We start from the raw sequence: 114,334 nt of genomic DNA, 5'->3' as shown, positions 1-114,334 counted from the left end.
CATCATAGACCATGTAACTAAATGTTCTTCCGTCTAAAAAACAACGGCTTGTGCCGGTTTGTTCAGGTGATCCGATCAGGCCGGGACCATCGACGATACCCGCCAGACGCATCTCGGCCACCATTTCGATAATGCCGGAGCCGCAGATGCCGGTGATGCCGGTGCTGGCGATGACCTCGTCAAAGCCGTCCTCGTCGGACCAGACGTCGGAGCCGATGACGCGGAAGCGGGGTTCCTTGGTCACGGGGTCTATTTCCACGCGCTCAATCGCGCCGGGTGCAGCGCGCTGGCCGGAGCTGATTTGCGCCCCCTCGAAGGCCGGTCCGGTCGGCGACGAGCAGGCCAGCACCTTGTTTTTATTCCCCAGCAGGATTTCCGCGTTGGTGCCGACATCGACGACCAACACAAGGTCTTCGGACTTGTCGGGGGCCTCGGACAGTGCCACGGCAGCGGCGTCTGCGCCGACATGGCCCGCAATGCAGGGCAGCAGATAGATGCGGGCGGCTGGATGAAGGTTGAGACCTAACTCAATGCCCCGCAACGATAATGACTCAGACGTGGCAAGCGCAAACGGTGCCTGACCCAGCTCGAACGGGTCGATGCCAAGGAACAGGTGGTGCATCACCGGATTGCACACAAACACGGCATCGACGATCAGATTGCTGTCGATACCGGCTTCTGATGCGATATTGACGAACAACGCGTTCATGCCTTCGCGCACGGCTTGGGTCATTTCTTCGGCCCCGCCTGGGTTCATCATCGAATAGCTGACGCGGCTCATCAAATCTTCACCGAAACGGATTTGCGGGTTCATGATGCCAGAGGACGCCACGACCTCGCCCGTCGCAAGGTCACACAGATGGCCTGCGATGGTGGTGGAGCCCAGATCGACCGCCAGCCCGTAAACCGTGCCTTCATAGAAGCCCGGCCAGATATGCATGATGCGCGGCCCGAACATGGCATCGCCCAGATGCACAGCGCAGGTGACTTTCCACTCTCCCTTGCGCAGGGTGGGTTGCAGCGTTTTCAGAAGACCCAGATCGGCCTCCAATTCCGGCAGGTCCCAATCAAGGCGTAGCGCTTTGATCAGACGTTCCAGATCGCCGGAGGGTTCGTGCATGTCGGGTTGCTCTACCTCGACATAAAACAGCTTTGTAGACGGGTTCAGGGTAATGTCACGCGCCTCTGCACGTTTGCGGACGACCTGACGGTGGACCTGACTGCTTTCAGGGACGTCAATGACGATGTCGCCTTGCACCTGCGCCTGACAGCCAAGGCGGCGGCCTTTGGTCAACCCGCGTTTGTCGTCATAGCGTTGCTCGACGCTGTTCCAGTCGCTCAGGGCGCCATCTTTGACCGTGACGCCGTGTTTTGGAAATTCACCGTAAGACGGTGTGATCTGGCACTTCGAGCAAATACCCCGCCCGCCACAGACCGAGTCCAGATCAACGCCCAATTGGCGCGCGGCGGTCAGCACCGGAGTTCCAACCGGAAAATGCCCGCGCTTGCCGGAGGGGGTGAAGATCACGAGTGGATTATTGTCGGACATTGGCACACCGAAGCAGTTGTTTCTGCTTAGAGTTGTAGGGCTTTCAACCCGCTCCGCAATGGCCGTCTGCGACCTGATCTTGCAAGAATACGCATGGTTATCATGAATGGGATCAGTCCGGCGCCTATTCCGCTTCCGGCACCTTCTTCTTGGTGAACGGATGCAGGAACTGCTTCACAAATCCACGCGGAACCTGTTCTCCCGCCACGCCGTACCGTTGGGGCCAGCGGCCTTCGGGCATGTGGTAGGTGCCGAACAGGCGATCGAGGATCGGGAAGTGGATGGCGTAGTTGACGTCGATCGCCTCGCGCTCCGCGCCGTGGTGCCAGTGATGGAAGCGGGGGGTGGCGAAGGTGCTCTCGATGGGTTTCAGGTTCCAGCCGATGTTGGAATGGATGAAATGCGAGTAGAAATAGACGATCAGGACATAGGCCTGAATGGCCGCCGGATCAAAGCCGAGCGTGAACATCGGGATGGCCGTAAAGCCGCGCAGGATGGCGATTTCGATGAAGTGCATACGGGAGCCCGCCAGCCAGTCGAGCTTTTTGGCGGAATGGTGCACCGCATGGAAGCGCCAGAGCGCGGGGACAGTATGGAACAGGCGGTGCACCCAGTATTGCACGAAATCCGAGAACAGGATGATAAGGAAAAGCTGCACCACGAAGGGCAGCGCGAAGATCCACTCCTGAATGGCGCTCATGTTGAAATAACCGGTTATCAGATTCGATGGCATCAGCGTCAGGAAGGTGAGGACCTGAACCATTAGGGAGGACACGAGGTAGTAGAACATATCCTCCTGCCATTCGGGGCGGAAGACGGTCTGGTCTTGGTCCTGCGGGAAGTAACGCTCCAGCGGGACGAAAAGGAAGCCGAGGAAAACGACGTTCAGGATGAAGAAATCAATGCCGAAATAAAGCGGTGCTGTCAGGGTTGAGCCGTCGTCGGGCGTGCCTATTAGCGACACGATGACGATCATGAATAGAGCAGTCCAGCCAAGGATTTTGTCGCGAGACAGTAGCAGAGACACCAGCGCAAATGCGTACCCGACGAGCAGCACGACTTGCAGCAAGAGTTGCAGATGTGCTGGCGTAATGACTTTCGACAGGTCGGGGGTGGAGAACAGCCCCGGAAAATACATCACCGCCAGTAAGGCGGCCGAGGTCAGGCCCGCCAGCAATGCGCCTCCGCCGGAGAGCCAACCGCTGCCAAAGGGACGATCCTCGCGCGGGCGTTCAAGTTCTGTTTTCAGACGACGGATAAATGACACTGGGGCAAACTCCTTAAAGAATAGCAGGGTTTTGCCGCATCTTGGCAGTCAGGCAAAGCGAAATATGCCGCTTTGCCCGTTGTTTGGGATTGGCTCAGCCCCGACGGCGACGGCCACCCGCACGCCCGCCACGCGCAGCAGCGTCAGTGCCGTCGGCGTTTTTGGGCTTGTTGAAGTTGATCCAAGCACTGCCGGAGGGATCTTGATTCATCAGGAAGTTGGCGGCGCGAATTGCCTCCATCTCCTTGCCGGGTCCCGGTTTGGTAGAGCCAAGACCTGTCAGCTGTGCCAGCAGTTCTGGGTCGATGTCGTCCGGGACAATGATGCCGGCCGCAGCAAGCGCATCGAGCTTTTCCTGCATCTTGATAGGCCCGACGGGCAAGGCGACAGGGTTCATGATGGCGGACGTCATGCCAGCAGTCATTGCCATGGGCAGGAACGCGTTGTTGACGCCGTGGCGATTGGGCAGGCCGAACGAGATGTTGGACGCGCCGCAGGTGGTGTTCACGCCCAGCTCTTCGCGCAAACGGCGTACAAGGGTGAAAACCTGCAAGCCTGCTGTGCCCATCGCACCGATGGGCATCACCAAAGGATCGACCACTATGTCATGTGCAGGGATACCGAAGTCAGCGGCGCGCTCGACGATCTTTTTAGCAACGGCGAAGCGCACGTCGGGGTCCTCGGAAATGCCCGTGTCATCGTTCGAGATGGCAACCACAGGGACGTTGTATTTCTTGACCAATGGTAAAACCAGCTCAAGACGTTCTTCTTCACCTGTGACCGAATTCAACAGCGGGCGACCTTCAGCGGCGGCAAGGCCGTTTTCCAACGCGCCGGGGACCGAGCTGTCGATACATAAAGGAATGTCGGTAACCTTTTGAACACGCTCAACAAGTTCTTTCATCAAGGTCGGCTCGACAAAGTTGTTGTCGGCATAGCGCGGGTCTTCGGCCATTTTGTTGGAGAATACGGCACCGGAGTTGATGTCGAGAATGTTCGCGCCCGCCATTGTCTGCGCAATCGCATCGGCTTCGACGCGTGAGAAGTCGCCTTTTTCCAGCTCCTCGTTGAGGATCTTGCGCCCTGTCGGGTTGATCCGCTCTCCGATCACACAGAACGGTTGGTCAAAGCCGATAATGGCGGTTTTGGTTTTGGATTCGACGATCGTGCGGGTCATTAACTGATCTCTCTTATGCTTGGTCTGCTGGAACGCCGGAGGCGCCGCCGTTGGCGATGGCCCAGTTGGCGTTGGTCTTGATGCCGCCAAGCGGGAAGAAGTGAACGGATTCAATGTTGAAGTCGGGGTTTGCGGCCTTGTGCGCGGCGAGGGTGTTGATCACCTCGGTCGGCTCGTAGGGCAACAACAATTTGGTGACGTCCATGGCGCGCTTTTGCAGCACTTTCAGGGACGGGCCGACGCCGCAGGCGATGGCGAACTTGATCAGCGTTTGCAGCTTGGCGGGACCGGCGATACCGATATGGACGGGCAGGTCGATGCCTGCCGCCTTGATGGAGTTCGCCCAAGCGATAATCGGGTTGGCGTCAAAGGCGAACTGCGTGGCCAATGCCATTTTGGCATCAGTCGTTTCCGAAAACTTCTGTTTCCAAGTAAGAGCTTCATCGACGTTCTTCATGCCACCTTTGGGGTCGATGTCACGGTTGCCTTCAGGGTGGCCCGCGACGTGCAGGCGGTCGAAGTCACCGAACAGGCCAGTTTCCAGAAGCTGCATGGAGCTGTCGAACGCACCATGCGGCTGCGCGACACCGCCAGCAAGCAGCAAGGCTTGCTTAACGTCTGCTTCACCCTGGTAGCGTGCGATCCAGTCAACCAGCGTTGCCTTGTCGTTGATGATGCGCGCAGGGAAGTGCGGCATGACCTTGTAGCCGTCACGGTTCAGGCGCGCGGCGGTGGCGACCATCTCGTCAATTGGTGTGCCTTCGATGTGCGCGACATAGACGCGTGTGCCTTCGGGCAGCAGCTCGCGGAAGTCTTCAACCTTCTCGGCAGTGCGGGGCATGACCTCGATGGAGTAATCCTTCAGGAAGGTCTCCACCTGCGGGTTTACCGTGACCTCTTGAGCCGGTGCGGTGCGTTTAAAGTTCAGCAAGGCCATGAGCCCCTCCCTAATGCGCGTTGTGATCGTGTCAGGCGGCATTGCCGTCATTCGCGATCAGCTGCTTGATCCTGTCGGTGTCGTATTCGGCCTCCAGCCGCGCCGCTTCGGCTTTTGCGACCTCTTGAGGGTCGCCATCGACTTCGTAAGGGGTCGCCTTGCGCCAATCGGCCAGATAGGCGTCGGCATCCTTGGCGCCCACCTTCATCGCGGCGCGGTCGATCGCCTGCTCGAAGCGTTCCGGAAGCTGCACCTTATGGCCCCGACGGCCCTTGCCCACGATGACCTGAGCGGGGATGTCGCGCCAGTAAACTATTGTCACATCAGGCATGGGTTCGAATCCTTCGTATTGCGCGCTGTTTTACGGACTCTAGGCCTCTGATCGTAGTGGCCGAGGTGCGTTTTCGACATTTGAACAAGGCAGAGCGACCCTGATCTGTCGCGCCATTAGCTAAGGGGCTTTTCGAATAGGGGCCAGCTATCAACCGTCTCATATTTCTCATGGTTTTTATGAGGTTGGAACAAGGTCTATGCTTGCTTCAAAGCGTTCGCGCTCCTACGTTGAGGTTAACCCTGAGTTTAGGAGGCCCTGCGCCATGGCGAAACGTCCGCCGCACAGTGCGGGCCCGTTCGTCAAACCGGCCCTTGTGCCGACCGCGCGGCCCGCGACCCAGCCTGCACCCGCAGGCAAACCAGACCCGGCTGACCTCTATGCGGCGCTGGATCTTGGTACCAATTCATGCCGGATGCTGATTGCCCAACCCAAAGGCAGCCAGTTTCACGTCGTCGACAGCTTTTCCAAATCGGTGCAGCTTGGAGCGGGACTTGAGAGCACTGGCAAGCTGTCGCGCAATTCCATGGCGCGCACGGTCGGGGCGCTGAAGATATGCCAAAAGAAACTGCGCCACCATGAGGTGAAGCGGATGCGCCTCGTCGCAACTGAGGCCTGTCGGCGCGCGACCAATTCGGAAGAATTCCTGAATCTGGTAACCCGCGAGACGGGGCTGGAGTTGGAAATTATCAAGCCTGAGGAGGAAGCCCGCTTTGCGGTGATCTCTTGCGCGCCCTTGGTGTCGGTGAACACGGAGCAGCTGCTGGTGGTCGACATTGGTGGTGGCTCCACCGAGCTGGTGTGGATCGACCTGAGCCGCGTACCGAAAGTGGATCGACCGCGCGCAATCATGCGATTGCATACAGGATTTGACAGCAAGGACAGCGAGTTTCCGGCCGCCAAGGTGGTGGACTGGATTTCGGTGCCGTTGGGCGTCGCCACCTTGCGCGACCAGTTCAACGATGTGAATGATGACGGGGCGCGGTTCGCGTTGATGTCGTGGTTCTTCGAGGAGAACTTAGCTGAGTTTACACCGTATATCGACGCGGATCAGGTCAGGGCAGGGTTCCAGATCGTCGGTACATCCGGGACTGTGACGACCGTGGCGGCGTCCCATTTGGGGTTGAAGCGTTACGACCGCAACAAGGTCGATGGGCTGCGGATGACGTCGGACCAGATTGACCACGTGATCCAGAGCTATCTGCATATGGGGCCGGAGGGCCGCCGCACCGACCCGCGTATCGGCAAGGACCGCCATGCGCTGATCATGTCGGGGGCGGCAATTTTGCAGGCGTTGCTGCGGGTCTGGCCGACCGACCGCTTGTCTGTGGCGGATCGCGGCTTACGTGAGGGTCTGCTCTATGCCCAGATGTCGAGTGACGGGGTTTTGGAGGAAGGGCCTTACTAAGCTGGCCTTTGCGCGGCTGGAAGGGTAGGGAAGCCTCCGGCGGGAATATTTTTACCAAGATGAAGTTGAGAACATGGCCAAATCACCAACCGGACCAAAAGGCGGCAAGACCGGCAATACCTCGGGGCGCGGGCAGCGCGACCTGAAGGTCAAGGTGAAGTCCGCGCGCGGGCGCACCATGTCCTCAACACTGTGGCTGCAACGCCAGTTGAATGACCCTTATGTCAAACGCGCCAAGGCCGAAGGGCTGCGCGGGCGGGCAGCGTTCAAGATTTCCGAGATTGACGACAAGTACCGTTTCCTGACACCGGGCAAGCGGGTGGTCGACCTTGGTTGTGCGCCGGGTGGATGGTGCCAGATCGCGGCCAAACGTGTGAACGCGTTAGGAGAACGCGCAGGCAAGGCGCAGGGTTATGTACTTGGGGTAGACCTGCAAGAGGTCGAGCCAATTCTGGGTTGCGAGCTGCATGTGCTCGACTTTCTTGACGAAGGCGCGGACGACAAGGTGAAGGAATGGCTTGGCGGATCGGCCGACGTCGTGATGAGCGACATGGCGGCGGCGTCCTGTGGACATAAGCAAACCGACCACATGCGCATCATCGCGCTATGCGAGGCGGCGGCCTATTTTGCCTTTGACGTGCTAGAAGAGGGCGGCGTTTTTGTAGCCAAAGTTCTAGCCGGTGGTGCGGAAGGTGAATTGCAGCACATCCTGAAACAGCGCTTTAAGAAAGTGGCGAATTTCAAGCCGGGTGCCAGCCGGTCCGACAGTTCCGAGAAGTTTGTGGTCGCCCAAGGGTTCAAAGGGCGGGACGGCTAAAGACCTTCGCGCTTGAGCCGTTGCAACTCGCGGTCCAGAGCGTTGAGAAATTGCGAGCGGTCCTTGTTGGAGAACGGCGCGGGGCCGGAGGTTTGCTCTAGCCCTGCGCGCAGGTCCGCCATGATGGCGCGGGTCGCAATAGCTCCGCCGATGTTGGACGAGTTGAACGGCTTACCGGTTGGGCCTAAAACCGTGGCGCCGACCTCGATACAACGGCCGGCCAGCAGGATGTCGGCGGTGATAACCACGCAGGATGGCGTCGCGTTCTCGGCGATCCAGTCATCAGCGGCGTCAAACCCGTCTGAGACCACCTGCATGGAGATCAGGGGATGGTTCGGCGTGCGCAGGTAGCTGTTGGCGACCAAGGTTACGGGCGTGTTCAAACGATAGGCAACCTTGAAGACCTCCTCCTTAACGGGGCAGGCATCTGCATCGACGAGAATAGAGGGCATATTTGGTGCTCCGGACGTGTTTGCGTCCCTTTGCCACAAAATCTGCCCTTTCGCATCCGCGAAATCCATGAAATAGGAAACTGCCAAACGAACCCTCCCCAAGGAGTACCCCCATGGAGATTCGCGAGGCCCTCACCTTTGACGATGTGCTGCTTGTTCCAGGCGCATCCAACGTGCTGCCATCGACGGCGGACACGCGCACTTTTGTGACCAAATCAATTGCCATGAATATTCCGTTGCTGTCTTCGGCAATGGATACCGTGACCGAAGCCCGCATGGCGATCGCCATGGCGCAGGCGGGCGGGATCGGTGTGATCCACCGCAATCTGGATTTGGAAGAGCAGGCCCGTCAGGTGCGGCGCGTGAAGCGTTTTGAGAGCGGGATTGTCTATAACCCGATTACGCTGACGTCTAACCAGACGCTGGCGGATGCGAAGGCGCTCCAAGAGCGCTACAATGTTTCCGGATTTCCGGTGGTGGATGCCAAAGGGCATGTGCTGGGCATCGTCACCAACCGTGACATGCGCTTTGCCAGTGATGACAAGACGCCGGTTTCGGCGATGATGACCAATGAACGGCTGGCAATGCTGCGCGAACCTGCTGATCTCAGCGAGGCAAAATCGCTGATGGAAAGCCGCCGCATCGAAAAGCTGCTGGTCGTCGATGGTGATGGCAAGCTCACCGGTCTTCTGACCCTCAAAGATATCGAGCAAGCTGTGCTTAACCCGCAGGCCTGCAAGGATGAACTTGGCCGTTTGCGGGTGGCTGCGGCAACCACGGTAGGGGACGCAGGCTTTGAGCGCTCGGAGGCGTTGATTGATGCCGGCGTCGATCTGGTGGTAATCGACACTGCGCATGGGCACTCCGAAGGTGTGGCGCTTGCGGTTGAGCGGGTCAAGAAACTGTCCAACAAGGTGCAGGTTGTAGCGGGGAACGTCGCGACAGCTGAAGCCACACGCGCGCTGATTGGCGCAGGTGCGGATGCTGTCAAAGTCGGGATTGGCCCGGGTTCGATCTGTACTACGCGCATGGTCGCCGGGGTCGGTGTGCCGCAGCTAACTGCGATTTTGGATTGTGCATCGGGAGCCGGTGACGTGCCGGTTATCGCGGATGGTGGCATCAAGTTTTCCGGCGATTTCGCCAAGGCGATCGCGGCTGGTGCCAGTTGTGCCATGGTCGGATCGATGATTGCAGGGACGGACGAGTCCCCTGGAGAAGTTATTTTGTATCAAGGCCGTAGCTTTAAAAGCTACCGTGGTATGGGGTCGCTTGGCGCTATGGCAAATGGCTCTGCTGACCGCTATTTCCAGAAGGACGCGGCGTCTGACAAGTTGGTTCCGGAAGGCATCGAGGGGCAGGTTCCCTACAAGGGATCGGCCAGCGCCGTAGTTCACCAGATGGTTGGCGGGTTGCGGGCTGCTATGGGGTATACCGGATCGGCGACGATCAAGGATATGCACGAGCGGGCCAATTTCGTGCGCATCACGGGTGCGGGGCTGAAGGAAAGCCACGTACACGACGTCCAGATCACGCGCGAATCCCCGAACTATCGGATCGGCTAGATGACCCCTGCGGCACGCCTGTCGGCGGCGATTGAGGTGCTTGACCAGTACTTGTCAGGCACTGCCGCCGAGAAGGCTCTGACCAACTGGGCGCGGCGTTCCCGTTTTGCCGGATCCAAGGATCGCGCGGCGGTGCGTGACATCGTGTTCGATTGCTTGCGGAAACGTGGATCATATGCACGGCTTGGATTGACGGGGCGCGGTTTGGTGATTTGCCATGCTGCTGCGAAAAATACGTCAGTTGAAGAGGTTAGCAACCTTTTCTCGGGTGAGGGGCATGCCCCATCCCTGTTGGTGGCGGAGGAGAAAGCAGCGCTGTTTCCCGCCTCGCCGACGGAATCGGTTGAAGCGGTATACAACATGCCAGAATGGCTGGGCGAAGAGCTGAAAACTTCTGTCGGGGCCGATGCTGAAGCGATTGCGAGCGGATTGACCGAGCGCGCGGCGACGTTCCTGCGAGTTAATCTTTCGCGAGGGTCTTTGCAAAATGCCATTGATCTGCTTGCGAAGGACGGAGTTACCGCCATTCCACATGACTTAGCGAAGACCGCATTAGAAGTTGTTGAAAATCCAAGAAAAGTTGCGGCGAGCACGGCGTATATGTCGGGACTGGTCGAGTTGCAGGATGCGGCCTCTCAATCCTTGTGTGAAGGCCTTCCAGCGGCCAACAGAATGCTTGATTACTGCGCGGGTGGCGGCGGTAAAGTGTTGGCCTATGGGGATGGAAACAAAGCTGCGTTGTTTGCCCATGATGCCAAACCGCAACGATTGCGGGATTTGGGGCCTCGCGCAAAGCGGGCGGGTTTGAAAGTTCAGGTATTAACAACGGATGCTTGCAAGACTTCGGCACCGTTCGATTTGGTGCTGTGTGATGTCCCTTGTTCGGGGAGTGGTGCCTGGCGGCGGTCGCCCGAAGGCAAATGGGCACTTACCCACGATGCGTTTGCCGATTTACTGCTCGTTCAGCAGGAAATACTGCGTGAAGCTGCGCCTCTGGTGGCCCCCGACGGCGTTCTGGCTTTCGCAACCTGCTCTGTGTTCAAACGTGAAAACGAAGACCAAATCGCCAAGTTTTGTGATAAGAATGACGGCTGGCACTGCTCGTATGAACGCAGATATTCACCGCTGGAAGGCGGGGACGGGTTCTATATTGCTTACTTGACCAGACCCGAACCAAGTTAATAGTCGAGCCCAAGTCGCCCGTTAAGGAGCAGTTAATTGTTCTGGAGGATGGTCTTAGGGATTGATTCTAACGGGAGTGCAGGTTTGGACCAACTGGTGGAGGCAAGCGGCGCTGCACGTCGGATACGCAGTGGATTTGCATCGCGCTCCAAGCTTCCGGTGCTTCTTGCGGTTGTTCTCGGAATGTCGTTGCTCTTTGTCCCTGACGTTCGCGGGCTTCTGATTGGTCTGGCGATCTGCGTTTTCGCGGGGATTGCCGTGGGTATGATACAGAGGCGCACGGCTCAGGACGTTCCAACAGCGGCGTCCGTTGAGGATTTGATTGCCTATGACGAACGGGCCGTTTTTGTGACGGACTCCAGCGGGGTTGTTCTGTCTAGAAACGCGGCGGCTCAAAAATTGCTGCCAACCGCCGACGGTGAAGCGCTGGAACAGGCGCTTTCAAAGCTGATGAGCAACGCTGGAGCAATCGTGTTCCGTCTTCAGGCCAAAGCGCAAAAGACGAACGCAGCGCATGAAGACGTCGTTACGCGTCGCGGAAGCTTTCGCATCTCGGCGCATCGGGTCGCAAATTCCGAAGATATTATCTGGCGGGTTCATAGTCAGACGGACCAAGCTGGCAAGGGGCATGCTGCTGAACGGCTTTCGCTACCGATGTTCACCGTTGGCGGGTCGGGGTCTGTATTGTTTATGAACGAGGCGATGCGAAAACTCGTTGGTGGTCGGGTAAAGTCACTGAGTGGCATCTTCACCGAGGTGCCAACGACGTCTGGTGAGCATGCCGTCGTCAATGGCCCGAACGGTCTTGTCGATGTCATGGTGGTCATCTTGGATGGCGCTTTGGGCCGCACCGAGTTTTTCCTAGCACCTATTTCCGACGTCATTGCCGCGAAAACAACGATGGCGCAACTGGAGGATTTCCCGATCGCGCTGCTGGAGCTTGAGCGGGACGGGCGGGTGCGTGATTCCAACCGTATCGCGCGGGCTTTGCTGGCGCTTGACAACGATCCGGCCGACAGCTTGAACGACCTGATCGAGGGGCTTGGCCGTCCGGTGAGCGATTGGCTCTCTGACGCGGCCGAAGGTCGGGGGCTGCACCGTCCCGAAGTTTTGAAATGCCGGCGCGGTTCTGACGAAATGTATGTTCAGGTCACGCTCGGCCGTGTGATCCATGATGGTGAAGTCTCTCTGATAGCGCTTGTCAATGATGCCACCGAGCTCAAGTCCTTGGAAAAGCAGTTTGTGCAGAGCCAGAAAATGCAGGCCATTGGTCAATTGGCAGGCGGCGTTGCGCATGATTTCAATAACTTGCTGACTGCGATCTCGGGTCATTGCGACTTGTTGATGCTTCGCCATGATTCAGGCGATTCCGATTACGCGGACCTTGAACAGATCAACCAGAACGCCAACCGTGCGGCGTCGTTGGTTGGCCAGCTTCTTGCGTTTTCGCGCAAACAGAACCTTCAGCTTGAAGTTCTGGATATGCGGGACACGTTATCGGACCTGACGCACCTGCTGAACAGGCTGGTTGGTGCACAGATTTCACTGACATTGCGGCATGATCCGAACCTGATGTCAGTGCGTGCGGATCGTCGGCAGTTGGAACAGGTGCTGATGAACCTCGTAGTGAATGCACGCGATGCATTAGACGGGCAAGGCGAGATCAATATCGAAACGCGCAATGTCAAACTCACGTCTGAATTGCGACGCGACCGCGCGGTGGTTCCTGCTGGTGACTATGTTCTGGTGAAAGTCAGTGATGACGGGTGCGGCATCCCGGTCGAAAAGCTCCCTAAGATATTCGAGCCGTTTTATACGACCAAGAAAACGGGCGAGGGGACTGGTTTGGGCCTATCGACCGCCTACGGGATTATCAAGCAGTCGGGCGGGTTTATCTTTGCCGACAGCGAATTGGAGCGGGGAACCGTCTTCACAATCTACTTCCCGACACATGATAAACCCGTTGAGATTGCCAAGGTGTCGGAACCGGCTCCGATACTTTTGGATGTGGGTCCTGCGGACGGTGTTGTGCTTCTCGTCGAAGATGAAGCGCCGGTCCGTGCCTTCGCAAGCCGCGCGTTGCAATACCGTGGATTTCAGGTCGTCGAGGCCGATTGTGGCGAGACGGCGCTGGATCTTCTTGGGGATGAGACATTGGATATCGATATCGTCCTGACCGATGTAATCATGCCTGGTATGGATGGTCCCACCTGGGTCAAAGAGGCCCGCAAATCACGTCCGCAGTTGAGGGTCGTCTTCATGTCCGGCTACGCGGATGGTAGCACGGTAGAAGAGCAGCTCACCATTCCAGAATCAGCGTTTTTGCCCAAACCTTTCTCGCTTGATGAACTGACTTCAACAGTGAGACGTCATCTAAGCTCGGCTGCCTGACCGGCCCAAAAGGCTTAGGCAATCGAGAGCGGGCCATCTTGCAACGCTTGATATATCTCGAAATCGAGCGCGCATGTTTTGCGTAACTCCGCAGACAAGGCAGGCGACAGCGAAATATCTTGTTTTGGTGACTGATTAATCGATTTGAGGCTGATTTTTCGATCCAGCCGGTCTTCGAGAAACCGGATTGCTGCGGCAAGGTTATGATAAGAGAACAGGTGATTGATCAATAGATCCCCGCTTTGGTCTGTCACGAAACGGGACTGTTGGCCGACATTTGCAAATGCGGGTTGTACGTCTGCAAGATAGGCGGTGACAAAATCGTCAAAGCTGAGACCTGCCGTGCTATTCGGATGGCCGTTCAATGCCGGTCGTTGCCGGTAGCGATACCAACTTCCCAACCACTCCACTGGTTCGCGCATAACCGCCATCGTCTCGAGTGGAGGCAGATTTCCGCGCTCGAAAAGCTGGCGGTATTTTGCTTCAAAACTGCGGGCGTTGGTGTGCTTGATTCCCGGCGGATCGCGAAAAATGACCGATGCTTTCGGGCCAAGTGCGTTCTCCAGAGCTGATGTACCGGTCTTGGGAACAGCAAGGAAGGCCAGCCGTTCTTTAAAGAATATCATCATTTACTGTTCGCCTGCCTGTTTTTATTGAGTTTTAAACTACTCCTTAACCCTGCTCCGGAAAAGATGGCTAAAGATTTTACTTGAAGTGTTCTCTTTTTGTGCTCATACATCCGAGAACAAGAGGCGAACATAAGCAGTCATTGCCGCTCATAGGGCGGTGTGAAATAAGGGACGAAACCATGGCAACAGCAGAACTCCTCAAAATGAACCCTAAAGATCAGAGCAACAAACAAAAAGCGCTGGATTCGGCGTTGGCGCAGATCGAACGACAGTTCGGTAAAGGCTCCATCATGAAGCTGGGCGGCGAAAATGCCATTCAGCAAATGGAGTCAATCTCGACGGGGTCGCTGGGCTTGGATATCGCGCTTGGTATTGGCGGTCTGCCCAAAGGGCGGGTGATTGAGATTTACGGTCCCGAGTCGTCGGGCAAGACAACGCTTACTCTACATTGTGTCGCGGAAGCACAGAAAAAAGGTGGCGTTTGTGCGTTCGTAGATGCGGAGCACGCGTTGGACCCGCAATACGCACGCAAGCTTGGCGTTGATCTTGATGAATTGCTGATCTCGCAGCCTGACACGGGCGAGCAGGCGCTGGAAATCGTTGACACATTGGTGCGTTCAGGGGCCGTCAGCATGGTTGTTGTCGACTCCGTGGCGGCGTTGACGCCGAAATCAGAACTTGAAGGCGATATGGGCGACAGTTCCGTCGGGGTGCATGCACGCCTGATGAGCCAAGCCATGCGGAAGCTGACCAGCTCGATCTCACGCTCCAATTGTATGGTGATCTTTATCAACCAGATCCGGATGAAAATCGGGGTTATGTTTGGCAGCCCTGAAACGACGACTGGCGGTAACGCCTTGAAGTTCTATTCCTCGGTCCGCCTCGACATCCGCCGTATTGGCGCGCTGAAAGATCGCGACGAAGTTGTCGGCAACCAGACCCGCGTGAAAGTGGTGAAGAACAAGGTGGCCCCGCCGTTCAAACAAGTTGAATTCGACATCATGTATGGCGAAGGCATCTCCAAGATGGGCGAATTGCTTGATCTGGGTGTCAAAGCTGGTGTGGTCGAGAAGTCAGGGTCCTGGTTCAGCTATGGGGATGACCGGATCGGGCAAGGTCGTGAGAACGCGAAAACCTTCCTGAAGGAAAACACTCGCATCGCATTGGAGATTGAAGACAAAATCCGTGCGGCGCACGGGCTAGAATTTGACATGCCTGAAATTGAAAAGACGGCTGCGATCGAAAAAGACACTTTGTCCGATGATGATACGGACGGTCTGATCGAAGGGTAACGCGGCAGCAGGGCTACGCCCTGTGATGTCAGAAAATTCTAAAGGACGGCTTTCGGGCCGTCCTTTTTCGATTCACAGCGGCATTTCGCAGGGGATGGCTTTACCTGCACGACGTGGGGGGATATTTGCTGGTGCAAACAATGCAAAGTGATCCTTATGCCCAGCCTGAACGATATCCGCTCGACCTTCCTGCGCTACTTTGAAAAGCAGGGCCATTCGGTGCAACCTTCCAGCCCGTTGGTGCCACGCAATGATCCGACATTGATGTTTGCGAATTCGGGAATGGTTCAGTTCAAGAACCTGTTCACCGGGGTCGAGACGCGGGATTACAAACGGGCGACGACGGCACAGAAATGTGTACGCGCAGGTGGCAAGCATAACGATCTGGACAATGTCGGCTATACCGCGCGGCACCACACGTTTTTTGAAATGCTGGGGAATTTCAGCTTCGGCGACTATTTCAAAGATGAGGCGATCGCGTTTGCCTGGGAGTTGATCACCAAGGATTTTGGCATCGACAAGGACCGCCTGACGGTCACCGTTTACCATACCGATGACGAGGCCTACGACATTTGGAAGAAACTTGGAGTGCCGGAAGAGCGGATCATCCGTATCGCCACCTCCGACAATTTCTGGCAAATGGGTCCGACTGGCCCTTGCGGTCCTTGCACTGAGATTTTCTACGATCACGGCGCGCATATCTGGGGAGGCCCTCCCGGCAGCCCCGAGGAAGATGGTGATCGCTTTATCGAGATCTGGAACATCGTTTTCATGCAGAACGAGCAGTTCGAGGACGGCTCCATGCGTGCGCTTGATATGCAAAGCATTGATACCGGCATGGGGCTGGAACGGATTGCGGCGCTGCTTCAGGGAAGCCATGACAATTACGATACCGATCTGTTCAAAGCGTTGATCGAGGCGTCGGCCAATGCGACCTCCACCGATCCGTTCGGCGATCTGAATGTGCATCATCGGGTGATTGCCGACCATTTACGCTCGACCTCGTTTCTGATTGCGGACGGTGTGATGCCGTCCAATGACGGGCGCGGGTATGTACTGCGCCGGATCATGCGCCGCGCGATGCGACATGCGCATTTGCTGGGGGCGAAAGACCCTGTGATGTATCAGCTTGTACCGTCACTGGTGGGCCAGATGGGGGCGGCGTATCCAGAACTGGGTCAGGCGCAGGCACTGATTGAAGAGACGCTGCGCGCGGAAGAAACGCGTTTCAAGCAGACGCTGGAGCGCGGATTGCGCTTGCTGGATGACGAGTTGGACGGCTTGCCCGAGGGTGCTGAACTGCCGGGGCAGGCCGCGTTCAAACTCTATGACACCTACGGGTTTCCGCTGGATTTGACGCAGGATGCGCTGCGCGAAAAGGGGCGTGGCGTCGACACGGAAGGCTTCGACGCTGCTATGGCAGAACAGAAAGCCAAAGCCCGCGCATCTTGGGCCGGGACGGGCGAGGCTGCCGACAGCACCGTCTGGTTTGATGTTGCTGACAAGCACGGGACGACGGATTTTCTGGGATATGACACCGAGAAAGCGGAAGGGCAGCTGCTGGCCATTCTGAAAGACGGCGCGTTGGCGGAGGCTGCGAGCGCAGGTGAAACGGTGCAGCTGGTCTTCAACCAGACACCGTTCTACGCCGAGAGTGGCGGTCAGGTTGGCGATAGCGGAACGGTCAAGACCGACGCGGGCACGGGGAGTGTAACCGACACGCGCAAGGCGGCGGGTGTGTATATTCACTTTACAGATGTGACGGACGGGGAGCTGCGCGTCGGCGCGGGGACAGAACTGGTAGTGGAGCACGTACGCCGGAGTGCTATCCGTGCAAACCACTCGGCCACGCACCTGCTGCACGAAGCCCTGCGCGAAGCCTTGGGGGATCATGTGGCGCAGCGTGGCTCGTTGAATGCAGATGACCGTTTGCGGTTTGATTTCAGCCACAACAAGGCGCTGTCTTTGAAAGAGCTGCATCAGGTCGAAGCGGATGTGAACCGGTTTATCCGTCAGAACAGTACGGTTGAAACGCGGATTATGACACCGGATGATGCGCGCGAGATCGGAGCGCAAGCGCTGTTCGGCGAGAAATATGGTGACGAGGTGCGGGTGGTCTCTATGGGGCGCGATGCAACGGGTAAGGGCGCTGACGGGCAGACATATTCGATCGAGCTGTGTGGCGGAACGCATGTGAAACAGACCGGTGATATCGGAGTGTTCGTGACCTTGGGTGACAGCGCGTCCAGCGCGGGGGTACGCCGGATCGAAGCCCTGACAGGGCAGGCGGCGTTTGACTATCTGAGCGCGCAGGATGCGCGTTTGGCGCAAACGGCTTTGACGCTGAAGGCGTCGGCGGAAGACGTGCCGTCCCGTGTCAAAGCGCTGCTGGAGGAACGCAAGGCCTTGTCAAACGAGGTTGCAGCTTTGCGGCGCGAATTGGCCATGAGCGGCGGTGCGGCTCAGGTGGCGGATGAAGATATCGGCGGCACGGCATTTTTTGCGCAGGTGCTGTCGGGCGTATCCGGCAAGGACCTTCCCGCGCTGATCGACGAACACAAGGCGCGGATGGGATCGGGCGTGGTGTTGTTGATCGCGGATGCTGACGGCAAAGCGGCAGTGGCGGCTGGTGTTACGGATGATTTGACCGCAGACTTGTCGGCGGTCGATCTGGTGCGCGCAGCAGTGGCTGAACTTGGTGGTAAAGGTGGCGGTGGTCGTCCCGCCATGGCGCAAGGTGGCGGTGCGAGCGCCGAGAATTCAGACGCAGCAATCAGCGCGGCCAAGGCCGTCATTGGAGGATAGAATGCCAACAGCTTTATGGATCGCCCATGTGAAGGTCACAGACGCGGAGCGCTATGCCAAATACGCGGCGGGTGCCACGGCGGCAATTGCCGATCATCAGGGCGTGTTTCTGGCGCGCAACGGGGCGTATGAGCAGCTTGAAGGAAATGATCGTGCGCGCAATGTCGTCGCACGGTTCCCGTCCTTGCAACGCGCACATGAGTGTTATTATTCAGATGCCTATCAGGCAGCCTTGAAGTTTGCAGAAGGTGCGGCAGAGCGGGACCTGATGATTGTTGAAGAGTTGGACTGACCCCGGATAGGGGTTTTCTTCGGGGCCTGCCGGGGATGCCTCCGGCGGGAATATTTTTGCCAAGATGAAACCCTAGCCGCGCATACGGGAGCCGTCAGCGTCGAATGGTGGCGTTGAAATAAGTGTTGCAGGGCGCAGGGATCCCAGGATCTCGATCTCGACCTTTAGGCCGTCTTTTGCCTGATCGCGTGGAATGAGCGCGAGTGCGATGGATTTGGCCGAATAGTGCGCATATCCGCCTGATGTGCAGAAGCCTTGTACCTCACCGTTAATAAAGACCGGCTCGTAGGCCACAACATCGGCGTCGTCCGCGTCAACTTCGAACGCACAGAGTTGGCGGTGTGGTGGTGTTGCGCGCTCGGCTTCGGCCGCTTTGCGACCGATGAAGTGGGTGTTTTTCTTGAAGCTGATAAAACGGTCCATGCCGGTTTCGGCCGCAGTGTAATCGGGGGAGAATTCGGACAACCATGAACCGAAGAACTTATCGAGGCGGAGCGACATCATTGCGCGCATGCCGAACGGGGTCAGGCCTTTGGGCTGGCCTTCGGACCAGAGCGTTTGCCAAAGCTGGCGTTGGTCCATGGGGTCACAGTAAATCTCGTAGCCCAGGTCGCCGGTATAGCTGACGCGTTGCACGCGGCAGGCAACTTGCCCAACGGTCATCTCGCGCACATCCATGAAGCGCATGGAGGCGACATCATCGCGGGTGCAGGCTTGCAGAATGTCCCGCGACAGGGGGCCTGCGATTTGGAAACCTGTGAGTGTGTCGGAGATGTTTTCGACCCTCACATCGTCCAGCGCGTTCTGCTCGAACCACCGCATGTGGTAAGATTGCGAGCCATAGGAGGCGGTGAGATAGAACTCGGTTTCCGACGCGCAGGAGACGGTGAAATCGCCGATGAGGCGGCCCTTGTGAGACAGCATCGGCGTCAGCGACAAGCGACCTGCAGTCGGGATGCGGCCTGCCATGATGCGGTCTAACCATGCGCGCGCACCTTCGCCGGTGACACGGAATTTGCCGAAGTTTTGCACCTCGTTGATGCCGGCTTTGTTGCGCACCGCCCTGACCTCGCGCGCGGTGGCGGCGAAAGCGTCGGAGCGGCGGAAGCTGGGGGTCTCGAATGTCGGCTCGTCGCCTTGGGCGAAGTAGTTGGCGACCTCCAGCCCGAATTGCTGACCCCACACAGCGCCCATTTCTGTGAAGATATCGTACATCGGCGTCGTGCGGTGAGGGCGTGCGGCGGGTAGTTCTTCGTTCGGGTAGCTGACCGAGAAGCGGCGCTGGTAATTCTCGATAACTTTGGGGCGCGTGTAACCCGGAGTGATCCAGTTGCCGAAGCGGGAAACGTCCATCGCGAAGGTATCGCGTTCGGTCTCGCCTTCGATCATCCACTGGGCCAGCATCAAGCCGACGCCGCCGCCTTGGGAAAAACCTGCCATGACACCGCAGGCGGACCAATAGTTACGCAGACCGGGTACGGGGCCGACCAGTGGATTGCCGTCAGGTGCGAAGGTGAAAGGGCCGTGGACGACGGTTTTGACACCGGCGCGTTCGAGAACGGGAAAGCGTTTGAAGGCGAAGGTGATGCTGTCTTCGATCTTGTCGAAATCGTCGGGCAGTAGCTCGTGACCGAAGTCCCATGGCGTGCCGTCGACGGCCCATGGCCGACAGGGTTGTTCGTAGAAACCGATGCACAGGCCCCGACCTTCCTGACGCAGATAGGACTCGCCTGCGGGGTCCATGACATGCGGGTGCTCGGTGTCGCGCTCATAGATTTCCGGGGTTTCCTCAGTCACCAGATACTGGTGCTCCATCGGATGAAGCGGCAGGTAGACGCCTGCCATGGCCCCGACTTCCCGCGCCCACAGACCGCCCGCATTTACCACATGCTCGGCGTGGATGGTGCCTTTATTTGTCACCACATCCCATGAGCCGTCAGGGCGCTGCGTCGTGGCCTCTACCTTCACGTGGGTCTCGATGGTCGCACCGCCCATGCGGGCCGCCTTGGCGTAGGCGTGAGTTGTGCCAGAGGGGTCGAGATGGCCATCAAGCGGATCGTAGAGGCCACCGACAATGCCGTCCAGATTGGTGATCGGGGCGATCTTGGCGATCTCCTCGGGTGACACGATTTCCGTCTCCAGCCCCATATAGCGGTGCTTGGCGCGCTCGGCCACGAGCATGTCGAAACGGTCTTTGTTGTCGGCCAGTGTCACGCCACCCACATGGTGCAACCCGCAGGACATGCCGGTGATCTCCTCCAATTCGCGGTAGAGCTTTATCGTGTAGCCTTGCAGCGCGGCCATATTGGTGTCGCCGTTCAGCGTGTGGAACCCGCCCGCCGCGTGCCATGTGGAACCGGAGGTCAGCTCGGAGCGTTCTAGAAGCATGACATCGGACCAGCCAAGCTTGGTGAGGTGATACAAGACGGAACATCCGACGACACCGCCGCCAATAACACAGACACGGGTGGTAGTTTGCATGGAAGTTCCTCACTATTCGTTTCGAACTACTGTAAGAATTCACGACCCGCTGAATTGCATGAAAGCGACGCGCAATGTCGATTAAGGCCAAGGCTCCGATATGGATCAACTAAAGTCAGTTATCAGCAATTTCACGGCGTGGCCGAAGACGTTGCTGCGATTTGCAGGGGAGCTGTGGCGCGAGCTTTGGACGCGCGTGGTGGTTATGGGCTGCTTTGCGATCGTGGCTTTGGGGTTGGCACAAGCGATCGGGCATGTCCTGCCAAGCGAGCTTAACGGATATGTGTCGGGCAAAGCCGCGGACCGGTTGCTAAGTATCATTGCCAACGCGATGCTGGCGGTGACGACGTTCTCGCTCACCGTCATGGTAACGGTCTATCGCAGTTCGTCGTCGCAATTTACCCCGCGCTTGCACCGGTTGATCATTCAAGACCCCACCACTCAAAACACGCTGGCGGCCTTTATCGGCGCCTATGTCTATGCGTTGATCGGGATCATTTTGCGGGAGCTTGGCATTTTCGCCGACGAGCGGGCGGCGGTGCTTTTTGCAACCACGGTTTTGGTGCTGGCCTATGTCGTGGTCTCGATGATCCGCTGGGTTTTGCACCTGCAGACCTTCGGCAGCTTGATGAATACGACCCGCCAGGTCGAAGGGATCACGTGCCAGCAGTTCGAGGCGCGTCTGTCCAAGCCCTGCCTTGGGGCTAACCCTTGGACTGCGGATGTTCAGGTGCCGGACGAAGCCGACACGGTTCGGGCGTCCGAGACTGGCTATATTCAACAATATTACGAGGAATCGCTGGATCAGGCGGCGCGGGCTTGTGGGGTTGATATCTATATCTGCGCCGCTGTTGGCAGTTTCGTGATGAAGGGCGAGGCGATCGCATATTGCGTTCCCAAGGGCGACGCAGACAGCTCTGACGAGGGTGATCTGGTCGACATCGTCCGCTCGCACATCCAAATCGGCGATGTCCGAACCTACGATCAAGACCCTCGGTTCGGGTTGATGGTGTTGGGGGAAATTGCGTCCAAGGCCCTATCGCCGGGGATCAATGATCCGGGAACGGCGATTGATGTCATCACCCGCGTCGCGCGGGTGTTGTCGCTGTATCAGGACGAGACGAAATCGGAAGACCCTCCCGAACATGACCGCCTGTGGGTGCGTCCGTTGGACCCCACGGATTTGGTCGAGGACGGGTTTGGCGCGCTTGCGCGGGATGGTGCGAAAATCATCGAGGTTCAGCAAAGGCTACAATCTGCCCTGTCGCGTTTGATGGAACATGATTGCCCCGAAATGGCCAAAGCCGCGCGGATTGCGGCCTGTCTCGAGTTTCGGCGTGCGAAAGCATCATTGGAGTTCGAGCCGGATGTCGAGCGTCTGCGCCGCTCCACCGCGCGTGTGGTTCTGCAAGAGGTTGAGGGCGACGAATAGCGTTACGCTTAAGTGTGATTTGTCGCAGCGGGGAAAGTTTTGTCGTCTTGGAGGGATGACCAACCGGACCCGAACGGCCACTCTTGCAGGAACCGGATAAGGATTTGGACCCATGAAGACCCATGCGCAGGCTGTTGTTATCGGGGGCGGCGTCATCGGCTGCTCGATTTTGTACCACCTGACGAAGCTGGGCTGGACCGATGTTGTGCTGCTGGAGCGGGACGAGCTGACCTCAGGCTCCACATGGCATGCGGCAGCCAATATTCACGGGCTGCATGACAACAACAACATCACCCGCATCCAGAACTACACGATGGATTTGTATAACGCGCTGGAGGCCGAGACCGGCCAGTCCTGCGGGGTGTTCCAGCCGGGGTCCTTGTATCTGGCACAAACCGAGGCGCGGGAACATCAGCTGCGCCTGCAAGCGGCGAAGGCCAAGTACTACGGTCTGAACTTCCACGAAGTAGACCGCGCAGAGGCGGAGCGGCTGCATCCTTTGGTGAACTACGACGGCATCCGCTGCATCATGTATGAACCGTCCGGTGGCAATGTGGACCCGTCGGGGGTTACCAACGCCTATGCGTCCGGCGCACGGCAGAACGGGGCAGAGATTTACCGGTTTACCCCCGTGACCGCGACAGACCATCAGTCGGACGGCACATGGGTGGTCAAGACGCCGAAGGGCGACATCGTCACGCCCGTGGTGGTCAACGCTGCCGGATTATGGGGCCGAGAAGTGGCGGCTTTGGCAGGGATCGCGTTGCCCTTGCAGCCGACGGAGCACCAGTATTTCGTCACGGAGACCATCCCCGAGATCGCCGCACTGGACCGTCGCTTGCCCTCGGTCGCGGACCGCGACGGGGAATACTACCTACGTCAGGAGGGGCAAGGCCTGCTGGTCGGAGCCTATGAGAAGGACGTGCGTTTCTGGGCGGAGGACGGCACACCGCAGGGCTTCGGGCATGAGCTGTTCGCCGATGATCTGGAGCGGATCGAGGACAACATGATGCGGGCCATTGACCGCGTGCCCGTCGTCGGCACCGCAGGGATCAAACGGGTGATCAATGGGCCGATGATTTGGTCGCCGGATGCGAATGCATTGTTCGGTCCGGTGCCGGAGTTAAAAGGTTATTTCTGCTGCAACGGGATCATTCCGGGGTTTTCGCAATCGGGCGGGCTCGGGTCTTTGACGGCTGAATGGATCGTCACCGGCGAGCCGCATCTGGACATGTTCCCGTGGGACATGGCGCGTTTCGGGGCTTGGGCGGACAAGAAATTCACCAAGGCGAAAGTCGGAGATCAATATGCCAACCGCTTTTCGATCCACTTCCCGAACGAGGAGCGATCGGCGGGACGTCCCGCACGGGTACGCCCGATCTACGAGACGCAGAAAGCCATGGGCGCGGTGTTCGGGCTGAATTACGGCTGGGAGCATCCTTTGTGGTTTGCCGACGCGCCCGGCACCAAGGACACCAACGGGTTCACGCGTCAGAACTGGTTCGAGCCTGTCGGCGCGGAGTGCCGGATGCTGCGGGAGCGGGCGGGGATCATCGATATCTCCAATTTCGCGAAATACAGCGTCAAAGGGCAGGGGGCGTCGGAGTGGCTGAATGCCATCTTCGCCAACAATATGCCCAAAGCCGTGGGCCGCTCCTGCCTTACGCCATTGATTGGGGTACGGGGCGGGATTGCGGGGGATTTCACGGTGACCAAACTTGGCGACGAGGACTTCCTGATCATCGGCTCCGGCATGGCAGAGCGGTATCACCTGCGCTTCTTCAACATGGTGGAGCACCCCGACACGGTCAGTTTCGAGAGCCTGACCGAGGCAATGTGCGGCTTCAATGTTGCGGGGCCGGAAAGCCGTGCGATGTTGGAGCGGCAGACCAACGCGTCTCTGGCGACCGAGGACTTTCCGTTCATGCGATCCCAGAAGATCACCCTCGCGGGTGTTGATTTGATTGCGCTGCGGGTGTCGTTTACCGGCGATTTGGGGTGGGAGTTGCATTGCAAGAGCGAAGACCAGCAGCGGTTGTATGACGCGTTGATCGAGACGGGTCGCGCCTTCGGGGCCGGACCTGTCGGGTCGCGCGCGCTGATGTCGCTGCGAGTCGAGAAGGGCTATGGCAGCTGGTCGCGTGAATACAGTCCGGAATACTGGCCGCAGGAAGTGGGGTTGGACGGGTTGATCAAGATGGACAAAGACTTCCTGAACAAAGCCGCCTACGCCGCCCTGAAAGACAATTCACCGCGCGAAAAATTGAGCATCATCGAAGTGTTGGAGTTAGAGGAGGCTGACGCGACAGGTGGTGAGCCGGTGTTTCTGCCGGATGGAACTCCGGTCGGGCGCGTCAGTTCGGGGACCTATGGTTACACGGTTGGCAAGTCACTGGCGCTCGGATTTTTGAAGGGTGTGCGGGCCGGAGCGGAGGTTGATGTCATGATCCTTGGACGCCCGCATCGCGGCGTGGTTCTGGCAGAGCCGCCGTTTGATCCGGAGGGGAAAAAACTGCGGGCGTAACAGATGTTTGCCGGTTGGATTTTTGAGTATTTAGAACCAAATGGAAATACGCGCCCCTGATTGAATCGGGGGCGCGTTAAACTTAATGCCGTGTGAAGACGGGTGTTATCTTTCAGGGATCAAGCCGCGCGGGCTGAACCGGAGCACCAGAAGAAGCACCACGCCCATCGTGAGCAGGCGCATATGTGCGGCGCTGTCGATGAGATGTTGTTTCAGCCAGAAGCCGTCGGACATGCCGGCCGTGATCAGTTGCATCAGAGCAAGGCCCATCGGCTCTACCTGAACCCATAAGAACCAGATCAGGAAGCCACCCAGAACCGAGCCGAAATTGTTGCCGGAGCCGCCGACAATCACCATGACCCAGATCAGGAACGTGTAGCGCAATGGCTGGTATCCGGTCGGGGTGAGCTGGCCGTCCAGCGTCGTCATCATCGCCCCTGCGATACCGCAAATGGCGGATCCGAGGATGAACACCTGCAAGTGGCGCGCGGTCACGTCCTTGCCCATGGCTTCGGCCGCGACTTCGTTGTCGCGGATGGCGCGCATCATTCGGCCCCATGGCGAGCTGAGGGCCTTCTGGGCGAGCCAGAGCAGGATGATCAAAACGACCGCGAACAGTGCCGCATAGACAAGCTTCACATAGAGCGTCGACGCGGTCGCAGGGTCGAGGCCCAGACCGGCCGCTGTTTCTACAAAGCCCGCATCTTCCTGCAGGTCAATTTCGTAAGGCACACCGGTCGGGCGGGGCAGGCCCACGACGTTTTTGACGCCACGCGACAACCAGTCCTCGTTTTTCATAACCGCGATGATGATCTCGGCGATGCCAAGTGTTGCAATCGCCAGATAATCGGAACGCAAGCCGAGGGCGGTTTTGCCGATGATCCAGGCAGCACCCGCGGCCAGCAGCCCACCCACAGGCCAGGCAAGCAGGATCGGCAAGCCCAGCCCGCCCAGATAGCCTGTCGCGGCAGGATTCACGGCCTCTACCGCCTCGACGCCACCATCGAAGACGAAGCGGAACAGGAAAAAGCCTCCGATGAGGGTGGCCAGCATGGTCAGCGTGCGGGGCCGTCCGGCGGGAAGCTTCTGGTAAACCATGATCGCTGCGATGACCGTGCCGGCACCCAGCAGCAGGCCGGCCAGAACGCGGACACCGCCGACGCTCCATTCTTCGGCGTTGGCGGGCATTGCGGTGATGACGGTGGCAAGACCGCCAAGGGCGACGAAGCCCATGACACCCACGTTGAAAAGGCCAGCCAGACCCCATTGCAGGTTAACCCCCAAAGCCATGATGGCCGAGATCAGCCCCATATTCAGGATCAGCAGCGCCGAGTTCCACGACTGGGTGAACCCCGTGCCGAGAATCAGGAACCCTACGAAAACGAAAAGCAGTGCATCGCGACGGGTCATACGGATTGTCCTTTCAGCAGGCCGGTCGGTTTGAACAGCAACACAATAATCAGGATCGAGAAGGACACGGCGAACTTGTAATCCGTGCTCATCAATTGAAGCAGCCCGTCGGGGGCCAGTGCTTCGGGCATCACGTAGGTGGCGACCTTTTTAAACGCGTAGGTGACGGTCACCTCGGAGAAGGCGATGACAAAGCCACCCGCGATGGCGCCCAAGGGATTGCCCAAGCCTCCAACGATGGCCGCAGCGAAGATTGGCAGCAGCAACTGGAAATAGGTAAACGGCTTAAACGACTTGTCGAGCCCGTAAAGCGTGCCCGCAACGGTCGCCAGAGCGGCCACGATTAACCATGTGTAAAGCACCACGCGCTCGGGGTTGATGCCCGACAGCAGCGCCAGATCCTCGTTGTCGGAATAGGCACGCATGGATTTGCCGGTGCGGGTTTTATTGAGGAACCAGAACAGGATCGCCACCACGATCACGGCGGTGATGACGGTGATCCCTTGGGTTGTCTTGATTGCCAAGCCCTCGTCCAGACCCGTCATTTCCTTGAAGTTCCGGGCCGAGATTATGAACCGCTCGCCATCTGCGAAGCGTTGGTCGTCGGGGCCGATAATGAAGCGCGTCAGCCCGTTCATGATGAACATCACGCCGAGTGAGACCATCACGAGAACGACGGGTTTCACCTTTCGTTGACGATAGAATTGGTAGACCACCTTGTCGGTGCCCACCAGAACCAGACCCGTCAGCACGATGCCGAAGGGCAGGGCGAGCAATGCCGTCGGAAGCGGGCCAAAGCTGATCCCGGCGCTTTGGAAGCCCCATGTGATCAGAATGACGAACATGGTACCGATCGCCATGGTGTCCCCATGGGCGAAATTGGAAAAGCGCAGGATGCCGTAGATCAGGGTCACCCCAAGCGCGCCAAGCGCAAGCTGCGCGCCGTAAGCGGTGCCGGGCACCAGAACGAAATTGGCAAAGGCCACAATGGCGTTCAGAAAATCCATCAGTCTGCCCCTTCGCAGTTGCCGAGATAGTTCACCATCAACGGCCCGTCATAGAGATGTGTGGAGTAGCGTGCGGTGCCATCTGTCGCGCGGCTCATCAGGTGAAAGGCGCTTTCGGTCACGCCGACATAGATGCGAACGGCGTCACTGCCGCCAACGCTGACAGGGAAGCTTTCGGCGTCGCTCACCAACAAGGTTGCGCCGTCTTTTTCCTCAATCGCAACGGTAAAGGCGCTGTCAGCGCAGGCCTCCGCCTCGAAGCACTCGGTGGTGAAGGTGCAGGTGTCCGCAAGCAGGGAGGTGCCAAGAAATGCGGCACATGAAGCGAGGGGTATCAGTATCGGTTTCATCTCATCCCCCCAAAAAGCTTTTGCGAACTTCGGGGTCGTGCAGCAAGGCCTGTCCGGTATCGGTAAACCGGTTCGCCCCTTGCACCAGAACGTAGCCTTTATCCGCGATTTCAAGCGCTTGTCTGGCGTTTTGTTCTACCATGAGGATGGAAATGCCGGTGCGAGCAACCTCGATAATCCGGTCAAAAAGTTCGTCCATGACGATGGGAGAGACGCCCGCAGTCGGCTCGTCAAGCATCAGAACCTGCGGTTGGGTCATCAACGCGCGGCCTACGGCCACTTGCTGGCGTTGGCCGCCGGATAATTCACCCGCTGGTTGCAGGCGCTTGTCACCAAGGATCGGAAATAGCTCGTAGACTTGCTGGATCGTTTTCTGGATGTCGTCGCGCCGCAGAAAAGCGCCCATCTCCAGATTTTCCTCAACGGTCATCGAGGTGAAGATGTTGGAGGTTTGCGGCACAAAGGCCATCCCCTTGGCCACGCGGGCTTGCGGGGTCAGCGATGTGATGTCCTCGCCATTCAGGCGCACGGCACCTTGACGGACGTTCAACATGCCGAACACCGCCTTCATCGCAGTGGATTTGCCCGCGCCGTTGGGGCCGACAATGACCGCGATCTCACCCTTGTTCACCGCGATGGTGCAATCGTGCAGGATGTCCGGGCCTTGACCGTAGCCTCCCGACATGGCGTCGCCAATTAGAAAGGGTTCGTCCGGCGCACCTTTGGTCGGGGCGTGTTTGGTCTTTTGCGTCTCGATTGTGCCGCCAACTGCTTTTGTTGGGTTCTTGCCCAAGGATGCGTCCTTGTTGCCGCGGCCGGAGTAGCTGTCATTGCTCATGCGTTTGCGACCTTGTTCTTCAGACCAGTGCCAAGATAGGCCTCGATCACCTGCTCGTTGGCTTTAATCTCGTCCAGTGTGCCTTCGGCCAGCACATGGCCCTCGGCCATACAGATAACGGGGTCGCAGAGGCGACCGATGAAATCCATGTCGTGCTCGATCACGACGAAGGTGTATCCGCGTTCCTTGTTCAGACGAATGATTGCATCGCCAATGGTGTTGAGCAGGGTGCGGTTCACACCTGCGCCAACCTCGTCGAGGAACACGATCTTGGCGTCGACCATCATGGTGCGCCCCAACTCCAGCAGCTTCTTTTGGCCGCCCGAGATATTGCCCGCCCGCTCGTCACTGATGTGGTCGATGGTCAGGAACTCCAGCACTTCGTCTGCTTTCGCAGCCAGCGCCCGCTCTTCGTCCGCGATCCGTTTGCGGCCAAACCATGTATTCCACAGCTTTTCGCCGGACTGGTTACCCGGCACCATCATCAGGTTTTCACGCAAGGTCATGGAGGAGAACTCATGCGCAATCTGGAATGTCCGGAGCAATCCTTTGGAAAACAACGTGTGCGGCGGCAGTCCGGTAATGTCTTCTCCGGCCATGGTGACCTTGCCGGAGGTTGGTGGAAGAACGCCCGCTATCACGTTGAAAAGGGTGGTTTTTCCCGCGCCATTTGGTCCAATCAATCCGGTGATTGATCCTTCCTGAATGGTCAGGCTTGCGCCATCAACAGCGTGAAAGCCGCCGAAATGTTTGTGTAAGTCGTCTACGACGATCATTATTGTCTCCCCCCTAGCAAAACAGCCCGGAATTGCTCCGGGCTGTTTTCAATTCTTCGTCGTTGGAACCTAGCGGTACTTGACCACTTCCAGCGCGCCATCGGTGAAGGTCACTTGGCGATAGTTGCCAGCAGACTCGCCCGCGCCGATCAGCTCAACTGCCGATGCGCCAACATAGTCGATATCTGTCCCTGCTTTGAGCAGTTCCAGCGCCTTGGCCAATTCACCTGGGTAGATTTTCTCACCCGGAGCGTTAGCCACGTCCATGACTTTGTCTTTCAGGGCAGAGGAGTCAGAGGACCCAGCAGCCTGCATCGCCAGCATGATCAATGCCGCCGCGTCATAGCTTTCTGCCGAGAAAGGCGAGGTCGCATTGAACGCGTCGCCAATCAGCTCTTGGTACTTCTGCGCGCCGGGGCTGTCTGTGCCGGGGTTCTGACCTGTGGAGCCGTTGATCTCTGCGCCAAAGTTCTCGACCAGCTTGTCGGAGATCATGCCGTCAGGGAAGTGGAACGTGTCGAATGCACCGGAATCCAGCGCCGCGCGCACAATGCCGGAGCCGCCTTGGTCCACATAGCCTGCAACGACCAGACGATCACCACCAGCGGATGCCAAAGCACCAACTTCAGCGGAGTAGTCGGCCTTGCCGTCTTCATGTGCGGCAGAGATGGTCACGGTGCCGCCAGCAGCTTCGTAGGCGGACTGGAACGCATCGGCCAGACCTTTGCCGTAGTCATTGTTGGTGTAGGTCAGAGCGACGGATTTGATCCCTTCTTCCATCAGCACTTCAGTCATCACAACGCCTTGGCGGGCATCGGATGGGGCTGTGCGGAAGAACAATCCGTTATCTTCGGCAGTGGACAGGCCCGGGGATGTCGCGGAGGGCGAAATCATCACGGTGCCGTTGGCCAGAGCCACGTTGGACAGGATAGCGCCGGTAACACCGGAACAGTCCGCACCCATGATGGCATTGACCTTGTCGGAGGTGACCAGACGTTCCGCAGCCGAAGTTGCAGCGGCCGCGTCGACGCAGGTGCTGTCTGCGCGGATGCCTGTGACGGTTGCACCGTCCAGCAGCATGCCGGATTCAGACACTTCCTTGATCGCAGCTTCAGCGCCGCCAGCCATTTGTTGAGCCAGCGATTCCAGCGGGCCGGTGAAGCCCAGAATGATGCCGATTTTCACGTCTTTGGCGTGACCGTCAGCGAATGCAGCGCCAGCCAAAAGGGCCGTGGCGGTTGTTGCAAGCAGCAGTTTTTTCATGAGTGATCTCCCTGATCGTAACTTTTTATGGACTGAACACTACGCAGCGATTCCCTAAAAGAAAAGGGGGCTTGGAAGGCTTTCCTCTACGGCAGGTTGTAGTGCGAAGCCGTGGTGGCTCTTCACGATCAGGTTAGCGGGATGGATGCCGCCAAGGGCTGTGCTATCTTCCTGACAAATGCTTGTGGAGTGATCAATGAACCCGAAAATACTCGCAGTTTCCGCCCTTTTGGCTTTTGCCCCGCCCGCACTGGCGCTGGACAGCAGCGCAGGTAACTTGAAGGTGGTCAAACTTGCCGACGGGTTTGACGAACCTTGGTCCGTCGAAGCCCTGCCGAACGGCGGCATTCTGGTCAGCGAGCGCGGGGGGGTGCTCACGCATCTGCGCGCCGACGGAAGCCGCGTTCAGGTAAAAGGCGTACCGAAGGTAGTCGATCGCGGACAGGGCGGGCTTCTCGACATCATGATCCCGCGTGATTTCGCGACCTCTCGAGAGGTGTATCTGAGCTATGCCAACAGGGACGGAACCAGCTACGGAACCGCGCTCGGGCGCGGCAAACTGAACTCTGACGGAACAGCCCTTGTCGGCTTCAAACGCATCTTCCAGCAGGCGCGCGGAAGCGATGCCGCCAAGCATTTCGGCTCGCGCATCGTCGAAGCCCGCGATGGCACCATCTTTCTGACCATCGGCGAGCGTGGCGAACGCCCCAAGGCGCAAGACCTGCAAAATCACAACGGCACCGTCGTGCGCCTGCGCCGCAGCGGTGTGATACCGCCGGACAACCCGTTCATCGGACTGCCCGGGGCGGAGCCGGAGATATATTCCTACGGCCACCGCAATCCTCAAGGTGCGGCGCTGGATCTGAACGGCAACCTCTATGTGGTCGAACACGGTGCGCGCGGCGGGGACGAGTTGAACGCCATCACACCCGGCGGAAACTATGGCTGGCCTGTGATCAGCTACGGGCGTCACTATTCCGGCGCTAAAATTGGCGAAGGGACGACCAAGGCCGGAATGGAGCAACCGATCCATTACTGGGACCCGTCTATCGCGCCGTCAGGGCTGATGATTTACTCGGGCAAGCTCTGGCCAAACTGGGAAGGCGACTTTTTCACGGGCTCATTGAAGTTCGATATGATCTCGCGCTTGGATGCCAAAACGCTCAGAGAAGAGCGCTTGCAATCTCCCCAGACAGGTCGTGTCCGTGACGTGGTCGAAGGCCCGAACGGTGAAATCTGGTTCTTGTCGGTCAATGACGGCGCGCTCTACCAGATCACCCCATAAAACGACCTGTCGAACCTGCCACACCCCATATCTCCATTTGGTCCCAAATACTCAAAAACTGACATCACCCCGCAAGGGACGGCAGCCAGAGGACGATCCCCGGAAAGGCCACTAAAGCGGCGATGGTCAATCCGTCGGCGATGAAAAACGGCGTCACGCCTTTGAACACGTCCTGAACGGTCAAATCATCCCGCACACCTGCCACGACGAAGCAGTTCAGCCCGATGGGCGGCGTAATCAGGCAAAACTCGGCCATTTTCACCACCAAAATCCCGAACCAGATCGCGCACATGGTGCCGGACATCCCGAAGGTGCTCTCTGCCGCCGTAACCGTCTCGCCACCGTTCAATGCCATCACCGCTGGATAGACCACCGGCAGGGTCAATAACAGCATGCCGATGGCGTCCATGAACATCCCCAGCACGGCATAGGCCAGCAGGATACAGACAAGGATCAACATCGGCGATGTCTCAAGCGAGGTGATCCAGTCCGAAAACGCGCCCGGCAAATCGGCAAACCCAAGGAAGCGCACGTAAATCAGCACCCCCCAGATGATGGTGAAGATCATCACCGTCAGCTTGGCGGTCTCGATCAGCGCCTCTTTCAACTGCGCCATCCGCATCCCGCGATAGAGCGCCATGAGGAACACAATGAACGCGCCGACGGCGCCGCCTTCGGTGGGGGTTCCCCACGCGTCACCGAACGGGTTGTAGACGAAGAAGATGATAATCACGACCACCGCGACGATGGGTAGGGCAGGCGGCAGGGACTCAAATCGTTCGCGCCACGTGAAGCCGGATACCGGCGGGCCAACATTTTTGAACACAACGGCAATCCCGATGATCAGGAGCGCATAGATCACGGCCGAAAACGCCCCGGGGATGAAGCCCGCAAGCAGCAGCTTGCCGACGTCCTGCTCCACAATGATCGCGTAGATCACGAGGATGGCCGAGGGCGGGATCAGCGACGCCAACGTTCCACCCGCCGCGACGACACCCGCTGCGAATTGTTTGTTGTAGCCGATCTTCAACATCTCGGGGATCGCGATGCGGGCGAAGACCGCAGCGGTCGCAACAGATGCGCCGGACACGGCGGCAAAGCCTGCCGTGGCGAACACGGTCGACACGGCCAGCCCGCCCGGCACCCACGCAATCCAGCGTTTCGCGGCCTCGAACAGGGCCGAGGTCAGCTTGGCGTAATAGGCCAGATAGCCGATCAGGATGAAGGTCGGGATCAGGCTCAACGCTTGGGAAGACACCTTGGAGTGGGGCACTTGTCCGGCAATCTTCACGCTGATCTCGATGGATTTCCAAAGCCGGTCAGGGGCGTAGTCGAATCCGTTCCAGCGCAGCCAGATCAACCCAAGCAGTCCTGCCATTGCGGCGGCAAACGCCACCCGCATGCCCAGAACAACCATAGCCAGCATGAAGCCCGAGACCCACAGGCCGATGGTGATTTCATCCATCAGTCTGCCCCCTCAAGCTGTTCTGCCTCCAAGCGGGCCTGTTCGGCCACGGTCAGGATCAGCGGTACAGCAACGGGGTTTTCGAGGTTCAGAACAAGCGCACGGGCGTAGCCCCATGCTTGCAAGACCAGCCGCAGGGCCAATACCGAAAACGCCACAGGGATCAGCAGCTTTGAGGGCCAGATAGGCAGGCCGATGTCGATGGAGCTATCACGGCTCCAGAGCGGCTTGCTCATATCGAAGCTGCGGTCAAAATGGGCCCAGCTGCCCCAGATAAGTGCAATGATGAGGACAAGGATAAACAGCACGGAGATCAGCTCGAACAACCACATAGCGCGGCCTTTCAGGGCCGAGATAACGATGTCCATCCGGATATGCCCGCCCGCGCGCTGCACGTAGGAGACGCCCATGAAGGCGATCAGCGGCATGGCGGCTTCGATGTAATCGACATAGCCCGACAGAGGCGTATTGAAAAACTTGCGCCCCGTAACCGAATAGGCTGCCAGAAACATCAGGGAAAAAACCGCAAGCCCTGACACCAACGCGAAGAAGCGCTCCAGTGGTACCAATGCGCGGTCGAGCCTGCTTAGAATGCTGGAATCTTCCAGCACTGCGGCTGATCCGGCCATATAAACTTCCCCCGAACAAAGAGGCGGCGCCCGTGATAGGGCGCCGCTTTGTCTTTAGCTGCCGCGCGTGTCGGCGAGCGTTTTGATCACGAGGTCATACAGCTCCTGGCCCGGTATGCCTTGGGCTTCCATGTCGGCGATCCATGCTTCACGCGCCGGATCGGCAGCCTTGGCGCGGAATTCGTCGATCACGGATTGGTCGATCTCGACTTTCTGCACGCCTTTTTCCTCCAGAACCGAATCCCACTTCTTCAGCAGCTCGCCATAGTTGGCGAGGTAGTGGTCCAGCGCCTCGGGGATCGAGCTGTCGAGCGCCTCGCGCTCGGCATCAGACAGCGACTCGTAGGCGTCGATATTGACGACCACAGGGCAGTTCACCGTGCCGGGGTTCAGGTTAGCGGTCCACCAGTCGGCTTGGTTGATCGTGCCGAAAGACAGGTGCGCATGTTGTGCGAAGGCCACCGTGTCGACCACGCCGGATTCCATCGCCTGATAGGCCTCGGTTGCAGTCACCGATGTCGGAACAGCGCCCGCAGCTTCGAACGCGGCACCAAGACCGCCCGTTGCCCGAACGCGCATGCCTTGCATCTTTTCAAGGGTATCGCGCGGCTCGCCGGTGCCGACGATGTTGTATTGCGGCATGGGCGAGGTCATCAGCAGCTTCGCATTCCACTGCGCCATTTCTTCAGTGGCAGCGGGGTGTGCGTAAACAGCACGCGAAACGGCAACTTCTTCCTCAAGATTGGACACGCCAAGAAACGGCAGTTCCAGCACAGTCACGACGCGGTTTTTATCGGGGTGATAGCCCGCACAAAACTGCGCCATCTCGAACGCGCCGATGGAGATTCCGTCAAGGTTCTCGCGGTTCTTCGACAGGCCGCCATAGCTGACATTCATGGTGAATTCGCCGCCGGTCTTCTCGGAAACCAGTTCGGCCAGCTTCTCCACATGCTCGGTAAACGCGCGGCGTTTGCCCCAGACAGAGACGTTCCATTCGGTTGCAGCTGCTTCGCCAACAAATGCAAAGGTCAGCGCCACCACCGAGGTGGTTTTCAAAAGTTTATTCATAGAGTCCTCCCAGACAGGATGTATTTCATCCAAATTTGTGAGACAGAGCATGTGATTAATTGCCCTCGGGTTCAACCCGTTTTGTTGCGAAAGGTTTGTGTCATGGCATCACTGAAATCGAGGCTTCAGTCGGGATTGGTTCAACGCGGGGTGTGGCTTGGCCTCGGGACTGCCGCCAGTGCCGAGATAGCAGCAACTGCGGGCTTTGACTGGTGCCTGATCGACGGCGAACACGGCGCTTACGACATTGCAGCCATGGCTGAGCAGGCGCGCATACTTGGGCCGGAGGCCTGCGTGCGGGTCCCAAAAGCGGAGGACTGGTTGATCAAGCAGGTGCTCGATCTGGGGCTGCACACGGTGGTGGTGCCGATGGTCGACACACCCGAGCAGGCCCATGAAATGGCCTGTGCCATGCGCTACCGGTCAAAGGCATTCCCGCAAGGCACCCGCGGGATAGGGGCGGCTTTGGTGCGGGCGTCCGGTTACAACCATGACACCGATTACATCGCGCAGGCCAATGACCGCGTGTGTCTGATCGTTCAGGTCGAAAGCGTCACCGCATTGAAAAACCTCGACGCTATTTGCGCGGTGGAGGGTGTTGACGGCGCGTTTATCGGCCCCGCCGATCTGGCGGCCTCCATGGGCTATTTGCACGATCTGGATGCGCCGGAAGTGCAAGCAGCCATAGACGACGCACTGCGCCGGATCGCGGCGTCCGGCAAGATCGCGGGCGCGTTAAGCTTCAAGCCGGAGCGCGCTGCACATTATGAAGAGATGGGGGCGACGATGGTCGCCGTTGCCTCGGATGTGGCGCTGCTCAGCGCTGCCTTGCGTGACTGTGCCAAGAGCTTTACGCCTTAACTCCCATCTTACCCTCCGGAGGCCGTTCCGTGCTGCAAATCCATCAATTCCCCCATCCGCCCCTCGAAAATTACGGGGTGTTGATCCACGACCCAGACACGGGCGAGACCGCGGCAGTCGATGCAGGGCACGGCCCGTCCTATCTGGCTGCCATCGCGGAAACCGGCTGGACGCCGACCCAAATCTGGGTGACGCATCACCACCATGACCACATCACCGGATTAGCGGCACTTAAGGCGGCTAGCGGGGCTACGGTTTACGGCCCTGCGGGCATTGAGGGGGTTGATCGCGTACTGTCCGGCGGTGACAGCATGTCTTTCGCGGGACGAAAAGTCGATGTCATCCACACCCCGGGTCATACAAAGGATATGCTCAACTTTCACATCACCTCGGAAGGCATTGTTTTCACAGGGGATACATTGTTCGTGATGGGCTGCGGGCGCCTGTTCGAGGGGGCACCCTCGGACATGTGGGCGAGCCTGCAAAAGCTTATGGCTTTGCCCGGGGAAACCAAAGTCTATTGCGCGCATGAATACACGTTATCGAATGCAAACTTTGCAGTCTCCGTTGACCCGAACAACATGGCGCTGCGCAATCGCGCCATCGAGGTGGAGCAACTGAGAGAGCAGGGTGATCCGACCGTCCCATCCACCATAGCGGCGGAACGCGCGACCAACCCGTTCTTGCGCTGCGCCGACCCGTCAATTCGCGCGGAGCTTGGCATGGAGCAGGCAAACGACGCCGAGGTATTCGCCGAGTTGCGTCGCCGCAAGGACAATTTCTAAAGCAAATTGGTGAGTTAGAGTGGCGGAGAGACAGGGATTCGAACCCTGGGAACCCTCTCGAGCTCAACGGTTTTCGAAACCGTCCCGTTCGACCACTCCGGCACCTCTCCGCAAAGGCTGACATGTGATCAGGTGCGCGGGGTTTAGCGGGCAACTTGGCCCGCTGCAAGCCCATCCGTCAGGTTTTCCGCGCAAGACGTCGCCGGTCGCGATAAATTCAACGGTGCGGGCATTGTAGCGCAAGGGATGGAGGCTTATCGTCAAGGGAACTAGACCAAAAGGAAACGTAATGCGCCTTCTGACTGCAACCTTCACTGCCTTGATGATTTCTGCCGCTGCGGTGTCTGCGCAAAGCGCGTCGATGCTGGACCGGTATTTCACCGCATTGGACATGGAGACCGTTTTCGAGGTGCTGCGTGACGAGGGCGTGACCGCGGGGCAGGATATGTCCGGCCCTGAAGGCGTCAGCCCGTCCCCTGCATGGACCGCGCGACTGGAACGGATTTACGAGCCGGAAAAGGCAAAGCAGTTTTTCCTTGAGGGAATGTCCTCAATTGACGATCTCGAAGCCTCGGAAGAGGCGCTGGCATTTTTCGAGACCGAACTTGGCAAGCGCATCGTGCAAATCGAGATCGAGGCACGCAAAACGCTGAATGAAGAAGGCGGGGAAGACGCGGCGGCCAAGACTGTCGCTACGATCCGCAAGGAAGATCCGGCGCTGTATCTGATGTATCAGGAGTTCATCAAAGTGAACGATCTGGTGGAAAGCAATGTCGCGGGCGCGCTGAATTCCAATCTGGCGTTTTACCGAGGCATGGCAACGAGCGAGAGCTATGCCGAAGGGCTGTCGGAGAGTTTCATGCTGAATTCGGTCTGGGAACAGGAGCCGGAAATCCGCCAGGAGATGGAGGAGTGGACGATCAACTTCTCTTCAGTGGCCTATAGCGGGCTGACCAAAGCCGAGTTGCAGCGCTATATCGACATCTCGGAAACGCCAGCGGGGCAGCGGTTGAACAGTGTGCTGTTCGCGGGCTTCGACAAGATGTTCGAACAACAGAGCTATGAGTTGGGGCGGGCGACCGCCGAGTTCATGATCGGCGAAGACACCTAATCCCCGTGCACCATGAGGCTCACGGTGAGCGCTTCGGGGTCTTTCGCGAGGTTCGGCTCCTTCGCAAGCATATGTGTAAGGGCAGGGCGCGTTTCGGCCTTAATTCCCGCCAACCGATAGGCCTTTTCCAGAACTGGCCCGCCGCCGCCTCGAAGGTCTTGATTCAGTGCCTCAAAGTTTTGCGCAACGTAGGTTTTGACCTTCGCACGTCGCGCGTTGTAACTGGCATTGTGAATGGCATTTCCAACCGCATAGGCAGGCAAAAGAACCGGATTGGGCAGGTGTGACGGGGCGCTCGGACTGCATCCCGCGAAGGCCAAGACAATAAAGCCGATTGCGGTGCGGATATTCGGCCAGAGCCTGTTGACAGAGGGGCGCAATTCCAACATAAGCCCGCATCTGCGCATGATGCGTGGATTTTTGCAATGACGTCCCGATCCGGGGGCGCGCTGTCCGAGGTGGCCCAATTGGGCCCATGAACGCCGCGAAATGCGGGGCCACAGGGCGCGGAAGATAAAAGGGTATGCGATATGTTCGCGGTTCTAAAAACCGGCGGCAAGCAGTATAAAGTCGCCTCGGGCGATGTTCTGCGTGTCGAGAAACTGGATGCCGCCGCTGGCGACAAAATCCAATTCAACGAAATTCTGATGGTCGGGGGCACTGTAGGTGCTCCGTTGGTCAAAGACGCAGGCGTTCAAGCCGAAGTCATCGACCAGATCAAAGGCGTGAAAACGATCAACTTCGTAAAGCGTCGTCGTAAGCACTCCTCGAAGCGCACCAAGGGCCACCGTCAGCAACTGACGCTGCTCCGCATCACGGACATCCTTGAAAAAGGTGCAGACAAGTCCGGCGTCAAAGCTGCCATCAATGGCGCTGGCGTATCGGTTGCCGCAATCGAAGCGGCTGCTCCGGCCAAGAAAAAAGCCAAAGCCGCTGCCAAGCCAGCAGCGAAAGCTGAAAAAGCCGCTGCTCCGAAAAAAGAAGCTGCACCTAAGAAAGCCGCCGCCCCTAAGAAGGCCGCAGCGAAATCCGAAGGCGCAGATGATTTGACACGCATCAGCGGTGTTGGTCCGGTAATCGTGAAGAAACTTCACGGACTTGACGTTACCACATTCGCCCAGATCGCAGCATGGACCCCAGAGGACATTGCTGATATGGACGAGAAACTGAATTTCAAAGGCCGCATCGACCGGGATAACTGGCTCGAGCAGGCTGCAGAACTCGCTAAAGGTTAAGGAGAAGCACAATGGCACATAAAAAAGCAGGTGGTTCATCCCGGAACGGTCGCGACTCAGCGGGTCGTCGTCTTGGCGTGAAAAAATATGGTGGCGAACTCGTCATTCCCGGCAACATCATCGTTCGTCAACGCGGCACTGTTAAGTGGCCAGGCGAAGGCGTCGGCATGGGCAAGGATCACACGATCTTCGCAAAAGTCGAAGGCAACGTGAAGTTCCACAAAGGCCTGAAAGGCCGCACCTTTGTCTCTATCGTCCCGATGGCCGAGGCCGCCGAGTAACCGAGACCCACAAGGTTTGAAAAATTTGAGGGATCGGTTGAAAGACCGGTCCCTTTTTCTTTTGCTACGTTAGGGCTGACCATGAGTGTCGCCGCCGCATCATTCGCCATATTCGCCGCCTCGCAGGTTGGCACGCCGGGGCCAGCCAATATGGCCCTGTTGGCAACAGGCGCGCGCTATGGCCTGCGTCGTGCCTTGCCGTTCGTGGCAGGCGTGGCGCTTGGCAAACAATTGGTCATCTGGCCTGTGGGTTTCGGGTTGATGCAGCTGGCTGACAGCGCGCCTTGGGTGTTCCAAACGCTGAAATGGGTGTCGGCGGCCTACATCATCTGGTTGGCATGGCGGGTCGCAAATATGCGCCTGAATACCAATATAGAAGCTAAGGCCCCGGGTTTTGCGGCTGGATTGATCGTCCATCCCTTGAACCCGAAAGCATGGGCGATGATCACGGCGGGCTTCACCGCGTTTACGGAGCCCGGGACACCAACTCTTGAAGCGACCGTGACAATCGCCCTGATATTGTTAGGAGTGCAACTCATTTTGCACCCAATTTGGACCTATGGTGGGGAGCGCATTGCGCGTAGCGTGGCTGGAACGCCCGCCGAGAAATATTTGATGTGGACCTTGGCGGCGCTGACCGTTGCAAGTGTTCTGTTTGTACTATTTGCGGGAGGCAAATAATGAGCTTTGAAGGAACCTACACACAGCCGGTCATAGAAGCTGATGGTTTTACACTACGTCCGGTGAGCCAATCCGATACGGGCCAGATCGGCCTGTATGCGGCGGATGAGCGGATCGCCAAGGCGACATCGTCGATCCCGCACCCGCTGCCCCCCGGCACGACCGAAGGCTTCATCAAGCGGTCGCTCAGCGAAGGCCGCGCGGAGGACGTGTGGGTCATTGACCCGTCGGATGACGGCTCTCAGGTGTTGGGTCTGATCGGCTTGAACCGCATGGACCGCGAGCAGTCGGAAATCGGCTATTGGGTGGCACCACAGCTGTGGAACAACGGCTTGGCCTCCAAGGCGGTCGAAGCGCTGGTCGCGGCGAACCCGCAGGCCTGCCGCACGCTGTTTGGCTCGGTATTCCAAGACAATCCGGCCTCGGCACGGGTTCTGAGCAACGCGGGGTTCGAATATATCGGCGACGCGGAGACCTTCTCGGTTGCGCGGAACACGACTGTGCCGACATGGACCTATATCAAGAAGCTGGATTGAGCGTAGCGGGCGGGTGCGGTAAGGCTGCGCCACCCCGCTAGAAAAGGCCAAAGACTATGAAATTTCTCGACCTGACGAAGGTATATGTCCGCTCTGGCGGCGGCGGGGGTGGAAGCATCAGCTTCCGGCGCGAGAAATATATCGAATATGGCGGCCCCGATGGCGGCGACGGTGGCAAGGGTGGCGACGTGATCGCCGAAGCGGTGGAGGGTTTGAACACCCTGATCGACTTTCGCTACCAGCAGCACTTTTTTGCGAAGTCCGGCCAAGGCGGCATGGGCCAGCAACGCACCGGCAAAAGCGGGGACGACATCATCCTGCGCGTACCGGTCGGCACCGAAATCCTTGACGAGGACGAAGAAACCGTCATCGCGGACGTGACCGAAGTGGGTCAGCGCGTTGTTCTGGCGCAGGGCGGCAATGGTGGCTGGGGCAACCTGCACTTCAAGTCGGCCACCAACCAAGCACCACGCCGCGCCAATCCGGGCCAGCCGGGGGTTGAGCGGACCTTGTGGCTGCGCCTGAAGCTGATCGCGGATGCCGGCCTGTTGGGCCTGCCGAATGCAGGTAAATCCACCTTCTTGGCGGCAACGTCCAACGCGCGTCCCAAAATTGCCGACTACCCGTTCACCACGCTGCACCCCAATCTGGGCGTGGTTGGCGTGGACAACGCCGAATTCGTCATGGCCGATATTCCGGGCCTGATTGCTGGGGCCTCCGAGGGCAAAGGCATCGGGGACCGTTTCTTGGGCCATGTCGAGCGGTGCGCGGTGCTGCTGCATCTGGTCGATGGCAGCTCGGACACGGTGGCCGAGGATTACCAAACCATTATCACAGAGCTCGAAGCCTATGGTGGCGTGTTGGCGGACAAGCCGCGTGTGACTGCGCTGAATAAAATCGATGCGCTGGATGACGACGAGCGGGCCGAGAAGAAGGCCGAACTGGAAGCTGCGAGCGGTGGTCCCGTGATGATGATGTCAGGTGTTTCCGGCGAAGGTCTAACCGAGGTACTGCGCGCGGTCCGCGCCGAGATTCAGGAGGATCGCCTGCGCATCGCCAAAGCCAGCGAGGAGCCTGAGCTATGGCGCCCGTAGGCATAAGCCTGAGCGACGCAAAGCGTGTCGTTATCAAGATCGGCTCCGCCTTGTTGGTGGACCGCGACACAGGCGCACTTCGCGAAAACTGGCTTCTTGGCCTTGCACAAGATGTTTTGCGCCTGAAACGGCGCGGGCAGGACGTGGTTCTGGTGTCTTCCGGCTCCATCGCGCTTGGCCGCACGGTGCTGGAGCTTGGGGCGGGGCCATTGCCGCTGGAACAATCGCAGGCCGCTGCTGCCGTCGGGCAAATCCGTTTGGCCCGTGCCTATGAAGAGGCGCTTGCTCCGCACGAGATTACCACGGCGCAAGTTTTGGTCACCTTGGAAGACAGCCGCGACCGCCGCCGTTACCTCAATTCCCGCGCGACGCTGGAGCAGCTTTTGAGCATGGGGGTCGTTCCCATCGTGAACGAGAATGACACCATCGCGACGGACGAAATCCGCTATGGCGACAACGACCGCCTGGCCGCACAGGTGGCGGTAACCGTCGGGGCCGATCTGGTGGTCTTGCTGTCCGACGTGGACGGGCTTTACACGGCCAACCCCAACGAGGATGCGACCGCCACGCGGCTGGAGGTGATCACCGAGATCACCTCAGAAATCGAAGCCATGGCGGGGGACGCAGGGTCCGGCTTGTCCAAAGGCGGGATGAAAACCAAGGTTATGGCGGCGAAAACCGCAATGGCTGGCGGGGCCGCACTGGTGATCACCGAAGGCTCCATCATGACGCCGCTGGATGCGCTGGAGAACGGGGCCAATGCCAGCTGGTTTGTCCCGCAAACCGATCCGCAACTTGCTCGAAAGCGCTGGATATCCGCGATGAAGCCGCAGGGCGCGCTGGTGCTGGATGACGGTGCAGTCGCTGCCTTGGGGCGCGGAAAATCCCTTCTACCAGCGGGGGTTACGCAGGTCTCGGGCCAGTTCGACCGCGGTGATCCGGTGTCGTTACAACGACCGGACGGCACCAATATCGGCGTCGGCCTGTCGCGCTATACTGCTGAAGAGGCAGAACTCCTCAAGGGCCATCAGTCCTCCGAGATTGCCGACCTGCTTGGCTACCCCGGCCGCGCCGCCCTTGTGCACCGCGATGATATGGTGCTCTAACCGCACTCGAAATTTCCCCGAAGGTCCGACCCCATGACCACAGACGCGAACATCCCCGCAATGATGGCCGAGATTGGCCAACAGGCCCGTGCCGCCGCCGCCGAACTGTCCTTTGCCAGCGCCGAGCGCAAACATGCCGCCCTGATCAGCGCCGCCGACGCCGTTTGGGCCAACCGCGACAAGATCATCGCCGCCAACAAGCTGGATCTCGACTATGGTCGCGAAAAGGGCCTGTCGCCCGCGATGATGGACCGCCTGATGCTGGACGAGGACCGCATCCGTGCGATGCAGGACGGGCTGCGCGCGGTGGCGGATCAAAAGGATCCGGTGGGCGAGGTGATCACCGAGTGGGATATGGCCTCAGGGCTTCATATCAAGCGGGTGCGCACGCCTTTGGGGGTCATCGGCGTGATTTATGAAAGCCGTCCTAACGTGACGGCCGATGCCGGCGCACTGTGCCTGAAAGCCGGCAACGCGGTGATCTTGCGCGGCGGCTCGGAGAGCTTTCATTCCTCCGGTGCCATCCATGCGTGTCTGGTGCAGGGCCTGAAAGATGCAGGGCTGCCAGAGGCTGCAATCCAGCTTGTACCAACCCGCGACCGCGCGGCGGTGTCGGAAATGTTGACGATGACTGACTATATCGACGTGATTGTGCCGCGCGGGGGTAAGGGCTTGGTTGGTCTCGTGCAACGCGAAGCCCGCGTTCCGGTTTTTGCCCATCTCGAAGGCATCGTGCATATCTATATCGACAAGGCGGCGGACCCTGTCAAAACCCTCAACGTGGTTTTGAACGCCAAGACGCGGCGCACGGGAATTTGTGGCGCGGCGGAATGTCTGTTGATCCACGAAGACGTTATCGAGACGATCGGGCAAGGCGTCATCCGCGCGTTGCTCGACAAGGGTGTGACCGTAGATGCCGATATGAAGCTGGCAAAGATCGACGGCACCAGCCCCGCAAACCCCGAACACTGGGGTCGCGAATTCCTAGACATGGAGATCGCCGCCAAAACTGTAGGCAGCATCGAAGAGGCGATGGATCATATCCGGCAATACGGCTCCAACCACACCGATTGCATCATGACCGAGGATCAGGCGACCGCTGATCTGTTCCTCACGCGCCTTGATAGCGCGATCCTGATGCACAATGCCTCGACCCAGTTCGCCGATGGCGGGGAGTTCGGGATGGGCGCGGAGATTGGTATTGCAACGGGCAAGATGCACGCGCGCGGCCCTGTCGGGGCGGAGCAACTGACCTCGTTCAAATACATCGTCACCGGCGACGGAACTGTGCGCAGCTAAGCGCCGGGCTGCACCGGAATTTCGAGCAATTGCACGTCAATATCCGGTGCAACGCTTAATATCTCGGCGCGCACCATGGCGGGACGGGGCAGGGCGGTCGTCAGCACCTGATACTGGCCCTCGTATTTCAGGTCCGACAATCGCCTCGCGAGCTCAAAAGCGTCAGAGCCGCGTGACACCAGCCCCGAAATGATCGTCGTTGGCTTCAACTCGGCCAGCACTTCGCCATCCAACGCGTCAACTGGCGCGAAATGCACCAGTGCGGTCGGTGGTATGGTGCCGGATGGCAGACGGATCAGATCAACATGGGTCAACCCCAAGACAAGTATCACAGGCGGGTAATTGGGATGCCCCTTCGGGGATATCTGGCAGGCTGGTTGCGAAAGTCTGCTGTCCAATATGCGTCCTCCCGGGTGGTTTTGTACGCTACACGTTACCTCGCTAGGCTATCAGCGTCGCCAAACCGCACAAGACAGGTTTCCCTGTCCTTGGTGCGCGGTTAGATGTTGCGAAAGCGATGTGATCAAGAGGCCAGAATGACAGTCGAAGCAGTTCTCGAAGGCATCCCGATGCCGGTGATGCTGATTGACAATGACAGCCGGATCAAATTGGCAAACGCGGCCGCGTCAGAGATGTTCAACCGTAACCTTGCGGGTGCGAGTGTCGTGTCACTGTTGCGGCAGGCGCCTGTGCTGGCCGTGATCGACGCAAGCTTGAACGCTGCCCAAGAGGGACAGGCGCGGTTTTTGCTGTCCGGCCTGTCGGGCGAAAACACCTATATCTGTCGCGCGAACCCGTTGCCGGATGGCGGTGCGATGCTGAGTTTCGAGGACCAGACGCAGCAAGAAGACAGCGAGATGATGCGCCGTGATTTCGTCGCCAATATCAGCCACGAGCTGCGCACGCCGCTAACCAGCCTGATGGGGTTTATCGAAACCCTTCAAGGCCCTGCGCGCGGAGATGTTGATGCTCAAGACCGTTTTTTAACCATCATGGACCGCGAGGCGCAGCGGATGAACCGGATGGTCTCCGATCTGCTGTCGCTTGCCCGTGTTGAGGTGGACGAACGTATCCGTCCGCGCGATCAGGTGGATCTGGCTTCGGTGCTGCGTTCGGTCGTCGCCACGCTGGAAGGTAAGCTGTCAGATGCGTCGGTGACCGTTTCCACTGATGCTCTGGGTGGCAGCTTTTCCATCCTCGGAGACCGCGATCAGCTGACCCAGCTATTTTTGAACCTGATCGAGAACGCGATTAAATATGGCGGCACAGGCAAAACCATCCATATCGGCGTTGAAAATCTGGATCGGGACCTAGCTTTGCGTCAACCGGCGGTGCGGGTCGACATTCGCGACGAGGGCGAGGGAATCGATGCGATACATTTGCCCCGCCTGACCGAACGCTTTTACCGTGTCGACGACCACAGAAGCCGCGATCAGGGCGGAACGGGCCTTGGCTTGGCGATTGCCAAACATATCGTCTCCAGACATCGAGGTCGGCTGAAAATCACGTCAGAACAAGGTGTTGGAAGCTGTTTTTCGGTGTTTTTCCCGCGCGCGGAGTAACAAACCTTCGGAACGGCTGCCCATTGTCATGAAACTGTTACGAAAGCTTCACAAAAGGTCAGCACGGCGTCTCTAGACCGCCGGTCATGCGCTGCCACCAAGGGGGTGGGGGCGCGCACATGACACCAAAGGAGTGACCTTATGTCGTTCGTCAAAACCGTGGCCTCTGCCGCAATTCTTGCCGCTGCTGCAACCGCCGCAGATGCCCGCGACCAGATCCGCATTGTCGGCTCGTCCACCGTATTTCCATTTTCCACCGCTGTTGCCGAACAATTCGGCCGCTCGACCGATTTCCAGACACCGGTTGTTGAATCCACGGGCTCCGGCGGCGGTTTGAAGCTGTTTTGCGCAGGCGTTGGCACCGAGCATCCCGACATCACCAACGCATCGCGCCGCATGAAGGCGAAGGAATTCAAGCTCTGCACCGACAACGGCGTCACCGAAGTGACCGAGGCCATCATCGGCTATGACGGCATCGTCATCGCCAACGCCAAGGGCGGCCCCGTCCTGAACGTCACCCGCGAACAACTGGTCACAGCGCTCGCGGCCCAAGGCCCGCTGCCTGAAATGTGGTCCGACGTCGACCCGTCGCTGCCCGCCATCAAGATCGAGGTGCTTGGCCCGCCCCCGTCCTCCGGCACCCGCGACGCGTTTGAGGAACTTGTCATGCATGAAGGCTGCGAAGGCGCGGGCATTGCGTGTGAGGGCATCACCATTCGCGAGGATGGGGCCTATATCGAGGCTGGCGAAAACGACAATCTGATCGTCTCCAAGCTGGAAGCCAACCCCAACGCGATCGGCGTGTTCGGCTTCTCGTTCCTCGACCAGAACTCGGACGTGCTGCAAGGCTCCAGCGTCGACGGGGTCGAGCCTAGCTTCGACAATATCGCAGATGGTGCCTATCCGGTGTCCCGCTCGCTCTACTTCTACATCAAGAACGCGCATGTGGGCGTGATCCCCGGCCTGCAAGAGTTCGCGGACGAGTTCATGTCCGACGCGGCTGCCGGTGAAGAGGGCTATCTGGTCGACAAGGGCCTGATCCCGCTGCCGGAAGACGAGTTCGAAACCATCTCCGGCGGCGTCAAATCACTGACCGCAATGACGGGCAACGAATGGAACTAAGCCGCTTGGCTTGAACAAAAACGGGCAGGGGCGGCACATCGGTGCGGCCCCTGCACCAGTCCTCCGGGGGAACGGATGCAGACACTCACTTTCTTTGCGATCATCGCGCTGGCGCTGGCGTTTTTCGTCATCGGGCGCAGTCGTGCGGTGGCTGTGGTGCGCGGGGACGTGCGTCTTTTGCATTCGCGTCCGAATTTCCACGGTACGCTGGCCATGCTGGTCTCCGCGATTTGCGGCATCGCGGTGCTGGTGGTCGTCGGTTCGCTTTGGGCCGCATGGCTGGAGCGCGACCTGATGGCCGCGATCCTGAACGCCGACCCGAACCTGTCCGCCATTGAGGCCGAACTGGTCCTGTCCGACGCGCGGGCAATCGCATCCGGCGGCATCGCGTCCAAGACCGACCCGCTGCGCGAAGGCATCGCCGCGCAGGTGGTCTCCAAGGACGCCTGGTTGAAATGGGGCACCATCGCGCTGTCCATGCTGTTTGCCATCGCTGGCGGCATCTGGGCCTTGCGCAGCATCGCGCCGGACTGGCGCGCGCGGAACCGGTCGGAAACCATCATCCGTCGCATCCTGATGCTCACGGCTGCCATCGCGGTGCTGACCACGGTGGGCATCGTCCTGTCGCTAATTTTCGAGACGATCAACTTCTTCAACAACATCGACTGGCAGGTCCACAAGTTCCTGTTCGGCACCACATGGTCGCCGCTGTCCGGTGTGCAGGCGGGCAAACTGGACCCCGACAAGGTCGGTGCCGTGCCGCTGTTTGCGGGCACCTTGATGATCACCGTGATCGCCATGCTGGTGGCCGTGCCCATCGGGCTGCTGTCGGCGGTCTACCTGTCCGACTTCGCCAGCCCCCGTGTGCGTGCGTGGGCCAAACCGATGCTGGAGCTGCTGGCCGGTATTCCCACGGTGGTCTACGGCTTCTTCGCCGCGATCACACTGGCACCGTTCATCCGCAACTCTGGCGAGGCGATCGGGCTGACCATCGCGTCCGAGAGCGCATTGGCGGCAGGCATCGTCATGGGGATCATGATTATCCCTTTCATCTCGTCGCTCAGTGATGACGTCATCAACGCCGTGCCGCAGAGCTTGCGCGACGGCTCCTACGGTCTGGGCGCTACCAAGGCGGAAACCATCCGCCAGGTGGTCCTGCCTGCTGCCTTGCCGGGCATCGTGTCGGCGGTGCTTCTGGGCGTATCCCGCGCGGTGGGCGAGACGATGATCGTGGTGATGGCCGCAGGGCAGGGGGCGAACCTGACCGCCAACCCGCTGGAGGCCGTGACCACGGTGACGGTGCAAATCGTCATGCTGATCACCGGCGACACAGAAGCCTCCACCGCCGCAGGCCCCGCCTTCACCTTGGGCTTCACGCTGTTCTGCGTGACCCTGCTGATGAACATCGCAGCGCAACGCGTCGTGCGCAAATACCGCGAACTTTACGACTAGGGGCCGGATCAATGGTTGATATGACAACACTCAGCGCACGCCACACCGGCGCGGCCTCTGCCAAGCGGGTCGGCAAACGGCGCGCCGCCGAGACGCGGCTGAAGGCTTATGGCATCATCGCGCTGTCACTGGCGGCTGCGGCACTGGTCGCGCTGCTGGGCTCGGTCTTTACCAAGGCGGGCGGGGCGCTGACTGAGACCTATCTGACGCTGCCGATCACTCTGGAGGCGTCGGAGATTGATCCTGACGGCACGCGCGATCCGAAGATCATCCGCCGCGCGGATTTCTCCGGGCTGTCCAAGGATATGCTGAAAGAACAGTTTCCCAACGCCAAGGGCCGCACGACGCGGCGCGAGCTGTATGACCTGACCTCGTCCGGTGCTGCGTTCGAGTTGGCCGACAAGGTCGCCGTCGATCCGTCGCTGGTGGGCCAGACCATCGACTACCCGTTCCTCGCCTCCGACGTGACCGACCTTTACCTGAAGGGCGACTTCGGAGATCTCGTGTCCAAGCCGGTGGACGGCAACCTGACCCTGACCGAGCAGGACGGATCCTACCTCGTCTCCTCGACCGCCGATGATTTCAGCAAAGCGCTGGCGCGGGTGAAAGAGGGCTTGGTCGTTGAGGCCGCCAAGCTGCGCGGGCAGGCGCGGTTGCAGGAGAACGGTGTGGTTGAATTCACCCGCCGCGCTGACGTGGCGGATGCTGCCGAGGAGCGGGAGAAGAACGCAAAGCTGGCAGACGCCCGCGCCGCCGCCCGCGATGCGCTATTGGCACAGGCGGACGAGTTGGAGGCCCGTGCAGCGGCGCAAGGCGGCGACGAGGTGCTGGACGAAAACAACCGCTCGGTGCTCATCAACGTGGCCGGTGGCTGGCTGAAAATGACCCGCATCACGCCGAACGGTGGTCTGGCCGAAGCCGTCGTGCCGATGGAGCGAACGGTCGATGCGACCAACACTTGGGGCCTTTACACCACCGACCTGCCCGAAGCCTCCCGTAAAGTGTCTGATAACCAGATCATCTGGATCGAGCAGCTTAAGTCGCAGGGCAGGGTGGATGTAGTCTTCAACACCCGCTTCTTCACCGCAGGCGATAGCCGTGAGCCGGAACTGGCGGGCATTTGGGGCGCAGTCGCGGGCTCGTTCTGGACCATGCTCGTCACCTTCCTGTTGGCTTTCCCCACGGGCGTTCTGGCGGCGATCTACCTTGAGGAATTCGCCCCCAAGAACAAGCTGACCGACTTCGTGGAGGTCAACATCAACAACCTAGCCGCCGTGCCGTCCATCGTGTTCGGCCTGCTGGGCCTGTCGGTGTTCCTCGGCGTCTTCGGCGTACCGCGCTCCGCACCCTTGGCGGGCGGGATCGTGCTGGCGTTGATGACGCTGCCCACGATCATCATCGCGGCGCGGGCGGCGATCCGTGCGGTGCCCCCGTCCATCCGCGACGCCGCTGTGGGCCTTGGTGCTTCGCCTTTGCAGACGACCTTCCACCACGTGCTGCCACTGGCCATGCCCGGCATCCTGACCGGCACCATCATCGGCATGGCGCAGGCCTTGGGCGAAACCGCGCCGCTGATCATGATCGGCATGGTGGCGTTTATCGTGGATGTCCCCGGCTCCATCACCGACAGCGCCAGCGTGCTTCCGGTGCAGGTGTTCCGCTGGTCCGATTTCCCCGAGCGCGCGTTCGAGGCCCGCACCTCAGCGGCGATCTGCGTGCTGCTGTTCTTCCTCGTGGTGATGAACGCCATCGCCGTAATCTTGCGCAAACGATTTGAAAGACGGTGGTAGACATGCTCGATACAACCCAGACCCTTTTGACGGAGCGGACCATGTCCAAAGATATCAAGATCAGCGCCAAGGGCGTGGACGTGTTCTACGGCGATACCCATGCGATCAAGAACGTCGACCTTGAGATCGAAAACAAGGCCGTGACTGCTTTCATCGGCCCTTCGGGCTGCGGCAAATCCACCTTCCTGCGCTGCATCAACCGGATGAACGACACCATCGATATTTGTCGCGTTACCGGTGACATCCTGCTTGAGGGGCAGGACATCTACGCCAAATCGGTGGATCCCGTGCAGTTGCGGGCCCGTGTCGGCATGGTGTTCCAGAAACCCAACCCGTTCCCCAAGTCGATCTATGACAACGTGGCTTACGGTCCAACCATCCACGGCTTGGCGAAGAACAAGGCGGAACTTGATGAAATCGTGGAACAATCCCTGCGCCGCGCCGCGATCTGGGACGAGGTGAAGGACCGCCTGCACCAACCCGGCACTGGGCTTTCCGGTGGCCAGCAGCAACGCCTGTGCATCGGTCGCGCCATTGCCACGGCGCCAGAGGTGCTGTTGATGGACGAGCCGTGCTCGGCCCTAGACCCCATCGCCACTGCACAGGTGGAAGAATTGATTGACGACCTCCGGCAGAACTACACTGTGGTGATCGTGACCCACTCGATGCAGCAGGCCGCGCGGGTCAGCCAGAAAACGGCGTTCTTCCATTTGGGAAACGTCGTAGAATACGGCGATACGAATAAGATTTTCACCAACCCCGAAGACAGCCGGACCGAGAGTTACATCACCGGACGGATCGGGTAGGGAGCAGAGATATGATGGATCAAGAACATATAGCCTCCGCTTTTGACCGTGATCTTGAGGGCGTTCAGGCGCTGATCATGCAGATGGGCGGACTGGTGGAGACCGCAATCTCCGACGCGGCGCGGGCGTTGGAAATGCGCGACACCGAGTTGGCCGACCAAGTCCGGCGCAACGACAAGCTGATTGACGCGCTGGAAGAACAGGTGGCGTCCGAGGTTGCCCGCGTCATTGCTGTACGTGCGCCGACAGCGAGTGATCTGCGCACGGTGCTGTCGGTACTCAAGATTTCCGGCAACCTCGAACGGATGGGCGATTATGCCAAGAACCTTGGCAAACGCACGTCAGTGCTGTCAGAAATGCCCGCCATAACGGGTACAGGCGGCGCGTTGCGCCGGATGACGCAACTGGTCAATGTGATGCTGAAAGACGCGCTGGATGCGTATATTCAACGCGATGTGGATCTGGCCGAGGATGTCCGCCAGCGCGACAGCGAGGTGGACCAGATGTATAATGCGCTGTTCCGCGAATTCCTGACCCATATGTTGGAAGACCCGCGCAACATTACGGCCTGTATGCACTTGCATTTTATAGCAAAAAACGTGGAACGTATGGGTGATCATGTGACCTCGATATGTGAACAGGTGGTTTATCTGGTGACCGGAGATATGCCGGATGAGGATCGTGGAAAACAAGATCGAACATCGACAGACAGCGCGCTAGGTAAAGTTTAAGATGGTGTCACAACCTATTGTTCTTGTTGTTGAAGATGATCCCGCGCAACGCGAGGTTCTTGCGTATAATATCCGCGCCGAGGGTTATCTGGTCGAGACAGCCGAAAACGGCGATGAAGCGCTGTTGATGGTGCAGGAACACGCGCCGGATGTGGTGGTACTGGACTGGATGTTGCCAAACGTGTCGGGCATCGAGATCTGCCGCCAGATCAAGGCAAAGTCTGAAACCAGAGACACGCCGGTGATTATGTTATCTGCGCGCTCCGAGGAAACAGATCGCGTGCGTGGGTTGGAGACTGGCGCGGATGACTATGTTGTTAAACCATATTCTGTCGCAGAACTGCTGGCGCGCATCCGCACGCAGCTGCGTCGGTCGCGGCCCTCGGCGGTGGGTCACAGGCTTGAGTTCGAAGACGTCGTCATGGATGTTGAGGAACACCGTGTGTTTCGCAGTGACGTGCCGTTGAAGCTTGGACCGACGGAATTCCGGCTTCTGGCGACGTTCATGGAGCGGCCGGGACGTGTGTGGTCACGCGAGCAGTTGCTGGACCGAGTTTGGGGCCGCGACATCTATGTCGACACACGCACGGTCGATGTCCATGTCGGCAGATTACGAAAAGCGCTCTGTGCGAACGGTGGCAATGATCCGGTGCGAACGGTCCGTGGTGCGGGCTATGCCTTGGGGTGAGGCACAGTGCTGTCCGGTAACTTGTGATTAGGAACAGGTGTTTAAAGGATGTAGCTAACCGGTAGATGGTTCTGCATTAACCAAATATTTACATAATACTGGTTATGGGTAAATCGTTTATTAAGAAGTGAACCCCTGCAAACCGTACATCCTTAACGAAACATCCGCCTGTCACATTCCACCCCTGCCGATGTCTGGGCTTGCGCCCGCCACATATACTCATCCAGTGCGCGCATGTTCGCAACTGAAGTGACGAATGACCAACGTCAAACGCAGCGCTCGGAACTTCGGATCCGATGGCGAGCGCAATTTACCAGTCTTTCGCCCTAATCGGCTGCGTAAAGGGTGCGTTTGACAACACGACCTGCAGCGTGGTCTTGTGAGGTATTGGAATTTTAGCTGTAAAATACTCGACAGGGCTTGTTTTGCGTCCTAGGTAGTTGTTCGGTACTCTTAAGGAACCGTCGATGACGTCTGTGCTAGTCCTCAATGGGCCAAATTTGAATTTGCTGGGAACCCGTCAGCCGGAAGTATACGGCTCCGTCACATTGGCTGACGTGGAAAATCTGTGCGTAACGCACGGTAAGTCCTTGGGAATAAAGGTAAGCAGCCTGCAATCCAACCACGAAGGTGTGTTGATCGACGCGATCCATGATGCCAAGGGCACCCATGGCGGTATCATCCTGAATGCAGGCGCGTTCACCCACACGTCGGTAGCGCTGATGGATGCAATCGCCTCGGTGGAGCTGCCGGTGGTCGAAGTGCACCTGTCCAACATTCACGCCCGCGAGGCGTTCCGGCACAAATCCTTTATCGCCCCCGTCGCATTGGGGCAAATTGCCGGCTTCGGCGCGAAAGGATATGTGCTGGCGCTTGACGCGCTTGCAGCCCATCTTGGTACGGGATCATGATCCAAGAGCATCTCAGCGCTCTCATTGCCAGCAACTCGTTGGAGGAAGTCTGGTCGTTGCACACGGCCAAGATGGCGGAGTTCGGCTTTGACCGCATCGTCTACGGTTATACGCGATTTCGGACCGGCACCACGCTGGGCGACCTGCAAGATGCGTTGATCCTGACCAATCACGACGCCGCCTATGTCGAGCATTTCGTCGGCGACGGGGCCTATTATCAAGGCCCGATGGTCGCCTGGGCGGCAGAAAACGTGGGCGCATGCAGCTGGCGGATGATGCAAGAGCTTGCCATGACGGGAAAACTGTCCCCTGGCGAGATGGAAGTCGTCGCACTCAACCAACGGCTGGACGTCACCGCAGGCTATACGGTCAGCTTCCATGATGTGTCCATGCGCGCCAAAGGGGCAACGGGTCTCACGGCGCGGCGCGGGCTGTCACAAGACGACGTGGACGCGGTTTGGGACAAATACGGGGATGATCTGGAACTGGCCAATAAGGTCATGCATCTCAAGGTCACGCAATTGCCCCACACAACCGGACAGCGCCGCCCCCTCACCGCGCGGCAACGCGAGGTTCTGGAATGGGTCGCCGACGGCAAGACCATCCAGGACACGGCGACGATCATGGGGCTGAACCCCGCGACAATCGAAAAGCATCTCAGGCTGGCCCGCGAAACTCTGGACGTCGATACGACCGCGCAAGCGATCCTGAAAGCGTCGAGCCAGAACCAGTTCTTCCTGATCGAAAACTCGTCCTAACGGCCCCCCTGCTCTGCCGAATCCCTGCCAGTTTCCCCTGCGTCGCTTGGACGACAGGGGCGGCGAATTTTGATCGTGCTTGAGCGCGCAATGTCGAGGTATGGAAAGGCGTACTTTGAATTTCCGCACCGCGGCGTAATAGTTTTCCTATGCCTTAGAGTGACGGTTTCGGCCGTGAGGCATATGTTAGGGTGCACCTTGCATTTCCAAGGGTTGTCGCCGCTCGGGGTTGCCCCGTTTGGCGCACGTTTGCGGAAGGTCTCGACAGCCTTCGGTGAATGCTACTCTCCTCCCTGTCGGGCCCGCATCATCCCCAGCGTGGGGGTCTGACCATAAAGAAACGGCGCGTCGGGTTTGTCCCGCGCGCCGTTTTCAATTTCAAAGGGAGAGGAAAGGCTTAGCCTTTCAGCGTTGCCGCCACTTCTTCCGCGAAGTTCTCTTCTTTTTTCTCGATGCCTTCGCCCACTTCCAGACGCACGAAACCGGTGATTTCCACGCCAGCTTCTTTGGCCGCCGCAGCGACGGTCAGGTCAGGGTTCACAACGAATTGCTGGTTCAGCAGGGTCACTTCGGCCATGAATTTCTTCATGCGGCCAACGATCATCTTCTCGATTACCGCTTCCGGCTTGCCGCTCTCACGAGCGATGTCCATCTGAACGGTTTTCTCTTTTTCAACAACAGCCGGGTCCAAATCAGCTTCGGACAGCGACGCAGGGTTCACAGCGGCCACGTGCATGGCGACCTGCTTGCCGAACGCTTCGTTCTCAGCGGACAAAGCCACCAGAACGCCGATTTTCCCCATGCCGTCCGCAGCAGCATTGTGCACATAGGACACGACCGAGGGGCCTTCCAGACGGGCCATGCGGCGCAGGGACATGTTCTCGCCGATGGTGGCGATCTTGGCGGTGATGACGTCGGCGACAGACTTGCCACCCATATCAGCAGCAGCCAGCTCTTCGGTGTTCGCGACGCCAACTGCGACGTCGGCAACACCAGCAACCATGGCTTGGAATTCGGAGTTTTTACCAACAAAGTCGGTTTCCGAGTTCACTTCCACAGCAACGCCAACGCCGTTTGCCACTTTGACGGCCACAAGGCCCTCGGCAGCTGTACGGCCGGATTTCTTGGCAGCTTTCGCCAAACCTTTGGTGCGCAGCCAGTCAACGGCGGCTTCCATGTCGCCATCTGTTTCGGTCAGCGCTTTTTTCGCGTCCATCATGCCTGCGCCTGTCGAGTCGCGCAGTTCTTTCACCATTGCAGCGGTAATCGCCATCTTGGTTCTCCTGAATAGAGGTGGGTTGATCCCGAAGGCCGCGATCGGCCTTCGGGCAATAGATTAGCGTGCGGAAGGTTTAGGCTTCTGCAGGTGCCTCGGCAGGAGCAGCAACAGCTTCTTCAGCCGGAGCTTCTTCCATAGCACCCAGATCAACGCCAGCTGCGCCCATTTGCGCTTGCATGCCGTCCAGCGCCGCACGGGCCACCAGATCGCAATACAGGCCGATGGCGCGCGATGCGTCGTCGTTGCCCGGGATCAGGTAGTCGATGCCGTCTGGCGAGCAGTTGGTGTCAACCACGGCAATCACCGGAATGCCCAGCTTTTTCGCTTCCGCGATGGCCAGATCTTCCTTGTTGACGTCGATCACGACCAGCAGGTCTGGAACGCCGCCCATTTCGCGGATACCGCCGAGGGAAGCCTGAAGCTTGCCTTGGTCACGTTCCATGCCCAGACGCTCTTTCTTGGTCAGGCCGGTGAAGCCGTTTTCCTGAGCTTCGTCGATGGACCGCAGACGGTTGATCGAGTTGGACACGGTTTTCCAGTTGGTCAGCGTGCCGCCGAGCCAGCGGTGGTTCATGTAGTATTGTGCGCATTTCTCTGCGGCTTCGGCGATCGGGCGTTGTGCCTGACGCTTGGTGCCGACGAACAGGATGCGGCCGCCTTTTGCTGTCGTGTCGCGCACAACTTGCAGCGCCTGGTCCAGCATTGGGACGGTTTGGGTCAGGTCCATGATGTGGATGCCGTTCTTGGCGCCGTAGATATACGGGGCCATACGCGGGTTCCAGCGTTGGGTTTGGTGACCAAAGTGAACGCCAGCCTCAAGCAGCTGACGGAGCGAAAATTCTGGCAAAGCCATGTCCGTTTTCCTTTCCGGTTTAAGCCTCAGCGGGGTGTCAGAGACGTTTGCCTCAACCGGTGGACGTCATGGGATTTCTCCCCCAATCGGCCCGACCCCGCCTGCGAAGTGAGCGCCAGATACCCCAAGCCCCCCTGTGCTGCAAGCCCCAAAGGCTCGTTTGGGCGCCGAAAGGTGAGTGATGCGTGAGATCAGGGTGAAAATACCATGCATTCGACGTTCCCGCCCTAGTCATGGCATCTGCGCGGGTGCAGCGTGATTTGGTTATTAACCCGTATTTGGAGTAATTATTATGAAAACTGCCTTTGTCGCGATCTTCGTCGCTGCGGTCTCTACCGCCCCTGCCTTTGCCGTGGAAGCCATGCGGTGCAACGTCCAAACCAGCCCCGGTGTCTACGAGCCAGTGCTTCGTATTGTCACCCAAGGCAGCTCTCGTGATATCCGCTTGGGCTCGGAAGGATTGACCCGCAAAATTTTCTACCGTGACCGGCGCGTGGTGGCCTATCTGGCCAATGCTGTGGGCGTCGCGCCACAGGATTTGCCAAGACATGTCTCCCGAGTCTGTGGCGCGGTGGAGGAAGCTGCGCGGGCGGCCCCTACGGCGGCGACCGTCGGAGTGGCTCCTCCTCCGGCAGCAACTGAAACTGTGGCAGAAGCGGTATCTGAAGGCCCGGCCGACGCCCCGACTGACGAGCCGGTTTACTAAGAAACCCTCTTGAACCCCCGCTCATGGCCTGATTTGAAGATGGCCATGAGCAAGACACCTGACATCCTGTGCATCGGTGCGGTCCTGTGGGACATCATCGGACGCCACGACCACGAGATGGAACGCGGCCATGACCGCCCCGGTCGCATCACCCGTGTGCCGGGCGGTGTCGCGATGAATATCGCCATGGCGCTGCAAGCCTATGGCATGACCCCTGCCCTGTTGACCGCCATCGGGCGTGATGCTGAAGGCGACGAGCTTCTGGATGCTTGCGCACGGCTTGGCATGATCACCGATCACATTTATCGCCCCGACGATCTGCCCACCGACCGCTACATGGCCATCGAGGGCCGCAACGGATTGATTGCCGCTATCGCGGACGCCCATTCGCTGGAGCAGGCGGGTGACGAGATCCTCGCGCCGATGACCTCGACTTTGTCCGGCTGGACCGGGCTTGTGGCGGTGGATGGCAATCTGACCGTCGATCTGCTCACCCAGATTGCCACTGATGCTGGGTTCGCCAAGGCCGATCTGCGTCTCGCGCCAGCCTCCCCCGGCAAGGCCGAACGCCTGCGCCCGTTTCTAAGCCACTCCACTGCCACGCTTTATGTGAACCTTGAAGAAGCCGGGTTGTTAATCGGCTCAACCTTCAACGATAGTGCGACCGCAGCCACCGCGCTGCTCCGGCAAGGGTTGCACCGCGCGCTGGTCACCAACGGCGCAGAGGCCGCATCGCTGGCCATGAGCAACAAACTGTTAACCTTCACGCCGCCCAAGGTGCAGGTGAAGCGCATCACCGGCGCGGGTGACACCTTCATGGCGGCTCATATCTCTGCCGAAGCCAAAGGCGCCACCCCCGAAGCCGCGCTACAAAACGCAATGACCGCAACCGCTACCTACATTTCCGGAGACCGCTATTGATCAGCTTGCGCTACGCCCCCGAAGTTGAAGCCGCCCGAGCCGAAGGCTCGCCCGTCGTGGCGCTTGAGAGCACGATTATCACCCACGGCATGCCTTACCCGCAAAACGTGGAAACCGCGCGCAAGGTAGAGCAAACCATTCGCGACCAAGGGGCCACGCCCGCGACCATCGCGGTAATCGCGGGCCAGCTCCATATCGGGCTTACCTCGGATGAATTGGATACGCTGGGCCAAACAAAGGATGTTGCCAAGTTGTCCCGCGCTGACATGGCCGCCTGCATCGCCACGGGTGGTACAGGGGCGACAACCGTCGCCGCCACAATGATCGCCGCCCGCCTCGCCGGTATCGAGGTGTTCGCTACGGGCGGTATCGGCGGTGTGCATCGCGGTGCGGAAGACAGCTTCGACATCTCCGCCGATCTGCAAGAATTATCCCAAACCGCTGTCACTGTTGTTGCAGCTGGCGCCAAGGCCATTCTCGACCTGCCCAAAACGCTGGAGGTCTTGGAGACCCTCGGGGTGCCGGTTATCGCTTATGGCCAAGACACCCTGCCCGCGTTCTGGTCCCGCGAGTCGGACCTCGCGGCACCCTTGCGCATGGATGACGCCGCCAGCATTGCCAAAGCGCACCGGATGCGCGCCGCTATGGGTTTGCCCGGCGGGCAACTGGTGGCCAACCCGATCCCTGCCTTCGCCGAAATCCCCGCCGCCACCTTGGCGCCGATCATCGCGCAAGCGTTGCAAGAGGCCGCAGAGCAAGGGATCGACGGAAAATCGGTCACCCCCTTCCTTTTAGGGCGCATTTTCGAGCTGACCAATGGCGCGTCATTGGAGGCGAATATCGCGCTTGTGCTCAACAATGCGCGTCTGGCAGCGGAAATAGCGCGAAACCTGACCCAAATCGGGGCGAATTGACGGCTTGTTTCACTGGCTGCTTGTCGGATGGCATGCGGAACCATACATACGTTAACGCAACTCTAAGAAAGACCTGACGCACCAATGCTGCTGGACGATTTGGACCCTGACCACAAAAAACCGCCTCGCAAGGCGAGTTTGTTCGCGCGCATGCGCGGCAACTTTTTGGCAGGGCTGGTGGTGATTGCCCCTATCGGGCTGACCATGTGGCTGACTTGGAGCGTCGTGGGCTGGATCGACAGCTGGGTTCTGCCCTTCGTCCCCTATCACTACCGCCCCGAGCAATATATCGGCATCAACCTGCGCGGTGTCGGGGTGGTGTTCTTCTTGCTGTTCACCATGGTGATCGGCTGGATGGGCAAGGGCATTCTGGGCCGGTCCCTGCTGCGGTTCGGCGAGAACCTCGTAGACCGCATGCCCGTTGTGCGTTCTATCTATAACGGGTTGAAGCAAATCGCCGAGACGGTGTTCTCGCAGCGCGAAACATCGTTCGAGAAGGCCTGTCTGGTCGAATATCCCCGTCGTGGCATCTGGGCCATCGCCTTCATCTCGACCTCCGCCAAGGGCGAGGTTGCGCGCGGCATCGGGGCCGAGGGAGGGTTGATGTCGGTCTTTCTGCCGACCACTCCCAACCCCACTTCCGGCTTCCTGCTCTTCGTGCCTAAATCGGATATCATCGAGTTGGACATGACAGTCGAGGACGCAGCCAAACTGGTGATCTCGGCGGGGTTGGTCTACCCGAACAAGGAAGACCCGTCGAAGCCTCCGGCGGAACTGGCGGCGCAGTAGCGAGTTGTTCCACTTTGGAAAACGGCGGCGCGGTGTGATCCGGCGGACTTGCCGTAGATTCGGATTTCTGCTCAACTAAAACTCCATCGTAGCGTCATGAAGTGGAAACCGCATGGTAAAAGCTCTGGGAATCGGCGGCGTTTTTTTCAGGTCAAAAGACCCAAGCGCTCTTGCTGCATGGTATCAAAAGCACCTTGGGATCGACCCAGTCCCGACCTCGCCGACAATGACACCTTGGATCACAGAGCCGGGAGTGACCGTCTTTTCACCGTTTGACCAAGACACCGATTATTTCCCGAAAGACCGGGCGTTCATGCTGAACTTCCGGGTCGGCGATCTCGATGCTGCGATTGCGGAGTTGAACGAGGCAGGTGTGGAAAGCGGTGAGCTCTCAATTATGGAAGGTGTCGGAAGGTTCGCCCGTATTCACGACCCAGAAGGAAACCCGATAGAACTTTGGGAACCTGCCCTGCCATAAGATCTGTGCCTCTTTACTCAGACCACCACACATCCGGCTGGAACCCGATCCAGTCACCGTAAACCGGCAGCTTGTCGGGGAATTTCAGGTTCGCGTCATGGGCCAGCATCGAGACGTTGGAATACCACAGCGGCACCACATAGCGCCCTGCCGTCAGAATGCGGTCCAGTGCTTTGACCGCCGCGCGGTAATCCTCTTGGCTCTCCGAGGTCAGCATGGTCTGGATCATCGCCTCCGCCGCAGGGCTGTTCATCCCCATCAGGTTGCGCGATCCGGGGTTGACCACCCCGTCACTGCCCCAGTAAGACATCTGCTCGTTGCCGGGGCTTAGGGACAGTCCGCGAATAAAGTGCGTCATATCAAAATCATAGGCATCGGTGCGTTCGCGATACTGCGCGCTGTCGACCACGGTGATCGTCGGGAAAACGCCCAAGCGTTCCAGATGCTCTTTGTAGATATTGGCGATGGACTGATGCTCCGCGCTGCCTTGCTTGAGCAGGATATCAAAGACGAACGGATGGCCGTCCGGCCCCGTCAACACGCCGTCTTTCACCACCCAACCGGCCTCTTCCAGCAGGCGGGATGCCTCGCGGATGCCAGCGCGGTTGCGGGCTGATCCGTCGCCGGTCGGCAGCGTGTAGCCCTCATATGTCCCCGGCAAAAGCGTGGTCTTGTAGGGCTCCAGAAGCTCCGCGACCTTGCCGGTCGCCTCGCCGTTCTCCATCGCCAAAACAGAGTTGTGGAAGTAGGACGCGATGCGTGGCAGCCCCTCTTCACCGTTCAGTTTCTCGTCGATGAATTCGTAGTTGAAGGCATGCAACATCGCCTCGCGCACGCGCCAGTCCTTGAAGATGTCGCGACGGGTGTTCATCACAAAGCCGTTCATGCCCGTGGGGCGCTGGTGCGGGATCTCGGATTTCACCACTTGCCCGTTGGTAACACGCGGGAAGTCGTATTGCTGTGCCCATTTGGCGGTGCTGGTCTCGCGAATTGTGTTCAGTTCGCCCGCCTTGAACGCCTCGAACATGGCGGTGGCGTCGCCGTAAAACTCCATCCGCAGCTCGTCGATATTGTTGGTCCCGCGCCGGAACGGCACATCGTTGCCCCAATAGTCGGGATCGCGCTTGAGCGACACGAAGCGACCCGCCTCGAAGTCGTCAATAATGTAGGGGGCGGAGGAAATAGGGATCGTATCAAGCCCGCTTTCTTCAAAACTGACACCGTCCCACTGCGCTTTCTTCAGGATCGGACGCATGCCCATGATCAGGGCAAGTTCGCGGTCCGGCTCTTTGAATGTGAAGCGGATTTTACCCTCTGGCGTCACTTCCGATGTCTCGATTTTGGCCCAGGTTCCGGCATAGCGCGGATGGCCTATGGTGCCCAAGGTCTCGTAGGACCAGATCACGTCTTCGGCGGTCACGGGGCTGCCATCGGAGAATCGGGCCTCGGGTCGCAGCTTGAATTCCACCCAGAGATTCGTCGAATCGGTCTCCACGGTTTCCGCCAGAAGCCCGTAGAGGGTGAAAGCCTCGTCCCAAGACTGCCCCATCAGGCTTTCAAATGCGAGAAACCGAAGCTGCCAAGGCACCCGCCCTTTGCGGATGAACGGATTGAGCGAATCGAATCCGCCGACCTCGCCGGTGACGATCTTGCCGCCTTTGGGCGCATCGGCATTTGCGTAGGGCAAAGACACAAAGTCTGGTGGAAGCGCGGGGTCGCCATACATAGCTATGCCATGCTGTGGCTCGGCAAATGCGGTGCTGGCCGCAAGGATCACGGCGCTGGCCAGTCCATTGCGCACGGTTTGGAAATAGTTTGACTTCATTTCGGTAACAATCCTTCGACGCCCTGCTCTGATTGAGGATCATGCTACGCAGGGTTTCCAACCTTTTCAAACTTTTAGCTTGGCGGGTGGCGGTCAAATGCTTATAAAGGACTCACTGCTCGATAGGTTTCTTGCCTGTATGAAACCTGCCTCAATAACTTAACGCCAGCTTCGTGCTGGCGTTTTTTTTTGGCTTTGCGATGTAATTGGAGCGGTTGTTCGCAGGTCAGAACAGGCCGATCTCAAGCCCGAGAAAATCACTTACCGTCAACTCGTCCAGATCGATGCCGCGCAGGCGGATGGTCAGGCTGGTGTTCGGTGCCAGCAATTCGCTCGGCATCTCGAAGACCACGCTGGGGCCCTGCTGGGTGGCATGGGCCATAAACAGCGCCATCACATCGACCGCCGCTTCGTCCATCGTGATTTCCAGCGCCAACCGGTCCTCGCCATGGGTGAAGTCGTTCACGATCATTTCGCTGTCACCAGTCAGCCCGTCGCTGACGAAGATGAAATGATCCGCGCCCGCACCACCTGTCAGCGTATCGTATCCGCCAAATCCGTAAAGCGCGTCGTCGCCAGCGCCGCCATTCAGCCGGTCATCCCCCAACCCCACGCGCAGCACGTCATTGCCCGCGCCACCGTTGAGGCGGTTATTTCCCGCCGTGTCGGTCAGCACGTCGTCGCCTGCCTGCCCGTACAGGCTGTCATCGCCACGGTTGCCTTCCATCGTGTCATTGCCCGACCCGCCATACAGCCTGTCATCGCCCGACCCGCCGCGCAGCGTGTCGTTGCCCGCGCCGCCCGCGACAAGATCGTTTCCGTCGCCGCCATCAAGGTTGTCATCGCCATTTCCGCCATTCACCCGATCATGGCCGGTCCCGCCTTGGAGACGGTCATTGCCGTTTTGACCCCAAAGTTCATCATCCCCGGCCAAGCCGGTGATTATGTCGTTGCCGTCTCCGCCACGGATCGTCTCGTCAGCCTCGGTTCCGATTAGGATGTCGTCATCGGTTCCGCCAGTTTGCGTGACATCCGCGCTGCGCATTTGCGCCATCGATGGGATTACACCGGGCACCAAAGGCGCGGTGAAGTCGGGAACAAACGGGTTTTTCATGCCCGCATCTAACAAGGCAAAACTCCAAGATTCGGTAAACTCCGCGAGACCGCAGCCTTTCGCCCTTCATTTCGCATGTGCAGCAATATATGTCTGGGGCAACTCATTGCGCAAAAAGGACCACGCCCATGACCCTTCCTGCCCCGCTCCAAGGTAAAACCGCCGTCATCACCGGCTCCAACTCCGGCATTGGTCTGGGAATTGCCCGCGAACTGGCCAAGGCCGGTGCGAATGTGATTTTGAACTCCTACACCGCCAATAAGGAAGATCACGCGCTGGCCGACGAAATCACCCAAGTCACCGGTAACGAAGCCCGCTACATTCAGGCCGATCTGTCCAAAGGCGACGATGCCCGCCGTCTGATCGAGACCGCAGGCAAATGCGACATCCTCGTGAACAACGCAGGCATCCAGCATGTCGCCCCTATCGACGAGTTTCCGGTCGAGAAATGGGACGCGATCATCGCCATCATGCTGAACTCCGTGTTCCACACCACTGCTGTTGCCCTGCCGATGATGCGTGCGGCGGGCTGGGGCCGGATCATCAACATCTCCTCTGCCCATGGCCTGACCGCCTCGCCGTATAAATCTGCCTATGTCGCCGCCAAGCACGGCGTTGTCGGCATGACCAAGGTTGTGGCGCTCGAAACCGCCCGCGAGCCGATCACCGCCAATGCCATCTGCCCGGGCTATGTGATGACGCCGCTGGTGGAGGCGCAGATCCCCGACACAATGAAGAAATACGACATGGACCGCGAGACCGTGATCAAAGAGGTCATGCTGGAGCGCCAGCCGTCCAAAGAGTTCGCCACAACCGAACAGTTGGGCGGCGTGGCGACCTTCCTGTGCTCGGATGCAGCGACGCAGATCACCGGCACCACGATTAGCGTCGATGGTGGCTGGACGGCACTTTGATACAAGCCGGCTCATGACCCCCAAACGCATCAACCTCGCCCTGCAAGGTGGCGGCGCTCATGGCGCCTTCACATGGGGCGTTCTGGACCGCATTCTCGAGGACGAACGGCTGGAGATCGCCGCGATCACCGGCACCTCCGCCGGTGCGCTGAACGGTGCTGCCCTGAAATCCGGTCTGATCGAAGACGGCGCGGACGGGGCCAAGGCCAAGCTCGACTGGCTATGGGCCGAACTCGGTGGCTCGGACCAGTCGCATCTGCACAGCTGGATGCATGGCATCACGCCCGGCTCGGTCAGCCACGCCGTTGAATCCTCGCCGTTTTATCAGGCCATCGACATCTTCAGCCGCATGGCCAGCCCCTATAATCTGGGGCTGCTCTACAGCCACCCTCTGCGCCCTATTGTCGAGCAGATGAATTTCAACGAAATCTGCGCCACCGAAGGGCCCGACCTGTTCATCTGTGCGACCAATGTCCGCTCCGGTAAAATCCGGATATTTGACCGGGACGACACCGATACCGACGCCATTCTGGCCTCCGGCTGCCTGCCGACGATCTTTCAGGCGGTGGAGATATTCGACCCCAAAACCGACCGTGTCGAGGCCTATTGGGATGGCGGCTATATGGGCAACCCCGCGCTGTTTCCGCTGTTTGAGCGTGAGTTTCCGGCGGATGTGGTCATCGTCAACATCAACCCGCTCTACCGCGAAGCACTGCCGCGCAAGGCGACGGAAATCCAGAACCGCATCAACGAGATCAGCTTCAACGGCTCGCTGTTTCGCGAATTGCGCGCGGTGCAGTTCGTGCGCGACCTGATCGCCAGCGGCAAGGTCAAGCGCGGTACTATGAAAGACGTGCTGGTCCATATGATCTCCGATGACGCGCTGATGAACGAGCTGTCGGTGGCCACCAAAACCGTGCCAACACCGTTTGTGCTGCACGAGTTGAAGCAGGCAGGCCGCGACACCGCGCACGACTTCCTTGATGCGCATTTCGACGATCTGGGCGACCGTTCTTCCGTCGATCTGCGGGCGATGTTCGGCTAGTCTTGATTGCAGTAAAGGCGCAAGCCTCGCCAGTGCGACCGATATCGGAAGCTTCATGAACATCCTCGCCCTGTTCGCCGGCAACTCGGCACGCTCCAACCCGCCGGTGATGGATACGGTCATTGCAGTTTGCGGCAATGCGGCAAGGGAAACCTAGCCTGTCTGGCCCGCTTTAAACGGGGTTGAGCAGTTTGCGGACACATTTGGGCGCCGAAAATCCCGATGCCGCCAGCCCGAAGGATCAGCCCGCCGCGTTTCAGGCCCTGCGGAGATGCAAAGCTGCTGATCTCCGTCCTAGGCTCCGGCATCATGGGCGAAAGCCTCGCCGACGGGAACACCGCCATCGCCCTGCTGGACAATGCCTTGGCAACAGGCTGCATGCACTATGCGATCATCACCGAGCCCGGCCCGATCTCGGGTGCAAGTAAAACCGCCATCCGGTCTTCATCTTGGGAAAAATATTCCCCCCGGAGGGTCCGACCTCACCCCAGCGATGTCACCCACAGGATAAGCGCATCCTCGGCGCTGGTCGACACCACGTTATGCCCCATCGAGGCGTCGTAATAGGCGCTGTCGCCGCGCTTCATTTCCACCGGCTCATAGAACTCGGTGAACAGGCGCACGGAGCCCGTCAGGACGTAAAGAAACTCTTCACCATCATGGCGCACCCAGCCGTCGAACTCGTCCACACTGCGCGCGCGAATGCGGGCGCGGTAGGGCAACATCGCCTTCTTGGTCAGCCCGCTTGCCAACAACTCGTGCTCATAGGTCGGCGTCACATGCGCAGCACCTTCGTCCACGCGGGTCACATCCATCCGCCCGTTCACCTGCGCCCGTGACGGCGGGGTGAACAGCTGCGGCATACCGATGCCCAGACCCTCGGCCAGCTTCTTCATCAGCTCGAAGGTCGGTGACATCTGTTCGTTCTCGATCTTCGACAGGGTGGACCGCGCCAGCCCCGCCCGCTGCGCAGCTTGCTCCAGCGTCCAGCTGCGCGCCTTGCGCAACTCCCGCACCCGTGCGCCAAGGTTCAACGGCTCCACGGGGCTGTCCTCGCCGCTTTCGCGGGCAAGGCGGATCAGGCTGGGCTCGGTGCTTGCGGTCATGGCCGTTCTCATACCCCCCTCTTGCGGCGGCTGGCAATGGCAGCTAGCCCTTTGCCTATGCAAAATTCCGTCTTCGATCACGGCGCTCCACCGCCCTGCCCTGCGCCATTCAACATGGCGGCTTATGTGCTGTCCCACGCGACCGCTCTTGGCGACAAACCCGCACTTGAAGTCGTGGGCGGAGTACGCGACGTCCTGACCTACCGTGCGCTCTATGACCGCGTGACAGAGGTCGCCAGCGGGCTGCGCGCGCAGGGCCTCAACGAGGGCGACCGCGTCCTCTTCCGCCTTGGCAACACGCCCGATTTCCCCGTGGCCTATCTGGGCTGCATTTGGGCGGGTCTGGTCCCGATCCCCGCCTCGTCGCAACTGACCGTGCCGGAGGCGACGGACATCGCGCAACAAACGGACCCCGCGCTGATCCTGCATCAGGACGGCGTCTCCCTGCCCGACCATCCCGCGCCCGTTCTGGACGCCCTGCCAACCGCCGACCCGATCCCGCCGGTCATGGGCGATCCGAACAGGCTGGCCTACATTATCTTTACGTCCGGCACCTCCGGCCGCCCAAACGGCGTGCGCCACGCGCATCGCGCGATCTGGGCGCGGCGGATGATGTGGCAGGGCTGGTATGGCCTGACCCCCGACGACCGGATGATGCATGCAGGCGCGTTCAACTGGACCTATACGCTCGGCACCGGCCTGATGGATCCGTGGAGCATCGGGGCCACGACGCTGATCCCCGCCTTGGGCGTACCGTCCTCGGCTTTGGGCGCACTGGCGTCCGAGCATGACGCCACTATTTTCGCTGCGGCACCGGGCGTTTACCGGCAGATGTTAAAGTCACCCTTGCCGCCCTTACCCCATCTGCGCCACGGGCTGTCCGCGGGCGAAAGCCTGCCCAATGCGCTGCGCACGCAGTGGCATACGCAAACCGGCACCGACATTCACGAGGCGCTCGGCATGTCGGAATGCTCCACCTTCATCTCCGGCGCGCCCGCTATGCCCGCCAAAGCAGGCACCTCCGGCAAACCGCAACAAGGCCGCCGCATCGCGGTGCTGGAGGACGGCAAACCCGTGCCACCGGACACCCCCGGCCTGCTGGCCATCCACCGCGACGATCCGGGGTTGATGCTGGGCTATCTCGGCGCGGACTTGCCGGACGGCGACTGGTTCACCACCGCCGACACCGTCACCATGAGCGCCGAGGGCGACGTCACCTATATGGGACGCAATGACGACATGATGAACGCGGGCGGCTACCGCGTGTCGCCGCTGGAGGTGGAATCCGCCTTCGCGGGCTTCCAAGGCATGACCGATTGCGCCGCCACCGCCGTGGAAATCAAGGCCGACACCGAGATCATCGCGCTGTTCTACACCGCAAAGGCCCCGCTGCCCGAGGACGACCTGCGCACCCATGCACAGACCCTGCTCGCCCGTTACAAGCAACCGCGCCTTTACATCCACCGCGACACGTTGCCAAAAGGGGGCAATGGCAAGCTCAACCGACGCTTGCTGCGCGACACATTTGAGGCCCCCGATGGTTAAGCTCGACATTATCTCCGACGTGATCTGCCCATGGTGCTACATCGGCAAGGCCCATCTGGACCGCGCACTGGAGGCCGCTCCGGATCACCCGTTCACCATCGAATGGCACCCGTTCCAGTTGAACCCGACGATGCCCGAGGGCGGCATGGACCGCCGCGAGTATCTTGAGCACAAGTTCGGCGGCAAGGAAGGCGCGGTGCGCGTCTACGGCCAGATTGCGGAGGCCGCAGAAGCCGCAGGGCTCGACATTGATTTCGGGGCCATCCAACGGACACCCAACACCATCAACGCCCACCGCTTGATCCATTGGGCGGGGCTGGAGGGGCGCCAGACAGCCGTGGTCTCCAAACTGTTCAAGGCCTATTTCAAGGAAGGTCGCGATTTAGGCGACACGGAGGTCCTGCTCGACATTGCCGAGGCCGCCGAGATGGACCGCGAAATGGTCGCCCGCCTCATGGCGACCGATCAGGACATAGACGACATCCGCGCCCGTGACGCCAACGCCCGCGAGCGCGGTGTCACCGGCGTGCCGACCTTTGTTGTTGCAAACCAGCACGTCCTGCCCGGCGCGCAGCAGCCCGACCTGTGGGCCAACGTGATCACCGAGCTGAACACGCAGCTTGCTGATCAGGCATGATCACCGCCCACCTCCCTTCCGGCTATGTCCTTGGCCGCACGGCGCAGCGCTACGGGGTTCACCCCTGGCTGATGCCCGCGGCACTGATCGGGGCGGTGTTGCCTGATCTGGACCTGATCTGGTTCTACCTTGTCGACAACCGCGCCATTCACCACCACCATTATTGGGTCCATATCCCCTTCTTCTGGTTTGTCGTCTGGCTGCCCACAATGCTGGTCCTGCACCGCTGGAAGCCGCGCTGGCTGCCGCCTGCCCGCGCCTTCTTTGTGGGCATTTTGCTACACCTGCTGCTCGACACAGTTGCGGGCGATATCGCATGGGGCGTACCCCTGACCGACCAGCTGTTCCACTTGTTCACCGTCCCCGCCACACAAAGCCACTTCGTTTTGTCGTATATCCTGCACTGGACCTTCTCGTTCGAGCTGATGATCTGGGCGCTGGCAATCTACCTGTATGCAAAGGCCAAGCTATGAACCGCCCCACACGGCGTCTGTCGCAGCCCGAATTCATTGCGATGATCGCGGCGGCCATGGCCCTGACCGCGTTCAGCATCGACTCGATGCTGCCCGCCTTGCCCGAAATCGCGCAGGCCTTGACCCCCGACGCGCCCAACCGCGCGCAGCTGGTGCTGACCAGTTTCGTGCTGGGCATGGGGATCGGCACGATCTTTACAGGTCCGCTTTCTGACAGCTTCGGTCGCAAGCCGGTGATCCTTGGCGGCGCGCTGCTTTATGTCATCGGGGCCACGCTGGCGGGGCAAGCCGAGAGCCTGGAGACCATGCTCGCCAGCCGTATTGTTCAAGGCTTGGGCGTTGCAGGCCCGCGCGTCGTCGCCATCGCCATTGTCCGTGACCTGTATCAGGGCCGACCAATGGCCTCGATCATGTCCTATGCCATGATGATATTCACCTTGGTGCCAGCCGTCGCCCCGCTTCTGGGCAGCTACATCATCGTCAGCTTCGGCTGGCGCGCCGTGTTCTACAGCTTCGTGTTGTTCGCGACTTTGGTGATCGGCTGGATGATGATCCGCCAGCCCGAAACTTTACCCGAAGAGGCGCGGCGTCCGTTCCGGGTAAACGCAATTGTCGCAGCGACCAAAGAGTGCTTTTCACACAAGGTGTTCACCCTCTCGACATTCTTGCAAATCCTGTCGTTCGGGATGCTGTTCGGCTGCCTCAGCTCAACCCAGCAAATCTTCGAGACCAGCTTCGGGCGGGCCGACACCTTCCCGCACTGGTTCGCCCTCATTGCCCTGTTCGCGGGCACCGCATCGATCCTGAACGCGCGGCTGGTGGTGCGTTTGGGCATGCAACGGATGATCTCGGTGGGCTTCGGGATGCAAATCTTCTTTTCCGTGGCCGTCCTGATCGCGGGCTTCGTCGCCACCGTTCCCTTTGCGCTCTATGTGCTGTGGACCACGTCGCTGTTCTTCATGGCGGGGCTGGTGATCGGCAACCTCAACGCCTTGGCGATGGAGCCGGTCGGCCATATCGCGGGCTTGGCGGCGTCGGTGATCGGGGCTGTGGCGACCGTCCTTGGGGCGGCCATTGCGGCGCCCATAGGTCTTGCCTTTGACGGCACCCCCTTGCCCTTGGCCATCGCCACCTCGACGCTGTCGATCCTCGGTTACGCAGTTGTGAAACGTGGTCTGCGTTAGGGCTGCTAAGCAGGCATAAACACACCCCAAAAGGAAACACCCATGCTGATGCCACGCCAGAAGACCCCCAACCTGACCGTCCCGCTTGCGGGTGGCGGTCAGTTCGATCTTGCCAGCGAGGGGGCCGAGCGGGGCACCGTCATCTGCGTCTATCGCGGCCTGCACTGCCCGCTTTGCGCGACCTACCTCAAGGAGCTGGAGAATCTGACATCGGAGTTCAACGCCCGTGGCGTCGGCACCGTCGGCATCTCCACCGACCCGCAGGACCGAGCAGAGGATATGGTGACCAAGATCGACGCCAAGAGCTTGCGCATCGGCTACGACCTTCCCTTGCAGGTCGCCCGTGACTGGGGCCTCTATATCTCGACCTCGAAAGGTGCATCTTCCATCGGCATCGTGGAGCCTGACCTGTTTGCCGAGCCGGGCCTCTTCCTCATCCAGCCCGACCGGTCGCTGTATTATATGTCCGTGCAGACCATGCCCTTCGTGCGCCCGCATTTCTCCGAGCTTCTGGCCGCCGTCGATGGCGCGATGAAATCCGGCTATCCTGCGCGCGGTGAATACACAGGCGCGGTCTGAGACTTTTCAAGAAATTAACCGTACTGGCGGCGATCTTTGTGACGCCGCCCGCACTCCTATTCGGCATGTTCGTTTACGCTTTCTACGAGAACTACGCGATCCGGCCCTACAGTCCGGTCTCCTATCTGGTGATGGCCCCCGCCCTGCGCGCCGTCACGCCAATCGCGCAATGTAGCCCCTTGGTCTACCAGCGTTATTTTCAGGAATGCGGCGGCATCTGCGGTGAGCAGCAGCGCGTGTGGTTCGGCACCACAGCCACGCTGGAAACCTTGCAAAACACTTACGATTTGGACGCCCTGCGGGCGCAGCTTAAGGGCTTTGACGAGGTGTCGCTGCATCTTGCGCCGGGCCGTCCGGGCTTGGCCGAGGGCTGCAACGAGGCATGGGTTTCCGCCTATGACGACTATGCCATCGACTGAGCATCGAACGCAGGGTTAACGCCATGACAAGCACTGCGCGGCTATACCCCCGCTCGGATATCCAACGACGACAGAAGACCAAGGATCTCCCGAAGTCCCGAAAACCACCCTGACAGGGTGCAGGGATTTAGGGCCGATCCGTTTTGCGCAAGACGGTATATGATCCGCCTCCAACCGGCGGCCGCCGACTTCTCTTTCAGATCAACGCATTACCGAGACGCACCCCGCAAAGATTAGGCTTTCGCCTTCTTCGCCGGTTTGAACGTGCCCGCATGTTCCGCCAGATCGCGGGCAATGCCGAAGGCACCCTTGATCTTGTCCGCTTCCTTTTGCCAGTCCCGCTGCACGACCACCTTGTTGTCTTTCAGCTTGGCGTTGTTTTTCGGGTCTTGCAAATACGCCACCAGCCCTTCGGGCTTGGCAAACTTGTTGTTGTGGAATTCGATCGTCGCCCCGCGCTCGCCTGCGTTCAGCTTGGCGATACCGGCGCGTTTGCACATCGCCTTGATCCGCACCACCAGCATCAGCGTGTTGACCTCGCGCGGCAGCTTGCCGAAACGGTCGATCAACTCGGCGGCAAATCCTTCCAGCTCCACCTTGGTGGTCAGGCCGGACAGGCGACGATACAGCCCCAGACGCACATCCAGATCAGGCACGTAATCCTCGGGGATCAGCACCGGCACGCCAAGGTTGATCGTCGGCGCCCATTGGTCGTCATCATCGGTCAGACCTTCCAACTGGCCGGAGCGTATCTTGGCCACCGCCTCCTCCAGCATCGACTGGTACAGCTCATAGCCAACCTCGCGCATATTGCCGGACTGCTCTTCGCCCAGAACATTGCCCGCGCCCCTGATATCAAGGTCTTGTGAGGCGATGTTAAAGCCCGCCCCCAAGCTGTCAATCGACCCCAGCACCCGCAACCGCTTCTCGGCGGTGGGCGTCAGTTTCTGGCGCGGTTTGGTGGTCAGGTAGGCATAGGCTCGCGTCTTGGATCGACCCACCCGTCCGCGAATTTGATAGAGCTGGCTAAGGCCGAACATATCCGCGCGGTGGATAATCATCGTGTTGGCGGTCGGAATGTCGATGCCGGATTCAATGATCGTGGTCGCCAGCAGCACGTCATACTTGCCGTCGTAAAAGGCGTTCATTCGGCTGTCCAACTCGCCCGGCGCCATCTGCCCGTGGGCGACCAGATAGGTCACCTCCGGCACGTGTTCCTTCATCCACGCCTCGATATCCGGCAGGTCGGTGACGCGCGGCACCACGTAGAAACTCTGCCCGCCGCGGTAATGTTCGCGCAACAGCGCCTCGCGCACGGTTACCGTGTCGAACTCCGACACATAGGTGCGGATCGCCAGACGGTCGATGGGCGGGGTGCCGATGATCGACAACTCCCGCACGCCCGACAGGCTCAGCTGCAACGTGCGCGGGATCGGCGTGGCCGACAGGGTCAGCACGTGAATGTCGGAGCGCAACTGCTTCAGCCGTTCTTTATGTTGCACGCCAAAGTGTTGTTCTTCATCAATAATCAGCAGCCCGAGGTTCTTGATGTTGACCTGCTTCGACAGCACCGCATGGGTGCCCACAACGATGTCCACGGTGCCATCCGCGAGCCCCTTGCGGGTCTCGGTGGCCTCCTTGGTGCCGACAAAGCGTGACAACTGCCGCACGGTGATCGGGAAGCCGCGGAAGCGATCCTTGAAGCTTTGGGTGTGCTGGCGCGACAGCAGCGTCGTGGGCGCGACGACCGCCACCTGCAAGCCCGACGCCGCCGCGATAAACGCCGCCCGCATGGCGACCTCGGTCTTGCCGAAGCCCACATCGCCGCAGACCAGGCGGTCCATCGGGCGACCCTTGGCCAGATCGTCCATCACGGCCTCGATGGTGGTCAACTGGTCCTCGGTCTCCTCGTAGGGGAAGCGGGCGCAGAACGCCTCCCACATATCCGCAGGGGCTTCCAGAATTGGTGCGCGGCGCAATTCGCGCTCGGCAGCGATGCGGATCAGACGGTCGGCCATGTCGCGGATGCGCTGTTTCAGGCGGGCCTTCTTGGCCTGCCACGCGCCACCGCCCAGCTTGTCCAGCAGGCCTTCCTCATGGCCGTAGCGCGACAGCAATTCCACGTTCTCGACCGGCAGGTAAAGCCTGTCACCGCCTGCATATTCCAGCAGGATACACTCATGCGGCGCACCGGCGGCGGTGACGGTTTCCAAGCCGATATAGCGCCCGATGCCGTGGTCGACATGGACGATCAACTCGCCCAGTGACAGCCCTTGCGCCTCGGTCAGGAAGTTCTCCGCCCGCTTGGTTTTCTTGGCGCGGCGGATCAGGCGGTCGCCCAGCACGTCCTGCTCCGAAATCACCGCAAGGCCCGCAGCGGTGAAGCCTTGATCCAGCCCCCAGACAGTCAGGTGAACGCCACTTTTCCGCACGTCCTTGAAGGACGACACCAGCTTGACGTCGTGGATATCCTGATCGCTCAGCAACCCGTGAAGCCGCTCCCGCGCGCCGTCCGAGAAGCTGGCGATGACCACAGCGCGCTCGTCTTTCAGTGCATTAACATGGTCCGCCAAGGCGCTGAATATGTTGCGATCCTCGGCTTGACGCTCCGGCGCGAAGTTGCGCCCTATACGCCCGCCTGCGTCCACGACACCTGCCCCCGTGGCTTGTGGCAGCACGGCCAGTTGCAGCACGCGGGTGCCAGTTAACGCTTTCTTAAAAGCGGCATCGTCCAGATACAAAAGTTGGGGCGGCACGGGTTTATAAACACTGTCCATCCGCGCCTTGGACTTCAGCGCCTCGGTGCGGTTTTCATACTGGTCGGCAATGCTTTCCCACCGCGCCAAATGTGCGGGCGCAGTCTGGTCGTCCAACGCCACAACCGCGTCGGGCAGGTAATCAAAGATGGTTTCCAGCTTCTCGTGGAAGAACGGCAGCCAATGCTCCACGCCCTGATGCTTGCGACCTGCGGACACCGCCTCGTACAATGGATCATCCGTCCCCGCCGCGCCGAACTCGATGCGGTAATTCTGCCGGAACCGCGTGATCGCCGCCTCGTCCAGAATGATTTCGGAGACGGGGGCCAGTTCCACGCGGGTCAGCTTCTCGGTCGTGCGTTGCGTCGCAGGGTCGAACCGCCGCGCGCCGTCCAATACGTCGCCGAACAGGTCCAACCGCACAGGGCCGGATTCGCCCGGCGGGAAGACGTCGATGATGCCGCCACGAATGGCGTAATCGCCCGGCTCCATCACCGTGGGGCTTTGCGAAAAGCCCATACGCACGAGGTAGTCGCGCAAGGCGGTCTCGTTGATCTGGCGGTCCACCTCGGCCACGAAGGACGCGCCCGCCAGAACGTCGCGGGCAGGTACATATTGCGTCGCGGCGTTCAGCGTCGTCAGCAGGATGAACGGCCCCGGAATGCCACCCGCCAACGCCGCCAAGGTCGCCATCCGCGCGGCGGCAACATCGGCGTTGGGCGACACGCGGTCGTAAGGCAGGCAATCCCATGCGGGGAAGTCCAGCACCGGCACCTCGGGCGCGAAAAAGGCCAGCGCCGTGCGCATCGCGGACATGCGTTTGTCGTCGCGGGCCACATGCACCACGGGGCCGCGCTTCAACTCCTTGAGCAGCCGTTGCGCGTCAAAGCCCTCGGGGGCGCCGGAAATCGTGATCAAGTCCATGGGCGGTGACCTACGTCATCGGGCGCGGGTGTCAACCGCCCAGCACGCCCACGGACAGGTTGTGGAACATCCCCCACATCGAAGTGACAAGGATCGAGAACATCCCGATCACCTGAATGGTCAGCCTCTGGCGGCGCAGTTTCAGGCGAATATCGGCGAGCGAGGTGTGATTGATCCGCCGCGCGCAACGCACAGACAGCGCGAACACCAGCGACATCGGCGCAAAGATCAGGAACAGCGCCTGCGAGAATTCCAGCCCGTAATAGAACCCCAGCAGTGCTAGTGCTGTCAGGGCGAAAAAACCGAACCCTACCAACCAGTTGCCAGCCGTATCGGCGATATAGGTCAGACGGTTGGCGTTAACACGGACAAGGTCCTTCAGATCCTGTTCCACCTGCCCGCCATATTTAACCGCGCGGGCAACCACGTCATAGGGCACACCGATCACGTAATGCGACGCAGCGCTCCACGCGTAGGCCAGCATGATCCAGAACCACAGGTTGGAGAAAGAGCGCATGTCGATCAGCTCGAAAGCGGTTGAGTAAAAATCCACGCTTGAGGCGCCTCTTTGGTCGGAGTTGTCGTGAGCGCGCACCCTAGTCGCGGATTAAGGCGATGGAAAGACCAAGGCTGCGGGTTTTCAGGCGCCGATTGGGGCGTGGGGCTTGAGGCGGTACGGATATCATGCGACCACTGGCGAAATCCCACGACGAAAGCCGCCAGCCCATGTCCCTTACGCCCATCAACGCGCCCTTCCCGTCCACCCGCTTGCGCCGTTTACGGCGCAATCCTGCCTTGCGCGGGCTGGCCGCCGAGAACGTGCTGTCGGTGGATGACCTGATCTGGCCGATCTTCGTGATGGAGGGCGACAACGACGCCCATCCCATCCCGTCCATGCCGGGCGTGTCACGTCTGACGATTGACCGCGCGGTGAATGCGGCCAAGGAAGCCCGCGATCTGGGTATCCCCGCGATCTGCATTTTCCCCTATGTGGAAGGGTCGTTCAAAACCGAAGACTGCAAGCTTGCATGGTCCGCCGACAACCTGTCCAACCGCGCCACAGCGGCGATCAAATCGGCTGTGCCGGAAGTCGTCGTGATGACCGACGTGGCGTTGGACCCGTATAACGCCAACGGCCATGACGGCATCGTCCGCGACGGGGTGATCGTAAATGACGAGACGGTGGAGGCCTTGGTGAAAATGGCACTGGCTCAGGCGGCGGCGGGCTCGGACATCCTTGGCCCGTCCGACATGATGGATGGCCGCATCGGCGCCATGCGTCGCGCGCTGGAGGCTGACGGTTTTCAGGACACGGCGATCCTCAGCTATTCGGCCAAATACGCCTCTGCCTTCTACGGCCCGTTCCGGGATGCCGTGGGCGCGTCAGGCGCCTTGGTCGGGGACAAGAAAACCTACCAGATGAACCCCGCCAATTCCGACGAGGCCCTGCGCCTTGTGGCCCGCGATCTGGCGGAGGGCGCGGATATGGTGATGGTCAAGCCGGGCATGCCCTATCTGGACATCTGTCGCCGCGTGAAAGACCAGTTCGGGGTTCCGACCTATGCCTATCAGGTCAGCGGCGAATACGCGATGATCGCGGGGGCTGGGGCCAATGGCTGGATCAATGAAGAGCAGGTGATGATGGAAAGCCTGATCGGCTTCAAACGCGCAGGATGTGACGGCATCCTGACCTACTTTGCCCCCCGCGCCGCAAAGCTGCTGAACGGATGAGCTTTACTGTCGGTCAGGTCTGGACCTTCCCTGAGACGCAAGAGCACCCGCAACTGATCGTCACCATCGGGCGCATCGACACCGCCACCGATCTGGGGGCGGATGTGTCGAATTCGGCAGTGCTGTCGGTCTCCATGTCCCCCGACGAGGACGCGCGCAAACTGGACTGGCCTGAAGTCGATCACACGCCGATTGCCGAAACCGCGTTCAACGCGGATGGCACGGGCGAGTTGGTGATGGACGGGGTCACGCCCTCCGAGGGGTTCGCCGAAGGCTACCAGACATGGCGCGACGCGTTTGATGCGGGCAATGCGGGCGTCTTTACGGTCGCCCCACCCGAAGCCTACGCCGCGATCTTGCAAATCTACGCGGACCGAGACTAGGCGCCCTCGGCGGTCCCCCGCCCATCTGGGGTGCAATTTGCGTGACAACGCGCACCGCTTGCCGTATTTTATCCACAAGGCCCGAATTTCAGAGGTCAACGGCAGTAAAATAAATATAGGCGGATCCCATGAGCATTCTCACTCGGCGCAATTTTCTTGCGACTTCCGGCAGCGCAACCATGTTGGCGGCCTGCGGCAATGGCGTAAACTCCCAAGGCGGCTCGAAAATCGACGCCCGCGTGGATAGCGCGTTTGACTTTATGTATAGCAATGTCGGCGGCACGACCGATCTGTCCAACAAGGCGACCGGCATTTTGATGATGCCGCTGGTCTCCGAGGCGGGCTTTGGCGTTGGCGGCTCCTACGGGCGCGGTGCGCTGCGGGTCAATGATGTAACCGTGGATTACTACTCGACGACGGCCGCCAGCTTCGGCTTTCAGATCGGCGCGCAGCAATATTCCCACGCCTTGTTCTTCATGACCGAGCAAGCCCTGTCCGACTTCCGCCGCTCCCCAGGCTGGACCCTTGGCGCGGATGCGCGCTATGCGGTGGCCAATGACGCGGGCAATCTGGGTGTGGACACCACAACTGCGCTGACCCCTGTGATCGCCGTGGTCTTCGGCCAGTCCGGCCTGATCGCCGGTGCGCAAGTTGAAGGCAACAAGTACAACCGCATCATTCCGTAAGGGGAAACCCGCCGGAATTAAGGTTCTTGGTGAGAACTGGCCTAGCGTGTTACGCTAGGTCAATGAGGACCGGTGCAACCCAGTTTACCCAATGTTTCGCCCTTGCGCTTCGGCGCGTGCGGCTTTTGGCTGTTCTGGTACTCGCCTTGTTGCTGTCGTCGCAGGCCCAAGCGCAGGACGGCAGCGCCGAAAAACGCATTGCGCTGATTATCGGCAACGCCGCCTACAAGAACGTGGCGGAGCTGAAAAACCCGCGCAACGACTCTCAGGATATGGCCGCCGCTCTCAAGCAGGTCGGCTTCGAGGTGCTGCTGCATACCGATTTGACCCAAGGCACCATGCTCGACAAACTGCGAGGCTTTCGCCGTCGGGCCAGCGAGGCCGATGTGGCCCTGATCTATTTTGCAGGCCACGGCATCGAGATCGACCGTGTGAACTACCTGCTGCCGGTGGATGCTGTTCTGGAAACCGATTCCGATATCAATTTCGAGGCGGTGAAACTGGAAACCATGATCTTTGCCGCCAGCGGCGCGGAGCAGTTGAGCATGGTCATCGTGGACGCCTGCCGGAACAATCCTTTTGCCGCCTCGATGAAACGCAACAATCCCAACCGCTCCATCGGGCGCGGATTGACGGCTGTGGAGCCGTCGAAAAACACTCTCGTCGCCTACGCCGCCAAGGAAGGCACGACCGCCGCCGATGGCAATGGGCGTAACAGCCCCTATGCGGATGCGCTGATCTCCTCGTTGAAGACGCCCAAGCTGGAAGTCGGGCTGATGATGCGGCAGGTGCGCGACAAGGTGCTGGCCTCGACCGGCGGGCAGCAGGAGCCGTTTGTCTACGGCTCGCTTTCTGCCGACGAGATTTACCTGAATGATCCGGATGGCGGGAACGCCACGCAACCCGCCTTTATGATCATGGAAGATGTGGTGGAGGACGTGCCGGATACCAGCGCCGCCGAGATCGTGTTCTGGAAATCCATCTCTGACCAGCATGCGGTGGAAGAGCTGCAAACCTATCTACAGAAATACCCCGAAGGCTTCTTTGCCGAACTGGCCCGTGCCCGTATCGCGCGGGCGGGCGGCGAGGTTCTGACGCCCGAGGAGCCGCAAGTGCGGCTTCAGCCGAAGGAGCAAGAGATCGACCGCGCCCTGACCCGCGACGAGATTGTGGAGATGCAGGAACGCCTGTCGGCCCTTGGACACAGTCTGGGCCGCGCCGACGGGGTGGCAGGCCGCAGGACCAAGGCCGCGATCCGCGTGTTCGAGCGCGAGGAAGCGCTGCCTGTGCTGGGGCAGCCGACATTGTCGCTGATAACGGCGCTACGCGCGAGGATCGGCGAAGACGAGCTTGCCATATGGCGCAACTCTCAGGCGACGCGGGTGGCCCCGGCGAAACCCGCCGCGACGCGCACCAAGGCCAAGGCGAAAACGCCGGTCAGAACCCGCCCGAAACCCGTGGCGGCGACACCCAAGGCGGCTAAGCCAGCGCCCGCCCCCAAGGTGGTCCAGCCAGCGCCCGCTCCGGCCCCTGCGCAAACGAAAGTCTCCAAGCCTACGGCCAAGTACAAGCAATTCTGCGCCGCCAACCGCCAATGCGCCACCCGCACCTGCCGCCGCGGCTCGCAGGGCAACTTCTTCAGCAATGCCCGCAACTGCAAGTTCTGCGATCTGTATGTGCAGCGTTGTCAGTAACGGGCTGGGTATATCAGGCTGCTCAGCATGACCGTTTGAACGCGCCGCGCTGTCCTTCAATGCGGCCAATACGACGCCAGAACACGTCATCACCAAACCCTTTGGCACGCAAAACAGGCTCGATTTCAGCCAGATAACCCATGGCGCTGCCCATATAGGCGATTTTTTCTACCATATGGCCTTGCTTTCGCAGGTCGAGCTTGTCGCCTTCCATTTGCCGAATAAACGCGGCCATGAGGTCAGGCATCATTGCGTCGTGCCAACGCGGCTCGGCGTTGCACAGGGCAGATTTTGCGATCTTTAGATCGTCTTTGCTGGCCTTCAATACTGCGCGATACAGCGCGGTCGGGTCCTCGCTAAAATATCCGACAAGGGCGGCGAACTCCGAATTGACGGGATCGTCCGTGCGCAGCAGGCGGGCATAGCGCTCGAAATAGGGGGTGAGTTCATCCGGCTCGTAGACGAACCGCAACGCGTTGAACACCGAGTAGTAAAGCACGTTTTTTTCCATCCTGCCCTGTTCAAAACGGTCGAAAACCCACGGCAGGATGCGGATGCGAAACTCCTTCTCATGGCGCAGGACGTGATGAAGGTCCAGATGTGTCCGCACCCGGGTGTCCTTGATGATCCGCTCGACCAGATCAAGTACGGACGCGGGGATATTCTCGTACATTCGGACATGGAATACGAAGCGGGCGATGACATCGTTTTCGGCTTTGGAAAACGTCGCGGCATTGGAGTCGAGTGCCAGCCTTACCATAGAACGGTCAACTGCCAAGGGTGTGGAGGTCATGGAAAACGGCTCTTCCTCTGGCACACCGGACTTGGCCCAACCAATAGCGCGCAGGGCCGTCAGATGCGTCACGTCCGAGCTGCGGGATCGGCTGCGCATGACGTCGTACCCGTTGGAGTTTACGCCGTCGAGAAGAGGTTCCAACAGGGTCGGAGACGTCATCACATGATATCTGATGCTGTTTTTTCGATAGATCGGTGCCCGCGCCGGATCACTGCCCGCATGGGCCTCAATCCTGGTGGTCTCAAAAACCTTGAGCAGCGGGTCATTGGGGAAATACGCTTTCACCTCGGAACTGCTGATCTTGGATTGCGTCAGGGTCAGGTCGGCGGGCAGGTCGGTGTTTTGGATGACCTTGATGCAAATGCCTTCACATGTATCGGAGGTCTCCGGCGCGAAGCTGTGTACCGCGTCGTTTTTGTAGGTGACGCGGACCCAATCGGCCTCCCCGCTGATGATAAGGGCCTTGCAGGCCTCCGGACACAGGTCTTGGGTGGCGGCGCTGTTGTAGTGAAGCGCAAAGCTGCGTACGCCTTGGGGAGGTGTCTTTAGCTGAATATCGGCCTCGGCAACCTTTACGGCAAGCGCCTCCACCCGCTGCTGCGCCAAATAGGACGGCACGAACAGATAGGCGGCATAGAGAGCCAGCCCCAGCACAAGGCCGGCGGATTTGAGCCCCTTGGGAAGGATCACCCAAGGCAGGAATGCCAATTGTAGTGGCAGCAGGTTGACGGGAATGAAGACCAGCAAGAAGCCAACGCCAAAGGTCAGCGCGGCGAAGATCAGCGCCGCACCCTCCAGCGCAAACACCGCCGCCAGCACCACCATGATGCCAAGCAAAATCCAATACCACATGCGGAACACCCGTTTAAGACGGGTTTATTCTGTCACGTGGTTGAGACATGAAAACGCCCGAGACGTGGCAATTCAAAGGAGTCCGCGGCTGATTTCGCGGCCCCTACCCGTCCAACGCCCTTAGCCGCTTGATAAGCGAGGACGTGTCCCAACGTCCGCCGCCGAGTTTCTGCACGTCCTTGTAGAACTGGTCCACCAAGGCGGTGACTGGCAAGGACGCGCCGTTCTCGTTCGCGGCGTCCAGACATATCCCCAGATCCTTGCGCATCCAGTCCACCGCGAAGCCGTGGTTGAACTCGTCGTCGATCATCGTCTCGTAGCGGTTCGACATCTGCCATGACCCAGCCGCCCCCTGAGATATCACCTCGACCACCGCTTTGCCGTCCAAGCCCGCCTTGTCGGCAAAATGCAGCGCCTCGGACAGGCCTTGCACCAATCCGGCGATGCAGATCTGGTTGACCATCTTGGTCAACTGCCCTGCCCCGTTCTCGCCCAGTCGTTTGCAGGCCTTGGCATAGGCGTCGATCACAGGCTCCGCGCGGTCATAAGCGCCTTCGTCGCCGCCGCACATCACGCCAAGCTGGCCGTTCTCCGCCCCGGCCTGCCCGCCGGAGACCGGCGCGTCGACGAAGCTGATCTGGCGCGCGTCGGCTTCGGCGTAAAGCTCGCGCGTGACTTTGGCGGACACGGTGGTGTGGTCCACGAAGATCGAGCCTGCGGACATGCCCGCAAAAGCCCCGTCATCGCCCAGACAGACCGCGCGCAGGTCGTCGTCATTGCCGACGCAGGCCATCACGAAATCCGCACCCTCAGCCGCCTCGCGCGGAGTGGCCGCAAAACTGCCGCCATGCTCGGACGCCCATTTCTCGGCCTTGGCGGCGGTGCGGTTGTAGACGGTGACCTCGTGGCCCGCCTTCACCAGATGCCCCGCCATCGGGTATCCCATGACGCCCAACCCCAGAAAACTAACTTTGGCCATGTGCGAGCCCTCCCTGTTTCATCTGTTTGATTATGCCTGCCAACCGATGTAACGACAGGGGCTGAGGCGTCAATAGCAAGGCGCATAAGCATGGCGGGTCAATGGGTCTGATTTTCAAATGGTCGTTGCGGCTTTTCATGCTGCTTGCGCTGCTGGCGGGGCTTGCACTGGCGGCTGTGTACTACCTCGCGTCGCGGTCTTTGGTGGATTACAACGCCGAGTATTCCGTACCCGCGATCAGTGGCGAGGTCGAGATCATCCGCAACAATTCCGGCGTGCCGCATATCTTTGCCGACGCGGATGAGGATGTGTATTTCGGCCTCGGTTTTGCCCATGCCCAAGACCGATTGTGGCAAATGGTCATGCTGCGGCGCACCGCACAAGGCCGCCTGAGCGAGCTGTTCGGCCCGCGCACGTTGAACATCGACAAGCTGATCCGGCGGCTTGATCTCTACGGCCTCGCGCAACGCTCGGTGTCCGCGCAGGACGCGAATACCATGGCCGCCCTTGAGGCGTATTCGGCGGGCGTCAACGCGTGGCTGCGCACGGTGAACCAGCAGGCCTTGGGCCGTGGTGCGCCGGAGTTTTTCATCTTCTCGCCTCAGATTGCCCCGTGGCAACCCGCCGACAGCATCGCCGTGATCAAGATCATGGGATTGCAGCTTTCCGGCCATCTGGAGGAGGAGGTCATCCGCGCTCGTGCCTCACTGCTGCTGACACCGGATCGGGTGCGTGACCTGCTGCCCGACACTCCCGGCAAGGGCATTGCCGCGCTGGATTACGCGGGTCTGATGCGAGGGCTTGACCTGCCGCGCTATGCCGCCAATACCAGCGGGCCGAAAGACCCGCTGTCGCCCTTCCCCGAGCGTGAACTGGCCGGCGCGTCAAACGCCTTTGCCGCCGCACCGGAGCGGTCTGCTGCGGGTGGCACTTTGCTGGCCAATGATCCGCATCTGGGCCTGTCGGCCCCATCGATCTGGTATCTGGCGCGGCTGGATTTGTCTTCGGGCGGCGTGATCGGCGGCACCATTCCGGGGATGCCTGTGGTCCTCACCGGGCGCTCCGACAAGGTGGGTTGGGGGCTGACCACGGCCTATGTCGACGATCAGGACCTGCTGATCGAAAAGCTCAACCCCGACAACCCGAACGAATACCTGACGCCGGACGGCTACAAGCCGTTCCGCACCGGCCAGTCGATCATCGAGATCAAGGACGCGATGTCCGAGACCATCAGCCTGCGCTGGACCGATAACGGCCCCGTGCTGCCGGACACACATTACAACCTTGGCACAATCACGCCCTTGGGCCATGAGGCCGCGCTAAGCTGGACCTTGCTGACGGACGAAGACACCTCCATTCAGGCCGCGTTGCGGATCATGCGGGCGGGCAGTGCTGCGGAGGTGATTTCGGCGGCGTCAGACTATGTCGCACCGGCGCAGAACCTGACCATCGTGGACCAGAACGGTATCGCGCTGAAAACCATCGGCCATGTGCCGCGCCGCACCCCCGCGCACCAGTCGCGCGGGCGCATCCCTGCGCCGGGCTGGCTGGAACAAAACCGCTGGCTGGGAGTGATGCCCTACGCGTCGAACCCCGAGTTTACCCGTCCGGCGGGCGGCATTCTGGGTAACACCAACAACAAGGTGATCGAGCGCCCCTTCCCCGACCATGTCAGCTATACCTATGGTGACACGCAGCGCGTGCAACGCTGGCGGCGGCTGATGCTGAACCGTCAGGTGCATACCCGCGACAGCTTTGTGGAGGCGCAGCTGGACACGGTGTCTTTCACCGCGCGCTCCTTGTTGCCGCTGATTGCCGCCGATCTGTGGTTCACCGGCGAGGCTGCGCCCGATGGCACGCCGGAACGGCAACGGCAGCGCGCGCTGGACCTGATGGCCGAATGGAACGGCGAGATGTCAGAGCATTTGCCCGAGCCCTTGATCTACGCCGCGTGGCTGCGCGCGCTGCAATCGCGGCTGATCCGCGACGAGCTTGGCCCGCTTGAGTCCGAGTTCACCCATGTGGAGCCTCTGTTCATCGAGCGCGTCTTCCGCGATGCGGACGGAGCCTCCGTGTGGTGTGACGTGTTGCAATCGGCGCCCGTCGAGACGTGCAGCGATATTTCGCGTCTGGCTTTGGACGATGCTCTGGTCTGGCTGGGCGACAAATACGGCACGGCCATCGAAAGCTGGCGGTGGGGCGATGCACATGAGGCGACCCATGACCATCAGGTATTGGGCAGTATTCCGTTGCTGTCGGCCTTCGTGAATATCCGTCAATCGACCTCGGGCGGGGATAACACATTGCTGCGCGGGCGGACTTCTGGCAAAGGGCCGGAGCCGTTCCAGAACGTGCATGCGGCGGGCTATCGCGGGGTCTATGATTTCGGCGACCCTGACAGCTCGCTCTTTGTGATGGCGACGGGGCAATCCGGCCACCCGCTGTCACGCCACTACGACGATCTGGGTGTGCTTTGGCGGCGCGGGGAGTATATTCCGATGTCGCTGGACCCCGAACTGGCGCGCGCTGGCGCTGTCGGCACGATCACGTTGCGGCCGGAATGAGCATTCACCTGATCCGCCACGGGCAGTCAGCCTTTAATGCGGTCTTTTCCGGCGGTGCCGACCCGATGATCTTTGACGCCCCGCTGACGCAGCTGGGCGCAAGCCAAGCGCAGGAGGCACGTCACAAAGTGGCGGAGTTGGGTATCCGAGAGGTGGTCTGCTCGCCCCTGACCCGCGCGCTCCAAACCGCGCGGCTGATCTTCCCGACCGAGGATATTCATGTGGTCGCCGAGACGCGGGAGCATCTGGGGCATAGTTGTGACGTGGGCCGCGCACCTGCTGAATTGCAGGCGGTGTTTCCGGATATTCCATTTTCGCATCTGCCTGATATCTGGTGGCATCAAGGGGAGCTGAATAACGTCGGCGTGCCGGTTGAACCCGCGGATGTGTTCGAGGCGCGGATGGTGCTGCTTGCAAGCGCTCTGCGCGCTCGCGATGCCCGCCCGTTGGCCGTAGTCTGCCACGGGCATGTGATTGAGGCGCTGACGGGCACGCATCCCGATAATTGCGGCATCGTGGAGCTTCGGGACTAGATACCGGCTGCCCGCTAACAGGACGGCGTTGTAGGACAGTTCGCCGCGCGGAACTGCTTGAGCAGGGTCACCATGGCATCCGTCTCGCCCAGATGCTGGCCCACGGCGCAGATCGCGGCCTGATGCGGCATGAGCGCGTCGGTGAAAGTGGACTCCCAGCCTTCGCTGACCTCCAGCATCTGCTCGGCTGAGTAAAGCAAGTGATCCACGAACGCGCGATAGGCCCCTGCCGTTTCACCTTCCATCAAGGCACAGGCATCGGCGGGTGTTGCGAAATCCGGATGGCTGACGGACAACGTGAGGTGGCTGCGATAGGCCTCGCGGGCAGAGGTGGCGGCGGCAATGCGGTCGGCCTCGTCCAGCTGCACTTTCACACCGATCAGCGCGATCACTGCGACGCAGGCTGTGACGATTGCCGCCCCCGCCTCGATCCCTACGGCGTTCCGTTTGAACCAGCTCATATCGCGGGCATCTGCTGGGTCGCGCAGTGGATACCGCCGCCCAATTCGCCCAGCGGGTCGACATTCAACGTGATGATCTCCCGACCCGGATAGTGGCGCTTCAGAGCCGCGACCGCCTCCGCATCGGCCTGCTGGTCGCCGAACTGAGCGGCGATCACACCGCTGTTGCAAACATAATAGTTGGCATAGGACGCGACAAAATCGACGGATTTGACCCGGCGGCGTTCCGGCTCGTAGATCACGTCGATGTCCAGCCCTGCGGCTTCCAGCGCGTCGTGGGTGTCAAGGGCAGCCATGTGGAACGGGTCGGCCTCGTCCGGCTCTGCGGGCAGGTTGATCAGCACCCTGCCCGGCCCAGTGAACCGCGCCAGACTGTCGATGTGATAATCGGTGATATCTTCTCCCCAAACGCCCTCGGACCAGATCATTCGTTCGGCGCCATAGGCGTCCAGCAATGTGGCTTCGATTTGGTCGCGGCTCATATCGGGGTTGCGGTTGTCATTCACCCACGAGCTTTCATGGGCGGCCAGCAGCCCGTGCCCGTCCTGCTCCACGCCACCGGCCTCGCCCTTCAAGGGCGTAGGCAACAGCGGCAGGTCGAGGCGTGCGGCCACGGCTTCGGCAATGCGGGCGTCGCGGGTGTTGACTTGCTTTTCCCCCCAGCCGTTGAACTGGATATGACGGATGGCCAATTGCTTGCCATCGGTGACGAAGATCGGGCCTGCGTCACGGCACCACAAATCCTCGGTCGGGACGTCCCAAAGCTCGACCTTGGCGGACAGCATCTTGCGGGCGCGGGAATGGTCGGGCTTTGCCGCCAGCATCGTCACCGGCTCGAACTCGGAAATAGCGTTGGCAATCCGTGCGATTGCGTCTTGTGTCATGTCCAGAAAGACCGGATCGGGATGGACCTTTCGGCTGACGGGCCATTGCATGAATGTCCGTTGATGCGGGCTTTCCTCTGGTGGCACGTAGAAGCCGTCGCCGGCCAGAACGGATGTGGGCAAAGAGGCGGCGAGGGTCATAGCGGCCCCTCCTTTAAGTGCTTGGCGTCGGTTCATAAATCATACCCTTGTGGTCATTTGCGACCGTAGGGCTGACCGGTTTCCGCGTCAAATACTCCTGTGCGGGACAGCCCTTAGCCGACCGCCCGCGTGATCATGACCCCAAGGGTGGCAGAGGTCGCAGTCAGCAGCGTGCCCCATGTCAGATCGGTGGCGACCATGGTCCATGTCCAGCCTTTCATCACCGCCAGCGAGGTGAATTCATAGGTGCCATAGCCGAACGCCCCCAAAAGGGCGGCGGTGCCGAAAACCCAAAGCAAGGATTTGTCCTCTGACAGCGCGGGGATGGAGACGAACCACAGCAAGGCCGCGATGTAGAACGCATAGAACAGCAACGCAGGGCCATAGCGGGGCTGGTCCAGAAGCAGGTCGGGGATGTAGCGCTCGAAGACGGGTTTGATCAGGTAGCTCAACCCGATGTAGTCGAGAACCAAGAACAGCCCGAAGGTGGCGACGTAGAGGATCAGGTAAGTGCTGGCCATATAAGAAAATGCTCCTTTGCGTTACCTGACGCATATAGAGCGGGAAACGGACAGGGCCACGCTTGGGCTACAGTTTTTCGAACTGGCCTTTTTGGGCCGCATTCCATGTCACCGTCAGGTTGAAACCGGTCTCTGTCTGCTCTTCGTTGTCCACGACCTCTTGGCCGAACAGCCACGCACGCGCCTTGCCGTCGGCAAAGCCCAGCTCGATCACTTCGGTGGTAGAGCCTGCGCGCAGTAAGGTCGAGACCGCGTCCAGTAGCCCGTCGACCCCTGCCCCAGTGATCGAGGAGGTCAGGAAGATATGCTCGTCGCGATCGGCCTTGTTGGTCGCGGATTCCAGCGTGTCGGCTGCCAGCTTGTCGGACTTGTTCCAGACCTCCAGCACCGGCACGTCCTTATCGACGCCCAGATCAGTCATGATCGCGCGCACGTCGCGGGCCTGGCCTTCGGATTCAGGATGCGAAATGTCGCGGACATGAAGGATCAGATCGGCGCTCAGCACCTCCTCCAGCGTGGCGCGGAAGGCGGCGACAAGCTGTGTCGGCAGGTCCGAGATGAAGCCCACCGTGTCGGACATGATGATTTCCAACCCGTCCGGCAACTCGACCGAGCGCATGGTCGGGTCCAGCGTGGCGAAGAGCATGTCCTTGACCAGCACCTCCGCCCCTGTCAGGCGGTTGAACAGCGTGGATTTGCCCGCGTTGGTATAGCCCACCAAGGCCACCACCGGATACGGCACCTTGGCGCGGGCGGCGCGATGCAGCTCGCGGGTTTTGACGGTTTTTTCCAGCTGGCGGCGGATGCGCACGATGGCGTCGTCGATGGCGCGCCTGTCGGCCTCGATCTGGGTCTCGCCGGGGCCGCCGACGAAGCCAAGCCCGCCGCGCTGACGTTCAAGGTGGGTCCATGCGCGGACAAGACGCGTGCGTTGGTAGCTGAGGGCGGCCAGTTCGACCTGCAACACGCCTTCACGGGTTGCGGCACGGTCGGAGAAGATTTCCAAGATCAGGCCGGTGCGGTCGAGGATTTTGACCCCCCATTCCTTTTCCAGATTGCGCTGTTGGACCGGCGAGACTGGGCCGTCGATCAGAACCAGCTCGACCTCGGCCTCTTTCAGGCGGTTCTTCAACTCGACGATTTTACCGGTGCCGAACAGCGTGCCAGCTTTGACCTTCGGCAAAGGCACGATTTCAGAGCCCGCGACTTCCAGTCCGGGCAAGGCGTCGGCCAAGGACACGGCTTCGGCAAGCGCCATGCTGGACAGCCTGCGGGCCTTAACGTCTTTAATGTCGGGGTGGATCACCCAAGCGCGGGTGAGGCCAGCTTCCTCGGTTTCAAGAATTCTCTTCACCGTCGTAAAGGTTGATGGGCTGCGATGGCATGATCGTGGAAATCGCGTGCTTGTAGACAAGCTGCGACTGCCCGTCGCGACGCAAGAGCACGCAGAAATTGTCGAACCACGTGATGACGCCCTGCAATTTGACGCCGTTGATCAGAAAGATCGTTACCGGAATTTTGGTTTTCCGGACGTTATTCAAAAATGCGTCTTGAAGGTTTTGCTTATCAGCGGCCATTTTTTATTGCCTTTGTTTTTGCGCTTGCTGTGCGAGTGCCTGTGAATTGGGCACACTGTCCCTGATGAATTGGCAGTATGTCTTGGGATTTCTGAGAGGTCCAGCCCCGAAATAAAGGTTTTCCGGCAGGTTGTTGCCCAAAAATCCCTGACCTTAGCGCCGCCAGAAGTCGGGGTTGAACAGCGCGATGATGGCAAGGGTTTCCATCCGGCCCAAGACCATTGCCGCGATCAGGATGGATTTGGCCTGCACCGACAGGTCGGCGTAGCTTGCGCCGTTATCCAGCGCCACGTTCACCAGCGGCCCAGTGGTCGACAATGCGGCGATGGCGAAGATCACTGCGTTCTCGAAGCTGAGGCCTGCGAAGGCCAGCGCCACGACGACGGCGGCAATCGACAAAGCGAACAGCATGAAGAATATCCACGCGATAAATGCGCCTTCACGGCGCATACCCCGTCCCAGCCTGCCGCCGCCACCCACCGAGGACGGATGGACCAGCCGCTCCATCTCGCGCAGCCCGTGTTTGTAGAGCGCGTAGAAGCGCAGCAGTTTCACTCCGCCTGCCGTGGTGGCCACCCCGCCCCCCATGATCGCCAGCCCTGCGAGGATCAACCCTGGTGTCGGCAGCGCGGACCAGTCGCGCGCGGCCTCCCAATCGGTCGAGACGAAACCAGTGGTCGTCAGGAAAGACAGCACGGTGAACATGGCGCCCCAGAAAGCCCGCACCGAGGCGAGCACGTCAGCCTCCTCGTTGACCTCGATGGCGCCGATGAAGTGGCGAAACCACAGGGCAAGCGGGACGACAACCACGAAAACAAACGCCACCCGCATTTCGGCGTCTTCCTTGAGGCTGGGCAGATAGTGCTTGTCCAGCGGCAGCGCGATGGCTTGACGGGTGACGGCGACCAGCAGGAAGGCAAAGATCACCACCTCGCCCGGAACCGACATTCCAAGGTCGATCATGGTTTTCAACGGCAGGATGCCACTGGTCGACATGGTCGCCAGCGCGATCATCAACCCATGGAAACTGCCGGTGCCGCAGATGACTTGCAGCAGCCAGATGATCACGGTCAGCGACAGATAGATTGGCAATATCTTCGCGGTGTAGCGGGCGATGCGCTGATTGGGCTCGGTCGCCTTTGCCAGTTGCGCGCCGGAGCCCGGACGCCCGCCACTGGAGGCCGTCGGGCGCAGAACCTCGAACCCGCCAAGGGTCATCGGGGCCAGCACGGCGACGGCGGCCACAATCACCAGAAAGCCACCCATCCAGCCGACCAATCCGCGCCACAGATGCACCGGATCAGGTACGACGCGCGGGGTGTCCAGAATGGACGCGCCGGTGGTGGTGATGCTGGAGACCATCTCGAAATAGGCGTTGAAGAACGACATCGATGGCCGCGCCTCGTGTAGCGGGATGGCCAGCATGACAGGCAACACCAAAAAGGCCGCGACAAGGGTCAGAAGCTGGCTGCGGGCCACATTGCGAACAGGCTGGCGAAAGGTGGCCAGCGCGATCAGCGCGGACAGGGTCAAAAACAGAATGGCCCCGTAGAAAAACGGCTGTGCCACGCGATGCTGGTTCAGCGAGAAGGCGTGGATGGCGGGGATCAACATAGCCACGGCCCCTGCCCCCATCAGCTGCACAAACAACGGCAGCCGGAGCAAAACGGGAATGGTTGAGGCTTTGGAAACTTGGCCCATGATCAGAAGAAGTCGACCGAGACCTGCAACAGCCGCTCCACCTCCGGCACGTCGGCGGCCAGTGCGAAGATCACGATGATGTCGCCCTCTTCGATCCGTGTGCCGCCTTCCGGGCGCACGATTTTCTGGCCCTTCTGGATCGCACCGACCAGAACACCTTCGGGGAAGTTCATGTCGCGAATGCGTTGGCCGGAAATCGGCGATGTGGACAGTACTTGCGCTTCGATCACCTCTGCCTCGGCGTCACCGATGGAGTAGATCTGGCGCACACGGCCATGGCGGATGTGGCGCAGGATCGACGAAACCGTGGTGGCACGCGGGTTGATATAGGCGTCGACATTGAGCGGCTCCATCAACGGAACAAGCGTCGGGTCGTTGACCAGCGCGATGGCCATGGGGCAGCCTTCGGCCTTGGCCCGCACAGCGGCCAGCAGGTTGGTCTTGTCGTCATCGGTCACGCACAGCACGGCGTCGGCGCGTTTGATGCCGGCCTCGTTCAGCAGGTCGGCACTTAGCCCGTCGCCATGCAGCACGATGGTACGCTCCAGCAGATTGGCGGCGCGTTCGGCAATTGTGCGGTTCTTCTCGATCATTTTGGCGCGGATGCGTTCGGTGCGCGTCTCCAAGGCTTGGGCGACCGCAAGACCGACATTGCCGCCACCAATGATGACCACGCGTTCTTGTTTGGACTGGGTTTTGCCGAAAATCTCCATGGTGCGCGGCACGTCTTCACGGTGGGCGCAGACATAGACCTGATCCCCGTCAAACAGCTGGTCATTGGGGTCCGGGGCAAAGATATTGCCTTCCCGCCGAACAGCAACAACCACCGCACGCAGGGTCGAGAACAGTTCGGTCAACTGCCGCAGGGGTGTGTTGAGAACCGGGCAGTCTTCTTCAAGCTGGATGCCCAGCAACTGCGCCTGCCCCGACAGGAAATTTTCGGTGTCAAAGGCGGCGGGATCGGCAAGGCGTTGCAACGCTGCCTCGGCCACTTCTTTTTCGGGGCTGATCACCACGTCGATGGGCATGTGATCGCGGCGATAAAGGTCGGAATAAATCGCGGTCAGATAGCTTTGCGAGCGCAGCCGCGCGATTTTGCGCGGCACGGAAAAGGCCGAATGCGCCACCTGACAGGTGACCATGTTGACCTCGTCCGAATGGGTCGCAGCGATGATCATGTCGGCGTCGCGCGCACCTGCACGGTCCAGCACATCGGGATAGCTGGCAAAGCCGGTGATGCCTTGCACATCTAACGTTTCCGTGGCGCGGGCGACCAGTTCCGGGTTGTTGTCCACGACGGTGACGTCGTTTTTCTCGCTCGACAGGTGACGGGCAATTTGCCAGCCGACCTGACCGGCCCCGCAGATGATAACCTTCATCAGATAAACCCCGTTAATTCGAGTGCCAAGGCATGGCAGATGGCCGCGCGCCGGTCAATTGGATAGCGCATGGCCGTTACGTGTCGGAACCCGTATCGGCCATGTCTTCGTCCTGAACCTGAGCCACCCGCGCCCCCGCTTTATTGGAGGTCACGACGCCCAAGGATTTGAGCTTACGGTGCAGGGCGCTGCGCTCCATGCCCACAAAGGCGGCGGTACGGGAGATATTGCCGCCAAAGCGGTTGATCTGGGTCATCAGATACTCGCGCTCGAACAATTCGCGGGCCTCGCGCAGCGGCAAGGTTGCAAGGTTGCCGCCAATGGTCACGCCGCTTTCGCTTGCGGGCGCCCCTTCGGATTGCGGCAGTTCCTTGGCTTCGATCTCGCCCTTGTCAGGGCCAAGGATCAGCACCCGTTCGATCACATTCTTGAGCTGGCGGATATTTCCGGGCCATTGCATGGTTTGCAGCAAGGTGACCGCGTCTTCGGCAAGTTTGCGCAGGGGCAATCCTTGCGACTTGTTGAAGGTCTCGATGAAATAGGACGCAAGGGTCGGGATGTCCTCGCGGCGTTCTTCAAGGTTGGGAACGGCGATCGGGACCACGTTCAGGCGGTGATATAGCTCCTCGCGGAACGTGCCTTCCTTGATGGCCGCCTCAAGGTCGCGATTGGTCGAGGAAATTACCCGCAGATCAACGCGCACCATGTCATTGCCGCCGACGCGCTGGAATTGCTGCTCGACCAGAACCCGTAGGATTTTGGACTGGGTGCCAAGGGGCATGTCCGCCACTTCGTCAAAGAAGATGATGCCGCCATGGGCTTGCTCCAACAGGCCCGGCTCGATGCCGCGTTCCTTGCTTTCGCGGCCAAACAGCACCTCTTCCATGCGCTCGGGCTCGACCGTTGCGCAGTTGACGGTGACGAACGGTGCCTGCGCGCGGTTGGAATTGGCGTGGATGTAGTGGGCGGCCACATCCTTGCCAGCCCCTGCCCCGCCAGTCAGCATCACGCGGCCATTGGAGCCTGTCACCTTGTCTAGCTGTGCTTGCAACGTCTTGAAGGCGGAGCTTTCGCCGATGATTTCAGCTGATGCGACCTCGCCGCGTTTCAACTGGTTGTTCTCGCGCCGCAGCCGCGAGGTTTCCATGGCGCGGGTGATCACGACCATCAGCTGGTCAATGTTGAACGGCTTTTCGATAAAGTCGTAAGCGCCTTGCTTGATGGCGGCGACGGCGATCTCGATATTGCCATGGCCGGAGATGATCACCACCGGCACATCGGGATTGTCGCGCTTGACGTGCTTGAGAATGTCGATCCCGTCCATGGCGCTGTCCTTGAGCCAGATGTCGAGGATCATCAGCGCCGGAGGTTCGGCGTTGATCTCGGCCATGCACGCCTCGGACGTGCCAGCCAACCGCGTGGTAAACCCTTCATCAATGAGGATGTCCGAGATCAGTTCCCGAATGTCCCGCTCGTCGTCTACGATCAGAATATCGCCCATATTTCTGCTCCTTAATAAACGGCCCTCAGGCCACGTTTTTGCGTTTGGCGGCTGACAGGCGCGGCAGTTTTACCACTGCCTTTGCACCCTGATGGCCTGTGTCGTCGAAGGGATCGGCGTCGCGCAGCACAAGGCTGCCACCATGCTCTTCGATAATTTTCTTCACGATGGGTAGGCCAAGGCCGGTACCCTTCGCACGAGTGGTTACATACGGCTCGAACAGCCGCGCGCGGTCTTCCGGCAGGCCGACGCCATTGTCCGAAATGTACAATGTCACGTCCTTCTCGCCGGTTTCGACCGCCAGTTTGATCTGCGGCTTGTGGCCTTCCGGCGCGCCCGCTTCCTGATAGCTCTCGATTGCCTCGCCTGCGTTCTTGATCAGGTTGGTCAGCGCCTGCCCGATCATGGTCTGGTCCAGTTCCGCCAGAATGACCGGCTCGCTGCTGTCCAAAGTTATTTCGACACCGGGCTGGCCGGATTGTTGCAGCACCACAGCGTCCTTGATCAGTTTCATCAGATCGGTCTCGCGCAGTTCGGGTTCCGGCATGCGCGCGAATTTGGAGAATTCGTCGACGATGCGCCGCAAGTCGTTGGTTTGGCGGATAATCACGTCGGTGTATTGCTCAAGGCTTTCCAATTGATCACCTGCAAGCGGGGTAAACTTGCGTTTGAGCCGTTCGGCGGACAGCTGGATCGGGGTCAGCGGGTTCTTGATTTCATGGGCAATCCGGCGGGCCACATCTCCCCATGCCGCCATCTTTTGCGCGCTGACCAGTTCCGACACGTCGTCAAAGGCCAGCACATAGCCTTCTAGATCGCCATATTCAGAAGTCCGCGTGGCAATGCGCACAAGCAGGCTTTCCAACTGGCCCCGGCGCGTGACCTTGATCTCTTCTTGTGCAGTTTCGGCACCGGTTTCGATCAGGTTGGTCAGGACCGATCCGAATTCCGGCACCACGTCTTCCAAGGTCGACGAAAGGTCGGTCTCGTCTTCCAGATCAAGCAGGCGCAAGGCGGAGCGGTTCATAAAGGTGATCTGGTTGTCGGCGTCGAGGCCAATCACCCCGGCGGTCACAGATGACAGCACGGAATCGAACAAGCGGCGACGGCGTTCGATTTGTTCTGTCGTGCTTAGAAGGGTTTCGCGTTGTACTTTAAGCTCGCGGGTCATCTGATTGAAAAGACGTCCCAAAAGCGCAATCTCATCGTCGCTTTTCGCCTCGATGACCTGCACATCCAGATCCCCCGCCCCGACGCGCTGCGCGGCACTGGCAAGCTGGCCGACAGGGCGTGCCAGGCGTTCCGCGAACCACAGGCCAAGCCAGATTGCGGCGAGGATCAGGATCAAAGCAAAGCCCAGATAGATCAGACCGAACTCGAACAGCAGCCTGCCCCGGTCGTTTTCCAACTGTTGATACAGACGGACGGTTTCTTGTGTCTGGTCCAGCAAGCTAAGAATTTCGCCGTCGACCGTGCGGCTGATATAAAGATAGCGGTCGGGATAGGCGGTCAGGCGCAACAGGGACCTGAACTCGTTATTCGGCCAGTCTTCAATGACCACGGGATTGTTGTTTTGCGCTTCCTTGAACGCGGCTTCCGGCACTGGCTCGAAATCGAAGCGGTACGATCGGTTGCCGCGCGCTTTTAGGTTGCCCGCACCGTCAACGATGAACGCCTCTTTCAGCCCGCGCTGCACTTGCTCCTGCGCTTGGGTCAACACCTGTCTCAGGTCAGAATCCGAAATAAAATTCGTAGTTTGCTTGGCGATGTTCATGTAGCCCGCCAGACGCAATGCGTCCTCGCTGAGGTCGTCATGCTGCTCTTGCTCATAGGCCTGCGCGGCGGATAGCGAGGTACCGACGACGTTTCTCACACGATCGGAGAACCAGCCCTCCAAGCCGAAATTGAGCGTTACCACCGCAAAAATTGCCACCAGAATGGTCGGGATCAGGGCGACAAGGGCAAACACCCCTGTGAGGCGCAAATGCAACTGCGATCCGGCAGAATTGGCACGGCGGGAGGCGACGATCTTCCCGACCTTCTGCGCCACCAGCGCGGCGACGGCGAGGACGTAGACCAGATCGGCCAGAAGGATGAGGCGAATGCCGTGGGATGTCGGGTCCAACTCAAACGGACCAAGACCCATGTAGGTCAGAACGGCCAGCACAGGACCCAATACAACAAGCCCGAAGGTGGCAAAATTCTGCACCCGGCGTTGCTTGCGCAACCGATTCAGCCTGTCCCAAGTCGCAGTGCGACTGTGGTTCCCGTTTTGGGTTTTCATCTGCTTTCTTACCGCCTTGCCACGTCTTGTTGATGTGATCGTCGCGCCGTCCCTGCGGCCCGATCGTCACGGTGACTGTTGCGGTTTTACATCAACTTGCGGCGCCGTGTCACGCGAATATCGAGGTCTGTCACCTTTTTTCTCAAGGTATTGCGGTTGATGCCAAGTAAATCGGCACATTTAGCCTGATTTCCGCCTGTGGCTTCCAAGGCAATTTCCATCAATGGCAGCTCCACCTCGCGCAAAATACGCTGGTACAGGCCGGGTGGTGGCAGCACCCCGCCATGCAGATCAAAGTAGCGCCGCAGATGCAGGGCGACCGAAGCGGACAGCTTGTCGGCCGTGGCACCACCCATCAAGGGCTCGGTTTCTGGCTGGCTGCCGAGGACCTGCTCGACATCCTTGTGCCTGATCTCGCCCTCGGTGGCGGTGACCGTCAAGCGGCGTACGGTGTTTTCCAGCTGCCGCACATTGCCGGGCCAGCTGTAAGTGCGCACCAATTCCAACGCATCTTTTGAAAATTGTCGCGAAGGCGTGCCGTCGCGTTCTGCTTTCAGTAAGAAATGCTGGGTTAGAAGCGGGATGTCTTCGACCCGTTCACGCAAGGAGGGCACGTTCACAGTTACGCCGCACAGGCGGTAAAACAGGTCTTGCCGGAAAGCGCCGGATTCCATCTTGGCCATCAGGTCCTGCTGCGACGTCGCGAGAATGCGCGGTGCGTCATCCGTCAGGCTGTCCAGCATCCGCACGATGCGCGCTTGGGCATCGCCGTCAAGGTCGGACACTTCGTCAAACAGGATCGAGCCACCACGGGCGCGGCTGAGGATGGTTGCAGGCCCCTCCATCGCGGCCAGATCGCTGGGCGTTGCGGTCACCAGCGGCAGGTTGCGTCGGTCGGAAAAGTCATGAATGGCGCGGGCAATCAGGCTTTTGCCGGTGCCGTTTTCCCCAGTGATCATCACCGACAAATCGGTGTTCATCACGCGGGCCACCAGGCGGTAAAGATCCTGCATGGCCGGTGTGCGACCCACCAAGGGCAAGTCGCTGCCTTCGCTGCTCGGCTCCTCCGCGCTGTGCGGTTTGGAAACCACCCGTTTGCGGTCCAGCGCACGCGCCGCGCGTTTCATCAGGTCCGGCAGGTCGAATGGTTTGGGCAAGTAGTCATAGGCGTCGGCCTCGGTCGCCTGAATGGCGGTCATGATCGTGTTTTGGGCCGAGATAATGATCACCGGCAAGGACGGGCGCTGGTCGCGAATGGCGGGCAACATTTCCAAGCCGTTCCCGTCCGGCATCATCACGTCGGAGATCACCAGATCACCCTTCCCCTCACCGACCCACCGCATCAGCGTGGTCAGCGACGAGGTGGCGTGAACCTTGCACCCTGCCCGCGTCAGCGCTTGGGTTAAGACAGTGCGAATGGTGCGGTCGTCATCTGCGACAAGTACGGTGCCGTCCATGGGTCAGGTGCTCTCTTTCGGGTGGGTCATAGGTCATGCAGTTTCGGGGCGACGGGCAGCGAGATGCGGAACACCGTGCGCCCGGGAACGGAGGTGACGGAAATCCAGCCGTCATGCTCCGAGATGATTTTCGAGACCAGCGCCAGCCCGAGGCCGGTTCCGTTTTCGCGGCCAGAGACGAAAGGCTCGAACACCTCGCCTGCAAGCTCTTGCGGCAGTCCGGGGCCGTCGTCGATGATTTCGACCTGTAACGGCACTGCGGCGCGGGTGCCGTCGGGGCGCTCCACGCGCAGGGACATCTCGTAGAAGGTGCGGATTTCGATCGTGCCGCCGGATTTGTCTGAGGCCTCCGATGCGTTTTTCAGCAGGTTCTGGAAGACCTGAAGCAACTGGTCGGAATCAGCAAAGGTGGACGGTAGCGACGGGTCGTAGTTTTCCCTGATCTTCATATGCGCGGCAAAGCCCACGGCGGCGCTTTTTTGCGCGCGATCAAGTATGTCGTGCAGGTTGACGGCGCCGCGCAAGGGCGGGCGCAGATTGCCGAACTGTTCGACTTGCTCCAACAACTTCACCACGCGACGGGATTCCTCGACGATCAGATCGGTCAGTTCAACGTCATCGCCGCTCAGGTTCATACTCAGCAACTGCGCGGCACCAGTGATGCCAGCCAGCGGGTTCTTGATTTCATGGGCCAGCATTTCGGCCATGCCGATAGCAGAGCGCGCCGCGCTTTTGGATTGCAGGTCGCGGCCCATTTTATGGGCAATTTCGCGCGGCTCCAGCAGGATCATGATGTAGCCGGGGCGATCGACAATGGTGGTCAACTGCACGTTGCACTGCACAGGTGGTTTCTCGCCCGACCCGACATCGACCGTGTTCACAAACAGGGCGGAACCGTCACGGCGCACACGGGTGACGGCCTCATCCAATGGCGCGTCGACATGCAGCTTGTCCCAGACCGGCGCGCCGCGCAGGGACTTGGCGGAGGCGTTCATGAAGGTCTCGCCCGCCGGATTGATCTCGGCGATATTGCTTTGGCCGTCGATGACCAAGCACGGGATCGGGAGCGATATCCACAAAGTGTCAAAGAAGCTGGCGGTCATGCGGCGGCCCCGTTTTCCAGCGCCAGCGGCAACAGCTTTAGGACCTTTTCGGAGGATTTCGCGGTGAGCACCTCGCGGCGCAGCGGGGCGGCGGTCCCTGCCCCGTCCATATACCAGCCCAAATGTTTGCGGGCGACGCGCAGCCCAAGCTCGGGGCCGTAGAAATCGAGCATGTCCTCGTAATGTGCCGCGACCATATCGGCCAGTGCCTCACCCGTCGGGATGTCCGGCGCGGCGGTGCCATGGAGCGTGTGCGCCACCTGTGCCAAAGCCCAAGGGCGACCCTGTGCGCCCCGCCCGATCATCACACCATCCGCACCAGAAACATCGAGCGCAGTGCGGGCAGTCGCGGCGTCGGTAATATCGCCATTTGCCACGACGGGAATGGTAACGGCGTCCTTCACAGTGCGGATGGCCGCCCAGTCGGCGCGGCCCTTGTAGAACTGGCAGCGGGTGCGGCCATGGATCGTGATCATGCAGATGCCAGCATCCTCGGCCCGCCTCGCTAATGTTGGCGCATTGAGCAGATCATCGTCCCATCCCAAACGGGTTTTCAGGGTCACGGGGATATCGACTGCGCCGACCACCGCGTCGATCAGGGTCAGCGCGTGGTCCAGATCCTTGAGCAGTGCGGAGCCGGAATAGCCGTTGGTGACCTTCTTGGCAGGGCAGCCCATGTTGATGTCGATTACGCGGGCGCCGTTGGCGGCGACGACGCGGGCGGCCTCGGCCATCCAGCGGGCTTCGCGTCCGGCCAATTGTACGGAAGTGTTGGCAAATTCCATGCCCAGTTCGGCCTTTTCGCGCACGCCGGGTTTGGCTTGCACCATTTCCTGACTGGCGACCATTTCCGACACCACCAGCCCCGCACCGAAGCTCGACACCAGCTTGCGGAACGGCAAGTCGGTGATCCCCGCCAATGGGGCGAGCAATACCGGGGGGTCGATCTGATGATTTGCCAGTTGGATGTGCAAACGCCTAATCCTTGTGCATTCGCTCACTTGGCTACCCGCTTCACAAGGTGCTGGCAACGTGTGGCGCAAGGGAATTCGCGATAACATGCCGCATTATTTGTGTTTGCCTAAAAATTAGGCGTTGGTAACGGGGGCATTGTTCTTCGGATGCGCACATCATAGACAAATCTCATGGATTTGAACCGCCCCTCTGTGGTCGCCGTGATCGTGGCGGCAGGTCGTGGCACCCGTGCGGGTGGCGAAATTGCCAAGCAATGGCAAGCGCTTGCGCGTCGCCGCGTCATCGACTGGACCTGTGCCGCCTTCTCCGCGCACCCGTCTGTGGACGAAATTGTCTTGGTCGTCCCTGACAACGCGCCCGTGGACTGGATGCCGGACGGGGTTAGGGTCGTCACCGGTGGCGAAAGCCGCGACGCCTCGGTCCTGAACGGGTTGCAGGCTGTCGAGGGCCGCTTTGATCTTGTGCTGATCCATGACGGCGCGCGGCCTTTGGTGAGCGCTGACGTGATTGACGGCGTGTTGAACGGCTTGCAGGACGCACAAGGCGCGGCCCCTGCCTTGGCGGTGACGGACGCGCTGTGGCGCGGTGACGGCGGCAAGGTTTCCGGCACGCAGGACCGCAGCGATCTATACCGCGCACAGACCCCGCAAGGGTTTCATCTGGCGGATATTCTGGCGGCGCACCGATCGCATGTCGGAGGCGCGGCAGACGACGTGGAAATTGCCCGCGCGGCTGGCATGGACGTGATCATCGTGGCAGGCAGCGAGCGGAACCTGAAGATCACCACGCCCGAGGATTTCGCCCGGGCCGAGCAATATTTGGAGAACACCGTGGATATACGGGTTGGCAACGGATTTGATGTGCATCGCTTCGGGCCGGGGGATCATGTGGTTTTGTGTGGGATCAAGGTGCCGCACGGGCGCGGGTTGCAAGGACACTCGGACGCCGATGTGGGGCTGCACACAATAACGGACGCGATTTATGGCGCTTTGGCGCAGGGCGACATTGGGCAGCATTTCCCGCCAAGCGACCCGCAATGGAAAGGCATGGCCAGCCATGTGTTTCTGGAACACGCGCGGGATTTGGCGGGCGAGATGGGGTTTGCGATCTCCAACGTGGATTGCACGCTGATTTGCGAGGAGCCGAAGATCGGGCCTCACGCTTTAACGATGCGTGAGAAGGTGTCGGAATTGCTGGATATTTCTCTGGATCGGGTAAGCGTCAAGGCTACAACATCGGAGCAATTGGGCTTTACCGGCAGACGCGAGGGGATTGCCTGCATGGCGACCGCCACGCTGGTGAAGGGGTAACGCGATGTTCTCGGTGTCAAAATTCTGGGCGACCTTCTTCTATGTCGGGTTGTTGCGCCCCGCGCCGGGCACATGGGGCTCGGCCGCGGCGGTGATCGCGGCGTGGGGCATAATAGAGTGGCGCGGCTACGTGGCACTGGCGGCGCTGACGGTGATAATGTTCGTTCTGGGCTGGGCCGTCACCTCGATGGAGACCAAGGGCAAGGACGACCACGACCCCTCGGAGATTGTGATCGACGAAGTGGTGGGGCAATGGATTGCCCTTTTGCCGGTTGCCGTCGGGATCAGCCATGCGGGCGTGTCGTTCTGGACCCTGTGGCCCGGCGTCGTGACGGCGTTCATCGCGTTCCGGCTGTTCGACATCTGGAAACCCGGCCCTGTGGGTTGGGCGGACCGCAAGGAAGGGCCGCTGGGCGTGATGCTGGATGACGTTATCGCGGGCGTTCTGGCGGCTTTGGTCGTGATGCTTGGCGCTTGGATATCCCATGGCTGATGCGGCTGAAGTTCTTGAGGCGGCGCGGGCCAAGGGTTGGCGCATCGCCACGGCGGAAAGTTGCACCGGCGGCTTGATTGCAGGGACATTGACCGAGGTCGCGGGCTCGTCCGACGTGGTGGAATGCGGGTTCGTGACCTATTCCAACACGGCCAAGCAAAAGATGCTGGACGTTACGGTGGCGTCGCTGGAAGCCCATGGCGCGGTGTCCGAACAGGTCGCGCGGGAAATGGCGGAAGGCGCACTAAAGGCGTCCGGCGTGGATCTGGCGGTGTCGGTGACGGGGATCGCGGGACCGGGCGGCTCGGAGTTCAAACCGGAAGGTATGGTCTGCTTCGGCGTGGCAACGGCGCGCGGTGTCGCGACTGAAACCGTGCAATTCGGCGCACTTGGTCGCAGCGAAGTGCGTCGGGCCACCGTGGCCCATGCGCTGACATTGTTGCTGTCCGCGCTTTCCTAACTGCCCGCTATCGCGGCACGTCACCTTGTTTTAGCCTAAAATTTCAGCACCGACGCAATCGCCCATGTTTTGGGCGGCCCTGCCTCTTTCTTCCGCGTTCCGGCCCGTTTGTGGTCTCTAACAGGACACAAAAGGAATGACCCCATGAACGGAGCGGACACCGCTTGGATACTCGTCGCCACAGCCTTGGTGCTATTTATGACTCTGCCCGGACTGGCGCTATTTTACGGCGGGCTGGTACGGGCGCGGAACGTGCTCAGCGTTTTCATGCAATGTTTCTCCATCGCCTGCGTGATGAGCATCCTGTGGCTGGTCGCCGGATATTCCATCGCGTTCGGCGAGGGCAACGCGTTCTGGGGCGGGCTGGACAAGGCGTTTCTGAACGGCGTGACGGCGGACAGCTTGTCGGGAACGATCCCCGAAGTACTGTTCTTTGCCTTCCAGATGACCTTCGCCATCATCACCCCTGCCCTGATCGTCGGCGCCTATGTGGAGCGCATAAGCTACGCGTTCATCATGGTGTTCTCGTCGCTGTGGATGCTGATCTGTTACGCACCCGTGGCGCACTGGATCTGGGGCGGCGGCTTGCTGGCGGGCGCGGAGTGGTCGCTGTTCGAAGATGGCGTGAACGATTTTGCGGGCGGCATCGTGGTGCACCAGACGGCGGGTATCGCGGCGTTGATCCTTGCAGTCTTCCTTGGGCCGCGTCGCAATGCGGCCGTCCCGCCGCACAATCCCGGCATGGTGATGATCGGTGCAGCGATGCTGTGGGTCGGCTGGTTCGGCTTCAACGGCGGCTCACAACTGGCGGCGGACGGTGGCGCGGCAATGGCGATTACGGTCACGCATATCTCGGCGGCGATGGCGTCTATTACTTGGGCCGCTTGGGAGCGCATCCGCTTTGGCAAGGCGTCGCTGGTGGGTATGGTAACAGGCACCATCGCGGGCTTGGCGTCGATCACACCTGCCTCCGGCTCGGTCGGGCCGATGGAGGCCATGCTAATTGGCGGCGTCGCGGGTATCATGTGCCAAGAGCTCTGCGGCGTGGTCAAAACCGTCCTTAAGATCGACGATACGCTGGACGTATTTGCGGTGCATGGTGTGGGCGGTATCTTCGGTATCATCATGCTGGCGGTGTTTGGTCACGCAAGTTGGACCGCGCAGCTGGGCGGGTTGGTTGTTGTTGGCATCTGGACAGCTGTTGTGACCGCCGGATTGGTAGTTTTGATCAAGATGATCCTGCCAATTCGCGTGTCGGAAGAGGATGAAATCACCGGTTTGGACCTTTCCTCGCATGGGGAACGGGCTTACGAGCTGACTTCCTAAGCCAAAATATTTGAACAAATTCAATGAGGGCGCGGGAAACTGCGCCCTTTTTCGTGTTTTTCGATCCGAATTCTCTTGAAAGCGCGTCAGCAATCCCCAAATATGTAAATGTAAATAACATTCACATAAAGGAGCGACAGATGACCCCTACCCCAACAGCCACCCACACGATGCCCCGCATGGGCTGGTTCGCCCGGGCTGAAGCCTGGCTGGACGAGCGCGGTAAGGGCGCATGGATCGCAGCCATGGTCTTTGGCTTTATCTTCGTGTGGCCCGTCGGCCTCGCCATTCTTGCATATATGATCTGGAGCAAACGCATGTTCAACACTTCCTGCCGCAGCCGCGCCATGGCGCACCGTTCTAGCCACGGGTTCAAAACCTCCGGCAACACAGCGTTTGATTCCTACAAAGCCGACATGCTGAAACGCCTTGAGGACGAGCAACACGCGTTCGAGACCTTCCTGGAACGTCTGCGCGAGGCCAAGGACAAATCCGAGTTCGATGCCTTCATGGACGAGCGTGCGGAAGCCGCCAAATCCAGCGAAGACGCCTGAATCTTCCCGCTGCGCCCCTTTTCGGGGCGCGGCACCCCCTTTTAAAACCGGAGACTCACCCCCATGTCTTTCACTATGAATGACACCTACGACGCCCTGCCCGACCCCCATGCCCAGCCCGCCTTTTACGAAGGCGTCGGCGTCAAACGCCTGTTGGCGTGGGTCGTGGATACGGTTCTGATCGGCATAATTGCTGCCGTGATTGCCAGCATCCCGCTGTTTTTGCTGTGGTTCGTGTTCCCGCTGGTGTTCTTGGTGGTGTCGTTGGTTTACCGCATCGGCTCGATCCGGGCGGCATCGGCCACACCGGGCATGCGGTTGTTCAACATCGAATTGCGCGCCCATGACGGCCAGCGGCTGGACGGGTCTGCGGCGGCGTTGCACACAATCGCCTTCATGATCGCCAGCGCCTTCTTCATCCCGCAAATTGCGTCGGTGTTTCTGATGCTGATGACCGATCGCGGGCAAGGCCTGCATGACATGTTTACCGGCGTGGTCGCGATTAACACGCCCGGCCGGTACTAAAGGCACCTTTTCACCGCACAGTTCAAAGAAATGAGAGCTGTGCGGAGACCCTCCCCAAAAAGCATTTGTGAGTCGCGAGGGGCATTGGTAGGCTCTGGTCGAACTGCTCTTGCCCGAGGCTCCATGCGCCACACACTACCCATTGCCCCCCAGTTCTACGTCACGGCCCCGCAGGCCTGCCCGTATCTGGACAAACGCCGCGAACGTAAACTGTTCACGGCGTTGCAGGGCGAGCATGCGAATACCTTGAATAATACCCTGAGCAAGCAAGGCTTTCGGCGGTCCCAGAACGTGCTGTATCGCCCCTCTTGCGCCGATTGTTCCGCCTGTTTGTCAGCCCGCATCCGCGTGGCCGATTTCAAGCCAAGCCGGAGCCAGCGCAGGTGCCTGAACCGCAATAAGGTGCTGGAGCGCGAAGCGACGTCGCCTTGGGCCACCGAAGAGCAATACGAGTTGTTCCGCCGCTATCTGGATTCGCGTCACGCAGATGGTGGCATGGCCGATATGGATATTTTCGAGTTTGCCGCGATGATCGAGGAGACTCCGGTCAAAAGCCGCGTCATCGAATATTGGGACCGCTCCGGCGATAGCCCCGAGCTGATCGCGACCTGCCTGACAGATGTGCTCGATGACGGATTGTCGATGGTCTATTCGTTCTATGACCCTGATTGGGCGCGCAATTCTCTTGGCAGCTATATCATTCTGGATCATGTGCGCATCGCGCAAGAAGCGGGCCTGCCCTATGTCTATCTGGGCTACTGGGTGCCGGGTTCCCCGAAGATGGGTTACAAGGCCGGTTTCGGCGCGCTGGAGATTTTCCGCGGCGGGGCTTGGCAGTCGATGACTGACGCCGAGGACTATGACGAAGATACGCACCCGCTATCCGTGGACCCGATCGCCGAACAGGTCGCCCGCATCAGCCTGCCGGACACCCGCGCCCCGAAAGAATGAGCCGACATATCTCGGCCTTCGCCATTGTGGTGCCGAGCTATGATGACGGGATCTCATTCTATGTGAAGCGCGCTGGCTTTCACCTGATTGAAGACACCGATATGGGCAACGGGAAGCGGTGGGTGTTGATTGCCCCCTCGCCCGACGCCGAGACACGCATTTTGCTGGCCGAGGCCAAAGGCGACACGCAGATCGCTGCCATTGGCAACCAGACCGGCGGGCGTGTCGGGTTCTTCCTGAACAGCGATGATTTCGACGCCGATTATCAGCGGATGTCAGCCGCAGGCGTCACCTTCGAGGAAGCACCGCGTGACGAGCCTTATGGCAAGGTTGCCGTGTGGTGGGATCCTTGGGGCAACCGGTGGGACTTGCTTCAACTGAAATCCTAGCCTGTGCCGGTGGCTTTGGTATCGCCCAATTCTGTCAGGCGGTTCGACAGGGCTTTGATATCTAGTATCCTGATGCCCGCTTTGGTCATTTCGATGATCCCGCGATCACGCAGACGCCCGAGTTCTTTGTTCACTGTTTGACGCGAACACCCCACGACATCGGCCAGATAGCCTTGGCTTTCAGTGAACACCGAGCCGTCTTGAGACAGCTTTTCCAGATAGACGCAGATCTTTTGCTCGGCGCTAAAGAACTGGTCGATAGATTTGAACCGGTTGTCATGGGCAAGGACGTCGTGCAAATCGGCGGCAAAATTCCGAACGAACACCTTGGAGGCCATTTTCTTGATCAGGTCGGAGCGCCGACACATCAGAACAGTTGTGTCAGACAGCGCTTTGCAGGTTCCCGCGCAGGGGCGCTCTGACAGGGTTTCGACCATCCCCAACACGTTGCCGGAAAACGCGTGGTAAATGATCGAGTGATGCCCCGTTTCGTTCACATAGCTGACTTCGATGCGGCCCTCCGCGACGATCAACATGCTGTCGGTTTGCTCGCCTTGGCGGAGCATCGTTTCGCCGGCTTTGAAGGTTCGACGTTTGCAGCTGTCTAGAAAAAACTCCTGCGTTTCGCGCGATAGGTCGCGAAGGATACTGGCGTCCAACAGCTGGGGGAATAGAACAGAATTTCTCAAGGCCAATTGCTACCTTTTAGGTTCCTATCCCGCTCAGAATGCCTGAAGAGACGCATCCAAAGCAAGAAAATGGGGAAACAAATCACTCGTTACCGAACATTTTCAGCATATACGGGTCTCGAGGCAAGACGTTGTCGGCTAGTTGACAGAAGCGGCCTGATTTCTGAGCAATTCCAATGAATTAATCATTCTGATGTGTCACATCTGCCACCCCGATCCGAGGTGGCAGATGCGCAATATCAGTTCCCGATCAGGTTCGGAAGGATGGTCACGACCGACGGGAACAGGGCCAGTAGGCCCAATGCCATCACCTGAATAAGCACGAAGGGGATAATCCCGCGGTAGATATGCCCCGTTGTGACCTCTTTCGGGGCCACGCCGCGCAGGTAGAACAAGGCGAAGCCGAAGGGTGGTGTCAGGAACGAGGTTTGCAGGTTCACCGCGATCATGATGGTCACCCATTTCGGGTCCATTGTGCCGCCGTAGATCACTGGCCCGACAATCGGGATCACGATGTAGATGATCTCGAGGAAGTCGAGCACGAAGCCCAGAACGAACAGCACCAGCATCACAATGATGAAGACCTGAAGCTCGCTGTCAAAGGACTTCAGGAACTGCTGGATATAGTGCTCCCCGCCAAAGGAAATCACCACAAGGTTCAACAGCTGCGAGCCAATGAGGATGGTGAACACCATGGATGTGACCTTGGCCGTCTCCCGCACCACAGGGCTGAGGACGCCGTAGTTCCACAACACGTAGCAGGCGAAGAACAACCCGAACATCGCGAACAGATAGGCGGCTTGTGCGACGAGGAAGGCCAGCGTGTTCTCGAAGCTGACCACCTCGATATTGACGCGTAGGTCAAAATTCACCCCGACAAGGATCATGATGATGATCGCGAAGGTCGTCAGGATCACCATACGCCCCGACCGGCCCTCGTCTTGCAGCTTGCGGTAGGCCGCAAGCATGATTGCCCCGCCTGCCCCGAGTGCCGCCGCAGGCGTCGGGTTGGTAATTCCGCCAAGGATCGAGCCCAGAACGGCGACGATCAGAACCAGCGGCGGGAACACCACGCGGATCAGGTCATTGCGCCCGAGGATTCCGGCGGCGTATTTGGCCCCGTACAGCATCAGGCCCAACGGGGCGAGCAACAGCAAGAAGGTCGTGCCGGGCGATGTCGTTGGCGCGATCAAAAGCGTGTCGACCAGCATCGCGAGCAAGATACCGGCGACCCCCACGATCAGCGGCACCGGATTGGCGGTCGGGGATACGCCCCGCGCGACCACGATCATCAGGCTGATAAGCAGCAAGCCCACAGCGATACCTGTGCCAATCGGGGCAGCTGCGGCGACCTTGGTGTCGATTGCGGCGGCCAGTTCTTCCTCAGTCAGTTTGACCGATTGGGCGACACCGCCAGCGGCGTCGATAACCTCTTGTTCGGCAAGTGCGGTGGCCCACGCTTCTTCGCCGTGCAGCTCGATCATCGCCCCTTGGCATTGCTCCGAGACATTGGTGCGCAGCGATGCGGTTTCACCCGCGTCAGAGAAGCTGTCCACCTGGAAGTTTTGGGACCCGATTATATTCACCTGCATCAACAGGATCAGCCCGACTATCAAACCGATTGGCGCGAACAAGAACCATGTCAGGGCTTCGGAGCGGCGGATCGGCTCGCCATTGGCGGCGCCAAGTTCGACCGCAGGGGCTTTGGACGGGTTCAGCACCGCGTACCCGAAGGCATAAAGCGCATAGAGCAAGGCCAGCATGATGCCCGGCAGAAGGGCTGCTTGGAACAATGTCCCGACCGACACCACCGCAGGCTCACCCAGATAGGTCAGCGCGTCGGAGCAGCCGACCTCTTGCGCGCGGGCTTCCTGTGCGGCGGAATAAAGATCACCGGCCAGCGTGCCCAAAAGCACGATCACGATGGAGGGTGGAATGATCTGCCCAAGTGTGCCGGATGCGGCGATCACTCCGGTGGCAAGTTCCGGCGAATAGTTGTTCTTCAACATGGTCGGCAGCGACAGCAGGCCCATGGTGACCACAGTAGCCCCCACGATCCCTGTGGACGCCGCAAGGAACGCGCCCACAACAACCACCGACACGGCAAGACCGCCGGGCAGCGGGCCGAAGACGCGGGCCATCGTTGTCAGCAAGTCGTTGGCGATCTTGGAGCGTTCCAGCGTGATGCCCATCAGCACGAACATCAACACCGCCAGCAGCGTTTCGATGGACGCCCCTGCCAGCACACGCTCGTTGATGCGGTTCACGATGAACGACACATTGCGGTCCAGTGCGACTTCCCAGCCTTGGACGAAAACCGGCTCGGCCAGTCTTGGCAGGTCGGGGTATCGGAACATGGATATGGTTTCGGGTTTCAGCCCTTCCGCCAGTAACGCGGCGTATTCGGCGGAGCCTGTGTCAATCGCTTGGTGGATCAACAGCCCGCCCGTATCGAGCGCTGCGATGATTGCGAAGGAAATGATCCCCGCGCCACCGATTGCGAAGGCCACTGGAAAGCCCGACAGGATCCCGCCGAACAGGCAAAGGAACACGATAATCAGGCCGATTTCGACGCCATCTAATCCGAAAAGCATTGGTTCAGCCCCTTAGTGTATATTTGCGACAAGCTCGGCGTCTTCATCGCCCAGCAGGTCTTTGTCGAGGTATTTGCCCTCACTCTCCGGCCCTTCCTTGCGTTCCAGATAGGAGCGCATGAAGAAGGCGATCGCTTGCAAGAACACCAAGGCGGTAAACATGCAAAGCAGGATCTTGAAGAGGAAGTATGCGTTGAATCCGTTGGGCGAGAACCCGATGGTTTCGATATTCCAGCGCAAGGCGCGTGATTTCAGCATCAGCTTGTCCAGCGCGTCGGAGGCCGACGGGTTCGGCACCACCAGATGCCGCCACAAGAAGAACCAGCCATAAAGCCATGTCAGCGCCGCGACGGGCATCATGAACAGCAGTGATCCGACCATGTCGATGGTCTTTTTGGTGCGGTAGCTGACCGCGGAATAAACAAGATCAACCCGCACATGCCCGCCTTGGACGAATGTATAGGTGACGCACAAGGCCACCACGAGGGCGTTGTAGAGCTTCAGCTCCTCCGCCCACCAGCTGATGTCCTTGGAAAAGCTCATACCGAAACCCATGGAGATTTCGGCGCGCGCAAAAATGCGCTGCATGAAGATGATGACGATTTGTTGCAGGACCATAATTAGGCCCGCCCACGCGGCGATCCGGCCGATGACGTTGGCGAATCCTTCCAAGGCCCGCACGCAGCCCCACATGAATTCGTTGCGCCACAGCCCGATGGCCAGCAGCACAAGAAACGCGGTGATGGCAACGAAGAACAGCTCCACCGAGGCGCCATAATAGATAAAGCGCATTAGCGCTTCTTTATGCTCCGCCGTTGGCAAGGATTGGTTGATATAGGGCACCCAAGACAGCCATTGCCCGGGATGCGTGATCGCATATGCAAAGTTGTAGAATGACATGGCGATGTTGGTGAAAAACCAGACGATTGCGTCCAGCATGGCGTGCCCCCCTGATGTCCCCGTAGCCGCCAATCCCCATGGCGGCTTGGTTGGCGTCTCGGCCCGCCCTCATAACAAGAACAGGCCGAAACAATATTTAAATCAGTGCCTTATATGGCAATGCTGACCTTAGCCCAGAACGCGGTCGCGCTGCGAACGGTAGGCGCTTTCGGATTTCTGGATCCAGCCCGAAGATGCTTTCATCGACGCTTGGTAGTCGTCGAAGATCTTCTTGTAGAGCTCGTCGCCCATGTTTTCCTGATGCACTTCATCGGAGGCCTTACCGAACGCATCCCAAACGCTGTCTGGGAATTCCAGCGTTTTCACGCCAGCCGATTGCAGGCGCTGCAACGCCGCACCGTTGTTGTTGAGGAACTGCGCGAGGTTCCACTGGTGGGCCTCTGCAGATGCGATCTCGACGATCTTCTGGTGCGCAGGCGACAGCGAGTCGTAGACTTCGCGGTTGGTAGCGATCGACAGACCAGCACCCGGCTCATGGAAGCCTGCGGTGTAGTAGGTCTTGGTGATTTCCTGGAAACCGGCCTTTTCGTCCGCCCATGGGCCGATCCACTCGGTACCGTCAATCGCGCCGGAGGCCAACGCTTGGTACACTTCAGCACCGGGAAGGTTCTGCACAGATGCGCCCAGTTTGCCCAAAGCCAGACCGCCAAGGCCGGGCATACGGAATTTCAGGCCGTTGAAGTCTTCGGGGCCATTGATTTCCTTGCGGAACCAGCCACCAGCCTGCGCGCCTGTGTTGCCGCCAAGGAAGGATTTCAGACCGAAGATTTCGCCCAGCTCGTCGTGCAAAGCTGCGCCATTGCCGTGGTAATACCAGTTGGCCAACTCTTGTGCCGTCATGCCGAACGGCACGGACGTAAAGAACGCATAGCCCGGGTGCTGGCCAACGAAGTAGTAGTCTGCACCGTGGTACATGTCAGCCTGACCAGAGGTCACAGCGTCAAACACTTCGAACGCGCCAACAAGCTCGCCTGCGGCTTTCACGTCGACGGTCAGGTTGCCGTCGGACATGGCGGTGATGCTGTCAGCGGCGTGCTGAGCGGCGTCAAACACGCCTGCAAGGCCACGTCCCCACGTGGTGACCATGGTCAGCGTGCGCTTACCTTGCGCATAGGCCGGTGCGGCCAGCGCAGTCGTTGCTGCCGCTGCGGTGCCGCCAAGTGCGGATGTTTTCAAAAAAGAACGACGATCCATAGGTGTCTCCTCCCAAAGGTTTCATCGGGTCACAGGTTACGCAATGACTCGACGGATCGTTACAAGTGTCGCGACCTTACGCAGGCTTTTCGGGAAGCTAAATACCCATCGCTGGGTAGATTGAAAAAATAATTCGCCGAACGCGCGGCTTATGGCACCTCATTGACGCGAATTGCGCCGTGGCGCATCTTGCGCGGACCATCTCAGGGAGGGACGGTCAGCTAATGTCCCGATTGTGGACCTCGATAAAAAAGCGTTTTTCGCTATCGTACCGTCAGAAGATATTTCTGCTGACGAGCTTGCCGCTTGTGCTGGCGGTGGCGGCGATTTCGGTCATGGTGACGGTGCAGTCGCGCCAACTTGCAGAGCGCGAAATACGCGAGCTTGAAAGCCAGCTGATCGAGGCCAAGCGCGCGGAGTTGAAGAACTACCTGTCTTTGGCACGCACCGCCATCGGGTCAATCTACGGCAACGCGGCCCCTGACGACGAAGCCGCAAAACTTCAGGTAACCCAAATACTTAGCGCGATGATCTACGGGCAGGACGGGTTTTTCTTTGTCTATGATTACGATGGGAACAATCTGGTCTCGCCGCGCCAGACCTTCCTGATCGGCAAGAACTGGAAAGGGCTCAGCGACCTGAACGGCGTGCCTGTGGTCGATACAATCATCGACACCGCGCGTTCCGGCGGGGGCTATCATGCTTATGACTGGGCCAAGCCCTCCACCCGCGAGACGGCGCGGATGGTCACATATGTCATCGGGCTTCAGGATTGGAAATGGGCTCTCGGGACGGGTATCTTCATCGATGATGTCCTAAGCACGGTGGCCGCCGCCGAGGCCGAGGTGCAGGCCCGTATCCAGAAAACCTTCGTCTATATCGTGCTGATCACCAGTCTTGCCCTGTTCGGGGTGTTCGTCGCGGGATTGCTGCTGAATTTGCGCGAACGCCGCCTTGCGGATGCCAAGCTGCGCGCGCTGACCGAAAGGATTATCGACACGCAGGAAGAAGAACGCGGCCGCGTGGCGCGCGAGCTGCATGACAGCATCAGCCAGATACTGGTCGGCGTGCGCTACACGCTGGAACTGGCCGCAAAGCGGGTCATGTGCGGCGATCCGCGGGCGTCGGAAAGTCTCGACAAGGGCATTGGCGGGCTGACCGAGGCCATTCACGAGGTGCGTCGCATCTCTGCCGACTTGCGCCCCGGCGTGCTGGACGATCTGGGGCTTGGTCCGGCCCTGAAATCGCTGATCGAGGAGTTTTCCCGCCGCACCGGAACCGAGGTCGAGTTCAAAACCGTGGTGTTCCGCAACCGGCTGGACAAGGACGCCAAGATCGCCTTGTACCGGATCGCGCAAGAGGCTTTAACCAATGTCGAGCGTCATGCGGATGCAAGCCACGTGTCGATCGAAGTCTTTGGTCACCGGTCGGGCGCTACCATGCGGATCACCGACAATGGCACAGGCATCGCAGCGCGACCCACCTCCGAGAATATCGGCGGGCTTGGATTGCGCAACATGCAAGAGCGGATCGACCAGCTCAAAGGCACGCTGCGGGTGCTGTCGAGCGATAAGGGTACGATTATCGAGGCCTCGGTCCCGCTGACCCATATGCTGTCGCCCGAGGCCAAGCCCCCTGCCCTCAAACCAAGGAAATCTGCATGAGTGACGCTGTAAAAGTGCTGGTGGTCGATGATCACCCGATGGTGGCCGACGGGATATGCGCCATTCTGGAAAGCTATGACGACATCGAGGTGGTCGCGACCTTAAGCAACGGTCAGGAAGCGCTGGACCGTGTGGACGAGCTGTCGCCGGACGTGATCTTGATGGATCTGAACATGCCGCAGATGGGCGGGTTGACGGCGACCGAGTTTCTGCTGGAGCGAAAACCTGATATCCGCATTCTGATCCTGTCGATGCATGATGCGCCCGAATATGTCTCCACCGCTATGTCGCATGGCGCGCGCGGCTACCTGTTGAAAGACGTGCCGACCGATGAAATCCACCGAGCCATTCAGGCGGTAATGCGCGGGGAGACCTATCTGTGTGGCGGGGCCACCGCCTCGCTGTCCCCCAATACCAGTGACGGACGCGAGTCGCTGACGGCGCGCGAGCAAACGATCCTGCTGCAACTGGCGCAAGGCAAGTCGAACAAGGAAGTCGCGGTTGATCTAGATATCTCAGTTCATACCGTCGAGACGCACCGCAAGAACATCAAACGCAAGCTGGGTATCAACTCTACCGCCGGGCTGACCCGCTACGCGATGGAACACGGCGTTCTGCAAGGAACGGGCGTGGAGTTTTGACCAAGGTCAACGCGGATTGAGGGAGATAGCTGCTAAGATGGTCGTCGAAGGAGACGGATCATGCCAGCAGCAACCGACAAGGCGGCGCTTCTTGCCGTCACCGAAAAAGAATACGAAAAACTCGATAAGCTGATCGCGGTGTTGGATGCGGATCAGGCGACGGCCGGCGAGGATGGCACGTCGATCAAGGATGTAATCGGCCATCGCGCACATTGGATCGCGCTGTTTTTGGGCTGGTATGGTGACGGTCAAGCCGGCAAGCCCGTGTTCTTTCCCGCTGAAGGCTACAAGTGGAACGATCTAAAGCGCTACAACGCGGATTTGCGGATGCGGCAGGCGGGGTTGAGTTGGGATGAGGTCAGGACGCTGCTGGCAGATCGAAAGCGCGCATTGGTCGGGCTGATCGACAGCCTGTCCGAGGATCAGCTTTATGGTGGGCCGATGAAGGGTGCCAACAACGCATGGACAACGGGACGCTGGGCGGAAGCTGCCGGAGCGAGCCATTTCCGCTCTGCCGCGAAGTTCATTCGGGCGGTGTTGCGCGCGGGTTAGCTGTATGGCGTCGGTCTTATTTCGCCGTGCCTTCGGCCCGTCGACCCGCCGGGGAGGCGCTGCCTCCCCGGACCCCTCCGAGGTATTTTTGAAGCAATGATGGGGTTAGGACAGTTTCCAGTCTTTGGTGCTGATGGGGACGAAAGCCTCGATTGCGGCGGTGGCGATCACGTGGGTTTGGTTGTTCTGGGCATCGTGCACGTCCAGGCCACCTTTGACCGCTGAGACCTCGGCGCGACCTCTTGGCAGCTCGGCTGTCAGGGCTTCGAGGTCAAGTTGATCGGGTTGTTGAACGCCGATTGTAACCTGCACCCGCATCTCGGTGTGGTCGATGCCGAGGGATTTGAACATGACGATGGAAGAATGGTGCAACGCGTCCTGAATGGCGCGTTTGGCGGCCTTGGTATAGTCGCGGCCGTAGAGGTCATTTCCGGTGCCCAGCTCCAAGATGATGCGATGCTCCATTACGCGGCCTCCATGTCGAAACTGACCATGATGGCGGCGTTGACGATGACCGTGACGCCGGAGCCGTCGGGCTTCGGGATGTCGAGGCCGCCGTGTTTGACCGTGATCGCGGGCGTTCCATAGGGAAAGATGCCGAGGAGTTTTGACGTGTCGACCGCGTCGGGATTCTGCGCGCCAATTTCGACGTCGATGATCATGTCGGATTTGTCGAATCCGAAGGCTTCCGCGATAGTGACCGAGTTGTGCCACAGTGCGTCGCGAATGGCGCGGGCGGCGGCCTCGGTATAGTCGCGGCGGCGCAGGGACGTGCCCATGCCGAACTCATGGATCATACGTGTTTTGGGCATGGCTTTGCTCCTGATTTTAGATGTCTGGAATGTTGTGAGGCTGCGCGCGATGCAGTGCAAGGCCCGAATTCGGCCCAAATACCGCGCTTCATGTCGCCATGCGGCAGATTTGCGCAACAAAAATACAAGAAAAATGCTATTGGAGACACAAAATTCAGCCAATTGGCTGTTGACCCCCCTGAATCGGCTGGTAATGTCCCCGCACACTCACGAAGGAGCATCCGGCATGGCCGATGTAGTCGTCATTCTAGTTAAGCGGTGCATGGGTCGGTAACGATACTCCATATCGGACCCCATGCGCCCCCGCCAAACACGGGGGCTTTTTTGTGAGCAGATGAAACGATGGATAGCTAAGGACAGCACGATGGCGAACAAGCAGATGACCGGCGCGGAGATGGTGGTTCAGGCCCTGATAGATCAGGGCGTGGACACGGTATTCGGATATCCCGGTGGCGCCGTGCTACCGATCTATGACGAGATTTTCCAGCAGGAGAAGATCAACCACATCCTCGTGCGCCACGAACAGGGCGCGACCCACGCCGCCGAGGGCTATGCCCGCTCCACCGGCAAGCCCGGTGTGGTTTTGGTGACCTCCGGTCCCGGCGCGACGAACGCGGTGACCGGCATGACCGACGCGCTGATGGACAGCATCCCGATGATCGTTTTGTGCGGTCAGGTGCCGACCTTCATGATCGGCAACGACGCGTTTCAGGAAGCCGACACCGTCGGCATCACGCGGCCTTGTTCCAAGCATAACTGGCTGGTCAAGGACACCGACCAGCTGTCCGACGTGATCCATCAGGCGTTCCACGTAGCCACCCATGGCCGCCCCGGCCCTGTGTTGGTCGACATCCCCAAGGACGTGCAATTCGCCAAAGGCACCTATGTGCCGCCCAAGGCCGCCAGCACGCAGCACTATGCGCCCAAGGTAAAAGGCGACATCGAGAAGATCACCGAGCTGGTCGAGATGATGGAAAAGGCGCAGCGCCCGATCCTTTATACTGGCGGCGGCGTGATCAACTCCGGCGACAGCGCGACCGCGTTGCTGCGCGAGTTGGCGAAGGAAACCGGCTTCCCCGTGACCTCCACCCTGATGGGATTGGGCGCGTATCCCGCATCCGGCGACCAG

The 114,334-nt window shown here is 59.8% G+C and carries 107 protein-coding genes, 1 tRNA gene and 1 pseudogene (2 of these 109 only partly in view); 62 read left to right on the top strand and 47 right to left on the bottom strand.

Features of this window, described 5'->3' with window-relative positions:
* From BDE40_RS05815 to BDE40_RS05795, 5 genes are all read right to left on the bottom strand, one after another.
* Window positions 1-1,549: the 5' portion of an ASKHA domain-containing protein gene (locus BDE40_RS05815; RefSeq protein ID WP_134013485.1), read on the bottom strand. It extends 485 nt beyond the left edge of the window; the window shows 1,549 of its 2,034 coding nt (coding positions 1-1,549); it begins with the start codon at window positions 1,547-1,549; the stop codon falls past the left edge of the window.
* A 124-nt stretch (window positions 1,550-1,673) separates the two neighbouring features.
* Window positions 1,674-2,816, bottom strand: coding sequence for a sterol desaturase family protein (locus BDE40_RS05810; RefSeq protein WP_246030365.1), 1,143 nt, complete (start codon window positions 2,814-2,816; stop codon window positions 1,674-1,676).
* Window positions 2,817-2,910: 94 nt separating this feature from the next.
* Window positions 2,911-3,993 (bottom strand): methyltetrahydrofolate cobalamin methyltransferase, encoded by a 1,083-nt coding sequence (locus tag BDE40_RS05805; RefSeq protein WP_134013483.1) that lies wholly within the window; start codon window positions 3,991-3,993, stop codon window positions 2,911-2,913.
* Between the two features lie 13 nt (window positions 3,994-4,006).
* Window positions 4,007-4,930: a methylenetetrahydrofolate reductase gene (locus tag BDE40_RS05800; protein ID WP_134013482.1), complete on the bottom strand. Its 924-nt coding sequence runs from the start codon at window positions 4,928-4,930 to the stop codon at window positions 4,007-4,009.
* 31 nt (window positions 4,931-4,961) lie between these two features.
* Window positions 4,962-5,261, bottom strand: coding sequence for a virulence factor (locus BDE40_RS05795; RefSeq protein WP_021100302.1), 300 nt, complete (start codon window positions 5,259-5,261; stop codon window positions 4,962-4,964).
* Window positions 5,262-5,526: 265 nt separating this feature from the next.
* Between BDE40_RS05795 and BDE40_RS05790 the strand changes: the two genes are divergently transcribed.
* Entirely contained in the window at window positions 5,527-6,669 is a 1,143-nt protein-coding gene (locus BDE40_RS05790; RefSeq protein ID WP_134013481.1) for a Ppx/GppA phosphatase family protein, read from the top strand.
* A 73-nt stretch (window positions 6,670-6,742) separates the two neighbouring features.
* On the top strand, window positions 6,743-7,486 hold the full coding sequence (locus BDE40_RS05785; RefSeq protein ID WP_134013480.1) for an RlmE family RNA methyltransferase: 744 nt from the start codon (window positions 6,743-6,745) through the stop codon (window positions 7,484-7,486).
* Here the strand turns inward: BDE40_RS05785 and BDE40_RS05780 are convergent.
* Window positions 7,483-7,938 carry a YaiI/YqxD family protein gene (locus BDE40_RS05780; RefSeq protein ID WP_073140389.1) on the bottom strand — a complete coding sequence of 152 codons (456 nt, stop codon included), beginning with the start codon at window positions 7,936-7,938 and terminating at the stop codon, window positions 7,483-7,485. The genes BDE40_RS05785 and BDE40_RS05780 overlap by 4 nt on opposite strands.
* 113 nt (window positions 7,939-8,051) lie before the next feature.
* Between BDE40_RS05780 and guaB the strand changes: the two genes are divergently transcribed.
* From guaB to BDE40_RS05765, 3 genes are all read left to right on the top strand, one after another.
* Window positions 8,052-9,500, top strand: coding sequence for an IMP dehydrogenase (gene guaB / locus BDE40_RS05775; protein WP_134013479.1), 1,449 nt, complete (start codon window positions 8,052-8,054; stop codon window positions 9,498-9,500).
* On the top strand, window positions 9,501-10,682 hold the full coding sequence (locus BDE40_RS05770; protein ID WP_134013478.1) for an RsmB/NOP family class I SAM-dependent RNA methyltransferase: 1,182 nt from the start codon (window positions 9,501-9,503) through the stop codon (window positions 10,680-10,682).
* A gap of 84 nt (window positions 10,683-10,766) precedes the next feature.
* The gene (locus BDE40_RS05765; protein WP_246030364.1) at window positions 10,767-13,073 is read left to right on the top strand and encodes an ATP-binding protein; all 2,307 of its coding nucleotides are present in this window, start codon (window positions 10,767-10,769) and stop codon (window positions 13,071-13,073) included.
* 14 nt (window positions 13,074-13,087) lie between these two features.
* Here BDE40_RS05765 and BDE40_RS05760 read toward each other — a convergent pair whose 3' ends face one another.
* Window positions 13,088-13,702, bottom strand: a complete 615-nt coding sequence (locus BDE40_RS05760; RefSeq protein WP_134013477.1) for a gamma-glutamyl kinase — start codon at window positions 13,700-13,702, stop codon at window positions 13,088-13,090.
* 179 nt (window positions 13,703-13,881) lie between these two features.
* Between BDE40_RS05760 and recA the strand changes: the two genes are divergently transcribed.
* The 3 genes from recA to BDE40_RS05745 all read left to right on the top strand — a co-directional run bounded on the left by recA (window position 13,882) and on the right by BDE40_RS05745 (window position 18,091).
* On the top strand, window positions 13,882-14,994 hold the full coding sequence (gene recA / locus BDE40_RS05755; protein ID WP_211342400.1) for a recombinase RecA: 1,113 nt from the start codon (window positions 13,882-13,884) through the stop codon (window positions 14,992-14,994).
* A gap of 156 nt (window positions 14,995-15,150) precedes the next feature.
* Window positions 15,151-17,799, top strand: coding sequence for an alanine--tRNA ligase (alaS, locus tag BDE40_RS05750; RefSeq protein ID WP_134013476.1), 2,649 nt, complete (start codon window positions 15,151-15,153; stop codon window positions 17,797-17,799).
* A gap of 1 nt (window position 17,800) precedes the next feature.
* Complete coding sequence (locus BDE40_RS05745; protein WP_134013475.1) at window positions 17,801-18,091, top strand: DUF1330 domain-containing protein; 291 nt, start codon at window positions 17,801-17,803, stop codon at window positions 18,089-18,091.
* A 72-nt stretch (window positions 18,092-18,163) separates the two neighbouring features.
* Here BDE40_RS05745 and BDE40_RS05740 read toward each other — a convergent pair whose 3' ends face one another.
* A complete protein-coding gene (locus BDE40_RS05740; protein ID WP_134013474.1) occupies window positions 18,164-20,572 on the bottom strand; it encodes a GcvT family protein in 2,409 nt (802 codons plus the stop codon).
* A gap of 100 nt (window positions 20,573-20,672) precedes the next feature.
* Between BDE40_RS05740 and BDE40_RS05735 the strand changes: the two genes are divergently transcribed.
* Both BDE40_RS05735 and BDE40_RS05730 read left to right on the top strand, forming a co-directional pair.
* Window positions 20,673-22,004: a DUF2254 domain-containing protein gene (locus tag BDE40_RS05735; protein WP_134013473.1), complete on the top strand. Its 1,332-nt coding sequence runs from the start codon at window positions 20,673-20,675 to the stop codon at window positions 22,002-22,004.
* A 112-nt stretch (window positions 22,005-22,116) separates the two neighbouring features.
* Entirely contained in the window at window positions 22,117-24,528 is a 2,412-nt protein-coding gene (locus BDE40_RS05730) for a GcvT family protein (RefSeq protein WP_134013472.1), read from the top strand.
* A gap of 105 nt (window positions 24,529-24,633) precedes the next feature.
* On the opposite strand, the gene BDE40_RS05725 is transcribed toward BDE40_RS05730, so the two are convergent.
* The 6 genes from BDE40_RS05725 to BDE40_RS05700 all read right to left on the bottom strand — a co-directional run bounded on the left by BDE40_RS05725 (window position 24,634) and on the right by BDE40_RS05700 (window position 30,172).
* Complete coding sequence (locus BDE40_RS05725) at window positions 24,634-25,938, bottom strand: branched-chain amino acid ABC transporter permease (RefSeq protein WP_134013471.1); 1,305 nt, start codon at window positions 25,936-25,938, stop codon at window positions 24,634-24,636.
* Window positions 25,935-26,945 carry a branched-chain amino acid ABC transporter permease gene (locus tag BDE40_RS05720; protein WP_134013470.1) on the bottom strand — a complete coding sequence of 337 codons (1,011 nt, stop codon included), beginning with the start codon at window positions 26,943-26,945 and terminating at the stop codon, window positions 25,935-25,937. Before BDE40_RS05720 ends, BDE40_RS05725 begins: the two co-directional genes overlap by 4 nt.
* Complete coding sequence (locus BDE40_RS05715; protein ID WP_134013469.1) at window positions 26,945-27,295, bottom strand: hypothetical protein; 351 nt, start codon at window positions 27,293-27,295, stop codon at window positions 26,945-26,947. The genes BDE40_RS05720 and BDE40_RS05715 overlap by 1 nt, the downstream gene beginning before the upstream one ends.
* Before the next feature lies 1 nt (window position 27,296).
* A complete protein-coding gene (locus BDE40_RS05710) occupies window positions 27,297-27,980 on the bottom strand; it encodes an ABC transporter ATP-binding protein (RefSeq protein WP_425435144.1) in 684 nt (227 codons plus the stop codon).
* Between the two features lie 149 nt (window positions 27,981-28,129).
* Window positions 28,130-28,909 carry an ABC transporter ATP-binding protein gene (locus tag BDE40_RS05705; protein WP_134013467.1) on the bottom strand — a complete coding sequence of 260 codons (780 nt, stop codon included), beginning with the start codon at window positions 28,907-28,909 and terminating at the stop codon, window positions 28,130-28,132.
* A 69-nt stretch (window positions 28,910-28,978) separates the two neighbouring features.
* Entirely contained in the window at window positions 28,979-30,172 is a 1,194-nt protein-coding gene (locus tag BDE40_RS05700; RefSeq protein ID WP_073138546.1) for an ABC transporter substrate-binding protein, read from the bottom strand.
* 196 nt (window positions 30,173-30,368) lie between these two features.
* On the opposite strand from BDE40_RS05700, the gene BDE40_RS05695 reads away from it, so the two are divergent.
* Window positions 30,369-31,457 (top strand): PQQ-dependent sugar dehydrogenase, encoded by a 1,089-nt coding sequence (locus tag BDE40_RS05695; RefSeq protein WP_134013466.1) that lies wholly within the window; start codon window positions 30,369-30,371, stop codon window positions 31,455-31,457.
* 64 nt (window positions 31,458-31,521) lie between these two features.
* On the opposite strand, the gene BDE40_RS05690 is transcribed toward BDE40_RS05695, so the two are convergent.
* The 3 genes from BDE40_RS05690 to BDE40_RS05680 are packed head-to-tail and all read right to left on the bottom strand — an operon-like array spanning window position 31,522 to window position 34,619.
* Window positions 31,522-32,922 carry a TRAP transporter large permease gene (locus BDE40_RS05690; protein ID WP_134013465.1) on the bottom strand — a complete coding sequence of 467 codons (1,401 nt, stop codon included), beginning with the start codon at window positions 32,920-32,922 and terminating at the stop codon, window positions 31,522-31,524.
* Window positions 32,922-33,551, bottom strand: a complete 630-nt coding sequence (locus BDE40_RS05685; protein ID WP_134013464.1) for a TRAP transporter small permease subunit — start codon at window positions 33,549-33,551, stop codon at window positions 32,922-32,924. Before BDE40_RS05685 ends, BDE40_RS05690 begins: the two co-directional genes overlap by 1 nt.
* A gap of 54 nt (window positions 33,552-33,605) precedes the next feature.
* Window positions 33,606-34,619 carry a C4-dicarboxylate TRAP transporter substrate-binding protein gene (locus tag BDE40_RS05680; RefSeq protein ID WP_134013463.1) on the bottom strand — a complete coding sequence of 338 codons (1,014 nt, stop codon included), beginning with the start codon at window positions 34,617-34,619 and terminating at the stop codon, window positions 33,606-33,608.
* Window positions 34,620-34,721: 102 nt separating this feature from the next.
* Here BDE40_RS05680 and BDE40_RS05675 point away from each other — a divergent pair, with 102 nt between their 5' ends.
* Window positions 34,722-35,480, top strand: coding sequence for an HpcH/HpaI aldolase family protein (locus BDE40_RS05675; RefSeq protein WP_134013462.1), 759 nt, complete (start codon window positions 34,722-34,724; stop codon window positions 35,478-35,480).
* A gap of 29 nt (window positions 35,481-35,509) precedes the next feature.
* The gene (gene gloB, locus BDE40_RS05670; RefSeq protein WP_134013461.1) at window positions 35,510-36,265 is read left to right on the top strand and encodes a hydroxyacylglutathione hydrolase; all 756 of its coding nucleotides are present in this window, start codon (window positions 35,510-35,512) and stop codon (window positions 36,263-36,265) included.
* A 20-nt stretch (window positions 36,266-36,285) separates the two neighbouring features.
* Here gloB and BDE40_RS05665 read toward each other — a convergent pair.
* Window positions 36,286-36,375: transfer RNA gene (locus BDE40_RS05665), tRNA-Ser, on the bottom strand.
* A gap of 179 nt (window positions 36,376-36,554) precedes the next feature.
* Between BDE40_RS05665 and BDE40_RS05660 the strand changes: the two genes are divergently transcribed.
* The gene (locus BDE40_RS05660) at window positions 36,555-37,376 is read left to right on the top strand and encodes a DUF2059 domain-containing protein (RefSeq protein ID WP_134013460.1); all 822 of its coding nucleotides are present in this window, start codon (window positions 36,555-36,557) and stop codon (window positions 37,374-37,376) included.
* On the opposite strand, the gene BDE40_RS05655 is transcribed toward BDE40_RS05660, so the two are convergent.
* Window positions 37,373-37,765, bottom strand: a complete 393-nt coding sequence (locus tag BDE40_RS05655) for a hypothetical protein (protein ID WP_134013459.1) — start codon at window positions 37,763-37,765, stop codon at window positions 37,373-37,375. The genes BDE40_RS05660 and BDE40_RS05655 overlap by 4 nt on opposite strands.
* Window positions 37,766-37,906: 141 nt before the next feature.
* Here BDE40_RS05655 and BDE40_RS05650 point away from each other — a divergent pair, with 141 nt between their 5' ends.
* From BDE40_RS05650 to BDE40_RS05620, 7 genes are all read left to right on the top strand, one after another.
* Window positions 37,907-38,611, top strand: coding sequence for a 50S ribosomal protein L21 (locus BDE40_RS05650; RefSeq protein WP_134013458.1), 705 nt, complete (start codon window positions 37,907-37,909; stop codon window positions 38,609-38,611).
* Window positions 38,612-38,622: 11 nt separating this feature from the next.
* Entirely contained in the window at window positions 38,623-38,892 is a 270-nt protein-coding gene (rpmA, locus tag BDE40_RS05645) for a 50S ribosomal protein L27 (RefSeq protein ID WP_073141622.1), read from the top strand.
* A gap of 81 nt (window positions 38,893-38,973) precedes the next feature.
* Window positions 38,974-39,573, top strand: a complete 600-nt coding sequence (locus tag BDE40_RS05640; RefSeq protein ID WP_134013457.1) for a LysE family translocator — start codon at window positions 38,974-38,976, stop codon at window positions 39,571-39,573.
* On the top strand, window positions 39,573-40,109 hold the full coding sequence (locus BDE40_RS05635; RefSeq protein ID WP_134013456.1) for a GNAT family N-acetyltransferase: 537 nt from the start codon (window positions 39,573-39,575) through the stop codon (window positions 40,107-40,109). The genes BDE40_RS05640 and BDE40_RS05635 overlap by 1 nt, the downstream gene beginning before the upstream one ends.
* Before the next feature lie 56 nt (window positions 40,110-40,165).
* Window positions 40,166-41,203 carry a GTPase ObgE gene (obgE, locus tag BDE40_RS05630; protein WP_134013455.1) on the top strand — a complete coding sequence of 346 codons (1,038 nt, stop codon included), beginning with the start codon at window positions 40,166-40,168 and terminating at the stop codon, window positions 41,201-41,203.
* Window positions 41,191-42,309, top strand: coding sequence for a glutamate 5-kinase (gene proB, locus BDE40_RS05625; protein ID WP_134013454.1), 1,119 nt, complete (start codon window positions 41,191-41,193; stop codon window positions 42,307-42,309). Before obgE ends, proB begins: the two co-directional genes overlap by 13 nt.
* A gap of 33 nt (window positions 42,310-42,342) precedes the next feature.
* Complete coding sequence (locus BDE40_RS05620; RefSeq protein ID WP_134013453.1) at window positions 42,343-43,608, top strand: glutamate-5-semialdehyde dehydrogenase; 1,266 nt, start codon at window positions 42,343-42,345, stop codon at window positions 43,606-43,608.
* On the opposite strand, the gene BDE40_RS05615 is transcribed toward BDE40_RS05620, so the two are convergent.
* Window positions 43,605-44,006, bottom strand: a complete 402-nt coding sequence (locus tag BDE40_RS05615) for a hypothetical protein (RefSeq protein ID WP_134013452.1) — start codon at window positions 44,004-44,006, stop codon at window positions 43,605-43,607. The two genes, BDE40_RS05620 and BDE40_RS05615, sit on opposite strands and share 4 nt — an antisense overlap.
* 138 nt (window positions 44,007-44,144) lie before the next feature.
* Between BDE40_RS05615 and BDE40_RS05610 the strand changes: the two genes are divergently transcribed.
* The 9 genes from BDE40_RS05610 to BDE40_RS05570 all read left to right on the top strand — a co-directional run bounded on the left by BDE40_RS05610 (window position 44,145) and on the right by BDE40_RS05570 (window position 53,428).
* Window positions 44,145-45,170: an ATP-binding protein gene (locus BDE40_RS05610; protein WP_134013451.1), complete on the top strand. Its 1,026-nt coding sequence runs from the start codon at window positions 44,145-44,147 to the stop codon at window positions 45,168-45,170.
* A gap of 141 nt (window positions 45,171-45,311) precedes the next feature.
* A complete protein-coding gene (locus tag BDE40_RS05605; protein WP_134013450.1) occupies window positions 45,312-46,292 on the top strand; it encodes a PstS family phosphate ABC transporter substrate-binding protein in 981 nt (326 codons plus the stop codon).
* A gap of 75 nt (window positions 46,293-46,367) precedes the next feature.
* Complete coding sequence (pstC, locus tag BDE40_RS05600; protein ID WP_134013449.1) at window positions 46,368-47,744, top strand: phosphate ABC transporter permease subunit PstC; 1,377 nt, start codon at window positions 46,368-46,370, stop codon at window positions 47,742-47,744.
* Window positions 47,745-47,755: 11 nt separating this feature from the next.
* Window positions 47,756-49,534 (top strand): phosphate ABC transporter permease PstA, encoded by a 1,779-nt coding sequence (pstA, locus tag BDE40_RS05595; RefSeq protein WP_134013448.1) that lies wholly within the window; start codon window positions 47,756-47,758, stop codon window positions 49,532-49,534.
* A 2-nt stretch (window positions 49,535-49,536) separates the two neighbouring features.
* Window positions 49,537-50,340: a phosphate ABC transporter ATP-binding protein PstB gene (gene pstB, locus BDE40_RS05590; RefSeq protein ID WP_073141600.1), complete on the top strand. Its 804-nt coding sequence runs from the start codon at window positions 49,537-49,539 to the stop codon at window positions 50,338-50,340.
* A gap of 11 nt (window positions 50,341-50,351) precedes the next feature.
* Window positions 50,352-51,071 carry a phosphate signaling complex protein PhoU gene (phoU, locus tag BDE40_RS05585; RefSeq protein ID WP_211342399.1) on the top strand — a complete coding sequence of 240 codons (720 nt, stop codon included), beginning with the start codon at window positions 50,352-50,354 and terminating at the stop codon, window positions 51,069-51,071.
* A gap of 1 nt (window position 51,072) precedes the next feature.
* Window positions 51,073-51,759 carry a phosphate regulon transcriptional regulator PhoB gene (gene phoB, locus BDE40_RS05580; protein WP_134013447.1) on the top strand — a complete coding sequence of 229 codons (687 nt, stop codon included), beginning with the start codon at window positions 51,073-51,075 and terminating at the stop codon, window positions 51,757-51,759.
* Between the two features lie 467 nt (window positions 51,760-52,226).
* Window positions 52,227-52,670 (top strand): type II 3-dehydroquinate dehydratase, encoded by a 444-nt coding sequence (gene aroQ / locus BDE40_RS05575; RefSeq protein WP_134013446.1) that lies wholly within the window; start codon window positions 52,227-52,229, stop codon window positions 52,668-52,670.
* On the top strand, window positions 52,667-53,428 hold the full coding sequence (locus BDE40_RS05570; protein ID WP_134013445.1) for a LuxR family transcriptional regulator: 762 nt from the start codon (window positions 52,667-52,669) through the stop codon (window positions 53,426-53,428). The genes aroQ and BDE40_RS05570 overlap by 4 nt, the downstream gene beginning before the upstream one ends.
* A gap of 397 nt (window positions 53,429-53,825) precedes the next feature.
* Here BDE40_RS05570 and tsf read toward each other — a convergent pair whose 3' ends face one another.
* The gene (tsf, locus tag BDE40_RS05565) at window positions 53,826-54,701 is read right to left on the bottom strand and encodes a translation elongation factor Ts (RefSeq protein WP_134013444.1); all 876 of its coding nucleotides are present in this window, start codon (window positions 54,699-54,701) and stop codon (window positions 53,826-53,828) included.
* A 79-nt stretch (window positions 54,702-54,780) separates the two neighbouring features.
* Window positions 54,781-55,560, bottom strand: coding sequence for a 30S ribosomal protein S2 (rpsB, locus tag BDE40_RS05560; protein ID WP_134013443.1), 780 nt, complete (start codon window positions 55,558-55,560; stop codon window positions 54,781-54,783).
* Between the two features lie 292 nt (window positions 55,561-55,852).
* Here rpsB and BDE40_RS05555 point away from each other — a divergent pair, with 292 nt between their 5' ends.
* The 5 genes from BDE40_RS05555 (at window position 55,853) to BDE40_RS05535 (ending at window position 59,368) form a co-directional block, all read left to right on the top strand.
* Window positions 55,853-56,266 carry a hypothetical protein gene (locus BDE40_RS05555; protein WP_134013442.1) on the top strand — a complete coding sequence of 138 codons (414 nt, stop codon included), beginning with the start codon at window positions 55,853-55,855 and terminating at the stop codon, window positions 56,264-56,266.
* Window positions 56,267-56,311: 45 nt separating this feature from the next.
* The gene (locus tag BDE40_RS05550; protein WP_134013441.1) at window positions 56,312-57,187 is read left to right on the top strand and encodes a PfkB family carbohydrate kinase; all 876 of its coding nucleotides are present in this window, start codon (window positions 56,312-56,314) and stop codon (window positions 57,185-57,187) included.
* Window positions 57,184-58,101: a pseudouridine-5'-phosphate glycosidase gene (locus BDE40_RS05545; RefSeq protein ID WP_134013440.1), complete on the top strand. Its 918-nt coding sequence runs from the start codon at window positions 57,184-57,186 to the stop codon at window positions 58,099-58,101. The genes BDE40_RS05550 and BDE40_RS05545 overlap by 4 nt, the downstream gene beginning before the upstream one ends.
* Window positions 58,102-58,185: 84 nt before the next feature.
* Entirely contained in the window at window positions 58,186-58,890 is a 705-nt protein-coding gene (locus BDE40_RS05540) for a DUF502 domain-containing protein (RefSeq protein ID WP_134013439.1), read from the top strand.
* Window positions 58,891-59,002: 112 nt separating this feature from the next.
* Window positions 59,003-59,368, top strand: coding sequence for a VOC family protein (locus BDE40_RS05535; protein ID WP_134013438.1), 366 nt, complete (start codon window positions 59,003-59,005; stop codon window positions 59,366-59,368).
* Window positions 59,369-59,381: 13 nt separating this feature from the next.
* Here the strand turns inward: BDE40_RS05535 and BDE40_RS05530 are convergent, their stop codons facing one another.
* Both BDE40_RS05530 and BDE40_RS05525 read right to left on the bottom strand, forming a co-directional pair.
* Window positions 59,382-61,193, bottom strand: coding sequence for an extracellular solute-binding protein (locus BDE40_RS05530; RefSeq protein ID WP_134013437.1), 1,812 nt, complete (start codon window positions 61,191-61,193; stop codon window positions 59,382-59,384).
* A 226-nt stretch (window positions 61,194-61,419) separates the two neighbouring features.
* Window positions 61,420-62,307, bottom strand: a complete 888-nt coding sequence (locus BDE40_RS05525; protein WP_134013436.1) for a calcium-binding protein — start codon at window positions 62,305-62,307, stop codon at window positions 61,420-61,422.
* Between the two features lie 128 nt (window positions 62,308-62,435).
* Here BDE40_RS05525 and BDE40_RS05520 point away from each other — a divergent pair, with 128 nt between their 5' ends.
* The 3 genes and pseudogenes from BDE40_RS05520 to BDE40_RS18355 form a co-directional block, all read left to right on the top strand.
* The gene (locus BDE40_RS05520; RefSeq protein WP_134013435.1) at window positions 62,436-63,221 is read left to right on the top strand and encodes a 3-hydroxybutyrate dehydrogenase; all 786 of its coding nucleotides are present in this window, start codon (window positions 62,436-62,438) and stop codon (window positions 63,219-63,221) included.
* A 13-nt stretch (window positions 63,222-63,234) separates the two neighbouring features.
* The gene (locus BDE40_RS05515; protein ID WP_134013434.1) at window positions 63,235-64,266 is read left to right on the top strand and encodes a patatin-like phospholipase family protein; all 1,032 of its coding nucleotides are present in this window, start codon (window positions 63,235-63,237) and stop codon (window positions 64,264-64,266) included.
* Between the two features lie 222 nt (window positions 64,267-64,488).
* Window positions 64,489-64,689 (top strand): annotated as a pseudogene (locus BDE40_RS18355) (hypothetical protein); the annotation flags it as partial.
* A gap of 59 nt (window positions 64,690-64,748) precedes the next feature.
* On the opposite strand, the gene BDE40_RS05505 reads toward BDE40_RS18355, so the two are convergent.
* A complete protein-coding gene (locus tag BDE40_RS05505; RefSeq protein WP_134013433.1) occupies window positions 64,749-65,372 on the bottom strand; it encodes a helix-turn-helix domain-containing protein in 624 nt (207 codons plus the stop codon).
* Window positions 65,373-65,429: 57 nt separating this feature from the next.
* Here BDE40_RS05505 and BDE40_RS05500 point away from each other — a divergent pair, with 57 nt between their 5' ends.
* The 6 genes from BDE40_RS05500 (at window position 65,430) to BDE40_RS05475 (ending at window position 70,209) form a co-directional block, all read left to right on the top strand.
* Window positions 65,430-66,917, top strand: a complete 1,488-nt coding sequence (locus tag BDE40_RS05500) for a class I adenylate-forming enzyme family protein (RefSeq protein WP_134013432.1) — start codon at window positions 65,430-65,432, stop codon at window positions 66,915-66,917.
* On the top strand, window positions 66,910-67,554 hold the full coding sequence (locus tag BDE40_RS05495) for a DsbA family oxidoreductase (protein WP_134013431.1): 645 nt from the start codon (window positions 66,910-66,912) through the stop codon (window positions 67,552-67,554). The genes BDE40_RS05500 and BDE40_RS05495 overlap by 8 nt, the downstream gene beginning before the upstream one ends.
* On the top strand, window positions 67,551-68,027 hold the full coding sequence (locus BDE40_RS05490) for a metal-dependent hydrolase (protein ID WP_134013430.1): 477 nt from the start codon (window positions 67,551-67,553) through the stop codon (window positions 68,025-68,027). Before BDE40_RS05495 ends, BDE40_RS05490 begins: the two co-directional genes overlap by 4 nt.
* Window positions 68,024-69,211, top strand: coding sequence for a multidrug effflux MFS transporter (locus BDE40_RS05485; RefSeq protein ID WP_134013429.1), 1,188 nt, complete (start codon window positions 68,024-68,026; stop codon window positions 69,209-69,211). The genes BDE40_RS05490 and BDE40_RS05485 overlap by 4 nt, the downstream gene beginning before the upstream one ends.
* A 42-nt stretch (window positions 69,212-69,253) precedes the next feature.
* Complete coding sequence (locus tag BDE40_RS05480) at window positions 69,254-69,790, top strand: peroxiredoxin-like family protein (protein ID WP_134013428.1); 537 nt, start codon at window positions 69,254-69,256, stop codon at window positions 69,788-69,790.
* A 65-nt stretch (window positions 69,791-69,855) separates the two neighbouring features.
* On the top strand, window positions 69,856-70,209 hold the full coding sequence (locus BDE40_RS05475) for a hypothetical protein (protein ID WP_134013427.1): 354 nt from the start codon (window positions 69,856-69,858) through the stop codon (window positions 70,207-70,209).
* A gap of 233 nt (window positions 70,210-70,442) precedes the next feature.
* Here BDE40_RS05475 and mfd read toward each other — a convergent pair whose 3' ends face one another.
* Together mfd and BDE40_RS05465 are read right to left on the bottom strand one after the other, a co-directional pair.
* The gene (gene mfd / locus BDE40_RS05470; protein ID WP_134013426.1) at window positions 70,443-73,889 is read right to left on the bottom strand and encodes a transcription-repair coupling factor; all 3,447 of its coding nucleotides are present in this window, start codon (window positions 73,887-73,889) and stop codon (window positions 70,443-70,445) included.
* A 31-nt stretch (window positions 73,890-73,920) separates the two neighbouring features.
* Window positions 73,921-74,442: a component of SufBCD complex gene (locus tag BDE40_RS05465; RefSeq protein ID WP_134013425.1), complete on the bottom strand. Its 522-nt coding sequence runs from the start codon at window positions 74,440-74,442 to the stop codon at window positions 73,921-73,923.
* 173 nt (window positions 74,443-74,615) lie between these two features.
* Here BDE40_RS05465 and hemB point away from each other — a divergent pair, with 173 nt between their 5' ends.
* From hemB to BDE40_RS05445, 4 genes are all read left to right on the top strand, one after another.
* Window positions 74,616-75,620, top strand: a complete 1,005-nt coding sequence (gene hemB, locus BDE40_RS05460; protein ID WP_134013778.1) for a porphobilinogen synthase — start codon at window positions 74,616-74,618, stop codon at window positions 75,618-75,620.
* A complete protein-coding gene (locus BDE40_RS05455; protein WP_134013424.1) occupies window positions 75,617-76,003 on the top strand; it encodes a hypothetical protein in 387 nt (128 codons plus the stop codon). Before hemB ends, BDE40_RS05455 begins: the two co-directional genes overlap by 4 nt.
* 128 nt (window positions 76,004-76,131) lie before the next feature.
* Window positions 76,132-76,689 carry a lipid-binding SYLF domain-containing protein gene (locus BDE40_RS05450; protein WP_134013423.1) on the top strand — a complete coding sequence of 186 codons (558 nt, stop codon included), beginning with the start codon at window positions 76,132-76,134 and terminating at the stop codon, window positions 76,687-76,689.
* 62 nt (window positions 76,690-76,751) lie between these two features.
* Complete coding sequence (locus BDE40_RS05445; RefSeq protein ID WP_134013422.1) at window positions 76,752-78,383, top strand: caspase family protein; 1,632 nt, start codon at window positions 76,752-76,754, stop codon at window positions 78,381-78,383.
* Window positions 78,384-78,405: 22 nt separating this feature from the next.
* On the opposite strand, the gene BDE40_RS05440 is transcribed toward BDE40_RS05445, so the two are convergent.
* Window positions 78,406-80,031, bottom strand: coding sequence for a hypothetical protein (locus BDE40_RS05440; protein ID WP_134013421.1), 1,626 nt, complete (start codon window positions 80,029-80,031; stop codon window positions 78,406-78,408).
* Window positions 80,032-80,134: 103 nt separating this feature from the next.
* Entirely contained in the window at window positions 80,135-81,010 is an 876-nt protein-coding gene (locus BDE40_RS05435) for an NAD(P)-dependent oxidoreductase (RefSeq protein WP_134013420.1), read from the bottom strand.
* 101 nt (window positions 81,011-81,111) lie between these two features.
* On the opposite strand from BDE40_RS05435, the gene BDE40_RS05430 reads away from it, so the two are divergent.
* Together BDE40_RS05430 and BDE40_RS05425 are read left to right on the top strand one after the other, a co-directional pair.
* A complete protein-coding gene (locus BDE40_RS05430) occupies window positions 81,112-83,574 on the top strand; it encodes a penicillin acylase family protein (protein ID WP_134013419.1) in 2,463 nt (820 codons plus the stop codon).
* Window positions 83,571-84,107: a histidine phosphatase family protein gene (locus tag BDE40_RS05425; protein WP_134013418.1), complete on the top strand. Its 537-nt coding sequence runs from the start codon at window positions 83,571-83,573 to the stop codon at window positions 84,105-84,107. Before BDE40_RS05430 ends, BDE40_RS05425 begins: the two co-directional genes overlap by 4 nt.
* Before the next feature lie 14 nt (window positions 84,108-84,121).
* Here BDE40_RS05425 and BDE40_RS05420 read toward each other — a convergent pair whose 3' ends face one another.
* From BDE40_RS05420 to dusB, 12 genes are all read right to left on the bottom strand, one after another.
* Entirely contained in the window at window positions 84,122-84,568 is a 447-nt protein-coding gene (locus BDE40_RS05420) for a hypothetical protein (protein WP_134013417.1), read from the bottom strand.
* The gene (locus BDE40_RS05415; RefSeq protein ID WP_246030363.1) at window positions 84,565-85,593 is read right to left on the bottom strand and encodes an agmatine deiminase family protein; all 1,029 of its coding nucleotides are present in this window, start codon (window positions 85,591-85,593) and stop codon (window positions 84,565-84,567) included. The genes BDE40_RS05420 and BDE40_RS05415 overlap by 4 nt, the downstream gene beginning before the upstream one ends.
* Before the next feature lie 113 nt (window positions 85,594-85,706).
* On the bottom strand, window positions 85,707-86,114 hold the full coding sequence (locus tag BDE40_RS05410) for a DUF2177 family protein (RefSeq protein ID WP_134013415.1): 408 nt from the start codon (window positions 86,112-86,114) through the stop codon (window positions 85,707-85,709).
* Between the two features lie 67 nt (window positions 86,115-86,181).
* A complete protein-coding gene (gene hflX / locus BDE40_RS05405; RefSeq protein ID WP_134013414.1) occupies window positions 86,182-87,468 on the bottom strand; it encodes a GTPase HflX in 1,287 nt (428 codons plus the stop codon).
* Window positions 87,452-87,691 carry an RNA chaperone Hfq gene (hfq, locus tag BDE40_RS05400; RefSeq protein WP_021100213.1) on the bottom strand — a complete coding sequence of 80 codons (240 nt, stop codon included), beginning with the start codon at window positions 87,689-87,691 and terminating at the stop codon, window positions 87,452-87,454. Before hfq ends, hflX begins: the two co-directional genes overlap by 17 nt.
* A gap of 153 nt (window positions 87,692-87,844) precedes the next feature.
* Window positions 87,845-89,392 (bottom strand): potassium transporter TrkG, encoded by a 1,548-nt coding sequence (locus tag BDE40_RS05395; RefSeq protein ID WP_134013413.1) that lies wholly within the window; start codon window positions 89,390-89,392, stop codon window positions 87,845-87,847.
* Window positions 89,393-89,394: 2 nt separating this feature from the next.
* The gene (trkA, locus tag BDE40_RS05390) at window positions 89,395-90,771 is read right to left on the bottom strand and encodes a Trk system potassium transporter TrkA (protein ID WP_134013412.1); all 1,377 of its coding nucleotides are present in this window, start codon (window positions 90,769-90,771) and stop codon (window positions 89,395-89,397) included.
* 76 nt (window positions 90,772-90,847) lie between these two features.
* Entirely contained in the window at window positions 90,848-92,272 is a 1,425-nt protein-coding gene (ntrX, locus tag BDE40_RS05385; protein WP_134013411.1) for a nitrogen assimilation response regulator NtrX, read from the bottom strand.
* A gap of 25 nt (window positions 92,273-92,297) precedes the next feature.
* Window positions 92,298-94,556 carry a sensor histidine kinase NtrY-like gene (locus BDE40_RS05380; RefSeq protein ID WP_134013410.1) on the bottom strand — a complete coding sequence of 753 codons (2,259 nt, stop codon included), beginning with the start codon at window positions 94,554-94,556 and terminating at the stop codon, window positions 92,298-92,300.
* A gap of 86 nt (window positions 94,557-94,642) precedes the next feature.
* Window positions 94,643-96,013, bottom strand: coding sequence for a response regulator (locus tag BDE40_RS05375; protein ID WP_134013409.1), 1,371 nt, complete (start codon window positions 96,011-96,013; stop codon window positions 94,643-94,645).
* A gap of 26 nt (window positions 96,014-96,039) precedes the next feature.
* Window positions 96,040-97,116, bottom strand: a complete 1,077-nt coding sequence (locus BDE40_RS05370; RefSeq protein ID WP_134013408.1) for a two-component system sensor histidine kinase NtrB — start codon at window positions 97,114-97,116, stop codon at window positions 96,040-96,042.
* Window positions 97,113-98,090: a tRNA dihydrouridine synthase DusB gene (dusB, locus tag BDE40_RS05365; RefSeq protein ID WP_246030362.1), complete on the bottom strand. Its 978-nt coding sequence runs from the start codon at window positions 98,088-98,090 to the stop codon at window positions 97,113-97,115. The genes BDE40_RS05370 and dusB overlap by 4 nt, the downstream gene beginning before the upstream one ends.
* Window positions 98,091-98,261: 171 nt before the next feature.
* Between dusB and BDE40_RS05360 the strand changes: the two genes are divergently transcribed.
* From BDE40_RS05360 to BDE40_RS05325, 8 genes are all read left to right on the top strand, one after another.
* Window positions 98,262-99,401, top strand: coding sequence for a bifunctional 2-C-methyl-D-erythritol 4-phosphate cytidylyltransferase/2-C-methyl-D-erythritol 2,4-cyclodiphosphate synthase (locus tag BDE40_RS05360; RefSeq protein WP_134013406.1), 1,140 nt, complete (start codon window positions 98,262-98,264; stop codon window positions 99,399-99,401).
* A gap of 4 nt (window positions 99,402-99,405) precedes the next feature.
* Window positions 99,406-99,894, top strand: coding sequence for a phosphatidylglycerophosphatase A family protein (locus BDE40_RS05355; RefSeq protein WP_425462388.1), 489 nt, complete (start codon window positions 99,406-99,408; stop codon window positions 99,892-99,894).
* Entirely contained in the window at window positions 99,887-100,354 is a 468-nt protein-coding gene (locus tag BDE40_RS05350; protein ID WP_134013405.1) for a CinA family protein, read from the top strand. Before BDE40_RS05355 ends, BDE40_RS05350 begins: the two co-directional genes overlap by 8 nt.
* Window positions 100,355-100,498: 144 nt before the next feature.
* Window positions 100,499-101,680, top strand: a complete 1,182-nt coding sequence (locus BDE40_RS05345; RefSeq protein WP_134013404.1) for an ammonium transporter — start codon at window positions 100,499-100,501, stop codon at window positions 101,678-101,680.
* Between the two features lie 140 nt (window positions 101,681-101,820).
* Window positions 101,821-102,234, top strand: coding sequence for a DUF2852 domain-containing protein (locus BDE40_RS05340; RefSeq protein ID WP_134013403.1), 414 nt, complete (start codon window positions 101,821-101,823; stop codon window positions 102,232-102,234).
* A gap of 75 nt (window positions 102,235-102,309) precedes the next feature.
* Window positions 102,310-102,759 carry an RDD family protein gene (locus BDE40_RS05335; RefSeq protein WP_134013402.1) on the top strand — a complete coding sequence of 150 codons (450 nt, stop codon included), beginning with the start codon at window positions 102,310-102,312 and terminating at the stop codon, window positions 102,757-102,759.
* Between the two features lie 123 nt (window positions 102,760-102,882).
* Window positions 102,883-103,710, top strand: coding sequence for an arginyltransferase (locus BDE40_RS05330; RefSeq protein WP_073141502.1), 828 nt, complete (start codon window positions 102,883-102,885; stop codon window positions 103,708-103,710).
* Window positions 103,707-104,099 carry a VOC family protein gene (locus tag BDE40_RS05325; protein ID WP_134013401.1) on the top strand — a complete coding sequence of 131 codons (393 nt, stop codon included), beginning with the start codon at window positions 103,707-103,709 and terminating at the stop codon, window positions 104,097-104,099. Before BDE40_RS05330 ends, BDE40_RS05325 begins: the two co-directional genes overlap by 4 nt.
* Here BDE40_RS05325 and BDE40_RS05320 read toward each other — a convergent pair.
* The 4 genes from BDE40_RS05320 to BDE40_RS05305 form a co-directional block, all read right to left on the bottom strand.
* A complete protein-coding gene (locus tag BDE40_RS05320; RefSeq protein ID WP_134013400.1) occupies window positions 104,096-104,758 on the bottom strand; it encodes a Crp/Fnr family transcriptional regulator in 663 nt (220 codons plus the stop codon). The genes BDE40_RS05325 and BDE40_RS05320 overlap by 4 nt on opposite strands.
* Before the next feature lie 269 nt (window positions 104,759-105,027).
* On the bottom strand, window positions 105,028-107,382 hold the full coding sequence (locus BDE40_RS05315; protein WP_134013399.1) for a TRAP transporter large permease: 2,355 nt from the start codon (window positions 107,380-107,382) through the stop codon (window positions 105,028-105,030).
* Window positions 107,383-107,394: 12 nt separating this feature from the next.
* Window positions 107,395-108,321, bottom strand: a complete 927-nt coding sequence (locus BDE40_RS05310; RefSeq protein WP_134013398.1) for a TRAP transporter small permease subunit — start codon at window positions 108,319-108,321, stop codon at window positions 107,395-107,397.
* Window positions 108,322-108,450: 129 nt separating this feature from the next.
* A complete protein-coding gene (locus BDE40_RS05305; RefSeq protein ID WP_073141491.1) occupies window positions 108,451-109,536 on the bottom strand; it encodes a TRAP transporter substrate-binding protein in 1,086 nt (361 codons plus the stop codon).
* Window positions 109,537-109,760: 224 nt separating this feature from the next.
* On the opposite strand from BDE40_RS05305, the gene BDE40_RS05300 reads away from it, so the two are divergent.
* The 3 genes from BDE40_RS05300 to BDE40_RS05290 are packed head-to-tail and all read left to right on the top strand — an operon-like array spanning window position 109,761 to window position 112,393.
* Window positions 109,761-111,200, top strand: a complete 1,440-nt coding sequence (locus BDE40_RS05300) for a cache domain-containing protein (protein WP_134013397.1) — start codon at window positions 109,761-109,763, stop codon at window positions 111,198-111,200.
* The gene (locus BDE40_RS05295) at window positions 111,197-111,841 is read left to right on the top strand and encodes a response regulator transcription factor (RefSeq protein WP_134013396.1); all 645 of its coding nucleotides are present in this window, start codon (window positions 111,197-111,199) and stop codon (window positions 111,839-111,841) included. Before BDE40_RS05300 ends, BDE40_RS05295 begins: the two co-directional genes overlap by 4 nt.
* Before the next feature lie 60 nt (window positions 111,842-111,901).
* Window positions 111,902-112,393, top strand: a complete 492-nt coding sequence (locus BDE40_RS05290; protein ID WP_134013395.1) for a ClbS/DfsB family four-helix bundle protein — start codon at window positions 111,902-111,904, stop codon at window positions 112,391-112,393.
* 105 nt (window positions 112,394-112,498) lie between these two features.
* On the opposite strand, the gene BDE40_RS05285 is transcribed toward BDE40_RS05290, so the two are convergent.
* On the bottom strand, window positions 112,499-112,858 hold the full coding sequence (locus BDE40_RS05285) for a Lin0512 family protein (RefSeq protein WP_134013394.1): 360 nt from the start codon (window positions 112,856-112,858) through the stop codon (window positions 112,499-112,501).
* Window positions 112,858-113,205, bottom strand: a complete 348-nt coding sequence (locus tag BDE40_RS05280; protein WP_134013393.1) for a Lin0512 family protein — start codon at window positions 113,203-113,205, stop codon at window positions 112,858-112,860. Before BDE40_RS05280 ends, BDE40_RS05285 begins: the two co-directional genes overlap by 1 nt.
* A 364-nt stretch (window positions 113,206-113,569) precedes the next feature.
* On the opposite strand from BDE40_RS05280, the gene BDE40_RS05275 reads away from it, so the two are divergent.
* Window positions 113,570-114,334: the start of an acetolactate synthase 3 large subunit gene (locus BDE40_RS05275; protein WP_134013776.1), read on the top strand. The gene runs 996 nt beyond the window's last position; the window shows 765 of its 1,761 coding nt (coding positions 1-765); the start codon lies at window positions 113,570-113,572; its stop codon lies off the right edge, out of view.

Source organism: Litoreibacter halocynthiae (assembly GCF_004365635.1).
GTDB lineage: Bacteria > Pseudomonadota > Alphaproteobacteria > Rhodobacterales > Rhodobacteraceae > Litoreibacter > Litoreibacter halocynthiae.
This window is presented reverse-complemented; position numbering and strand designations above follow the sequence as displayed.

Coding starts and splice junctions, on each gene's coding strand:
- BDE40_RS05805 (WP_134013483.1), bottom strand. CDS start 3,993: ATGACCCGCACGATCGTCGAATCCAAAACCAAAACCGCCATTATCGGC.
- BDE40_RS05800 (WP_134013482.1), bottom strand. CDS start 4,930: ATGGCCTTGCTGAACTTTAAACGCACCGCACCGGCTCAAGAGGTCACG.
- BDE40_RS05795 (WP_021100302.1), bottom strand. CDS start 5,261: ATGCCTGATGTGACAATAGTTTACTGGCGCGACATCCCCGCTCAGGTC.
- BDE40_RS05790 (WP_134013481.1), top strand. CDS start 5,527: ATGGCGAAACGTCCGCCGCACAGTGCGGGCCCGTTCGTCAAACCGGCC.
- BDE40_RS05785 (WP_134013480.1), top strand. CDS start 6,743: ATGGCCAAATCACCAACCGGACCAAAAGGCGGCAAGACCGGCAATACC.
- BDE40_RS05780 (WP_073140389.1), bottom strand. CDS start 7,938: ATGCCCTCTATTCTCGTCGATGCAGATGCCTGCCCCGTTAAGGAGGAG.
- guaB (WP_134013479.1), top strand. CDS start 8,052: ATGGAGATTCGCGAGGCCCTCACCTTTGACGATGTGCTGCTTGTTCCA.
- BDE40_RS05770 (WP_134013478.1), top strand. CDS start 9,501: ATGACCCCTGCGGCACGCCTGTCGGCGGCGATTGAGGTGCTTGACCAG.
- BDE40_RS05760 (WP_134013477.1), bottom strand. CDS start 13,702: ATGATGATATTCTTTAAAGAACGGCTGGCCTTCCTTGCTGTTCCCAAG.
- recA (WP_211342400.1), top strand. CDS start 13,882: ATGGCAACAGCAGAACTCCTCAAAATGAACCCTAAAGATCAGAGCAAC.
- alaS (WP_134013476.1), top strand. CDS start 15,151: ATGCCCAGCCTGAACGATATCCGCTCGACCTTCCTGCGCTACTTTGAA.
- BDE40_RS05745 (WP_134013475.1), top strand. CDS start 17,801: ATGCCAACAGCTTTATGGATCGCCCATGTGAAGGTCACAGACGCGGAG.
- BDE40_RS05740 (WP_134013474.1), bottom strand. CDS start 20,572: ATGCAAACTACCACCCGTGTCTGTGTTATTGGCGGCGGTGTCGTCGGA.
- BDE40_RS05735 (WP_134013473.1), top strand. CDS start 20,673: ATGGATCAACTAAAGTCAGTTATCAGCAATTTCACGGCGTGGCCGAAG.
- BDE40_RS05730 (WP_134013472.1), top strand. CDS start 22,117: ATGAAGACCCATGCGCAGGCTGTTGTTATCGGGGGCGGCGTCATCGGC.
- BDE40_RS05725 (WP_134013471.1), bottom strand. CDS start 25,938: ATGACCCGTCGCGATGCACTGCTTTTCGTTTTCGTAGGGTTCCTGATT.
- BDE40_RS05720 (WP_134013470.1), bottom strand. CDS start 26,945: ATGGATTTTCTGAACGCCATTGTGGCCTTTGCCAATTTCGTTCTGGTG.
- BDE40_RS05715 (WP_134013469.1), bottom strand. CDS start 27,295: ATGAAACCGATACTGATACCCCTCGCTTCATGTGCCGCATTTCTTGGC.
- BDE40_RS05710 (WP_425435144.1), bottom strand. CDS start 27,980: ATGTCGGGAGGCTACGGTCAAGGCCCGGACATCCTGCACGATTGCACC.
- BDE40_RS05705 (WP_134013467.1), bottom strand. CDS start 28,909: ATGATCGTCGTAGACGACTTACACAAACATTTCGGCGGCTTTCACGCT.
- BDE40_RS05700 (WP_073138546.1), bottom strand. CDS start 30,172: ATGAAAAAACTGCTGCTTGCAACAACCGCCACGGCCCTTTTGGCTGGC.
- BDE40_RS05695 (WP_134013466.1), top strand. CDS start 30,369: ATGAACCCGAAAATACTCGCAGTTTCCGCCCTTTTGGCTTTTGCCCCG.
- BDE40_RS05690 (WP_134013465.1), bottom strand. CDS start 32,922: ATGGATGAAATCACCATCGGCCTGTGGGTCTCGGGCTTCATGCTGGCT.
- BDE40_RS05685 (WP_134013464.1), bottom strand. CDS start 33,551: ATGGCCGGATCAGCCGCAGTGCTGGAAGATTCCAGCATTCTAAGCAGG.
- BDE40_RS05680 (WP_134013463.1), bottom strand. CDS start 34,619: ATGAATAAACTTTTGAAAACCACCTCGGTGGTGGCGCTGACCTTTGCA.
- BDE40_RS05675 (WP_134013462.1), top strand. CDS start 34,722: ATGGCATCACTGAAATCGAGGCTTCAGTCGGGATTGGTTCAACGCGGG.
- BDE40_RS05660 (WP_134013460.1), top strand. CDS start 36,555: ATGCGCCTTCTGACTGCAACCTTCACTGCCTTGATGATTTCTGCCGCT.
- BDE40_RS05655 (WP_134013459.1), bottom strand. CDS start 37,765: ATGTTGGAATTGCGCCCCTCTGTCAACAGGCTCTGGCCGAATATCCGC.
- BDE40_RS05650 (WP_134013458.1), top strand. CDS start 37,907: ATGTTCGCGGTTCTAAAAACCGGCGGCAAGCAGTATAAAGTCGCCTCG.
- rpmA (WP_073141622.1), top strand. CDS start 38,623: ATGGCACATAAAAAAGCAGGTGGTTCATCCCGGAACGGTCGCGACTCA.
- BDE40_RS05640 (WP_134013457.1), top strand. CDS start 38,974: ATGAGTGTCGCCGCCGCATCATTCGCCATATTCGCCGCCTCGCAGGTT.
- BDE40_RS05635 (WP_134013456.1), top strand. CDS start 39,573: ATGAGCTTTGAAGGAACCTACACACAGCCGGTCATAGAAGCTGATGGT.
- obgE (WP_134013455.1), top strand. CDS start 40,166: ATGAAATTTCTCGACCTGACGAAGGTATATGTCCGCTCTGGCGGCGGC.
- proB (WP_134013454.1), top strand. CDS start 41,191: ATGGCGCCCGTAGGCATAAGCCTGAGCGACGCAAAGCGTGTCGTTATC.
- BDE40_RS05620 (WP_134013453.1), top strand. CDS start 42,343: ATGACCACAGACGCGAACATCCCCGCAATGATGGCCGAGATTGGCCAA.
- BDE40_RS05610 (WP_134013451.1), top strand. CDS start 44,145: ATGACAGTCGAAGCAGTTCTCGAAGGCATCCCGATGCCGGTGATGCTG.
- BDE40_RS05605 (WP_134013450.1), top strand. CDS start 45,312: ATGTCGTTCGTCAAAACCGTGGCCTCTGCCGCAATTCTTGCCGCTGCT.
- pstC (WP_134013449.1), top strand. CDS start 46,368: ATGCAGACACTCACTTTCTTTGCGATCATCGCGCTGGCGCTGGCGTTT.
- pstA (WP_134013448.1), top strand. CDS start 47,756: ATGGTTGATATGACAACACTCAGCGCACGCCACACCGGCGCGGCCTCT.
- pstB (WP_073141600.1), top strand. CDS start 49,537: ATGCTCGATACAACCCAGACCCTTTTGACGGAGCGGACCATGTCCAAA.
- phoU (WP_211342399.1), top strand. CDS start 50,352: ATGATGGATCAAGAACATATAGCCTCCGCTTTTGACCGTGATCTTGAG.
- phoB (WP_134013447.1), top strand. CDS start 51,073: ATGGTGTCACAACCTATTGTTCTTGTTGTTGAAGATGATCCCGCGCAA.
- aroQ (WP_134013446.1), top strand. CDS start 52,227: ATGACGTCTGTGCTAGTCCTCAATGGGCCAAATTTGAATTTGCTGGGA.
- BDE40_RS05570 (WP_134013445.1), top strand. CDS start 52,667: ATGATCCAAGAGCATCTCAGCGCTCTCATTGCCAGCAACTCGTTGGAG.
- tsf (WP_134013444.1), bottom strand. CDS start 54,701: ATGGCGATTACCGCTGCAATGGTGAAAGAACTGCGCGACTCGACAGGC.
- rpsB (WP_134013443.1), bottom strand. CDS start 55,560: ATGGCTTTGCCAGAATTTTCGCTCCGTCAGCTGCTTGAGGCTGGCGTT.
- BDE40_RS05555 (WP_134013442.1), top strand. CDS start 55,853: ATGAAAACTGCCTTTGTCGCGATCTTCGTCGCTGCGGTCTCTACCGCC.
- BDE40_RS05550 (WP_134013441.1), top strand. CDS start 56,312: ATGAGCAAGACACCTGACATCCTGTGCATCGGTGCGGTCCTGTGGGAC.
- BDE40_RS05540 (WP_134013439.1), top strand. CDS start 58,186: ATGCTGCTGGACGATTTGGACCCTGACCACAAAAAACCGCCTCGCAAG.
- BDE40_RS05535 (WP_134013438.1), top strand. CDS start 59,003: ATGGTAAAAGCTCTGGGAATCGGCGGCGTTTTTTTCAGGTCAAAAGAC.
- BDE40_RS05530 (WP_134013437.1), bottom strand. CDS start 61,193: ATGAAGTCAAACTATTTCCAAACCGTGCGCAATGGACTGGCCAGCGCC.
- BDE40_RS05525 (WP_134013436.1), bottom strand. CDS start 62,307: ATGAAAAACCCGTTTGTTCCCGACTTCACCGCGCCTTTGGTGCCCGGT.
- BDE40_RS05520 (WP_134013435.1), top strand. CDS start 62,436: ATGACCCTTCCTGCCCCGCTCCAAGGTAAAACCGCCGTCATCACCGGC.
- BDE40_RS05515 (WP_134013434.1), top strand. CDS start 63,235: ATGACCCCCAAACGCATCAACCTCGCCCTGCAAGGTGGCGGCGCTCAT.
- BDE40_RS05505 (WP_134013433.1), bottom strand. CDS start 65,372: ATGACCGCAAGCACCGAGCCCAGCCTGATCCGCCTTGCCCGCGAAAGC.
- BDE40_RS05500 (WP_134013432.1), top strand. CDS start 65,430: ATGCAAAATTCCGTCTTCGATCACGGCGCTCCACCGCCCTGCCCTGCG.
- BDE40_RS05495 (WP_134013431.1), top strand. CDS start 66,910: ATGGTTAAGCTCGACATTATCTCCGACGTGATCTGCCCATGGTGCTAC.
- BDE40_RS05490 (WP_134013430.1), top strand. CDS start 67,551: ATGATCACCGCCCACCTCCCTTCCGGCTATGTCCTTGGCCGCACGGCG.
- BDE40_RS05485 (WP_134013429.1), top strand. CDS start 68,024: ATGAACCGCCCCACACGGCGTCTGTCGCAGCCCGAATTCATTGCGATG.
- BDE40_RS05480 (WP_134013428.1), top strand. CDS start 69,254: ATGCTGATGCCACGCCAGAAGACCCCCAACCTGACCGTCCCGCTTGCG.
- BDE40_RS05475 (WP_134013427.1), top strand. CDS start 69,856: ATGTTCGTTTACGCTTTCTACGAGAACTACGCGATCCGGCCCTACAGT.
- mfd (WP_134013426.1), bottom strand. CDS start 73,889: ATGGACTTGATCACGATTTCCGGCGCCCCCGAGGGCTTTGACGCGCAA.
- hemB (WP_134013778.1), top strand. CDS start 74,616: ATGTCCCTTACGCCCATCAACGCGCCCTTCCCGTCCACCCGCTTGCGC.
- BDE40_RS05455 (WP_134013424.1), top strand. CDS start 75,617: ATGAGCTTTACTGTCGGTCAGGTCTGGACCTTCCCTGAGACGCAAGAG.
- BDE40_RS05450 (WP_134013423.1), top strand. CDS start 76,132: ATGAGCATTCTCACTCGGCGCAATTTTCTTGCGACTTCCGGCAGCGCA.
- BDE40_RS05445 (WP_134013422.1), top strand. CDS start 76,752: ATGAGGACCGGTGCAACCCAGTTTACCCAATGTTTCGCCCTTGCGCTT.
- BDE40_RS05440 (WP_134013421.1), bottom strand. CDS start 80,031: ATGTGGTATTGGATTTTGCTTGGCATCATGGTGGTGCTGGCGGCGGTG.
- BDE40_RS05435 (WP_134013420.1), bottom strand. CDS start 81,010: ATGGCCAAAGTTAGTTTTCTGGGGTTGGGCGTCATGGGATACCCGATG.
- BDE40_RS05430 (WP_134013419.1), top strand. CDS start 81,112: ATGGGTCTGATTTTCAAATGGTCGTTGCGGCTTTTCATGCTGCTTGCG.
- BDE40_RS05425 (WP_134013418.1), top strand. CDS start 83,571: ATGAGCATTCACCTGATCCGCCACGGGCAGTCAGCCTTTAATGCGGTC.
- BDE40_RS05420 (WP_134013417.1), bottom strand. CDS start 84,568: ATGAGCTGGTTCAAACGGAACGCCGTAGGGATCGAGGCGGGGGCGGCA.
- BDE40_RS05415 (WP_246030363.1), bottom strand. CDS start 85,593: ATGACCCTCGCCGCCTCTTTGCCCACATCCGTTCTGGCCGGCGACGGC.
- BDE40_RS05410 (WP_134013415.1), bottom strand. CDS start 86,114: ATGGCCAGCACTTACCTGATCCTCTACGTCGCCACCTTCGGGCTGTTC.
- hfq (WP_021100213.1), bottom strand. CDS start 87,691: ATGGCCGCTGATAAGCAAAACCTTCAAGACGCATTTTTGAATAACGTC.
- BDE40_RS05395 (WP_134013413.1), bottom strand. CDS start 89,392: ATGGGCCAAGTTTCCAAAGCCTCAACCATTCCCGTTTTGCTCCGGCTG.
- trkA (WP_134013412.1), bottom strand. CDS start 90,771: ATGAAGGTTATCATCTGCGGGGCCGGTCAGGTCGGCTGGCAAATTGCC.
- ntrX (WP_134013411.1), bottom strand. CDS start 92,272: ATGGGCGATATTCTGATCGTAGACGACGAGCGGGACATTCGGGAACTG.
- BDE40_RS05380 (WP_134013410.1), bottom strand. CDS start 94,556: ATGAAAACCCAAAACGGGAACCACAGTCGCACTGCGACTTGGGACAGG.
- BDE40_RS05375 (WP_134013409.1), bottom strand. CDS start 96,013: ATGGACGGCACCGTACTTGTCGCAGATGACGACCGCACCATTCGCACT.
- BDE40_RS05370 (WP_134013408.1), bottom strand. CDS start 97,116: ATGACCGCCAGCTTCTTTGACACTTTGTGGATATCGCTCCCGATCCCG.
- BDE40_RS05360 (WP_134013406.1), top strand. CDS start 98,262: ATGGATTTGAACCGCCCCTCTGTGGTCGCCGTGATCGTGGCGGCAGGT.
- BDE40_RS05355 (WP_425462388.1), top strand. CDS start 99,406: ATGTTCTCGGTGTCAAAATTCTGGGCGACCTTCTTCTATGTCGGGTTG.
- BDE40_RS05350 (WP_134013405.1), top strand. CDS start 99,887: ATGGCTGATGCGGCTGAAGTTCTTGAGGCGGCGCGGGCCAAGGGTTGG.
- BDE40_RS05345 (WP_134013404.1), top strand. CDS start 100,499: ATGAACGGAGCGGACACCGCTTGGATACTCGTCGCCACAGCCTTGGTG.
- BDE40_RS05340 (WP_134013403.1), top strand. CDS start 101,821: ATGACCCCTACCCCAACAGCCACCCACACGATGCCCCGCATGGGCTGG.
- BDE40_RS05335 (WP_134013402.1), top strand. CDS start 102,310: ATGAATGACACCTACGACGCCCTGCCCGACCCCCATGCCCAGCCCGCC.
- BDE40_RS05330 (WP_073141502.1), top strand. CDS start 102,883: ATGCGCCACACACTACCCATTGCCCCCCAGTTCTACGTCACGGCCCCG.
- BDE40_RS05325 (WP_134013401.1), top strand. CDS start 103,707: ATGAGCCGACATATCTCGGCCTTCGCCATTGTGGTGCCGAGCTATGAT.
- BDE40_RS05315 (WP_134013399.1), bottom strand. CDS start 107,382: ATGCTTTTCGGATTAGATGGCGTCGAAATCGGCCTGATTATCGTGTTC.
- BDE40_RS05310 (WP_134013398.1), bottom strand. CDS start 108,321: ATGCTGGACGCAATCGTCTGGTTTTTCACCAACATCGCCATGTCATTC.
- BDE40_RS05305 (WP_073141491.1), bottom strand. CDS start 109,536: ATGGATCGTCGTTCTTTTTTGAAAACATCCGCACTTGGCGGCACCGCA.
- BDE40_RS05300 (WP_134013397.1), top strand. CDS start 109,761: ATGTCCCGATTGTGGACCTCGATAAAAAAGCGTTTTTCGCTATCGTAC.
- BDE40_RS05295 (WP_134013396.1), top strand. CDS start 111,197: ATGAGTGACGCTGTAAAAGTGCTGGTGGTCGATGATCACCCGATGGTG.
- BDE40_RS05290 (WP_134013395.1), top strand. CDS start 111,902: ATGCCAGCAGCAACCGACAAGGCGGCGCTTCTTGCCGTCACCGAAAAA.
- BDE40_RS05285 (WP_134013394.1), bottom strand. CDS start 112,858: ATGGAGCATCGCATCATCTTGGAGCTGGGCACCGGAAATGACCTCTAC.
- BDE40_RS05280 (WP_134013393.1), bottom strand. CDS start 113,205: ATGCCCAAAACACGTATGATCCATGAGTTCGGCATGGGCACGTCCCTG.